Annotated in this window: 88 protein-coding genes and 2 pseudogenes (2 of these 90 running past the window's edge); 53 read left to right on the forward strand and 37 right to left on the reverse strand. The window is 61.7% G+C overall.

The features are described 5' to 3' along the window. The 6 genes from ilvD to EDC35_RS07415 form a co-directional block, all read right to left on the reverse strand. Positions 1 to 1754: the 5' portion of a dihydroxy-acid dehydratase gene (gene ilvD, locus EDC35_RS07390; RefSeq protein ID WP_132976599.1), read on the reverse strand. It extends 94 nt beyond the left edge of the window; 1754 of the gene's 1848 nt are visible here — the first part of the coding sequence; it begins with the start codon at positions 1752 to 1754; the stop codon falls past the left edge of the window. A gap of 361 nt (positions 1755 to 2115) precedes the next feature. Continuing rightward, complete coding sequence (locus tag EDC35_RS07395; protein ID WP_243651513.1) at positions 2116 to 2793, reverse strand: TIGR04211 family SH3 domain-containing protein; 678 nt, start codon at positions 2791 to 2793, stop codon at positions 2116 to 2118. 176 nt (positions 2794 to 2969) lie between these two features. After that, positions 2970 to 3905 carry an ornithine carbamoyltransferase gene (gene argF / locus EDC35_RS07400; RefSeq protein WP_132976600.1) on the reverse strand — a complete coding sequence of 312 codons (936 nt, stop codon included), beginning with the start codon at positions 3903 to 3905 and terminating at the stop codon, positions 2970 to 2972. A 29-nt stretch (positions 3906 to 3934) separates the two neighbouring features. Further along, the gene (locus EDC35_RS07405) at positions 3935 to 5113 is read right to left on the reverse strand and encodes an aspartate aminotransferase family protein (RefSeq protein WP_132976601.1); all 1179 of its coding nucleotides are present in this window, start codon (positions 5111 to 5113) and stop codon (positions 3935 to 3937) included. A gap of 339 nt (positions 5114 to 5452) precedes the next feature. Then, positions 5453 to 6034: a superoxide dismutase gene (locus EDC35_RS07410; protein WP_132976602.1), complete on the reverse strand. Its 582-nt coding sequence runs from the start codon at positions 6032 to 6034 to the stop codon at positions 5453 to 5455. A gap of 91 nt (positions 6035 to 6125) precedes the next feature. Next, complete coding sequence (locus EDC35_RS07415; protein ID WP_132976603.1) at positions 6126 to 6581, reverse strand: type 2 periplasmic-binding domain-containing protein; 456 nt, start codon at positions 6579 to 6581, stop codon at positions 6126 to 6128. Between the two features lie 68 nt (positions 6582 to 6649). Here EDC35_RS07415 and EDC35_RS07420 point away from each other — a divergent pair, with 68 nt between their 5' ends. From EDC35_RS07420 to EDC35_RS07440, 4 genes are all read left to right on the forward strand, one after another. Beyond that, on the forward strand, positions 6650 to 7600 hold the full coding sequence (locus tag EDC35_RS07420) for a sodium-dependent bicarbonate transport family permease (RefSeq protein WP_132976604.1): 951 nt from the start codon (positions 6650 to 6652) through the stop codon (positions 7598 to 7600). Beyond that, positions 7597 to 7887: a DUF3240 family protein gene (locus EDC35_RS07425; RefSeq protein WP_132976605.1), complete on the forward strand. Its 291-nt coding sequence runs from the start codon at positions 7597 to 7599 to the stop codon at positions 7885 to 7887. Before EDC35_RS07420 ends, EDC35_RS07425 begins: the two co-directional genes overlap by 4 nt. Positions 7888 to 8171: 284 nt before the next feature. Continuing rightward, positions 8172 to 8480, forward strand: a complete 309-nt coding sequence (locus tag EDC35_RS07435; protein ID WP_279387987.1) for a Dabb family protein — start codon at positions 8172 to 8174, stop codon at positions 8478 to 8480. Positions 8481 to 8493: 13 nt separating this feature from the next. Next, a complete protein-coding gene (locus EDC35_RS07440) occupies positions 8494 to 9237 on the forward strand; it encodes an IS110 family RNA-guided transposase (protein ID WP_243651514.1) in 744 nt (247 codons plus the stop codon). Between the two features lie 697 nt (positions 9238 to 9934). Here the strand turns inward: EDC35_RS07440 and EDC35_RS07445 are convergent. The 4 genes from EDC35_RS07445 to EDC35_RS07460 all read right to left on the reverse strand — a co-directional run bounded on the left by EDC35_RS07445 (position 9935) and on the right by EDC35_RS07460 (position 15345). Next, the gene (locus EDC35_RS07445; RefSeq protein WP_132976607.1) at positions 9935 to 10651 is read right to left on the reverse strand and encodes a hypothetical protein; all 717 of its coding nucleotides are present in this window, start codon (positions 10649 to 10651) and stop codon (positions 9935 to 9937) included. Positions 10652 to 10847: 196 nt separating this feature from the next. Then, positions 10848 to 12827, reverse strand: a complete 1980-nt coding sequence (locus EDC35_RS07450) for an NHL repeat-containing protein (protein WP_132976608.1) — start codon at positions 12825 to 12827, stop codon at positions 10848 to 10850. A gap of 537 nt (positions 12828 to 13364) precedes the next feature. Next, complete coding sequence (locus EDC35_RS07455; RefSeq protein WP_132976609.1) at positions 13365 to 14504, reverse strand: IS91 family transposase; 1140 nt, start codon at positions 14502 to 14504, stop codon at positions 13365 to 13367. Then, positions 14497 to 15345, reverse strand: coding sequence for a tyrosine-type recombinase/integrase (locus tag EDC35_RS07460; RefSeq protein ID WP_132976610.1), 849 nt, complete (start codon positions 15343 to 15345; stop codon positions 14497 to 14499). Before EDC35_RS07460 ends, EDC35_RS07455 begins: the two co-directional genes overlap by 8 nt. A gap of 258 nt (positions 15346 to 15603) precedes the next feature. Here EDC35_RS07460 and EDC35_RS07465 point away from each other — a divergent pair, with 258 nt between their 5' ends. The 6 genes from EDC35_RS07465 (at position 15604) to grxD (ending at position 20322) form a co-directional block, all read left to right on the forward strand. Further along, complete coding sequence (locus EDC35_RS07465; protein ID WP_132976611.1) at positions 15604 to 16140, forward strand: hypothetical protein; 537 nt, start codon at positions 15604 to 15606, stop codon at positions 16138 to 16140. A 111-nt stretch (positions 16141 to 16251) separates the two neighbouring features. Continuing rightward, a complete protein-coding gene (locus tag EDC35_RS07470) occupies positions 16252 to 16512 on the forward strand; it encodes a UPF0175 family protein (protein ID WP_132976612.1) in 261 nt (86 codons plus the stop codon). Continuing rightward, the gene (locus tag EDC35_RS07475; RefSeq protein WP_132976613.1) at positions 16509 to 16973 is read left to right on the forward strand and encodes a PIN domain-containing protein; all 465 of its coding nucleotides are present in this window, start codon (positions 16509 to 16511) and stop codon (positions 16971 to 16973) included. Before EDC35_RS07470 ends, EDC35_RS07475 begins: the two co-directional genes overlap by 4 nt. A 342-nt stretch (positions 16974 to 17315) precedes the next feature. Then, positions 17316 to 18083, forward strand: coding sequence for an HAD family hydrolase (locus tag EDC35_RS07480; RefSeq protein WP_132976614.1), 768 nt, complete (start codon positions 17316 to 17318; stop codon positions 18081 to 18083). 77 nt (positions 18084 to 18160) lie between these two features. Beyond that, the gene (locus EDC35_RS07485; RefSeq protein ID WP_132976615.1) at positions 18161 to 19936 is read left to right on the forward strand and encodes an N-acetylglutaminylglutamine amidotransferase; all 1776 of its coding nucleotides are present in this window, start codon (positions 18161 to 18163) and stop codon (positions 19934 to 19936) included. 62 nt (positions 19937 to 19998) lie between these two features. Beyond that, complete coding sequence (grxD, locus tag EDC35_RS07490) at positions 19999 to 20322, forward strand: Grx4 family monothiol glutaredoxin (protein WP_132976616.1); 324 nt, start codon at positions 19999 to 20001, stop codon at positions 20320 to 20322. Positions 20323 to 20445: 123 nt separating this feature from the next. On the opposite strand, the gene rnt is transcribed toward grxD, so the two are convergent. Further along, positions 20446 to 21126, reverse strand: a complete 681-nt coding sequence (rnt, locus tag EDC35_RS07495) for a ribonuclease T (protein WP_132976617.1) — start codon at positions 21124 to 21126, stop codon at positions 20446 to 20448. 91 nt (positions 21127 to 21217) lie between these two features. Here rnt and EDC35_RS07500 point away from each other — a divergent pair, with 91 nt between their 5' ends. Further along, on the forward strand, positions 21218 to 22036 hold the full coding sequence (locus EDC35_RS07500) for an MlaA family lipoprotein (protein WP_243651515.1): 819 nt from the start codon (positions 21218 to 21220) through the stop codon (positions 22034 to 22036). Positions 22037 to 22266: 230 nt separating this feature from the next. Here the strand turns inward: EDC35_RS07500 and pyrC are convergent, their stop codons facing one another. The 9 genes from pyrC to acs all read right to left on the reverse strand — a co-directional run bounded on the left by pyrC (position 22267) and on the right by acs (position 33930). Further along, positions 22267 to 23310 (reverse strand): dihydroorotase, encoded by a 1044-nt coding sequence (gene pyrC / locus EDC35_RS07505; RefSeq protein ID WP_132976618.1) that lies wholly within the window; start codon positions 23308 to 23310, stop codon positions 22267 to 22269. 183 nt (positions 23311 to 23493) lie between these two features. Further along, complete coding sequence (locus EDC35_RS07510) at positions 23494 to 25098, reverse strand: phosphoenolpyruvate carboxykinase (protein WP_132976619.1); 1605 nt, start codon at positions 25096 to 25098, stop codon at positions 23494 to 23496. Positions 25099 to 25377: 279 nt separating this feature from the next. Beyond that, positions 25378 to 25716 carry a hypothetical protein gene (locus EDC35_RS07515; protein ID WP_132976620.1) on the reverse strand — a complete coding sequence of 113 codons (339 nt, stop codon included), beginning with the start codon at positions 25714 to 25716 and terminating at the stop codon, positions 25378 to 25380. Positions 25717 to 25828: 112 nt separating this feature from the next. Beyond that, on the reverse strand, positions 25829 to 26443 hold the full coding sequence (gene coaE / locus EDC35_RS07520; protein WP_132976621.1) for a dephospho-CoA kinase: 615 nt from the start codon (positions 26441 to 26443) through the stop codon (positions 25829 to 25831). A gap of 3 nt (positions 26444 to 26446) precedes the next feature. Further along, positions 26447 to 27334, reverse strand: a complete 888-nt coding sequence (locus tag EDC35_RS07525) for a prepilin peptidase (protein WP_132976622.1) — start codon at positions 27332 to 27334, stop codon at positions 26447 to 26449. Positions 27335 to 27639: 305 nt separating this feature from the next. Continuing rightward, entirely contained in the window at positions 27640 to 28887 is a 1248-nt protein-coding gene (locus tag EDC35_RS07530; protein ID WP_132976623.1) for a type II secretion system F family protein, read from the reverse strand. A gap of 139 nt (positions 28888 to 29026) precedes the next feature. Beyond that, complete coding sequence (pilB, locus tag EDC35_RS07535; RefSeq protein ID WP_132976624.1) at positions 29027 to 30751, reverse strand: type IV-A pilus assembly ATPase PilB; 1725 nt, start codon at positions 30749 to 30751, stop codon at positions 29027 to 29029. 241 nt (positions 30752 to 30992) lie between these two features. Further along, positions 30993 to 31826: a LabA-like NYN domain-containing protein gene (locus tag EDC35_RS07540; protein ID WP_132976625.1), complete on the reverse strand. Its 834-nt coding sequence runs from the start codon at positions 31824 to 31826 to the stop codon at positions 30993 to 30995. Between the two features lie 157 nt (positions 31827 to 31983). After that, on the reverse strand, positions 31984 to 33930 hold the full coding sequence (gene acs, locus EDC35_RS07545) for an acetate--CoA ligase (RefSeq protein WP_132976626.1): 1947 nt from the start codon (positions 33928 to 33930) through the stop codon (positions 31984 to 31986). 325 nt (positions 33931 to 34255) lie between these two features. Here acs and mtaB point away from each other — a divergent pair, with 325 nt between their 5' ends. Further along, positions 34256 to 35566, forward strand: coding sequence for a tRNA (N(6)-L-threonylcarbamoyladenosine(37)-C(2))-methylthiotransferase MtaB (gene mtaB / locus EDC35_RS07550; protein WP_132976627.1), 1311 nt, complete (start codon positions 34256 to 34258; stop codon positions 35564 to 35566). Between the two features lie 102 nt (positions 35567 to 35668). On the opposite strand, the gene EDC35_RS07555 is transcribed toward mtaB, so the two are convergent. The 5 genes from EDC35_RS07555 to EDC35_RS07575 all read right to left on the reverse strand — a co-directional run bounded on the left by EDC35_RS07555 (position 35669) and on the right by EDC35_RS07575 (position 47552). Then, the gene (locus tag EDC35_RS07555; protein ID WP_132976628.1) at positions 35669 to 37090 is read right to left on the reverse strand and encodes a GGDEF domain-containing protein; all 1422 of its coding nucleotides are present in this window, start codon (positions 37088 to 37090) and stop codon (positions 35669 to 35671) included. Beyond that, positions 37083 to 37691: a YfiR family protein gene (locus tag EDC35_RS07560; RefSeq protein WP_243651516.1), complete on the reverse strand. Its 609-nt coding sequence runs from the start codon at positions 37689 to 37691 to the stop codon at positions 37083 to 37085. Before EDC35_RS07560 ends, EDC35_RS07555 begins: the two co-directional genes overlap by 8 nt. After that, a complete protein-coding gene (locus EDC35_RS07565) occupies positions 37688 to 39742 on the reverse strand; it encodes a TonB-dependent receptor plug domain-containing protein (protein ID WP_132976630.1) in 2055 nt (684 codons plus the stop codon). The genes EDC35_RS07560 and EDC35_RS07565 overlap by 4 nt, the downstream gene beginning before the upstream one ends. 106 nt (positions 39743 to 39848) lie before the next feature. Then, positions 39849 to 42005 carry a penicillin-binding protein 1C gene (pbpC, locus tag EDC35_RS07570; protein ID WP_132976631.1) on the reverse strand — a complete coding sequence of 719 codons (2157 nt, stop codon included), beginning with the start codon at positions 42003 to 42005 and terminating at the stop codon, positions 39849 to 39851. 60 nt (positions 42006 to 42065) lie between these two features. Further along, positions 42066 to 47552 (reverse strand): alpha-2-macroglobulin family protein, encoded by a 5487-nt coding sequence (locus tag EDC35_RS07575; RefSeq protein WP_132976632.1) that lies wholly within the window; start codon positions 47550 to 47552, stop codon positions 42066 to 42068. 300 nt (positions 47553 to 47852) lie between these two features. Here EDC35_RS07575 and EDC35_RS07580 point away from each other — a divergent pair, with 300 nt between their 5' ends. Beyond that, a complete protein-coding gene (locus tag EDC35_RS07580) occupies positions 47853 to 48452 on the forward strand; it encodes a hypothetical protein (protein WP_132976633.1) in 600 nt (199 codons plus the stop codon). Between the two features lie 157 nt (positions 48453 to 48609). Further along, positions 48610 to 49092: an acyl-CoA thioesterase gene (locus EDC35_RS07585; RefSeq protein WP_132976634.1), complete on the forward strand. Its 483-nt coding sequence runs from the start codon at positions 48610 to 48612 to the stop codon at positions 49090 to 49092. An 88-nt stretch (positions 49093 to 49180) separates the two neighbouring features. On the opposite strand, the gene EDC35_RS07590 is transcribed toward EDC35_RS07585, so the two are convergent. Both EDC35_RS07590 and thrC read right to left on the reverse strand, forming a co-directional pair. After that, a complete protein-coding gene (locus tag EDC35_RS07590; protein ID WP_132976635.1) occupies positions 49181 to 50740 on the reverse strand; it encodes an alpha-isopropylmalate synthase regulatory domain-containing protein in 1560 nt (519 codons plus the stop codon). Next, entirely contained in the window at positions 50737 to 52128 is a 1392-nt protein-coding gene (gene thrC / locus EDC35_RS07595; RefSeq protein ID WP_132976636.1) for a threonine synthase, read from the reverse strand. Before thrC ends, EDC35_RS07590 begins: the two co-directional genes overlap by 4 nt. 397 nt (positions 52129 to 52525) lie before the next feature. On the opposite strand from thrC, the pseudogene EDC35_RS07600 reads away from it, so the two are divergent. The 12 genes and pseudogenes from EDC35_RS07600 to EDC35_RS07655 form a co-directional block, all read left to right on the forward strand. Beyond that, positions 52526 to 52780, forward strand: a pseudogene (locus tag EDC35_RS07600) (DUF4212 domain-containing protein); the annotation flags it as partial. A gap of 33 nt (positions 52781 to 52813) precedes the next feature. Beyond that, positions 52814 to 53110, forward strand: coding sequence for a DUF4212 domain-containing protein (locus EDC35_RS07605; protein ID WP_132976759.1), 297 nt, complete (start codon positions 52814 to 52816; stop codon positions 53108 to 53110). A gap of 14 nt (positions 53111 to 53124) precedes the next feature. Beyond that, a complete protein-coding gene (locus tag EDC35_RS07610) occupies positions 53125 to 54924 on the forward strand; it encodes a sodium:solute symporter family protein (protein ID WP_132976637.1) in 1800 nt (599 codons plus the stop codon). Positions 54925 to 55100: 176 nt separating this feature from the next. Beyond that, on the forward strand, positions 55101 to 57806 hold the full coding sequence (locus tag EDC35_RS07615; RefSeq protein WP_132976638.1) for an ATP-binding protein: 2706 nt from the start codon (positions 55101 to 55103) through the stop codon (positions 57804 to 57806). Continuing rightward, positions 57803 to 59476 carry a response regulator gene (locus EDC35_RS07620; RefSeq protein ID WP_132976639.1) on the forward strand — a complete coding sequence of 558 codons (1674 nt, stop codon included), beginning with the start codon at positions 57803 to 57805 and terminating at the stop codon, positions 59474 to 59476. The genes EDC35_RS07615 and EDC35_RS07620 overlap by 4 nt, the downstream gene beginning before the upstream one ends. A gap of 153 nt (positions 59477 to 59629) precedes the next feature. After that, positions 59630 to 61495 carry a DUF294 nucleotidyltransferase-like domain-containing protein gene (locus EDC35_RS07625; RefSeq protein WP_132976640.1) on the forward strand — a complete coding sequence of 622 codons (1866 nt, stop codon included), beginning with the start codon at positions 59630 to 59632 and terminating at the stop codon, positions 61493 to 61495. Between the two features lie 30 nt (positions 61496 to 61525). Further along, on the forward strand, positions 61526 to 62206 hold the full coding sequence (locus EDC35_RS07630; protein ID WP_132976641.1) for a 3'-5' exonuclease: 681 nt from the start codon (positions 61526 to 61528) through the stop codon (positions 62204 to 62206). Positions 62207 to 62347: 141 nt separating this feature from the next. Further along, positions 62348 to 62809, forward strand: coding sequence for a type II 3-dehydroquinate dehydratase (gene aroQ / locus EDC35_RS07635; RefSeq protein ID WP_132976642.1), 462 nt, complete (start codon positions 62348 to 62350; stop codon positions 62807 to 62809). Between the two features lie 2 nt (positions 62810 to 62811). After that, a complete protein-coding gene (gene accB, locus EDC35_RS07640; protein WP_132976643.1) occupies positions 62812 to 63264 on the forward strand; it encodes an acetyl-CoA carboxylase biotin carboxyl carrier protein in 453 nt (150 codons plus the stop codon). Between the two features lie 118 nt (positions 63265 to 63382). Further along, positions 63383 to 64723: an acetyl-CoA carboxylase biotin carboxylase subunit gene (accC, locus tag EDC35_RS07645; protein WP_132976760.1), complete on the forward strand. Its 1341-nt coding sequence runs from the start codon at positions 63383 to 63385 to the stop codon at positions 64721 to 64723. Between the two features lie 364 nt (positions 64724 to 65087). Continuing rightward, complete coding sequence (prmA, locus tag EDC35_RS07650) at positions 65088 to 65975, forward strand: 50S ribosomal protein L11 methyltransferase (RefSeq protein WP_132976644.1); 888 nt, start codon at positions 65088 to 65090, stop codon at positions 65973 to 65975. A 98-nt stretch (positions 65976 to 66073) separates the two neighbouring features. Then, positions 66074 to 66508, forward strand: a complete 435-nt coding sequence (locus EDC35_RS07655) for a DUF1877 family protein (protein ID WP_243651538.1) — start codon at positions 66074 to 66076, stop codon at positions 66506 to 66508. A 56-nt stretch (positions 66509 to 66564) separates the two neighbouring features. On the opposite strand, the gene ntrC is transcribed toward EDC35_RS07655, so the two are convergent. The 4 genes from ntrC to glnA all read right to left on the reverse strand — a co-directional run bounded on the left by ntrC (position 66565) and on the right by glnA (position 71432). After that, positions 66565 to 67998 carry a nitrogen regulation protein NR(I) gene (gene ntrC / locus EDC35_RS07660; protein WP_132976646.1) on the reverse strand — a complete coding sequence of 478 codons (1434 nt, stop codon included), beginning with the start codon at positions 67996 to 67998 and terminating at the stop codon, positions 66565 to 66567. Continuing rightward, the gene (glnL, locus tag EDC35_RS07665; protein ID WP_132976647.1) at positions 67982 to 69073 is read right to left on the reverse strand and encodes a nitrogen regulation protein NR(II); all 1092 of its coding nucleotides are present in this window, start codon (positions 69071 to 69073) and stop codon (positions 67982 to 67984) included. The genes ntrC and glnL overlap by 17 nt, the downstream gene beginning before the upstream one ends. Before the next feature lie 266 nt (positions 69074 to 69339). After that, a complete protein-coding gene (locus EDC35_RS07670) occupies positions 69340 to 69876 on the reverse strand; it encodes a DUF4124 domain-containing protein (protein WP_132976648.1) in 537 nt (178 codons plus the stop codon). A 152-nt stretch (positions 69877 to 70028) separates the two neighbouring features. Further along, entirely contained in the window at positions 70029 to 71432 is a 1404-nt protein-coding gene (glnA, locus tag EDC35_RS07675; RefSeq protein ID WP_132976649.1) for a glutamate--ammonia ligase, read from the reverse strand. A gap of 731 nt (positions 71433 to 72163) precedes the next feature. On the opposite strand from glnA, the gene glyQ reads away from it, so the two are divergent. The 4 genes from glyQ (at position 72164) to EDC35_RS07695 (ending at position 76662) form a co-directional block, all read left to right on the forward strand. Then, positions 72164 to 73069 (forward strand): glycine--tRNA ligase subunit alpha, encoded by a 906-nt coding sequence (gene glyQ / locus EDC35_RS07680; RefSeq protein ID WP_207896143.1) that lies wholly within the window; start codon positions 72164 to 72166, stop codon positions 73067 to 73069. Between the two features lie 12 nt (positions 73070 to 73081). Continuing rightward, positions 73082 to 75166: a glycine--tRNA ligase subunit beta gene (gene glyS, locus EDC35_RS07685; protein WP_132976650.1), complete on the forward strand. Its 2085-nt coding sequence runs from the start codon at positions 73082 to 73084 to the stop codon at positions 75164 to 75166. Then, positions 75163 to 75726: a D-glycero-beta-D-manno-heptose 1,7-bisphosphate 7-phosphatase gene (gene gmhB, locus EDC35_RS07690; RefSeq protein ID WP_132976651.1), complete on the forward strand. Its 564-nt coding sequence runs from the start codon at positions 75163 to 75165 to the stop codon at positions 75724 to 75726. The genes glyS and gmhB overlap by 4 nt, the downstream gene beginning before the upstream one ends. 213 nt (positions 75727 to 75939) lie before the next feature. Beyond that, positions 75940 to 76662 (forward strand): lysophospholipid acyltransferase family protein, encoded by a 723-nt coding sequence (locus tag EDC35_RS07695; protein ID WP_132976762.1) that lies wholly within the window; start codon positions 75940 to 75942, stop codon positions 76660 to 76662. Positions 76663 to 76720: 58 nt separating this feature from the next. On the opposite strand, the gene EDC35_RS07700 is transcribed toward EDC35_RS07695, so the two are convergent. Beyond that, positions 76721 to 77422 (reverse strand): Crp/Fnr family transcriptional regulator, encoded by a 702-nt coding sequence (locus EDC35_RS07700; RefSeq protein WP_243651517.1) that lies wholly within the window; start codon positions 77420 to 77422, stop codon positions 76721 to 76723. 475 nt (positions 77423 to 77897) lie between these two features. Between EDC35_RS07700 and EDC35_RS07705 the strand changes: the two genes are divergently transcribed. The 9 genes from EDC35_RS07705 to EDC35_RS07740 all read left to right on the forward strand — a co-directional run bounded on the left by EDC35_RS07705 (position 77898) and on the right by EDC35_RS07740 (position 82343). Beyond that, positions 77898 to 78116, forward strand: coding sequence for a hypothetical protein (locus EDC35_RS07705; protein WP_132976653.1), 219 nt, complete (start codon positions 77898 to 77900; stop codon positions 78114 to 78116). A 68-nt stretch (positions 78117 to 78184) separates the two neighbouring features. Next, positions 78185 to 79258, forward strand: a complete 1074-nt coding sequence (locus tag EDC35_RS07710) for a DUF2333 family protein (protein ID WP_132976654.1) — start codon at positions 78185 to 78187, stop codon at positions 79256 to 79258. A gap of 152 nt (positions 79259 to 79410) precedes the next feature. Continuing rightward, complete coding sequence (locus EDC35_RS18505; RefSeq protein ID WP_165903373.1) at positions 79411 to 79587, forward strand: Thivi_2564 family membrane protein; 177 nt, start codon at positions 79411 to 79413, stop codon at positions 79585 to 79587. Positions 79588 to 79833: 246 nt separating this feature from the next. After that, the gene (locus EDC35_RS07715; RefSeq protein WP_243651519.1) at positions 79834 to 80307 is read left to right on the forward strand and encodes a Crp/Fnr family transcriptional regulator; all 474 of its coding nucleotides are present in this window, start codon (positions 79834 to 79836) and stop codon (positions 80305 to 80307) included. A 276-nt stretch (positions 80308 to 80583) separates the two neighbouring features. Next, entirely contained in the window at positions 80584 to 80760 is a 177-nt protein-coding gene (locus tag EDC35_RS07720; RefSeq protein WP_132976656.1) for a CsbD family protein, read from the forward strand. Positions 80761 to 80869: 109 nt separating this feature from the next. Then, positions 80870 to 81034 (forward strand): DUF3309 family protein, encoded by a 165-nt coding sequence (locus EDC35_RS07725; RefSeq protein ID WP_132976657.1) that lies wholly within the window; start codon positions 80870 to 80872, stop codon positions 81032 to 81034. Positions 81035 to 81103: 69 nt separating this feature from the next. Further along, complete coding sequence (locus tag EDC35_RS07730) at positions 81104 to 81349, forward strand: hypothetical protein (RefSeq protein ID WP_132976658.1); 246 nt, start codon at positions 81104 to 81106, stop codon at positions 81347 to 81349. 53 nt (positions 81350 to 81402) lie between these two features. Continuing rightward, positions 81403 to 81888 (forward strand): pilus assembly protein, encoded by a 486-nt coding sequence (locus tag EDC35_RS07735; RefSeq protein ID WP_243651520.1) that lies wholly within the window; start codon positions 81403 to 81405, stop codon positions 81886 to 81888. A 236-nt stretch (positions 81889 to 82124) separates the two neighbouring features. Then, positions 82125 to 82343 carry a hypothetical protein gene (locus EDC35_RS07740; protein ID WP_132976660.1) on the forward strand — a complete coding sequence of 73 codons (219 nt, stop codon included), beginning with the start codon at positions 82125 to 82127 and terminating at the stop codon, positions 82341 to 82343. Between the two features lie 316 nt (positions 82344 to 82659). Here EDC35_RS07740 and EDC35_RS07745 read toward each other — a convergent pair whose 3' ends face one another. Together EDC35_RS07745 and EDC35_RS07750 are read right to left on the reverse strand one after the other, a co-directional pair. Beyond that, positions 82660 to 83412 carry a Crp/Fnr family transcriptional regulator gene (locus EDC35_RS07745; RefSeq protein ID WP_132976661.1) on the reverse strand — a complete coding sequence of 251 codons (753 nt, stop codon included), beginning with the start codon at positions 83410 to 83412 and terminating at the stop codon, positions 82660 to 82662. Positions 83413 to 83543: 131 nt separating this feature from the next. Then, positions 83544 to 83762, reverse strand: coding sequence for a glycine zipper 2TM domain-containing protein (locus EDC35_RS07750; protein ID WP_132976662.1), 219 nt, complete (start codon positions 83760 to 83762; stop codon positions 83544 to 83546). Positions 83763 to 83920: 158 nt separating this feature from the next. On the opposite strand from EDC35_RS07750, the gene EDC35_RS07755 reads away from it, so the two are divergent. The 12 genes and pseudogenes from EDC35_RS07755 to EDC35_RS07805 all read left to right on the forward strand — a co-directional run bounded on the left by EDC35_RS07755 (position 83921) and on the right by EDC35_RS07805 (position 109049). Then, a complete protein-coding gene (locus tag EDC35_RS07755; protein ID WP_132976663.1) occupies positions 83921 to 84133 on the forward strand; it encodes a hypothetical protein in 213 nt (70 codons plus the stop codon). Between the two features lie 18 nt (positions 84134 to 84151). Beyond that, positions 84152 to 84715 (forward strand): lipid-binding SYLF domain-containing protein, encoded by a 564-nt coding sequence (locus EDC35_RS07760; protein ID WP_132976664.1) that lies wholly within the window; start codon positions 84152 to 84154, stop codon positions 84713 to 84715. Positions 84716 to 85001: 286 nt separating this feature from the next. Next, a complete protein-coding gene (locus EDC35_RS07765; RefSeq protein WP_132976665.1) occupies positions 85002 to 93908 on the forward strand; it encodes a glycoside hydrolase family 94 protein in 8907 nt (2968 codons plus the stop codon). 387 nt (positions 93909 to 94295) lie between these two features. Further along, a complete protein-coding gene (locus EDC35_RS07770; RefSeq protein ID WP_132976666.1) occupies positions 94296 to 98741 on the forward strand; it encodes an NACHT domain-containing protein in 4446 nt (1481 codons plus the stop codon). Positions 98742 to 99252: 511 nt separating this feature from the next. Continuing rightward, the gene (locus EDC35_RS07775; RefSeq protein ID WP_132976667.1) at positions 99253 to 100578 is read left to right on the forward strand and encodes an ABC1 kinase family protein; all 1326 of its coding nucleotides are present in this window, start codon (positions 99253 to 99255) and stop codon (positions 100576 to 100578) included. Between the two features lie 314 nt (positions 100579 to 100892). Continuing rightward, on the forward strand, positions 100893 to 101966 hold the full coding sequence (locus EDC35_RS07780; RefSeq protein ID WP_132976668.1) for an HlyD family secretion protein: 1074 nt from the start codon (positions 100893 to 100895) through the stop codon (positions 101964 to 101966). Next, positions 101963 to 104725, forward strand: a complete 2763-nt coding sequence (gene rbbA, locus EDC35_RS07785; RefSeq protein ID WP_132976669.1) for a ribosome-associated ATPase/putative transporter RbbA — start codon at positions 101963 to 101965, stop codon at positions 104723 to 104725. The genes EDC35_RS07780 and rbbA overlap by 4 nt, the downstream gene beginning before the upstream one ends. A 2-nt stretch (positions 104726 to 104727) precedes the next feature. Continuing rightward, positions 104728 to 105852, forward strand: coding sequence for an ABC transporter permease (locus EDC35_RS07790; RefSeq protein WP_132976670.1), 1125 nt, complete (start codon positions 104728 to 104730; stop codon positions 105850 to 105852). Positions 105853 to 105912: 60 nt separating this feature from the next. Beyond that, the gene (locus tag EDC35_RS07795) at positions 105913 to 107673 is read left to right on the forward strand and encodes an EAL domain-containing protein (protein WP_243651523.1); all 1761 of its coding nucleotides are present in this window, start codon (positions 105913 to 105915) and stop codon (positions 107671 to 107673) included. A gap of 204 nt (positions 107674 to 107877) precedes the next feature. Then, a pseudogene (locus EDC35_RS19095) lies at positions 107878 to 108102 on the forward strand (phosphoketolase family protein); the annotation flags it as partial. A gap of 18 nt (positions 108103 to 108120) precedes the next feature. Then, on the forward strand, positions 108121 to 108261 hold the full coding sequence (locus tag EDC35_RS19100; protein WP_243651543.1) for a phosphoketolase family protein: 141 nt from the start codon (positions 108121 to 108123) through the stop codon (positions 108259 to 108261). A gap of 62 nt (positions 108262 to 108323) precedes the next feature. Then, the gene (locus EDC35_RS07805) at positions 108324 to 109049 is read left to right on the forward strand and encodes a L,D-transpeptidase (RefSeq protein ID WP_132976673.1); all 726 of its coding nucleotides are present in this window, start codon (positions 108324 to 108326) and stop codon (positions 109047 to 109049) included. 91 nt (positions 109050 to 109140) lie between these two features. Here the strand turns inward: EDC35_RS07805 and EDC35_RS07810 are convergent, their stop codons facing one another. The 3 genes from EDC35_RS07810 to EDC35_RS07820 all read right to left on the reverse strand — a co-directional run bounded on the left by EDC35_RS07810 (position 109141) and on the right by EDC35_RS07820 (position 110862). Beyond that, on the reverse strand, positions 109141 to 109824 hold the full coding sequence (locus tag EDC35_RS07810) for a hypothetical protein (RefSeq protein WP_243651525.1): 684 nt from the start codon (positions 109822 to 109824) through the stop codon (positions 109141 to 109143). 467 nt (positions 109825 to 110291) lie between these two features. Then, entirely contained in the window at positions 110292 to 110519 is a 228-nt protein-coding gene (locus EDC35_RS07815; protein ID WP_132976674.1) for a YgaP family membrane protein, read from the reverse strand. 196 nt (positions 110520 to 110715) lie between these two features. After that, complete coding sequence (locus EDC35_RS07820) at positions 110716 to 110862, reverse strand: entericidin A/B family lipoprotein (RefSeq protein WP_132976675.1); 147 nt, start codon at positions 110860 to 110862, stop codon at positions 110716 to 110718. Positions 110863 to 111141: 279 nt separating this feature from the next. On the opposite strand from EDC35_RS07820, the gene EDC35_RS07825 reads away from it, so the two are divergent. Continuing rightward, the gene (locus EDC35_RS07825; RefSeq protein ID WP_132976676.1) at positions 111142 to 114189 is read left to right on the forward strand and encodes a chemotaxis protein CheB; all 3048 of its coding nucleotides are present in this window, start codon (positions 111142 to 111144) and stop codon (positions 114187 to 114189) included. Continuing rightward, positions 114186 to 115343, forward strand: partial view of a hybrid sensor histidine kinase/response regulator gene (locus EDC35_RS07830; RefSeq protein ID WP_132976677.1) — the 5' portion only. 570 nt of this gene lie beyond the right edge of the window; the window shows 1158 of its 1728 coding nt (coding positions 1–1158); the start codon lies at positions 114186 to 114188; its stop codon lies beyond the right edge, outside the window. The genes EDC35_RS07825 and EDC35_RS07830 overlap by 4 nt, the downstream gene beginning before the upstream one ends.

Below are 115343 nucleotides of genomic sequence, written 5' to 3' on the forward strand. Positions count from 1 at the left end.
CGCGCGCGCGGTTTCCAGGCGCTCGCGCCCCTGGCACTCATCCCGGCGCGGCGTGCGGTCAGGACATCGTCGGCGACCGCCAGATGAATGCGTCGCTGCGGGATGTCGATCTCGATGATGTCACCCTCTTCGACCAGCCCGATCAGCCCGCCATCGGCGGCCTCCGGCGAGACATGTCCGATTGAAAGCCCCGAGGTGCCGCCCGAGAAACGTCCGTCGGTGATGAGCGCGCATGCCTTGCCCAGCCCCTTGGATTTGAGATAGCTGGTGGGATAGAGCATTTCCTGCATGCCGGGACCGCCCTTCGGGCCTTCATAGCGGATCAGGACGACATCGCCGGACTGGACGCGGTCAGTCAGGATGCCGTTGACGGCCTCTTCCTGGCTCTCGAAGATCCGCGCCGGGCCGCTGAAGACCAGGTTGGCGGCGTCCACCCCCGCCGTTTTGACGATGCAGCCATCTTCGGCGAGGTTGCCGAAAAGCACCGCCAGTCCGCCATCGCGACTGTAGGCATGCGCCAGATCGCGGATGCAGCCGGCGGTGCGGTCCAGGTCCAGACTCGGCCACTGGGCATCCTGACTGAAGGCGATCTGGGTCGGGATACCGCCCGGCGCGGCGAGATAACGCGCGTGGGCCTGCGTATTCCCCGCGTGCATCACGTCCCAGCGATCCAGCGCGTCACCCAGGGTCGGGCTGTGGACGGTGTGCGCATCCCGATGGATGAGTCCGGCGCGGTCGAGTTCGGCCAAAATGCCGATCACGCCGCCGGCGCGGTGCACGTCTTCCATGTGATAGGTCTGGGTGGCGGGCGCGACCTTGCAGAGATTCGGCACCTGACGGCTCAGACGGTCGATGTCCGCCATGGTGAAATTCACCTCACCCTCATGGGCGGTCGCGAGCAGATGCAGCACGGTGTTGGTCGATCCGCCCATGGCGATGTCCAGGCTCATGGCGTTCTCGAATGCCTGGAAGGTCGCAATCGAACGCGGGAGCGCGCTGGCGTCGTCCTGCTCGTAGTAACGCCGCGCCAGATCCACGATCAGCCGGCCGGCCTCCAGGAACAGATCCCGGCGTGCGGCATGAGTGGCCAGCAGCGAGCCGTTGCCCGGCAGGCTGAGCCCCAGCGCCTCGGTCAGACAGTTCATTGAATTGGCGGTGAACATGCCGGAGCAGGAGCCGCAGGTGGGACAGGCCGAGCGTTCGATCTGAGCCACATCCGCATCGCTCTCGTTGGGATTGGCGGCGGCGATCATGGCATCCACCAGATCCAGATGCCGTTCGCCATCGGCCAGCCTGACCTTGCCCGCTTCCATCGGCCCGCCCGAGACGAAGACGACCGGGATGTTGAGGCGCATCGCGGCCATCAGCATGCCGGGGGTGATCTTGTCGCAGTTGGAGATGCAGACCATGGCGTCCGCGCAGTGGGCATTGACCATGTATTCGACCGAATCGGCGATGATCTCGCGCGAAGGCAGCGAATACAGCATGCCGTTGTGACCCATGGCGATGCCGTCGTCGATGGCGATGGTGTTGAATTCCTTCGCCACCCCGCCAGCGGCTTCGATCTCGCGCGCGACCAGTTGCCCCAGATCCTTCAGATGCACATGGCCGGGGACGAACTGCGTGAAGGAATTGACGACCGCAATGATGGGTTTGTCGAAATCGGCGTCGGTCATGCCGGTCGCGCGCCACAGGGCGCGGGCGCCAGCCATGTTGCGGCCATGAGTGGTGGTGCGTGAGCGGTATTGAGGCATGGCAAAAGACCCGAATGTTCTGATGGACAGGATTGACAGGATTTTGGACAGGATTAAACCGCGCCCAGAGCGGTATGCGATGTTTTTGGATTGGATCGACCTTGGCAGCATCGACGATGCGTCGGAGCATGCGCGGTTTAAGTTATTAAAAAATATAAAATTTTAAACCGCGTCCCGGCTAAGGGTCGTGGATGTGCCAAACGTCGAACTCACTCTAAACGCAGCATCTCGCTCTGGACGCGGTTTAACAGGATTAACAGGATTCAAAACAATGGTTTGAAAAATCCTGTCCATCCTGGAAAATCCTGTTAATCCTGTCTATATCGATGCCTTTAAAGGTCTGTGCGTTGCAGGAGATCCCCTACAGCGACCCCCAGGAGCTCCGGCGGCGGCGGAAGCGCAGATGGGGCAGGATCAGTCCGATGATGACGCCACCGCCGAGCACTCCGGCACCGATCATGAACCACTGCTGATTGGTCTGATTACCCAGATCACGGTTTTCCTGGATGAGATTGGCGCGCTCGCGGGTCAGTTCGCTGACCTGGATGCGCAGCCGGTCGCGATCATTGGTGATTTCCAGGACGTTGGTCGAGGCGTGACGGATGGTGGCCAGCTCCTGTTCCAACTGCTGTTTGTCATGTTGCAGTTTCTGTGCTGTCTCGGTCAGGGTGGCGTGCTCGGACTGGATCGCGGCGAGCTGTGCGGCCAGCGCCTCGGGTTTCTGCTGCAATTCGGCCAGTCGGGCTTCCATCTCGGTGATACGGTTGCGGGCGCTCGGTTCGGTCTGGATCTGGCTGACGAGGACGTAGCCCAGGGTGCCGTCCGGGGTGCGAACGCGGGCGTAATCGGTTTTCTGATTGACACCGAGCACCTCCAGCGGCGTTCCGCTCGGCAGCATCCGCAGGATTTTGTAGCGTGTGCTTTCGCCTGCGCGCAGCGTGATCTCAAGCTGGTCCGTCACATAGCGGGTTTCCGCCGTGACAGCCGCAGCGAACAGCGTGGCGGAGAGGATGAACAAAAGCGGCGTGAAGCGTCCCACAAAGATCCTCCGGGCGGCTGGTTTTGAGCGGTGGGGTGAGTGCAGCAATGCAGATGTTCCGGGACCGTCTCTGATCGTTGTCGTTGTCGTCTTCGGCTTGCGAATCTTCGATTACGACAACGAAAATGACAACGAATGGACTCGGGATTTATAGGCTATTGGACCAGACGATTCTATCACCCGCGCCCGGCGCTTGAGGTCAGCAGAAATTCCAGCAGTGCCTTCTGGGCATGCAGACGGTTTTCCGCTTCGTCCCAGACGACCGATTGCGGGCCGTCGATGACGGAGGCGGCGACCTCCTCGCCCCGATGCGCAGGCAGACAGTGCATGAAGAGGGCGTCCGTCGTCGCCCGCGCCATGATGGCGTCCGTGACCTGAAAGGGCGCAAAGCAGGTCTGTCGGCGCGCCTGTTCGTCTTCCTGGCCCATGCTGGCCCAGACATCGGTCGCGACCAGATGGGCGCCTTCCGCCGCCGCTTCCGGATCGCGGAGGAGGGTGCAGCGATCACCCGCCGCCGTCAGCAGGTCGGCATCCGGCTCGAAGCCTTCGGGACAGGCGATCCGCAGCTCGAAATCGAAGAGTTGCGCGGCTTCGATGAAGGAGTTGCACATATTGTTTCCGTCGCCGATCCAGGCCACGCGCCGCCCGCGAATGTCGCCGCGATGCTCCTGATAGGTCTGGATGTCGGCCAGCAACTGGCAGGGATGAAGCCGGTCGGTCAGGCCGTTGATGACGGGCACCTGTGAATAGGCTGCAAAAAGCTCGACCGTCTCCTGGCTGAAGGTGCGGATCATCACCGCATCGACCATGCGCGACAGCACGCGGGCGCTGTCCTCAATGGGCTCGCCGCGACCGAGCTGGGTGTCGCGCGGTGACAGAAAGAGCGCATGACCGCCGAGCTGCACCATCCCGGTCTCGAACGAAACGCGGGTGCGGGTGGACGATTTCTCGAAGATCATCGCCAGGGTGCGGTGCGCCAGCGGGCGATGATCCTCGCCGGCCCTGAGCATCCGCTTGAGTTCGATGCCGCGCGCGAGCAGCGCCCGCGCTTCATCGGCGCTGAGATCGAACAGTGAAAGAAAATGCCGGCACTGGATTGGATGAGCATCCATGGGATAGCGTATCTCCGACAGGGGCGTCCTCAGACGTTGCCCGGAAAGCCTTGGATCAGTTCGCCGAGCACCTGCACGATCCGCTCGGCCTCGGGCGCGCTCAGGATCAGCGGCGGCAGGAGACGGATCACGCGCTCGGCGGTGACATTGATGAGCAGACCGGCGTCGAGCGCCTGACCGACCAGCTCGGCGCAGGGGCGATCCAGTTCGATGCCGATCATGAGTCCGCGACCGCGAATCCCGACCACGCCTTTGGTGTCCGCCAGGCGCTCGCGCAGGGCACTGAGCAGGGCGTCGCCCTGGCGGGCGGCGTTCTCAATGAGATGATCCGTGTCCAGCGTCTCCAGCACGGCACGTCCCACCCGGCAGGCGAGCGGATTGCCGCCGAAGGTCGAGCCATGAGCGCCGGGCGTCAGCACCTCAGCCGCCGCGCCACGGGCGAGACAGGCGCCGATCGGCACGCCATTGCCGAGCCCCTTGGCGAGCGTCACGACATCCGGGCGCGCAGCGACATGCTCATGGGCGAGGAAACGTCCGGTGCGGCCCATGCCGGTCTGGATCTCGTCATAGATCAGCAGCCAGCCCTCGCGGTCACAGATGGCGCGCAGACGTGGCAGATAGTCGTCAGTGGGGACACGGATGCCGCCTTCGCCCTGGATCGGCTCGATGAGGATGGCGACGATATTCTGACGATGGCTGGCGGCGATCTCGATCGCCTCGACATCGTTATAGGGGACGCGCAGGAAGCCCTGCACCAGCGGCTCGAAGCCGGCCTGCACCTTGCGGTTGCCGGTTGCTGACAGGGTTGCCAGGGTGCGTCCGTGAAAGCTGTTTTCCGCCACCAGGATCGCCGGGTTCTCGATCCCGCGCCGGTGTGCATGGAGCCGCGCCAGTTTGATCGCGGCCTCGTTGGCCTCCGCGCCGGAATTGGCGAAGAAGACTCGGTCCATGCCTGTCCGTTCGGTCAGCATGGCGCCGAGGCGTTCCTGCTCGGCGATGCCGTAGAGATTGGAGGTATGGATCAGTTGTCCGGCCTGCTCGCAGATCGCCTCGCGCACGGCGGGATGGGCGTGCCCCAGCCCGCACACGGCGATGCCTGACAAGGCATCCAGATAACGCGTGCCGTTCGTATCCCACAGCCAAACGCCTTCGCCCCGCGCAAAGGTCACGGGCAGACGTTTGTAGGTAGCCATCAAGGGTTCGCTCATACCGGCAAGGCCCCGATCACGCTAAACCGCGTCCAGAGCGATATGCGTGATGTTCAGTTTGTGTTTGGCTTTGGAGAGGTCATCAACTTCAGTGGAGACGCGGTTTAAAATTTCATATTGTTTAATATCTTAAACCGCGCCAGCGCCAATGTTCATCGATTCTGCCAAGGCCGACCCAATCCCCGGACATCGCCTACCGCACCGGGCGCGGTTTAACAGGGAAAGAAATAAAAAAGGCGGTTCCACCGTTGGGGAAACCGCCTCTGCATCAAGGCGAAGTGTGCGAATATAACGCGAATATCGCGTCTGGCACAAGAATTCAGTGGATATTCCGCATCCTCAACCGGCGTAATTCGCCGCCACGAAGGTCCAGTCGATCTTCTCCCAGATGCTTTCGAGATATTTGGGGCGTGCGTTGCGGTAATCGATGTAATAGGCGTGCTCCCAGACATCGATGGTGAGCAGCGCGGTCTGGCCGGCGGTCATGGGCGTGCCGGCATTGGAGGTATTGACGATGTCGAGCGAGCCGTCGGCGTTTTTCACCAGCCAGGTCCAGCCGGAACCGAAATTGGTCGCGGCGGACTGGGCGAATGCCTTTTTGAATTCGTCGAACGAGCCGAATCTGGCCTGGATCGCCTCGCCGAGCGCGCCGTCGGGCTCGCCGCCGCCGCTGGGGCTGAGACAGTTCCAATAAAAGGTGTGGTTCCAGACCTGGGCGGCGTTGTTGAAGAGCCCGCCCGAGGATTTCAGAATGATCTCTTCCAGGCTCAGGTGCTCGAACTCGGTCCCGGCGATCAGGTTGTTCAGATTGGTGACATAGGTCTGATGATGCTTGCCATAGTGATAATCGATGGTCTCGGCTGAGATGACGGGTTCGAGCGCGTTCTTCGCATAAGGCAGCGCGGGCAATTCATGTGTCATGTCGATCTTCTCCAGTCAGGTTGTTGCGATTGGGCCGTGTGGACGGGCTTCAAATTGGGCCAGTGGCGGGTATCTCAATCCGCAGCCGGGATCAGGCGGGCGCTGATCCTGGTTTTCCCGCACAGGTGGTCGCACCGTCACGCGCCTGCGCGGCTTTTTCCGCGTGCATACGCTCCAGAAAGGCGCGTGTGGCGGAAGTCAGGTGTCTGCCCTGAGGATAGATGGCATGCCATTGGCGCACGAGCGGGAAACCACGCACGTCGAGTACCGCAAAGGCGCCCGATGACTCGTCCAGGGCGAGCGTGTGGCGCGACCAGATCCAGATTTCCCGGCTGATGTAGAGATCGTCGAGGCGCCAGCCGGCGAGTCGCCCACGCCTGCCGCCCCGACAGCAACCAGGGCCTAAAGTACGCCGTGCCGCGCCATAAGTCGTGCGCCAGCGGGTGCCGGATCTCAACGATCCCCGTCGTCCGCTGCATCCGCCGCGTATCTGGCCCGACTGACCGCCAGGAGCCAGGAGCAGGGCGTGACCTGATCCCCGCGTCATGGCGCTCAATCAGGTTGAACGGCTGCCTGCCCCGTACCTCATTCTGACTCGCCAACCTGGAGCCTGCCATGCCATTCGAACCGGTCGTGTTCTTCTTCGTCCTCGGCGCGGCGGCTGGCCTGCTGCGTTCGGACCTCAAGATCCCGAGTGCCATTTACGAGTTTCTGTCCATCTATCTGCTGCTGGCCATCGGGCTCAAGGGTGGCGTGGAGCTGGCCGGGCATCCACTGGGCGAGATCGCCCTGGTCAGTCTGGCGGTGGTGGCCGTGGCCGCCGCCATCCCGCTGATCGCCTTTCCCGCGCTGCGCTTGCTGGGCGGTCTGTCGCGGGCCGACGCCGGTTCCATCGCCGGCCATTATGGCTCGGTCAGCGTCGTGACCTTCTCGGTGGCGGTGGCCTTTCTCAATCAGCACGCCATCCCCTACGAGGGCTATCTGATCGTCTTCCTGGTACTGCTGGAGATGCCGGCCCTGATCATCGGCGTGATTCTGGCGAAGAGCGGCGACGCGGTACGCTGGGGCAGGATGCTGCGCGAGGTGCTGTTCGGCAAGAGCATCCTGCTCCTGACCGGTGGTCTGATCATCGGCCTGCTCGCGGGGCCGGAAGGCATCAAGCCGCTGGATGCCCTGTTCTTCGATCTGTTCAAGGGCATGCTGGCCCTGTTTCTGCTGGAAATGGGTCTGGTCGCCTCCACCCGCATCGCCGAGTTCAGAACCTATGGCACCTTCCTGCTGGGCTTTGCCGTGGTCATGCCCATGATCGCGGCCCTCATCGGCAGTCTGACCGGGGCGCTGCTCGGTCTGTCCGTGGGGGGCGTCATGCTGCTGGCGACGCTCTATGCGAGCGCCTCTTACATCGCCGCGCCCGCCGCCATGCGTATCGCCGTGCCGGAGGCGAATCCGGCCCTGTCCATCGGCGCGGCCCTGGGCGTGACCTTTCCGTTCAATCTCTTCTTCGGCCTGCCACTCTATTACTGGCTGGCCGAGTTCTTCGTCCATCGCCTGGGAGCAACCACATGACGGCGCAATCGAAGACGCTGCTGACCATCATCACCGAGGTGGCGCTGGAGAACAGTCTGATCGATGACTTCAAACGTCTCGGCGTGACCGGCTACACCATCGTCGAGGCCCGGGGGCTTGGCACCCACGGACTGCGCACCGGCAACTGGCGCAAGGAGGGCAACATCCGCATCGATATCGTCGCCGACAGCGACCAGTGCGCGCGGATCGTCGAACATCTCCGGAGCGCCTATGACCGGGATTACGGTCTGCTGATGTACAGCTGTCCGATCGATCTGCATGTTTGAACCCCGATACAAATTCTCAACGTGATCCTCTTCGGTTCAGTCTTTTTCCCATGAACCGAGTGACAGGAGCAATGCCATGAACGAATCCGCCATGCCGTACCGCATCAGGTCCGAACCCTATTACCGGGCCACAGGCAATGAGATCCGCCAGTACGAGGCCGCCTATGCCGCGCGTCTGCCCATGATGCTCAAGGAGCCGATCGGTTGCGGCAACCGGCTCGGCAAGCCGCTTGTGACCGTGGCATGTCGAGGTCTACAACGCGCCGCACAGCGAACCCGCCCGGCTGCGCGCCATGATGGCGGAAGGGCAGCGGGTGCTGGCGGGCATCCCCGGCGTGCGCGAGGTTCAGGCGGGGAGCGTCATCGACCAGAGCGCGCATTATCGATACTGCTGGCTCATCCGTTTCAGCGCACCGGAGGCGCTCGACAGCTACCGGCATCACCCCGCACATCTGGCCTTTGTCGAACGCCCGTTTCGACCCATGGCCACGGATCGGATGAGCGCCGATTATCAGGTGGCCGATGCCCGCACCGGGGTTGCCGCGCTGCCGGACGCTGCGAGCCTTGCGCAAACCGACGGACTGGCCGCCTGAGGAATCCAACCGATTGGCCGAGTGTAAAGGTACGCGATGCGTACCCTACCCGGCTGTCGAGCAGCAGGACATCCAGGCGCTCCATCGGATGCGCAGCCTCACGGTCGAGCGGCGCACGGTCCAGGTCAATCAGGTGCGCGGTCTGCTGCTGGAGTACGGGATCGAGATCCCACAGGGGCGTGCGACGCTGATGCGGTGCCTGCCCGAGATCCTCGAAGACGCCGAGAATGGCTTGAGCGAGCGCTTTCGCGCGGAGTTGAATCGCCTGCTCGAGGAACTGCGCCACCTTGATGCGCAGGTCGCGCATTTCGACACCCAAATTCAGGTCATCGCCCAAAGCGACGAGACCGCCCAACGGCTGATGACGATTCCTGGCATCGGCGCCCTGATCGCCACCGCCCTGATGGCAGCCGTCGGCGAGGACGTCGGCCTGTTTCGCAACGGGCGCGCCCTGGCGGCCTGGCTTGGGCTGGTCCCGCGACAGCATTCCACTGGCGGGCGCGAGCGCCTGCTCGGGATCAGCAAGCGCGGTGACGTCTATCTGCGCCAACTGATCATCCATGGGGCACGCGCCGTCATGCGCTGGGTCAAGCGCAAGGAGGACGCCACCAGCCGCTGGGCCCGCGCGCTCAAAAGCCGCCGTCCGACCAACGTCGCCGCCGTGGCGATGGCCAACAAGATCGCGCGCATGGCCTATGCCGTGATGCGCACCGGCAAGCCCTACGATGCGACGCTCGGGGCGCTCGCCAAGGGCTAATCGCCAGGTCGACGCCGAGCGCGCGGCCATGATCGCGTCAACCGCCCAGAGGGCACCAAGACCACCGAGTATCACCACCACGAGTTGCGAAGAGTGAACCTCACTGTGATGGCTAAAAAGACCAGTCCTACCTCCCTGAAAACCTGTGGCTCCCACCAGCCAGCCGATGCTGAGACTGCGAGCGTGATGAGGACGGGAAGGTACGCGCATTCCATCAGGGCACGCGGATCAGCAACGATCCATCAAGACGATGTCGGATAGATGGCTGCAACGGATCTTTCTGTCCAACAGCGATTTTCCTCTTGCATCGCGGGGCGGACCATATATGGGAGCCAGAGGATATCCAAGTCCTGGTTGACGGGGATGTAATAAACAAAATAATAGCAGCCAGTATTGTTGCAATAAGCGAACTTGCTCTGAATTCATCCCAGCCCAATCTGTTAATAATGAAAACACCGGCATAAATAAAAATCACCAATAACAACCTAATAAGTAGCCCTTGAGATAAATCATGTATGACAAGAGAAAGCAATTTGTCATAGAGAGTGCTTTTATATTGTGTATCAGTCATTCTTTCTCCAACGCCTAACGTGGAGCCCAAGGCGGCGCGCGCTCGCTCTTTGGGCGTTCGTTAGGCATAGTCTGCGGCTCTTAGGTTTAGGAATTAATTAAACTGTTCCCGGCACTGCGTTAGGTCTCACTGCTCACCCGGGCGAGAGTATGAAATTACCAGGGCGCTATGTGGAGGAGCCACGTCGCCGAATGCGGCGCGATAGTTGTCGTTCGGCAGAGGACTTCCTTGACTGCAGTTGCATATGGATTCGATGACGTCCGCAATTGTGAGCGTGCGACCTTCGAGAAGGAACTTAAGCTCTTGGTCGGTCCACGGTGCCTTGGGATCAGGACGAGCCAGGGTTGCGGAGTAGGCATCCGAGTGCCAGACGCAAGCCGAACCCTCAGGTGGAAAATCCTTCGGCTGTTTGCCAAACGGAAACTCACAATAGAACATCTCCCAGATCGCAGCGTAGTGGCTCTGCGCGCACTGGCGTAGTAATTGTGAGTGAAAGTGCGATTCACCAGAGGACTTCTGCCTGGAATCCCAGGTGTCCTCGTGCGTGCTTAGCCGAGGCCACTTCGCTTCGAACACCGACGCCTTGAACTCGGTCTTGTTCTGCAGAATGATGCAGGCGTCTGCTCCGATCTCGCGTTCAGCGCTTGGGTTCAGAACTTGCACCTTGGCGCTGAGGCCAGGGAAGTGCCTTGCGTTGATTTCTCTCCGCAGTGAGCCAGTGAAGTTCGATGTGTAGTCGTTCTCGCTCACAACGAAGCCATCGATCAAGTCTGCACGGACCAGCCTGTCTGCCCAATGTGCGCAGTCCATGATTGCGTGGATGATTTCTTGGGGGAAGAGCATCGGAGAGGTGTCCTGTGAGGCCTAACGCATAGGTTAAGCGGCCCCGCTGGCACAGCATTTCAGAATACGTGCCGCGCCGTCTGCGGGGTCCGCGCTTGAACCGATTGTTAGGCGATTCTTTCATTCAGTCTGAAGCTGTTCGAGAATAACGTGGTCTGTCCCGGTTTTCTCCTCGACTTGCTAGATTCCATCATGGTCAATTGTGCCTGTATATCGTATTAACAATATCTTTTTGTTCAATATGCGCCCCATTTTGTACTTTACTGGCACTACTGCCACCAGTTTCATCTATAGCCATTTGTACCCAAAGTGTTGGACAGCCTGCACTAGTGTCTCGTATTAATGTGCATGTGGCATCAAATAAGTTTGTACTTTTACTATCATCCCAAGTACCTATGCAACGATCCGTTCGGACATGTTGAGTATGCCCGGAATCTTTATAGATAGCCAAATCAATACTTAGTGATTTTGAAGTTCTATCATAGTTACTTTTGGCATTAAAATATAATGGTATCCCATTATAGTCATTACCATCAGCATCTTTAGAAAACTTTCCTCCACCAAAATTAAACTCCATATTGTTATAAAACAACGCAGCACTAAGTCCAGAACACCCAACTTGTCCGTCAACATAATCGCACATGGCGTTATAACGGAGAGGGGTATAATTTTTTTTCTTAATATAAGATAGAGTTCTATTATGATGGACAACTCTGTCTACGTTCGCATCAGTAGTTGCTTCATACACAGTTGCAGTGTTGCCGGAGACGCTTTCAAAAAGCATCACATGGTGGTTGGATAAATTTAAAATATCCCCACGCCTTAAGCTGTCCACTGACCCTATATTTCCCACGTTATAAGAAATAGCAGATAGTTGACCTGTTCCACGTTTAGTTGGCAGATTCCACGCACGCGATACGAAACCAGAGCAGTCAACCCCCTTTGAGCAGATTTCCACCCCCTTTGTATCGATGTCACCTGCTTGAAGGCCGGATGCCATATCATCGTTAAAGGACTTGATTGAAGAAAACCCGCCCCAATCGTATGGCACGGAAGAGTAAAAGTCTGCTGTAGTTAAGTATCTTGGTTTGCCACGCCCAGGACATTCACCACTAATATTCACATCGTCAAGAGGAGACGAATTGTTAATAAATGCCTGGGCATTTGATATGACATCAGGTCTAAATATCTTGCAACTTACAGCCTTAGAAGATGGGCTAATGTTTTTTTCTAAAACTATGTTTTCTATAGTATTATTTTTTAGTGAATTTAAGTGATCTACAAAAATTAGCTTTCTGATTTCAAATCGCTTGGGGTATGCGACTATTGTGTAAATTTCGCCATTTTCATTGTTGACACTAAGATTGTGGTCTATGTCGATAAATCCATCTGTAGGGATTCTGGATATTTTCTCTACGCTTCCATCGGAAGTATATTGGCGGATAGTCTGATACAATTCTTGATTGCTCTCGTCAACGACAACAAAAATTCTGTTATCGTTAGTCACATGTAAAATATGCAAACCTATTAACTTGCCATCTACGGTCACAGGAAAGCGCTTATTTCCTATGGCAACTTCCCCCAACCCATTAGAAATGTTAGCGATATAACTTATACCTTGCCGTGAAACACCCTCTATTTGAGAAATATTAACAGTGGATTCCCCAAAGCTCATTTCACCAAGGACATCGCCATTGTCACCAATAGAGAGGCCGGTCAAGTCATCACTTAAATTTTTTGGTATCTGAAAAGTATCTAAGACATCACCTGAAAACATGAGTTGATAAACGCTAGGGGTAGGAGAAGCTGAGTCGAGAACCCAAATACTACCTTGAGAAATTTTTATATCAGTTGCACCAACTAGCGTTTCCGGTAACGGTATAGATCGAAGATATTTACAGGAAGAGCTGTATTGCAGCAATCTATTAGCTGCCGTGTCAGCGATAATGAAATTACCATCCTGATCTATAGTAAAGGATTTTGGTCCCCAAGGAAGAGCATCTTTAACTCCGACACCTTCATAGTGGACACCTCGTTTTCCTCCTACGGGAATAGAGCAAACTAACTCTGTTGTATCAGAACCATAAGCAAATGTGGAATATTGAAAACTTGTTAAAAAACAAGCCGATGCTAATGCCAAAAATAAGCGGTTTTTTGGTAAAAAATTGGTAGCCATAAATCACCTCTCTAAAATATCGTGGACTCAATCATGGTATTTCATAATTCCCGAACGCCAGATTGGGGATCGCTCTTGACGAAAACTTAATAGAATCATTAAGTTTTCAGTTTAAATTAGTGGCAGAATCTTGAAATGAGACCCACCTGCCTAACTATTAAGCATTTATCCATCGGGCGCACAGCAGTGAGCACTGATCTCGCGCCGACGCTTAAGCGCCCGATGGATAAATGTCTGTTGGACTAATCCGATCCTGGCACGCCCGGGCCGGCGGCGCAACGGGCATGCCTTATAGAGAGGGAATTGTATTGGTCGGCCCTGGACGGCGCGGGAGCGCCGGTGCCGACAGGTCGATCATGAGGGACGTCGCGAAAGCAGAAAGCGGGCATCGGGAGGGCTCCCAAGGTGCTGCGAGGACGTGTATTGGGGAGGATTTTAGTCCAATTCCCGTGCGCGAGGCGAGCGCCATCGCAGACCCACTTGGGGACTGAGATAAAGACCGGATGCGGAAGTGGAATCGGCGCTGAAGGGCGAGCGTTATCCTCCGTCGCGGCGTTTCGGTGCGAGCGCGGCGCGCACACGCAACCGTCCGGTGTGGCAGCTCGGACAGGGATAGCCGTCAAACGTCGGCGTTGGCGCCTCGTGCCCCGCCGTCACTGGACAGGTCGTCGCCGCCAGCGCCGCAATGGCGGCGCGGATCTCGGGCAAGCGCCGGGTGCGGCAGCGATTGGCGAGGAAGCCGAAGTGACGCACCCGCATGAAGCCTTTAGGCAAGACATGCAGCAAAAAGCGCCGCAGCAGTTCCGCGCCTGAGAGGGTCATGACCTTGCGACGATCGCCGTCGCGGTAGTCCTTGTAGCTCAGTTCCACGAACTCCCCGTCGAAGCTGAGCAAGCGGCGGTCGCTGAGGGCGGTACGGTGGCTGTAGCGCCCCAGATAATCGACGACCGTCTCGGTGTGCACCAGGCAGGGCTTGGAATAGACCACCCACTCGGTGCGCATCAAGGTGTCGAGCACCCGGTCGATCTCTTTGGGGTCGGTCAGCCGCGGCAGACCTCCGGCCTGCGCGGCCTGGCGCAGGCGGCTGACGAAGCCGCCGCGCACATGCCGGGACAGCGCCCGGACCGGAAACAGATAGGTGCTTTTAGCGGGGTGCCACTCACCGGAGGCAGAGAACGCTCCGCCGGGAACCAAGCCGTGCAGATGCACATGCCGGGTGAGCGTCTGTCCCCAGGTGTGCAGCACGGCGGTCATACCGAGTTGCCCATCCAGGCGCTTGGGATCGGCCGCGAAGGCCGAGAGCGTCGCCCACACCGTCTCGAACAGCCGGTCGTAGATCTCTGTGGGATGGACCTCGATCCAGCCATTGAGCGTGGCGGGCAAGGTGAACACCACATGGTGATAGGTCACCGGCAGCAGCGCCGCGCGCTGGCGCTCACACCAATCCAGGGACGTCCGGCGCTGACAGCGCGGACAGTGGCGGTCCCGGCAGGCGTGGTAGCAGACCGCCTCGGCTTCACACTGATCGCAGCGCAAGGCGAAGCCGCCAAGGGCGGCGGTGCGACAGGCGAGGACATGATGACAGACCTGCCACTGGCGCGGGCTCAAGGTTTGGGTGGCCGCCAGGTCGTCCAGACAGGTCCGGATGACCGCTTGCAGTGAGGCCGGCTCAGCCATGGGCCACCTCCAACTGGGCGATGACATCCAGCGCGCCTTCGCCCTCGCCGGCACTCGGGAGCCAATGCACATAGCGCAGGGTCGTCTGGATACTCTGGTGTCCGAGCAGGCGTTGCAGACGCTGCACCGGCAGTCCGGCCGCGAGCTGATGGGTCGCAAAGGCATGGCGCAGCCCATGAAGGCCGCCGACCTTGTGCACACCGGCGCGTTGCTTGGCCTGCGTGAACGCCTTCTGGAGCGTGGTCGGGGTAAGCCTCGCGCCGTCACGACCAGCAAACAGCCAGTCATGGGGACGATAGGCACGCCAATAGGTTCGCAGTTGCTCCAGCAGGGTGGGGGAGATGGGGACCAGGCGATCCTTGGCGCCCTTGCCCTGCTCAATGCGCAAGAGTCGACGCTCGCCGTCGATGTCGCCGACGCGCACCGCCAGCACCTCACTCAGGCGCAGCCCGCCGCCGTAGCAGAGCGTGAGCATGGTGCGATGGCGCGCATCGGGACAGGCCCGCAGGATGGCTGCGACCTCTTCGCGTGTGAGCAACTCGGGGATCCGCTGCGGCCGCTTGGGCAGCGTCACCTCCAGGTCGACGGCCGGCCAGTCCAGAACCTCCAGGTAGAAGAAACGGATGCCGTTGTAGAACAGCCGCACGCTGGCCGGCGCCAGCTCACGCTCGCGCACCAAGTGCTCGAAGTAGCGCTTCAGATCCGCCGAGGTGAGCGTATCGGGCGCGCGGTGGGTGAACTTCGCGAGATCCCGCACCGACGCGAGATAGCTCTCATGGGTGCGCGGGGAAAAACCATGCATCTGCATGGCCGCGATCATGCGCTGACGCAAGGGTGTCATCGTCCGGTCCTCACTCAACGACCCGGATTGGGTCACGGCGAGTGTGGACGACGCTGAGAAGATCGACAGTCAGCGCTGACGGGGAGGAGAGCCTCGACCAAGGCCCGCGGAGCGGATTAGTTCAATATGGCGCTAGACAGATTCCAGATTCGCCGTAGTAGACAGAATCGGCCTAATCTCCAAAACCACCCTGGTCGGCACGAGTGACTTTGTGGCCCCTGGTTCCGCGTTCCGTGTCGTTTTGCCGGAGAGTAAGCCATGACGCAAAACCCGTCAACTCATGAGGAAAAAGTCCGCTCCTTCTGGGATCGCTACGTGCAAAGCCTCCATGAATCAGGCATTCAGCCGCCTTTTGACCGCTGGATGGTGATTCGCGCGGAGCACGACATCGCGGCCTATCCCGACCGCAAACTGGCGGAGCAGTCGCCCGAGGATGTGGACGCTTACCTCGCCGTGCTGGGGCGGAAACCCGGACTGAAGGACTGGCAATTCCGACAGGCGGTCGATGCTATACAGAATTTGCTCCGTCTGGCGAGCGTGAACTGGTTGGATCGGGTGGACTGGGACCATTGGCGGGCGTCGGCGCGCGGATTGGCGTCGATTCGCCAGGCTCATGAAAGAAAAAGGGGACGGATTTATTTGTTGCTCTCACCCCGAGAAAATAAATCCGTCCTCTTTTTCTTTGCGTCCCCTTTTTCTTTCAACGCCGACATACGCACGGGACGCGCACGCGCCTGCCGCACGTCAAGCGTGCCCAATCGGGACTGCCTGCTGGCATCGAATACCATGAGCTGATGCAGACCGCAGACAGCGCGCCCGCGCGGGTCTGCTGTATCGAATGGCATGTTCCATACTCAAGGAGCTGTCACAACCCATCACAGGTCATCCAACTGGAATCAGAAACCCATGTCCACACCTCAGGTCAACCCCGAATTCGCTCAAATCCTGCAACCCTTGGGGACCGGTGCCATCGACTTCTTCCTCGCCGCCAGCCTCTACCAAGCCAGAAAAATCAGTTTCAGTGCCGCCGCTGCCCTCGCGGGATTGGGTTTCGACGAATTCCACTATCGTCTGAAAGAGCATTTCGGGGCCGGTTTCGCCATCAATGACACGGTCGTCCTGGAGGACATGGCACTGGTGCGCTGCCATTTCGGATCCGGCGCATGAAACTGGTCATCAACGCCAGCCCCTTGATCTTTCTGGCCAAGGTGGATGCCCTCAACCTCCTGTCGGATTGCTTCGACGCCATCCTGACACCTCCAGCGGTGGTCGCGGAGATTGGGGCGTTGCGCCTTCCGTCGTTTATCAACGTGACAGCCTTATCAGAAATCGGTAGCGCCTTTGTCCGTGGAGCCATTGGCAGCCTCCATGCCGGCGAACTGGAAGTCATGATTCTGGCGCGAGACTCCGGTATCGGCCTGGTTGGACTCGACGATCTACTTGCCCGACGCAAGGCCCAACAAATGGGGCTGCAACCCATCGGTACGATCGGTATTCTGCTGCTTGCCCGTGAGCGCGGAATCCTGACCAATGCGGAGGCATGGTCCAGGGTTGAAGCACTGGTCAAGACGCATGGCCTTTATCTTTCGCCTCGGATACTCGAAAGTGTTCGCACTGCGCTGCAATAACGGCTCTCCCAACGGTACTGGCAAATCGGCACGAACCAAGCAGGACGGGGTATTCACCCCGTCCTGTACGTTTTTAGCGTCCGCGTCCAACCGACGATGTTCAAATCGTTCCAAACGGGGCGAATGCCCGTCCGGCTGGGGGTATGTCGAGTTTCGAGTGAGTTTGACGTTTGGCGCATGCCGGGTCTTTTGCGGGGAAGCGGCTTAAATTTTATACTTTTTAATATCTTGAACCGCGCCAGTCCCGATGGTTGTTGATGCACCCAAGACCGATCCAAACCAAAACATCACATACCGCACGGGGCGCGGTTTAATCCTGTCTATTTGAAGCGAGTGTCGGGTATGAACTTTTCAGGGAATCACCTAAAGGCCCTGCTGTTCGATGTCGATGGCACCCTGGCCGAGACCGAGGAACTGCACCGCCTGGCCTTCAACGCCGCCTTTGCCGGGCAGGGATTGAACTGGCACTGGAGTCAGGATCTCTACCGCGAACTGCTCCAGGTCGCGGGTGGGCGGGAGCGCATCCGTGCCTGGCTGGCCCAGGCGCATGCTCATCTGCTCGAACAGCCCGACATTGATGACCGTATCGCCGTGCTGCATCGCCTCAAAACCGACCATTACACCGCCGGGGTGGCCGCCGGGCGCATGGCCCTGCGTCCGGGCGTCGCCCGTCTGATCGGCGAGGCCCGGTCGGCGGGGCTGCGGCTGGCTATCGTCACGACCACCAGCCGCGCCAATGTGGATGCCCTGCTGGCGGCGACCCTCGGCACAGACTGGGAAGAACTCTTTGACGCGATCTGCTCCGGTGATGAGGGGCTGCCGAAGAAGCCCGCACCCGATGCCTACCGCTGGACGCTGGACCGGCTGGGACTCGACGGGGGCGATTGCGTCGCCATTGAGGACACCGCCAACGGCGTCCAGGCCGCGCGCGCCGCTGGCGTGCCGGTACTGGTGACCGAAAGCCTCTACAGCCGGGGCGAGGATTTTGACGGTGCCCTGGCGGTGCTCTCCGATCTCGGCGAGCCCGGACAACCCTTCCATGTCGTGGCAGGAAAGGATCCCGGCGCAGGCTGGGCCGATCTGGCACTGCTGCGGCGGCTGCTTTGCTGAGTATTCCGCTGCATCCAGGGCGCACTCTTCGGCTATCCTTGCGCCCTTGATGCGAGAGTGAGAGTGGGAGCGTTCCGATGTGCGGTATCTGCGGAGAGTTACGATTCGACAGTCGGCCAGCCGATCTGGATGCGATTCAGCGCATGATGGCCGAGCTGACCCGGCGCGGCCCCGATCACGGCGGCAGTTACAGCGATGGCGCTCTGGCCTTCGGTCATCGGCGGCTGGCGATCATCGATCTCTCGGTGCGCTCCAATCAGCCGATGGTGGATGCCGAACTGGGTCTGGCGCTGGTCTTTAACGGGACGATCTACAACTACCGCGCACTGCGGGCCGAACTCCAGGCGCGCGGCTATCGCTTTTTCTCCGAGGGCGACAGCGAGGTCATCCTCAAGGCGTGGCATGCCTGGGGCACGGATTGCGTCGAGCGACTGCACGGCATGTTCGCCTTTGCCATCTGGGACGCCAATCAGCGGAGGCTCTTTCTGGCGCGTGACCGTTTCGGCATCAAGCCGCTCTACTGGTCCGGGTCGGGCGCCGTTTTTCGCTTTGCCTCCAGCCTTCAGGCGCTGCTGGCAGCGGGCGGGGTGGAGACGGCCATCGATCCGGTGGCGCTGCATCATCTCTTTACCTTGCATGCCGTGGTGCCTGCGCCGCGCACCATCCTCCAGGGTGTGCGCAAGCTCGCGCCCGCTCACTGGCTGTTGATCGATGCCGATGGTCGCCAGACCGAACGGGCCTATTGGCGGCTCAGTGCGACCCGTCCCGAACCGGCTCTGAGCGAACCTGAATGGCTGGAGGCGATTCATGCCGCGCTGCGTCAGGCGGTCAGGATCCGCAGCGAAGTGGCCGACGTGCCGGTCGGCGTGCTGCTGTCCGGCGGGCTGGATTCCAGTCTGCTGGTGGCCCTGCTGGCTGAGGCTGGGGTCTCCGATCTGCGTACCTTCTCGGTCGGTTTCGAGGACACCCCGGAAGAGGCCGGCAGCGAGTTCGTCTACTCGGATCTGGTGGTCGAGCGTTATGGCACTCGCCACTGCAAATTCCTGGTGCCCAATGATCAGGTGCTCAAGCGTCTGCCGGAGGCCATCGACGCCATGGCCGAGCCCATGTTCGGTCAGGATGCCGTGGCCTTTTATCTGCTCGCCGAACAGGTCTCGCGCGAGATCAAAGTGGTGCAGTCGGGGCAGGGGGCCGATGAGGTCTTCGGCGGCTATTTCTGGTATCCGCGCATGCAGGCGGAGTCTGATGGCAGTCCGCTCGAACGCTTCCGCAGGCACTACTTCGACCGTGATCACGATGAGTATCGGCGTCTGGTCACGGACGCTTACGCCGGCGAGGACCACACCTCGGCCCTGATCGCCGAACGGCTCGACGAACCGGATGCGGATACCTTCATGGACGCCGTGCTGCGGCTCGATGTGACCACGCTCATCGTCGATGATCCGGTCAAACGGGTCGATAACATGACCATGGCCTGGGGTCTGGAGGCGCGGGTGCCTTTTCTGGATCAGCATCTGGTCGAACTGGCCGCACGCTGTCCGCCCGAACTCAAGCTGCGCGAGGGCGGCAAATACCCGCTCAAGGCGCTGGCGCGAGGTCTGCTGCCGGATGCCGTGATCGACCGGCCCAAGGGCTATTTCCCCATGCCGGCGCTCAAATATGTGCGCGGACCCTTTCTGGAGATGATGCGCGACACCCTGAACTCGCGTGCCTGCCGTGAGCGCGGGCTCTATCGACAGTCCTATCTCGATCAACTGCTCGCCGCCCCGGACCTGCATCACACCCGCATTCAGGGCAACAAGCTCTGGCATCTGGCGCTGCTCGAATGCTGGTTACAGCGTCATGTGGATTGAAATCCCGGCGATCACCTCAATTTTTATCCGCCAATTCAATCAGCCACCCCAAGAGGTCAGCCATGGACGTGTTGGAACGTATCGACGAACAGGTAAAGGGCAACCCGGTCGTCATCTATATGAAGGGCACACCGCAGTTTCCGCAGTGCGGATTTTCCATGCGCGCCGCGAAGGCGCTTCAGGAGTGCGAGGTTCCTTTTGCCTATGTCAATGTTCTCCAGGATCCCGAGATCTTCGAGAACCTGCCGCGTTACGCCGACTGGCCGACCTTTCCGCAGATCTATGTCGCTGGCGAGCTGATCGGCGGCTGCGACATCACCCTGGAACTCCATGCCAACGGGGAGCTTCGGGGCATGATGGAGCGGGCGGCGAGGGCAGCACCTTAGAAATCCCGAGGCCGTTCGTTGTCGAGGCCGTTCGTTGTCGTTGTCGTAATCGAATATTCGCAAGCCGACAACGACAACGATCAGAATCTGAAAAGAGTCGTCAGTGACCAGCCGCCTGAACCATCACCCCTGATGGTTTGACCGACAGGTCAAACCATGCGGATCGCCCTCCCAGAAATGGACCGGATCCAGTTCGCGCCAGCGATTGACCACGGCGCAGAAGAGCCGTGCGGTCTGTTCGGCGTCATAGACCGCTGAATGTGCCTCGCTGTTCTGCCAGGTCAGCCCCGCCGCTTTCGCTGTCTTCGCCAGTACGGTCTGGCCGAACATCAGGCCGCCCAGGGTTACGGTGTCAAAGACGCTGAATGAATGGAAGGGATTGCGCTTGTAGCCGGTGCGCTCCACCGCCGCTTTCACGAAACCCAGATCGAAATGGGCATTGTGTCCGACCAGGATGGCGCGGTTGCAGCCGGTGGACTGCACCGCCTTGCGGATCGGGGTGAGGATGCGGTTCAGCGCATCCTGCTCTGAGATGGCGTCGCGGAAGGGATGGTCCGGGTCGATGCGGTTGAAGGCCAGGGCGCGCGGATCGATCTCCGAGCCCACGAATGGCAGCACATGACAGGCCAGCGGAGCGGCGGGCTCCAGCCGTCCATCGGGCGTCATGCGGATGATGACCGCCGCGATTTCAAGCAGGGCATGACGCTGGGCATCGAAGCCCGCCGTCTCCACATCGACGACCACCGGCAGAAAACCGCGAAAGCGCTGCGCGATACCATCTGGAATCTGTTCTTCTTGGTTCATCGCGACAGCATAAGTGGCGCGGCGGCGAATGCCAAATTTTGACTGCGCCGTGGTAGGATTTCGCGCATCGCTGGCTGGAGATTCTCTACAGATGAAGGGTGTCGAAATGAGTGCGTTCAGGGGAATGGGTGCGTTCCGGCTGGGCTGGCTGGTTGTGGGCGCGGCGCTCCTGGTCGGCGGCTGCTCCTCGAACCCGGATCGGGTGAGAGATCCGCGCGATCCGCTGGAGCCTTATAACCGTGCTGTCCACCGTTTCAATTCGGACTTCGACAAGGCCTTTCTGCAGCCGATCGCGAAGGGTTATCGGGTCATCACGCCGGAGCCTGTCGATCGCGGGATCACCAATTTTTTCAATAACCTCGCCGATCTCACCTCGGCGGCAAACAATGCACTGCAATTCAAGATGTCGCGTGCGGGCAGCGACGTGGGACGGATCTTCATCAATTCCACGGTGGGCGTTCTGGGCTTTGTCGATGTGGCAACCAATGTCGGGCTGCCGAGCTACAAGGAAGACTTCGGCCAGACGCTCGGCTACTGGGGGCTTGAGTCGGGCGCCTATTTCGTCCTGCCGCTGCTCGGCCCGAGCAGCATCCGCGACACCATCGGTCTGGCGGGCGATATCTTCACCGACCCCCTGTTCAATATCGAGGAAGACAAGGTGTACTGGGGGCTGGTCGGTCTGAGGGTGGTGGATCGTCGTGCCGACCTGCTGGCCGCCTCGCAGATCCTCGACGATGCCGCCATCGATCCCTATGTCTTTCTGCGCGATGCCTATCTCCAGCGCCGGCTCAGTCTCGTCCACGACGGCAATCCCCCGCCGGTCGAAGGTCAGGAGGACTTCTGGGACGCAGTGGATTTCAGCGCCGAGGGTAAACCGGGAAAGCCGGCGTCTCGATCAGGACGTCTTTAAGGCGCTTTCCAGGAAAGTTTTTACCCGCCCGAAAGATCGTTAAACCGCGTCCAGCGCGATATGCGTAATTTTCAGTTTGTGTTTAGCTTTGGAGATGTCATCAACATCAGTGGAGACGCGGTTTGAAATTCTATATTTTTTAATATCTTAAACCGCGCCCGCTCGAACGGTCGTCGATTCTGCCAAGACTGACTCAATCCCCAAACATCACATACCGCACCGGGCGCGGTTTAATCGATCAACCGCCAGGACAGCGTCTCCCCGGCCCTGAGCGGCACGACCTCACTGCCGCCAAAGGGATAGCGTTGCGGCACCTGCCAGGTCTCGCGGCGCAGCCGAAGCGTCCCGCTGTTGCGGGGCAGGCCATAGAAATCCGCGCCGTAATGACTGGCGAAGCCTTCCAGTCGATCCAGTGCGCCAGCCTGCTCGAATGCCTCGGCATAGAGTTCGAGCGCGGCATGGGCGCTATAGGCACCGGCGCAGCCGCAGGCGCTTTCTTTGTCGCCGACGGCATGGGGGGCGCTGTCGGTCCCCAGAAAGAAGCGCGGATGACCGCTGGTGGCGGCCTCCAGCAGCGCAAGGCGATGGCGTTCGCGTTTGAGCACCGGCAGGCAATAGAAATGGGGCCGGATCCCGCCCGCGAGGATGGCGTTGCGGTTATAGAGCAGATGATGCGGGGTGATGGTGGCTGCCAGTGTATCCGGCCCCTCGCGCACGAAGGCGACGGCGTCTGCCGTGGTCACATGCTCGAAGACGACCTTGAGCGCCGGAAAGTCCGTGACGATGTGCCGGAGCCGTTCCTCGATGAAACGCTGTTCGCGGTCGAAGATGTCCACCTCGGGTGCCGTGACCTCGCCGTGCACCAGCAGCGGCAGACCTTCGCGCTGCATGGTCTCCAGCACCGGAGAGAGGGCGTTCAGGTCGGTCACACCGCTGTCTGAGTTGGTCGTGGCGCCAGCGGGATAGAGCTTGCAGGCGACCACCGCGCCACTGGCGCGGGCGGTGACGATCTCAGCCGGTTCGGTGCGGTCGGTGAGATAGAGCGTCATCAACGGCTGGAAATCGCTTCCAGTCGGCAGCGCGCCCAGGATCCGCTTACGGTAGGCGATGGCCTGTGCCGTCGTGACGACCGGCGGTCTGAGGTTGGGCATGATGACCGCCCGCGCGAACTGGCGGGCGGTGTGTCCGATGACATCCGCCATCGCCGCGCCATCGCGGACATGCAGATGCCAGTCGTCGGGACGGGTGATGGTGATTTCGTCGGAATGCTGCATTTTAATTGTTCCATAAACCGCAAAGACGCAAAGGACACAAAGAAAAAACCTTTGCGTTCTTTGCGCCTTTACGGTTCAAAAATAAATTTTAAACCGCGTCCCCACCAAGGTCCGTGAATGCGCCAAAGGTCGAACTCACCCGGAACCTGGCCTCTCACTCTGGACGCGGTTTAAATGCTGGAATCAATCCGCCCGTGGCCCAACCGCCTTGATGCGCTCATCGACTTCATCGGCGAACTTGGTGAAGTTCTTCTGGAACATCCCGGCGAGCTTGCGGGCTTGGGTGTCGTAGGCGGCGCCGTCCTTCCAGGTGTTGCGTGGATTGAGGATCTCGCTCGGTACGTCCGGGCAGGACTCGGGGATCTCCAGACCGAAGAAGGGATCGGTGCGGGTCGGCACGTTGTCCAGCTTGCCGTCGAGGATGGCATTCACCATGGCGCGGGTGTGCGGGATCTTGATCCGGTCGCCGACGCCATAGGGGCCGCCGCTCCAGCCGGTGTTGACCAGCCACACACTGGTGCCGTGCTCGGCGAGTCGCTGACCCAGCAGGGCGGCGTATTTCTGCGGATGCAGCGGCATGAAGGGCGCGCCGTAACAGGCGCTGAAGACCGGCGAGGGCTCGGTGACGCCCTTCTCGGTGCCGGCGACGCGCGCCGTATAGCCCGAGATGAAGTGATACATGGCCTGCTCGGGCGTGAGACGCGCGACCGGGGGCAGCACGCCGAAGGCATCGCAGGTGAGGAAGAGGATGGCGGTGGGATGACCGCCCATGCCGGTCTCGCTGGCGTTGGGGATGGCGCTGATGTGATAGGCGCCACGGGTGTTCTCGGTCAGCGAGTCGTCGTCCAGGTTCAGCCGGCGATCTTCCGACTCGACCGTCACATTCTCCAGCACGGTGCCGAAACGCTGCGTCGTGGCGTAGATCTCAGGCTCCGCCGAGGGCGAGAGACGGATCATTTTGGCATAGCAGCCGCCCTCGAAATTGAAGACGCCGTCGTTGCTCCAGCCGTGTTCATCGTCGCCGATCAGGGTGCGCGAGGCATCCGCCGAGAGCGTGGTCTTGCCCGTGCCGCTGAGACCGAAGAAGAGCGCGGTCTTGCCATCGTGGCCGATGTTGGCCGAGCAGTGCATCGGCAGCACGCCCCGGAAGGGCATCATGTAGTTCATCACGGTGAAGAGCGACTTCTTGATCTCGCCCGCGTAGCTGGTGCCGCCGATCAGCACCAGACGCTTGGCGAAATTCACGAGGATGAAGGTCTCGCTGCGGGTCTTGTCGAGCGCCGGCATGGCGTGGAAACGCGGGGCGTCGATGACGGTGAATTCGGGAACCAGGTTTTCGAGCTCTTCGGGCCTGGGCTGGATGAAGAGATTGCGCGCGAAGAGATTGTGCCAGGCGTATTCGGTGATGACGCGCACCGGCATGCGATACGCCGGATCGGCGCCGACGAAGCAGTCACGCACATAGACATCCTTCATTTGCAGATAGGACGCCAGACGGTGATGGACCTGATCGAAATGGGCCTCGTCGATGGGCCGGTTCACCTCGCCCCACCAGATGTGCTCCCGGCTCTGCTCCTCCTCAACCACGAACTTGTCATTGGCCGAACGCCCGGTGTGATGGCCGGTACGCACGACCAGCGGCCCCATGTGCGCGAGCATGCCTTCACGCGCGCGCAACGCCTGTTCGTACAGGGCGGGCGTGTGCAGGTTCCAGTAGACGTTGTTGAGGTTGTAGAGACCGTGATGATCGAGCGTGTGGTGGGTGTTCGGTTGTCCGGAAACAAGCATGGCGGTGACTCCGTCGAGGGTTCAGGCTATCGGGTCGGTCGGTCGGTCAGTCGATGGTTAGCGAGACTACACCATAACGCGATCCGGCTAAACCATGCGCGAAGTCGAGGGTTCAGGGCTTTCCCGTCCGGATGCCGGTCGATGTTGGCGTAACGTGTTTGAGCGGCGATGGCGTCGCCGGGCGGGATGATGGCGACGGCGATGCGGGGAGTTCCCGCGTTCGGGACGCAGGTTGCAGCAGAGTGCGGTCGATCCCGACGGATCGACCGCAAAAGGTGTTCAGGGCGTTGTTTTGGTCGCTGGTGCGGGTGCGGTCATCGCGGCTGGTGCGGGGCTTGCTTCTTTGGTTGCTTCGGCAGCCACCGGCGCCGGGTCCGTCTTGGGCATGGCCTGGGGGGCGGCATCTTTTTTCGCGCCCTTGCGGCAGTGGCTGGACACCTGCACACCGTCTTTACGGGTGTACCCGTCCATCCAGCGGCATTCGGCCTGTGCGGCACAGGCCGCTTCATCCAGTCCTTTGCAGACGGATGGCGCCGAGATGGCCGGGGTGGCGAAGAGTGTGACGAGTGCGGTCGAGAGCAGTGTGATCCCTGAGGGGCGGAACAATGCGTGTTTCATCGTCTGTTTCCTCTCTGTAAATGCTCAAAGCCCACGAAATAATCAACCTCTATTCCGTGCATGATGACCATAAGAAAGACGGTGAATCAATTCAAGTAAAATTTGACCTGGTTCACACTTTTTGAGTGTGGCGCATGTCAGCGAGGAGTAGATAACGGGCATGCAGCGGCTGGATCAGCGCGTCCAGCGCGGCGGGATCGCCACTGTTGTCGAGGCGGTCATCGGCGCGGGCGAGCCGCTCGTGGCGCGGGGTCTGGCTGGCGATGATGCGCCTGATCTCGTCTTCCGGGAGTCCGCTGCGACGTCTGACCCGCTCGATCTGAATCGACTCGGGGACATCGACCACCAGGACACGATCAGCAAGCGTCTGTTGACCGGTCTCGAACAGGAGCGGAATCACGAGGACGGCGTAAGGGGTCGTGAGTCGGGCCAGACGCTCCAGCATCAGCGTCTTGATCGCGGGGTGCAGGATGGATTCCAGTTGTGTGCGTGCGTCAGGATTCTTGAAGACGCATTGGCGCAGTGCGGCACGGTCAAGCGCACCATCCGCGTGCAGCATCCCGTCGCCGAAGGTCGCGGCGATCCGCGCCAGGACCGGGCTGCCGGCGACCGTCAGTTCGCGCGACAGGAGATCGGTATCCACGATCCCCGCACCGAGCGCGCCGAGCCGGTCGGAGACGCTGGATTTGCCGCAGCCGATGCCGCCGGTCAGCGCGACGACGAACATGAGTCAGCCAAGACCGCTCAAACGCAGATAGGCGTCATTGATGGCCTGACCCCAGACCAGACTGATCCAGCCGGCGGCGGCGAGAAAAGGACCGAAGGGCATGGGCGTGCCGCGCTGATGGCGCCCGGTGACCATCAGGAGCACGCCGAGCACGGCCCCTGTGAGTGCGGACAGCAGGATGATCTGGGGCAGAAACGACCAGCCAAGCCAGGCGCCGAAGACCGCCAGCAACTTGAAATCGCCATAGCCCATGCCTTCCTTGCCAGTGGCGAGCCGGAAGAGCTGGAAAACCGTCCAGAGACTCAGATAACCCGCCACGGCGCCGATGATGGCCGATTCCGCGTCGGTGAAAAGCCCGAACAGGCTCAGGATCAGACCGAGCCACACCAGCGGCAGGGTCAGACTGTCGGGCAGAAGCTGGGTGTCGAAGTCGATCAGCGCCAATGCGATCAGCGTCCAGGTCAGCAGCAGGGCGGCGGGCGTCTGCCAGGTCAGGCCGAACTGCATCACGACCAGCAGGGTCAGGAGCGCGGTGAAGCCTTCAATGATCGGATAGCGCACGCTGATGGCCACACCACAGGCCGAGCAACGTCCGCGCAGCAGGAGATAACTCAGTATGGGGATGTTTTCATGGGCGCGGATGCGATGACCGCAGGCCGGACAGGTGGAGGGCGGCGAGGATAATGTGAGACGCGGCGCGGATTCAGCGGGCATCGCCTCATCGTCAGACAGCTCGGCGCAGTCACGCTTCCAGCCCTCTTCCAGCATGTGCGGCAGGCGCAGGATGACGACATTGAGAAAGCTGCCGAGGATGAGTCCGAGCAGGACGGCACTCGTATACAGCAGCCAGGGGTTCGTCTGGAGTAGCTCCAGCCAGATGGGCGTGGACATGGTCGTGTTCCTTGAAACCTGATCGCCGGGATCGGAAATTGAATCATTCAGACAGGATTAACAGGATGAACAGGATTTAAAAGAATGCGTTAAACCGCGTCCAGCGCGATATGCGTAATTTTCAGTTTGTGTTTGGCTTTGGAGATGTCATCGACATCAGTGGAGGCGCGGTTTAAAATTCTATATTTTTTAATATCTTAAACCGCGCCAGCTCTAACGGTCGTCAATGCTGCCAAGGCCGCCCCAATCCCCAAACATCACATACCGCACCGGGCGCGGTTTAATCCTGTCAAAATCTCTCGGGTCTAGACAACGGCGGCGAGCTTGAAGATCGGCAGATACATGGCGACCACCAGACTGCCGACCAGGCCGCCGATGACGACCATGATCATGGGTTCGAGCAGACTGCTGAGACTGTCCACCGCGTTGTCCACCTGTTCCTCGTAGAAATCGGCAACCTTGGCCAGCATGTCGTCGAGCGCGCCGGACTCCTCGCCGATGGCGGTCATTTGGATCACCATGTGGGGAAAGAGATCGCGCTGACGCATCGCGAGCTGGAGCGACTGGCCGGTGGCGACCTCCTCGCGCATCTTCAGGATGGCGTCCTGATAGACGATGTTGCCGGTCGCGCCGGACACCGATTGCAGTGCATCGACCAAAGGCACGCCCGCCGCGAACATGGTCGAAAGCGTGCGCGCGAAGCGGGCCAGTGCGGCCTTGTTGAGAATAACGCCGATGATCGGGATCTTCAGCGACATCCGGTCAACGCCCTCGCGGAGTTTGCGCGAGCGTTTGTAGGTATACCCGGTGCTGTAGACGACGGCGCCCACGCCGAGGAAAAAGGCCCACCACCAGTCGCGCAGGATGTCGGACAGACCGATGACCATGAGTGTGAAGGCCGGCAGATCGGCGCCGAAGCTCGAAAAGAGTTCCTTGAACTGCGGAATGACGAACAGCAGGATGACCACGGTCACGATCACCGCCACGACAATGACCGCCGCCGGGTAGAAGAGCGCCTTCTTGATCTTGCCCTTGATCGATTCGGTCTTTTCCTTGTAGGTCGCGATCTTGTCAAGCAGCACGTCGAGCACACCCGCCTGCTCGCCAGCGGCGACCAGATTGCAGACCAGATCGTCGAAATGCAGCGGATACTTGCCGAGCGCCAGCGCCATCGCCGTGCCGCCTTCGATATCCTGTTTGATAGCCAGGATCATGTCCTGCATCGCCGGATTGTCGTGACCGCGGCCCACGATGTCGAACGCCTGCACCAGCGGCACACCGGCTGCCATCATGGTGGCGAGCTGGCGGGTGAAGATCGAGAGATCGGCGCTGGTGATCTTCTTCTTCGCACTGAAGAGCGGCTTGGGCTTCATCTTGACCCGGGTTGGATTCACCCCCTGGCGACGCAGATCAGCCCGCACTGTATTGATGTTGGCCGCCCGCATCTCGCCCTTGACGCGCGCGCCGCGCTTGTCCATGCCCTCCCAGGTGAAGACACGGGCCTGCTCGGCCTCGACCTTGGGCTTGACCTTGCTTGCTGTTGCCAGTGCCATCGTCATGACTCCTTGATAATTTCAATGGACAGGATTAAAAGGATTGCTCAAGATTGACAAGATTAAAAACAATGACTTGAAAATCCTGTTAATCCTGTCTATTTGATGCGCTCACAGGTATAAATTTTTCAGGGACTGGCTATTCCTTGGTCACCCGGTTGAGTTCTTCCAGGCTGATGAGCCCGGCCTTGACCTTGCGCAGACCGGACTGCCGCAGATCCGAAACGCCTTCGCGTCTGGCCTGATCCGCCAGTTGCATGGCGTTGCCGCCTTCGAGGATCAGACGCGAGATTTCATCCGAGACCTTCATGACCTGAAAGATGCCGATGCGACCCCGGTAGCCCTTGGTGCACTGATCACAGCCAACCGGCCCGTAAATGGTCAGACCTGCATCGATCTCGGCATCGGTGAAGCCTTCTTCGCGCATCGCCTCGCGCGGCAGATCCAGCAGTTTCTTGCAATGCACGCAGAGTTTCCGCGCCAGTCGCTGGGCCATGATCAGCAGGACCGAGGAGGCGATGTTGAAGGGCGCGACGCCCATGTTGGCAAGACGGGTCAGGGTCTGCGGTGCATCGTTGGTATGCAGCGTGGAGAGCACCAGATGGCCTGTCTGCGCCGCCTTGACCGCGATCTCGGCGGTTTCCAGGTCGCGGATCTCGCCGACCATGATGATGTCGGGATCCTGGCGCAGAAAGGCGCGCAGAGAGGCGGCGAAGGTGAGTCCGGTCTTGGGGTTGAGATTGACCTGATTGATGCCGGGCACCTGGATCTCGACCGGATCCTCGACGGTGGAGATATTGATGTCCGGCTGATTCAGAATATTGAGCGCGGTGTAGAGCGAGACCGTCTTGCCCGAGCCGGTAGGACCGGTGACCAGGATCATGCCATAGGGCTTCTTGATCGCGCCAAGAAAGGCCTCGCGCTGTTCGACCTCGAACCCCAGCGCCTCGATGCCGACCTGCGCCGAGGATGAATCGAGGATTCGCAGGACGATCTTTTCGCCATAGACGGTCGGCAGGGTGTTGACGCGGAAATCGATATCGCGGTTACGGCTCAGTTTGAGCTTGATGCGTCCGTCCTGAGGCACGCGGCGCTCGGCGATGTTCATGCGCGACATGACCTTGAGACGCGAGGTCAGACGGTTGGCGAGATTGAGTGGCGGACTGGCGACCTCGCGCAGCATGCCGTCCTGACGGAAGCGGATCCGATAGGATTTCTCGTAGGGCTCGAAATGGATGTCCGAGGCGCCGGCGCTGATGGCATCGACAAGGATCTTGTTGATGTAGCGCACGATGGGCGCCTCATCGATATTGGCGTCCGACTCGGCGCGCTGTCCGTCGTCATCGTCATCACCGGCCGCAATGTCGAGCTTTTCCAGATCCGCATCGGCGAATTCGCTGATGGTCGTGGTGTCCTGCGCATTGATCGCCGTTTCAATGGTGGCGTTGAGCTTGTCCTCCTCCACCAGAATGGCGTCGGTGGCAAGCCCGGTATTGAAGCGGATTTCTTCGAGCGCCTGATCGTTGGTGGGATCGGAGACGGCGAGGAAGAGCCGGTTGCCCCGGCGCAGCAGCGGCAGGGCGTGGTGCTTGCGGATCAGGCGCTCATCGACCAGATTGAGCGGCAGGGTGCTGAGATCGAGGGCGGCGAGATCGAGCAGCGGGACACCGAATTCATGCGAGGCGGCAATGGCGATATGCCGGCTGTCGAGCAGCTTCTGCTCGACCAGATGCCGCACGAAGGGTTTGCCCTGACGGGCGGCCTCCGCGTAGGCGGTCAGCATCTGAGGCTCCGAGATCAAATGATCCCGCACCAGACCCAGAGCCAGTCCTGAGGGTTTGATTTTGGCTTGATCCGTTGACATTAGGCTGCCTGTCCTGTCATGCCGTTGCGAATGATGGGCCGAGACCGCGTCCGGTCAAGGCCGTGCGGACCCATTGCCGGCCCCATGCGGTTGAGCCAGATATAAAGCGCAGCTGAACCGCAAAGAACGCAAAGGATGTCAGAATCCGGTTCGGTTGCCAGCGTCACCCGATGGGTCAGTCAAAGCCGCATCCTGCCGTTCTTCGTATCCTTTGCATCTTTGCGGTTCAAACCACATGGGATTATCGGTTTACCGAAAAGGCCAGCCTGACATTCTTCGCCACTAAGCCGTTGTCTTTCTGCTCGCTCTCGTTGACATAGAATTCCAGCACCGTTTCGCGGTTCATCAGCAGATCCTCGCTCACGTCTTCAGCCAGTTCGTTGGCATGACAGAAGATGCTGGTGTAGGGCGATTCCGCTTCACGCGGATCCGTGACCCAGAGATGCGGCGAAATGCGATCCATGATACGCAGAAAGCCGTAACCCTTGTCGGTGAACCATTTGGTGCAGACCCCACGCACGCAGGAACCGGGCTTGCCCCATTCGTTGCGGGGCTCGTAGGAAATCGGCAGCAGATCAGGGATGAGAAACCCGGAATAGAAGGCATCGACTTCCTGCTGGAGCTGGCGTGAGACATTCTTGAAGCCGATCAGCTCGACCCGGCAGCCGGTATTCTGGAGGGCTTCAACCACTTGCAGGAAATCGCCGTCACCGGTGACCAGCACCACCTGTTCCAGTTTATTGGCCTGCAACATGGCGTCCACCGCCATGTCCAGATCCGCATTCGCCTTGGTGGTCACGTTGCCGGCTTCGTCGGTGTAGCGGCGTACCAGTTTGACACTGATCTTCCAGCCGAAATCGCGGACCATCTGCTGGTAGGTCTGCGCCTTTTTCCTGTAATCCAGATCCTCGCGCGCCCGTTCGGCGTCGAAGGCCATGTATGTATTGAGTCGTTGCAGCACTCCGCCTTCACGGGCGGCGAAACGGCGCAGCACGTCATAACGCATCTGATAGCCGCCGTTGTAACGCACGTTTTCAGCATCGACAAAGACGCCCACTCGAAAATTTGAACCCAAGGTCAAGCCTCATTGATTTGAGATAATGATTAAATCCGTCCATTCCGCGCATCGGGGCACTTCCCTGCCGACAACATGGAGTCAGATAAACATCTGATTTCAGGCCAGGAATGCCCGCCGTCGTCAAATGTGGCGGGCATCCCGGAGCTGGCGCCGATTACTGGTTGGCGCGATTGTCGATCAGGTCGTTCACCACGGTCGGATCTGCGAGCGTCGAGGTGTCGCCCAATGAGTCGATTTCATTGGCGGCGATCTTGCGCAGGATGCGGCGCATGATCTTGCCCGAACGGGTCTTGGGCAGACTGGGTGCCCACTGGATGATATCGACGATGGCGATCGGGCCGATCTCGTTGCGCACCATCGCCACCAGTTCCTTCTTCAGCGCATCGGTCGGTTCGATGCCGGCCATCGGGGTGACATAGGCATAGATGCCCTGACCCTTGAGGTCGTGCGGGTAGCCGACCACGGCGGCCTCGGCGACATCCTTGTGCAGCACCAGCGCGGATTCGATCTCAGCGGTGCCCAGACGATGGCCCGACACGTTCAGCACGTCGTCAATGCGTCCGGTGATCCAGTAATAACCGTCAGCATCGCGGCGCGCGCCGTCACCCGTGAAGTAATACCCCGGATACTGCTTGAAGTAAGTATCGACATAACGCTGATGATCGCCGTAGACCGTGCGCATCTGGCCCGGCCAGGGCTGGGCGATGACCAGCGCACCTTCGCCAGCTCCCTCGATCAGGGTGCCCTCAGCCGGATCGACCAGTGCCGGCACGACGCCGAAGAAGGGAAGGGTGGCCGAGCCGGGCTTGAGTGCCGTGGCGCCCGGCAGCGGGGTGATGAGGTGTCCGCCGGTCTCGGTCTGCCACCAGGTATCGACGATGGGGCAGCGCTCGTCGCCGACCACACGGTGATACCACTCCCAGGCTTCGGGGTTGATCGGCTCACCGACCGAGCCCAGGATGCGCAGCGATTGACGCGAGGTCTTCTTGACCGGCTCCTCGCCAGCGCGCATCAGCGAGCGGATGGCGGTGGGCGCGGTGTAGAAGATATTGACCTGATGCTTATCGACCACATCCCAGAAGCGCGACATGTCGGGATAGTTCGGGATCCCCTCGAACATGATCGAGGTCGCGCCATTGGCCAGCGGGCCATAGACGATATAGGTGTGACCCGTGACCCAGCCCACGTCGGCGGTGCACCAGTAGATCTCGCCTTCCTGATAATCGAAGGTGTACTTGTGGGTCATGGCGGCATAGACCAGATAGCCGCCGGTGCTGTGCAGCGCACCCTTGGGCTTGCCGGTGGAGCCGGAGGTGTAGAGGATGAAGAGCGGATCTTCCGCGTCCATCTCTTCGGGTGCACACTCGGTCGCGGCGGCGGCGATGGACTCGTCGTACCAGATGTCGCGGCCATCGATCCATTCGACCGGGCCGCCGGTGCGCCGCACCACGATCACGGTTTCGACGTTCGGGCACTCCAGCATCGCCGTGTCGGCGTTCTTCTTCAGCGGAATGTGACGTCCGCCGCGCACGCTCTCGTCGGAGGTGATGACCAGCTTGCACTCGGAGTCGAGCACGCGGTCGCGCAGCGAATCGGGCGAGAAGCCGCCGAAGACGATGGAATGCACGGCGCCGATCCGGGTGCAGGCCAGCATGGCGACGGCGGCCTCGGGGATCATCGGCAGATAGATGCAGACGCGGTCGCCCTTCTTGACGCCGCGCGACTTGAAGACGTTGGCCAGACGGCAGACCTCTTCATGCAGTTCGCGGTAGGTGATCTTGCGATCCACCTCGGGATTGTCGCCTTCCCAGATGATGGCGACCTGATCGCCACGGGTCGCCAGATGACGGTCCAGACAGTTGTAGGAGACGTTGAGCTTGCCGCCATCGAACCATTTGATGTGCAGGTCGTCAGCCTTGAAGCTGTAATCCATGACCGAATCCCACTTTTTGGACCAGGTCACGAACTGCTCCGCCTGATCTCCCCAGAACCCTGCCGGATCATCAATCGAGCGTTGATACATGGCGGCGTACTGCTCGGCGTTGATATGGGCCTTGGCGGCAATCGCCGCTGGCACGGCATAGATCTTTTCTTCCGACATACTGGTCATCTCCTCAGCTCTGGGTGGTGTTGTGTTGGGCGCCGACGGACAGCGGGATCTCGATTTCCGCGATCCATAGCCCGGTTGGTCAGAACGTCAATAGTAAACCTTCGCTCTATCCGCATCTAGCTGGAACATTTGGGGGCAACGGGATCCGGCATCGTTGGCGCATTGCTGGCGACAGAGATCGCGGGCAACAGCGGCGCAGTGTAGTCTTCAACCGATCGTCGGGGCGCCATCCACCGCACATCACGCATATTGAGCCGTTTTTCAATCAATCGCCATGCAACCGAATGACACTATCGCATCGACCAGCACCAACGTGATGTCTCGCCGACGAGTCAGGCTTCACACCCTGGGTTGTCGTCTCAACGAAGCGGAACTGGAGGACTGGGCGCAGCGTTTCCAGGCGCAGGGCTTTCTGATCGTCGATGACGACGAGCCGGCTGACCTGATCGTTGTCAACACCTGCGCCGTGACCCAGGAGGCGGCGCGCAAATCGCGGCAGATCCTGCGGCGCGCCCATCGCACCAATCCGGGCGCGCGACTCATCGTCAGCGGTTGTCTGGCGACCCTGGAGGCCGAGGCGCTGGCCCGCGAGGCCGGGATCGATCTGGTGGTCGGCAATACCAACAAGGAGCGGCTGGTGGAAATCGCGCTCACGACCCTCGCCATTCCGGCGATGCCGGAACTGGCGATCACGGACATCGCCAGTTCGCTCTTCATGCGCGGTCGCCAGCGCGCCTTCGTCAAGGTCCAGGACGGCTGTCGCTATCAGTGCACCTTCTGCATCACCACTCAGGCGCGCGGCGCGGAGCGCAGTCGTCCGCCAGACGAAACGATCACAGCGATCAGGCGTCTGCATCAGAGCGGCATCCAGGAGGTCGTGCTGACCGGCGTCCATCTCGGGGGCTACGGCAGCGATACCGGCAGCGATCTGGTCAGACTGGTGGTGCGGATTCTCGCCGAAACCGACATCCCGCGTCTGCGTCTGGGCTCGCTGGAGCCCTGGGATCTGCCGGATGTCTTCTGGACGCTCTTCGCGGATCCGCGTCTCATGCCCCATCTGCATCTGCCGCTCCAGAGCGGGTCGGATGCCGTGCTGCGGCGCATGGCCCGACGCTGCAAGACCGGTGAATTTGCCCGGCTGGTTGACGGCGGGCGCGCGGTGGTGCCGGATCTGAACGTCACCACTGACATCATCGTGGGATTTCCGGGCGAAACGGCGGACGACTGGCGCCAGACCCTTGAATTTGCCGAGCGCATGCGCTTTGGACAGATCCATGTCTTCGCCTATTCGCCACGCGCCGGAACATTGGCGGCCAGACTTCCGGGGCGGGTGGACGCCGCCGTCAAGCGGCAGCGCTGTCAGGAGCTTCAGACCCTCGCCGGGCGGATGAAAGAGGAGGTCATGCGCGAACAGATCGGCAGGCGGATGCGCGTGCTCTGTGAAGGCGCGTCCGACATGGAGCAGTCCGGCGTGCGCTTCGGTTATACGCCCAACTATCTGCCGGTTCAGGTCATGACGGACAGCTTCCCGCCCACCGGCAACCGCCTGCTGGATGTCGTGCTCACCGGTCTGGACGCCAGCGGCGGGAGACTGCTGGGACAGGCGCTCGGCCAGATTGATTTTTAAGGCTATTGATTGGAATCAGTTAAACCGCGCAGCTACTGAGGCCGGTGAGATCCCCAGGGCTAAACACAGTCTGAAAATGACGTTTGTCGCACTGTGCGCGGTTTAACCGACCACCCGATCCCGTCCGTCCGTTTTCGCCTGATAGAGCTTGCGATCCGCCAGCTCAACGAATTCGTCGAGTTCTTCCCCCTTGTATTGCTGGACACCGCCGCTGATGGTCACCCGCAGCGCCGGCTGGGACCATTGCAGAGACTTGATGACGGCGCCGATGCGTTCCGCGACCTCCAGAGCTTCCGGTGCGCTGGCATGGGGCAGGATGACGAGGAATTCCTCGCCGCCATAGCGACCGGCCACATCGACCTCGCGCAGACAGCCCTTGAGCGCGCTGGCGACCTGGATCAGCACCTCGTCGCCGACCCCGTGCCCGAAGGTGTCGTTGACCTGTTTGAAGTGGTCCAGATCGAACAGAAAGATCGAGAGCGGATGGTGATAGCGTTTGACGAGGTCGACTTCCTTGGTCAGCCGCAGATAGAGATAGCGCCGGTTATAAATGTTGGTCAGCCCGTCGGTGAGCGAGGCCGAACGCAGCTCGTCCTGGATCGTCTTCAGCTCGGTGACATCCGCCAGCGAGATAAGCTGACTGGGCACGCCTGAAAATTGCAGTGGAATCGCTGACACCAGCGCCCAGCGCGGTGTGCCGTCGGCGGCGGGGATGGGCGTTTCGCGCGGTTCGCTGACATCCGTTGGCAGGCCGGCGGCATAGAGCGTCAGCCAGAGCTCGCTGGAAAAATGTTCGCTGCCGTCTTCGCGCAGATCAAGATACGCCTTGGCCGCGCGATTGGCCTGACGCAACCCGAGCTGACCGTCCTCATTGAGAACCATGGGGAAGGGCGCGGCCTCGAAGACGCTGCGCAGATTGGATTCGCTTTCGCGCAGACGGCGCAGGAGTCGGTCGGTTTCCCACCAGGCGAAGCTGATCAGACATAGAAAAACGACGCCGACCCAGAGCAGGTTGACCCGGACATCGTTCAGCAACTGCTCCAGAAACGCCGGATTGGAATAACAGGTGGCGATGCCGATCAGCAGACGATCCTGCGGATGATAAAGCGGGATGTGGGCGACGAAACACTCTGCGCAGTCATCCCGTCCCTGGACCAGATCGAGATTCCCGCCGGGGGCGTCGAACAGGTCGTAATCGATGGTCAGGGCGATGCCCTCGATGAATGGCTCGCGCGTGGACTGATCCTTGATGAGCAGCATGCCATCCAGGGTGGTCTGTAACTCGTTGCGCAGACGCTCCGCCGGGAGACCGCTGCCCAGCAGCCGTTCGATGCTCTGCGCCTGCGCCTGCGCCAGTGCGCTCGCGCGGCTTTCGGCCTCGGCGCGCAGGGTCGGCTTGAGCACCAGGAACCAGTGCAGGGCGATCACGATGGCAAGCGTCAGACCGAGCAAACCAAAAATGAGTGCCAGATTGCGCTCGAATTTGAGCGAGCGACGATGGCGGGCAAACGCGGTTTTAGTCATGTTGCCGCGCCACCTGCAAAAAAAAGGGTTTGAAACGAATCCGGGCGCGTTGCGCCTGAGTCAGGTTGATGTAAGGCAGAATCCGGTCAGCGACATAGAGGCCGGCGACGGCGCCCGCCTCCACTTCGCCATCGAAGGGTGAAAACACCAGTACCTGATAGCGTTCGGACCAGGCCCGCAAATGCCTGGAACCCAACCCCACGCTGGCGACAAAAATGGCGCTCACTTCAGCCTCCCTGTCTTCATCAAGCGCCGTCACGGACAGCGCCTTCGCGTTCAGTGTCAGACCACGAACCCTGCCGATTCCGTTGAGACTGGTCACGGCCTGTCTGGCGGCCGCATCAGATCCTTCGTAGACCACCAGCACCTGCAGCGAGCCATCTGACGTGAGCCGGTCTTCAAGTGATTCCACGGCGCCGAGACAGGCGGGAAAGATCTTGAGTCCGACGCGAAAGCGTTGCTGCTCCTCCTCCCAGAGTGTTGGCGTCTGCGCGAGCGCAGCTGGCGGCAGGCTCACCAGACCGCCGGTCAAAGAGAGTAAACAGCACAGCAGACGGGCGAGTTGCTTCGTACCCGCCAGCAGGCGTGGATCAGCGATCAAAAGGCGTAAGCGACCGACAGCCATGCCTGACGACCGGGACGCGGATAGTCGTCCGGCATGAAGCGCCGGGGGCCGACGAAGGATTGATCCGGATAGGCGAACTCGGTGTCAGCCAGATTTTTGAATCCGAGGGTGGCATAGGGGCCGGTCGGCGAAGGGCGGTATTGGAACGTCAGATCCAGCAGGACGTAATCCGGGAGCGGATCGCGCGGATCATAGTCGGCGCGGGCGCGTTCGCCGACATAACGGGTCTGCAGGGCGGTGGTCCAGCCCGCGACCGGACGCCACAGCAGGGCCAGATTGGCGAGCAGATCGGTGCCGCCCTCCAGTACCTCGTCCGTATCCAGACGCCGCGCGTCCACATAAGAGGCATTGGCGTCCAGTTTGAGATCGCGCGTGATGTTCCACTGCAATTCCAGCTCGACCCCGCGCAGTTCGGCATCGGCGCTGTTGATGAAACCGACTCCGCCATAGGCGACCGTGACCGGGCGTTCCAGCTCCGTGTTGAAGGCGGTGAGACGCGCCTCCCAGCGTGGCTGCTTCAGGATATAGCCCATTTCATAGGTGGTGACGATGCTGGTCTTGACCGGATCGCCGGCGGGATATTCCAGATCATGGAAGGACGGCGGACGGAAGGCGCGGGCATATTGCAGCTTGAGGATATTGTGATCGTTGAGCCGCCAGACGCCGGCCAGACGCGGACTGGCGAAGGCGCCCACGTCGCTGTAATCGTCGAGTCGCAGGGTCGCGGTCAGATCGATGTGATCGGTTACGCAGAACTGATCCTGCATCAGTGCGCTGAGCATCCGTCGGTTACGATTGGTGTCCCAGCGTTCCGTGGGCGGTTCGAGCATCTCCGCACGAGCGGCCTCCAGGCCGAGCAGCAGTTGATGACGGGTGTGCGGCTGCCAGTAGAGATCCGCTGCAACCTTGTAACGGGCCTCGTCCATACTCTGCTCAAGATAGTAGGGCTCCTTGAGCCCCATGATGCCGGCGGGAAACAGAAAAAGATCGCTGGTGTGCTCGTGTCGCCAGGCCTCGACGCGCAGATTGGCGCGCAGGGTGTCGGAGAACGTCAGGTCATGGGCGATGCGCCCGGTGACGAAACGCTGCTCGTTGGCCAGGCGGTCATCGTTCGGCGGCAGATAATGATGAGCGCCGTAATAATCGCCGTATTCGTCGTTCAGGATCTGGAGCGAGGCGACCGTCGCGCCCCAGTTCAGATTGACCAGGAGACTGCCGTAGCGGGACGTTTCGTTCGATGGGCCGGGGGCATTGGAGAGCGTCGTGCGACCGATATTAGAGAGCGCGTCCCGCTCGACCCAGGCGCCGTTCTCGCTCCGCACGCCAGCCAGATTGATCGAGAGCGCGAGATCGCGCGCCTGATCCTCCCAGAACCAGACGCCGCCGCCGCCCGCGCCCCCGACCTCCCCGATCTGCGCATGCACCCGTCGTTCGCGCTGGCGGCTGATGACATTGACCACACCGGCATAGGCGAACTCGCCATAGATGGAGGCGCCCGGTCCACGGATGACCTCGATGCGCTCGACCTGCTCAATGGGCAGATTGAGCAGCGCATTGGCCGTTCCCATCGACGACGAATTGAGCGAGACCCCGTCGAGCATGAGCTTGATATTGCCCGAGGTATAACCGGAATAGCCGACGCCCCGGCTCAACACCTGACGTTCACCGGTCATTTCCAGTCCCTGCGCCATCCCCGGCACCAGCGACAGCGCCTCCCAGACGGTGCGTGCGCCGCGCAGCAGCAAGTCGTCGCCGGCCAGGATGGTAGCCATGCCGGGAATGAAGTCCGCATTCATGCCGCTGCGGGTCGCCAGCTCGGTCTCGTTGTTCAGCAGCGACAGCAGGTCGTGAAGCTGTTCATCCTCTGCCGCTGTCTCGGCGGCGAATCCGGCGTCGGACAGACACAGCAGCGTCGCCCCTAAAAAAAGGGAGTGGAAGGGCAGCCATCGCGACGGACCAATCCGAGCCGGCAAGGCATCGGGGAGCAACTGAAGACGAGTGCGGGCAACCGGGATGGAAGGAGCCATATCTCAGGTGTTTCGGCTGGTTGATGCGGAGCGCGAACACTACATGATGAGCGTCCGGTGAGCCAGCATCAAAAAGACTGATTCCGCTCGGCCCGGCAGCGCATGTTCACTCCAGAAAGGCCATGACGCGCGCAGCCAGACCACGTCCATCGACCACCGAGAGCGTGACATAGCCGGGGCCGTCCGGTATCCAGCGGGCAGAGCGGGCGAAAGGCTCGCGGGCAATTGGCAGCCCATTGGCAAACCAGGTGAAAGGTGGAGTGCCGCCGCGCACCTTGAGCACCAGATTGACCGCCCGGCTGTCGGTCTGTGGTGCGTTCGATTGAGCGGACAGGCCCAGGTCGATACGGGAACCAGCGGGAGGGTAAGCGATTTCCGGAGGATTTTCGGTAATGCCGGCCACATTTTTTTGGCGCGCATCCAGTACACGCCGCAATGGTGGCGGCAGATCGGCTGAGGTGGCGGTCAGGATCCCAGGCGGCGCAGGGCGCAGCGGGACACGCGGCCCCAGACGGGCGAAGGCATCGAACAGGATTGGCGCGGCGGCATCAATGCCGACCAGTCCCGGCACCGGCGCGCCGTCCGCCCGCCCCGTCCAGACGCCGATCACGTGGCGACCGTCGAAACCGATGGCCCAGGCATCGCGATAGCCGTAAGACGTCCCGGTCTTGAAGGCGAGATGGCCGGACAGTGCGTGGACTGGCGCGGGTGCCCCGGCGAGAATGGACGCCACCGACCAGGCCGCCCGCTCATCAAGCACCGTCGCGGTCAAGGCCCCTCTCCCTTCGCGGGAGAGGGGTTGGGGAGAGGGAGAGAAGGGGCCGGAATGGCTAAGTGGTTTTTGAACCGTGACCAGCGTTTCACGCAACTCGACCGCTGCCCCGCCACGCGCGATGGCGGCATAGAGCCGCACCAGATCGGTCAGGGTCACGCCGACTCCGCCGAGCCCGATGGCGAGTCCCGGCGGCGAGAGATCCGGAAGCTGGGGCCGGACCCCGGCGCGACGCATCCGCGCCACCAGACGGGCCGGGCCAACGGCATCCAGCAGCCTGATCGCCGGGATGTTGAGTGAGAGTTGCAGCGCCCGGCGCACCGTCACCGTGCCCTGAAAATCGCGATCAAAATTGGTCGGGACATAGCCGGCAAAACCGCTCGGTCGATCCTCGATCAGACTCTCGGGATGGGCGACGCCATCCTCGAAGGCCAATCCATAGATCAAGGGTTTGAGGGTCGATCCGGGCGAACGGACGGCGCGGGTCATGTCGATGTAACCGCGTCGGCCATCGTCGAACAGATTCGCCGAACCGACCGAGGCCAGGATTTCACCGCTGCTGTGATCGACGGCGAGGATGGCGACCGAGACTTTGTCGCCCAACACGGGTGCGCGTTCGGCAGCCAGCGTTTCCAGACGGCGTTGCAGCCCGGCGTCGAGGGTCAGATGCCGGGTCGCCAGTGTCGGGTGGGCGCGATGCTGACGCCAGGTGAGATGCGCGGCGAGCATCGGAAAAGGCCGGCGCTGGCCTGGCACCGGCTCGCGCAGTGCAGCGGCCAGCTCAATGTCGTCGATCACCCCGGACGTCTTTGCGCGCACCAGAATCCGGTCGCGCGCCCGGCGGATTGCCGCCGGATCGCGATCCGGGCGGCGCGTCTCCGGCGCCTGCGGCAGGGCGACCAGCAGCGCGGACTCGGCGGCGGTCAGGCGTCGCGGTTCTTTGCCGAGCCAGGCCAGCGAGGCCGCGCGCACCCCTTCGAGATTGCCGCCGAATGGGGCGAGGGTCAGATAGGCGCTCAGAATGGCGTCCTTGTCCAGCCGACGTTCCAGCGCCAGCGCGGCGCGGATCTGATGCAGCTTGCCGGACACCTGCCGGGTCGAGCCGCCATCCAGCAGTCGCGCCAGTTGCATGGTCAGGGTCGAGCCGCCGGAAACGATGCGCCCGTTGCGCAGATACTGCCAGGCGGCACGGACGAACGCGCGCGGATCGACGCCGGCATGGTCACGGAAGCGGCGATCCTCAATGGCGATCAGCATGTCCAGATAGGCGGGATCGATCTCGTCCAGGCTCACCGGCAGGCGCCAGCGCCCATTCGCGACCGTGAAGGGACGCAGCAGATGCCCGTTGCGGTCGAGAATCTGGGGGGAGGTGACGGGGCGGGTGTCGGGGAGTGCGGTCGCGGCGATCAGCGAGTCGAAGCCGATGCGCACGGACAGCATACAGACGGCCAGCAGGCCAACCACAATCAGAAAATGCCGGATCTTAGGCATGTGACACCAAGGGTGCGGGACGGGGTACATACCTCGTCCCGCTTGGGATGGCTTCCATCCTCAGCGTCCCGGCTCGCGCACCTCCACCGTCGTCGTCCCGGTCCAGGCCCGCTGCTGGGGTCGATACATATCCTCCACCGTCGCCGCCGGGTGGGCGAAGACGCCCGGCGAGACGGCGCGCAGCCGGTAGGCGAGCTGGAATTGCTGGCGCGATCCCGACTCGCGGTCGATGGCGGCGACGAAGCGGTCGGCGCGGAACTCGGTGTGCGCCGCCTGCTCTTCCAGACCCAGCCACTGGATACCGGCGATGTCGCCGGCCTTGATCAGGTTCGGGTTGTCGATCTCGAAGCCGGCCGGGAGCGGGTCATTGACGATCAGCCGCGCCTGTCGCGATGCATCTGCCGTGACCGTGATGATGGCCACCAGACGTTCGCCCTGCGCCACGCCGGAGGGCTGGACGCGCCGCCCGTCGAGATCGTAATAGGCGCGTTCGATGCGATAGCCATTGCCGCCCGCCGGCTCCGGTGTCAGCGGCACACCCGTCACCGTCACCAGCGCATCCAGGGTCTGCGGGCCGCGATTCTGGACGGCCAGCGGTTGCGCGGCGAGCGTCTCTGCCGCCAGCCGGCGATAGAGCGCGCCCTGCATGGGCTGACCGTCGATGGCCAGCTCGGGCTGATCCGCGCCCTTGGTCAGCGCCTGAGCGGCGAGCAGGAGCCAGGCGTTGTCCTGGGTGCTGGTATAGCCGGCGGCCGACCATTGCTCGCCGAGACGCGCGACCAGCGCACGGCGATCCACCGCCTCGCTCCCGGTCTCGGCAGCCAGGGTCAGCAGCGCCGCGCCATCGCGCAGACTGGAGCCGAAATCGGCGCGCCAGGTGCCATCATCGGTTGCGCCAAAATTCCTCTGCGCCTCAGCAAAGACCCGGTCGGCGCGCGGGCGGTCGCCATAGAGCGCCAGCCCGGCGCCAAGCTGGGCCTTGGCCAGCGGTGTGGCGAAGGCGTCGAGCCTGGTGTCGGCGTAATAACGCAGATCGCCGATGGCGGCGCGTCCATTGCGGGCCAGCACATAGAGCGCGTAGGCGATGTCCTCGCCGCCCGAGCTGAAGTCGGCGGCATAGCTCAGACGGTTGCGCAGGTTGTCGAGCGCCAGATTGAAGGCGACATCCGGCACCGCATAGCCCTGCTCGCGGGCGCGGGTCAGGAAATCGGTGACATAGGCGTCCAGCCAGCCGTCGTTGCCGCCGCCGCCCCAGAGTCCGAAACTGCCGTCGCTGCCCTGATTGGTCAGGATCTCGCCGATGGCGGTCTGCACCCGCTCCTTCACCTTTTCGTCGCCGTCGAGGCCGACCGCACGGGCGACCTCGTCCAGATAGAGCAGCGGCAGGGCGCGGCTGGTCAGTTGCTCGGTGCAGCCAAAAGGATAGCGGTCCAGCGCCATGAGCAGACCCGCGACATCCAGCCGACTGGCACCGCCGATTGACACCAGCAGCGAGCCGGTGCCCGGCACCCGGTCAGACAGCAGGCTCGCGTCCAGATGCAGTTCGACGCCGGGCGTCAGCTCCGACAACCGGGTGCGCGAGGTCGGCGGGGCATTGGAGCGCACCGGAATGGTCAGGGTCTTGAGCAGATCGCGTCCATCCGGGGCGCGCAGATTGATGGTCAGACGATCGTCGCCGACGCCAAGCGCCTCGATGGGCACCGTCACCTGGGCGCGTCCGCCTTCGGCCAGGGTCAGCGACTGCGTGGCGCGCTCGTCCGGGATACGGGTGTGACCGCCGTCCGTCGCGACGCTGAGATCGACCGCGCCCGCCGGTCCCTCGACATGCGTCAGATTGACCAGCAGTCGCGAGCGGTCGCCGGGTGCGAGGAAACGCGGCAGCGCGGCGGAGACCACGACCGGGTCACGCACCAGCAGATCGCTGACCGCGTGCCCGACGCCGGTGGCGGTCCAGGCCATCGCCATGACGCGCACCGTGCCGTTGAAATCCGGGATGTCGAAGGAGACGACCGCCCGCCCCTGAGCATCCAGCCTGACGATGCCCGAATGGAAGGCGACCAGTTCCTCGGTCGGCGGCGGTCCCTCCAGCTTGAGCAGCGAGCCGTCGCCGCCCGAGCGCACCACGCCTGGCACGCCCTGCATGCGGTCGATGAGCTGGCCGTAGAGGTCGCGGATCTCCATGCCGAGCTGGCGCTGGGCGAAATACCAGTCATCCGGTGCGGGCGGCTGATAACGGGTGAGATTGAGGATTCCGACATCGACCGCCGCGACCGTGACATAGGCGGTCTGGCCGGCAGCGAGATTGCCGACCGCGACCGGGATCTCGATGGTCTGACGCGGGCTCACGGTGCCTTGCAACGCGGGCGGCAGATCGAGCCTGAGATCGAGCCGACGCTGTGCCGGATCGACTCCGGCCCAGGTCAGACCGATGGCGCGTGCCGGCATGCGTTTGGCGGCGAGATCCATTGGACGGTAGAGCGTGGCCGTGACATAGGCGCCCGGACCCCAGTTCGCCGTCACCGGCAGCTCGACGGTCGCCCCGGACTCGGGCACCTCGACAGCGCGCATCTCGATCAGCCGGTCGTCGATCACCATGACCAGCGCCAGACCGGGGAAACGCGGTTCGATGCGCACCTTGGCCTTCTCGCCGATCCGGTACTTCTCTTTATCCAGCGAGACCTTGAGCAGGTCCGGGGTATCCTGCGCCTGCGGGGCGACATACCAGCCGGCCTCGAAGTCCAGATCGGCCGGCAACACCCTGCCATCCGGACCTTCCAGCACCAGACGATAGGCGCCCCAGCCCACCCTGGACTCGATCCGGCCTGCATCTGCCACACCGGTCGCCAGGGTGCCGTCGGCGACCCGCTGACTGGAGACGATGGGTTCATAGTCCCAACTGCCGTCCGATTCGTACCACTGGAAACTGGTGGTCAGACGCGAGAGTGTCCAGCGCACGCCATCGAGCACGATGCGCTGCCCATCCGGGCCGATGGCGATGACCTCGAAGCGGGCATTGCCACCGTCCTCCACCGAGCCGTCGAACAGCGGTTTGACGCCGATGCGCGCCAGCTTCGAGGCCACCGGCAGCGTCAGCGAACGCTCGACCGGACGCCCGTTGTCGTCCACCACCTGCACCTGAAGACTGGCCTCCAGCAGCTTGCTGGTGGGCGCCAGCTCCGGGAGCGTCAGGGCTACCTTCGCCTTGCCGGCGTCATCGGTCGTGGTTGCCGCGAGCGGGCCGCCGACCGGCTCGAACGACTCGCTCTCTAAGCCGAAGCGATAACCGGGGAAGGCGGACAGGCCCGTCGCTGGCTTCAACTGGATCTCACCCTCGACCGCCAGCCCGGCGGCGGGCGCGCCATAGAGAAAGCGGGCGTCCAGATCGATATCCGGCGGGTCGTCCGGATCGATGCTTGGGAGACGGCTGGCGAGATCGAAGGTCAGTCGCTCCGGTTCGAAGTCTTCCACCAGAAAGGACAGATCGGCGAGCGACGGTCCTTTGGGATCGCTGTAGATCGATGCCTGCCAGGTGCCGCGCATGGCAGTGCGGCTGAGTGTGACATCGGCCTGATGTCCGCCCGCTCCCTGATCCTGAGTCAGTTGACGCAGATGTTCCACACCATCGGGGCGTTTGACGACCAGCGTGATGGGCAGATTCGGCACAGCGACAGCCCTGGCGTCGCGGATCAGCGCCGTCAGATGCACGGTCTCGCCGGGTCGGTAGGCACCGCGCTCGCTGACCAGATAGACATCGAGCGGCTTGGGCGAGGGACGGCCATCGACGCCCCGGTCGCTGAGATCGAAGGGCGTCTGGGTGAGATCGAGAAAGGCATAGTCGCCATCCGGTCCTTCGGCCACCAGCAGGGCCGGCGCATTGCCGCCGGTCCCGCGCAGCAGACCCGGATCGAAACGGGCATAGCCTTTGGCGTCGGTGGTCGCGCGTCCGAGGATCTCGTTATTGGTCGCCATCAGCCGCACTGCGACCCTGCCGACCGGCCCGGCGCTCGACAGCGAGCGTACCAGCGCATGCAGACCGTCGTTGCCGGCGAAGGTCGTCAGACCCAGGTCCGAGACCACGAACCACTGAGTCGCCTGGGTGTCCTCATCGCTCTTGGCATTGCGTGCCCTGGCGGTCATGGCATAGGCGCCCGGCTTGAGATCCGCGATCACCGCGCCGACCGGAATCGCGGTGGTCACGTCGCGATTGAGCTCGGGTTTGATCTCGACCGAGCCCTTCCAGATCGATTCGCCGAGCCGGTCGGTGATCTGTTCGGCATCCCACTGACCGAGCTGTTTGCGGAAGGTGCCGTCCGCAATCGCCTGGATCAGCGCGCGGTCCCCGATGCGGTAGACCGTCGCGTCGATCAGATCGGTATTGACCGAGACCACTGGAATCGCCGCCTCGCCGCCCTTGGGCAGCACATAGGCGCGACCCAGGAAACGCACCGCAGGCGAGCGGTCGCGCACATAGATGTCCAGATCCGAGCCCTTGATCAGGGTCTCGCCGTCCGCCGAGGGCAAGCCGGCGCGCACCAGCACCCGATAACGCTCGCCATGTGTGACGCCATCGATACAGATCTGCCGGGCTTCGGCTTCAATCGGCAGATCGGTGCGGTCGGCGACCCGCACGAAGTCGGTCAGATTGGCGCGATTGCGGGGCAGGGGATCGCTGAACTGGAGACAGATGCGCGGACTGGCGGCGTCCGAATCGACCTCATGCCCGGTGACGCGAAAGCCATGCTCGGCGACCAGTTGCTCATAGGTGGCGCGCACCTCGCTGGACTCGACCAGCGCCAGCGCGGCGCGCAGGGTGCGGATCGCCGGTCGCCATACTTCGCGGCGGCTGAAGGTGCGTCCCAGCAATTCAAGCGCGGCGGCGCGCTCGTCGGCGTTGTTCGAACGCAGATAGGCATTGATGGCGGCTGAACTGGCGTCCTGCTTGAACCGCTGCTGGGTCTGCCAGTCGTCCGGGCGTGCCGCGAGCGCGGATCCGGCCAGATTCAGCCAGAGTGAACGGTCTTCAGGATCCAGGCGCAGCGCACTGGCATAGAGATCGGCGGCGCGCTGCGGGTTGCTGGCGCCTGTTGCGGCGCGCGCCTCGGCGATCAGCGCCGCGCGGCGTGCGGTCGGCGGCGGTACCCGAGCGATGCGCTCGGTCAGCAGACGCGCCTCGGTCAGTTCGCGCGGGGGCAGAAAGCTCAGATCGGCCTGCCGGGTTGGCGCCAGCTCCGGGGGCGTCATCGATCCAGCGACGATGTGTCCCGAAATGGCGCCATCGAAGGGGCGCTGCTCGCTGAAACTCTCTTTTAGAAAGCACCAGCCGGCCTTGACGTTGAAGGTGAATGCCTGACAGCGGCGGTCGTCGCGACAGGCCGCTTTGCAGTCGTCCAGGCCGATGTCCTTGATGGTCTGATAATCGCTGCCGAAATAATCCATGCCGGGGTTGACCGCGAGGGTGCGGTCAGCGGCGGGTGCCGCACCTGTGAGTCCGGGGATGAGCAGGATTGGCAGAAGAACGAGCAGCGGGACGGGCCTGAAACCGGACATGGCGATAACCCTGTGGTCAGTGATCCTGATGCGGCAACTCTAGTGCCTCGTTCGTCACAGGTAAAGTCACCGCGATGACGCCCGGATCAAAATTGGATGGATGGCGCCAGCGTCGGAACGGGCGGCCGGTTTGGTCCTGGAAAATCGAACACCATTTGATCAGTTCGATGCATTTCCCTTAACACGCAGTTTAGGTAAGGGTTAAGATCGCAGGGCTTGAAAAAAATCGATGGTCTGTCGCGTGGAGCGGTTCGGCCATCGGCCATTCACCACAACACACCCTTAACAGGAGGGTTCGTCGTGTCCAACTCTGCGAAACAAAGTTCATTTCTGCTTGCGTTGTTGCCGCTCGTGATTCTCTATGCCGGTGCTGCGGTCCTCGTGGTGCTGTCCCGCGATGGCTTGGGCGGCATGGTCCAGTATTGGGAATTCTTCGTCCCGGTTGTTGCCGTCATCTCGCTGATGTCCGGCTGGGGACAGGCCTATGTGAATGGTAATTCGCGTCTCATGTATCTGATCAAACAGGTCATCATCTGGGGTCTGCTGATCGCGATCCTCTGGATGTTCCAGACGCTGGGCATCACCTCCGCCCTGGGCGATCAGAAATATGCGCTGGTGCTGCTCGCGCTGCTGGTTCTGACCGCGATTGCCGTCGGGCTCTCGCTCGATTTCAAACTCTTCTTCTTCGGTCTCTTCCTGGCCGCTGGCGCCTATCTGCTGGCCGTGCCGGCTGACACCACCATTTTGACCAAGGTTGGCGAGATCTTCCGGATCGCCGATCCGCAGAACAAGCCGCAGACCATCGTGGTCACGATGGCCCTTGTGGGTTTCGTGCTCAGCGCCTTCTTCCTCATCAGCGTCCGTGGCGCCATCATGGCCAAGCGGATCCGCGCGAAGTAAGACTGCGCCCGAGGTCACCTGCACCCTCGCCTTCGGGCGGCGGTGCGGGCTGCTGCACCGTCCATTGCTTCAGAGGATGGGCGAATTTGCATTCAGACAGGATCAACGACCTGTTTTTACCCTGACAGTCCTGTCAAAAACATGCTCATCACTCAGCATGCCTGCTCAGATCAAACCCTTTGAATACCGCTTCATCATCCGTCTTCACGATACGGATGCCGCCGGGCTGCTCTTTTTCGGCCATCTGTTCCGCCACGCCCACGATGCCTGCGAGTCATTCATGGCCGGGATCGGCTTCCCGCTGGACCGGCTGATTCAGGACGGACAGATCCTCCTGCCGCTGGCCCACGCCGAGGCCGATTACCGTCTGCCCCTGCGGCACGGCGACACGGTGCGCGTGCTGGTCGGGATTGCGGAGATCCGACGGCGATCCTTCGCCATCGACTACCGTTTCATCAACGACGGGGATCAGGTGGCGGCGACGGCGCGCACCGTGCATGTGCTCGTCAGTCCTGACCAGCTTGCAGGCGCTGTCAGCGGCGACCGACGCCCCGACAGAGAGACGACAGACACCGATGCCCTGCCAGCACCACTGCGCACGGCGTTGTCAGCCTATCTTGGAAAATTTCAGGCAGGATGAACAGGATTGAAAACAATGGCTTGAAGAATCCTGTCCATCATGAAAAATCCTGTTAATCCTGTCCCTTAAAATTTGGCATCCAGCCAACTCACGCCCCGGCAGCGGCCTTCTGCTCCGCACGCGCCCGGTGCATCAGGATATTGAGCATCCGCATCGTGGCGCCAACTGCCGCGAAGACCTGGTTGGCGTGGACGCCACGGGTGCGCAGTTCGCCCGCTTCGGTCTCCCAGGCAATGCTGCACTCGGTCAGTGCGTCGGTTCGTCCACCTTTGGGGATGCGCACCTCGTAATCGATCAGGGTCGGCAGGGCGAGTCCGCGCTTTTTCGCGAGCTTGGCGAGTGCGCTGACAAAGGCGTCGAAACCGCCGTTGCCGCTGCCGACGGCGGTATAGATCTCATCGTCCAGGCGCACCCGGATGCTGGCGGTCGATTCCAGATCGAGCGTCGAGGCGATGGAGCAGGCCAGCAGCTCGGCATGGTTGTAATCCTTGCTCTCCAGCACCTCGGCGATGATGAAGGGTAGGTCCTCGGTGGTGATGGTCTTTTTGGAGTCGCCCAGTTCGACGATACGCTTCAGCACCTTGCGCTGATTCTCTTCCGAGAGATCGATATCGAGCCGTTCCAGGTTCTTCGCCAGCGACGCCTTGCCGGCCAGCTTGCCGAGCGCGTATTTGCGCCGTCGGGCGAAGCGTTCGGGCGAGAGCCGGCTGTGATAGAGACTGCCCTTTTTGTCGCCATCGGCGTGGATGCCGGCGGTCTGGGTGAAGACATCCGCGCCGACGATGGGCGCGTTGTCGGCGATGCGCTTGCCGGAGAAATATTCGACCAGCTCGCTGATCCGCGCCAGATGGGTCTCGTCGATGCCGACCTCGAACCCGAGCTGATCGCGCAGATTGACCGCAACCTCGGCCAGCGAGGCATTGCCGGCGCGCTCGCCGAGACAGTTGACCGTGCAATGCACCGCCGCCGCGCCAGCCTGCGCAGCGGCGAGCACGTTGGCGGTCGCCAGTCCGTAATCATTGTGCGGATGAAAGTCGAATTTCAGTTCAGGGAAACGCCCGACCATGTCTGAGACGGCGGCAAAGACCCGCTCCGGGGTCATGACGCCGAGCGTGTCGGGCAGCATGAAATGACCGATCCCCACATCGGCCAGACGCTCGACCAGTCCGAAGACATAATCCGGGTTGTCGCGATAGCCGTTCGACCAGTCCTCCAGATAGAGATTGACCGCCAGCCCGCGTGTCCGGGCGTGGGCGATGGTGGTGCGGACATCGGCGACATGCTCATCGAGCGTCTTGCCGAGCTGGCCGCGACAGTGCTTTTCACTGCCCTTGGCGAGCAGATTGATGACCCGCCCGCCGGCATCGGCGATCCAGTCCACGCTCTGCCCGCCATCGACAAAACCCAGCACCTCCACCCGTTCAGCCAATCCCCTGGCGCGCGCCCAGTCGATGATCTGCGCCAGCGCCTCGGCCTCGCCGCTGGAGACCCGCGCCGAGGCGACTTCGATGCGGTCAACCCGCACCAGTTCCAGCAGCGCCTTGGCGAGATTGACCTTTTCATCGGGCGAAAACGACACGCCCTGAGTCTGCTCGCCGTCGCGCAGGGTGGTGTCCATGATCGGAAGATAGCGAGTGGATTCGCTCATGTCGGCACCTCCAGGACGGATTGCAGATGGCCTTTGATGGCCTCGGGCGTGGCATCGAGTTCGACGCAGCGCGATTCCTTCTCCAGCAGCCCCAGGAGCGACGGGGGCGGCGGTGCCTCCTGTCCGATGGCCTCGCGCACCGCCTCGCCGAACTTGGCCGGATGGGCGGTCGCCAGACAGACACAGCCCGGCAGATCCTGCGCGGCCCGCACCCCGACCGCCGTGTGCGGACAGAGAATGTAGCCGCTGGACGCGAAGGTCGCGCGGATCTGGTCCAGGGTCTCGGGATCGCTCACGGCGGCTGCGCTGAAATCGGCCTGAACCTGCGCATGACGGGCGGGATCGACCGACAGCCGTCCGGTATCCTGCAGATCGCCGAGCAGGGCGCGCACCTGAGCCGTGTCGCCGTCGTGGAGATGATAGAGATAACGCTCGAAATTGGAGGCAAGCTGGATGTCCATCGCCGGACTCAGGGTCTGATGGACCCTGTCTTCGATGGCATAGACGCCGGTTTTCACGAAGCGGGTCAGGATGTCGTTGCGGTTGGTGGCGATCACCAGCCGCTCGATCGGCAGACCCATGCGCCGCGCGAGATAACCGGCGAAGACATCGCCGAAGTTGCCGGTCGGTACCGAGAAACTGACCGGCTGCGCGGGATCGCCGCCGCTGACCCGACCCCAGGCATAAAAGTAATAGACCGTCTGTGCCAGGATCCGCGCCCAGTTGATCGAATTGACCGCGCCGAGCCGGTAGGCCGACTTGAAGGGCAGGTCATTGAACAGCGATTTGACCACGCGCTGGGCGTCGTCGAAGGTGCCCTGTACCGCGATGTTGTGGACATTGGCGTCCAGCACCGTGGTCATCTGGCGTTCCTGGATCGGTGAGACCCGGCCCTTGGGATGCAGGATGAAGATCTGGATCCGCTCCTTGCCGCGCACGCCATAGATGGCCGCCGAGCCGGTATCGCCCGAGGTGGCGCCGACAATGTTGAGTTGGCTGCCGTCGCGCGCCAGGAGATACGCGAAGAGATTCCCGAGCAACTGGAGCGCCACGTCCTTGAAAGCGGCGGTCGGGCCGTGAAAGAGTTCGAGGATCCGCTGGCCGCCGGTCTTGATCACCGGCGTCACCTCGGGATGGGTGAAGGTCGCATAGGAGCGGTCAATCAGGGCGCGCAGATCGGCGCGCGGGATCTCGTCGCCGACGAAGGGCGTCAGGACTTCGAGCGCCAGATCCTGAAACGACAGACCGGACCAGGCGCGCAGGGTCGCGGCGTCGAGTTGGGGAATCTCGGCCGGCACCAGGAGACCGCCATCGGTGGCGAGCCCCATCATGACCGCATCCGCAAAGCCGATGGGGGCGATGCCGCCCCGGGTGCTCAGATAATGCATGCTGTTCTCTGTACGAAGTCATCAAAGTCGGAGGGTGACGGTTGTTGCCGTCCGGACGTGCTGCAAGTGGTCCAGAGTAAGAAACCCGGCGGGGAATGGCAACCAGGCTTACCTGAGCCTGACTCACGCATGACGTCACAGGTCGGCATTGTGACGGTTTTTCAATTCTGTTGATTGATGAATGCGTTTTTCAGTCGTTGACAGGATGGTGATCCGCCGAGAGAATGTCCTCAGTCCGCCCACATCACAACAAAGAAGGCGGACGCACCAGAAGAAATAAAATGCTGGAGGACACCGTGGCAATTTCACTTCCCGCTCAAAGTAGCGGCGGGGAGTGTCGTCTCTGCGTCATCCAGATTCATTCCCGATCATGCAAATCTGTATGGAGTGACATGGCATGACTCCCGATAAACGCGCGGATTACTGGAGGGCGAACCTACGCCTGCTGGCAATACTCCTGACTGTCTGGTTCATCGTTTCCTATGGCTTCGGCATCCTCCTGGTGGAGCCGCTGAATGCCGTCTCGCTCGGCGGTTATCCGCTGGGATTCTGGTTTGCCCAACAGGGTTCGCTCTATATCTTCGTGGCGCTGATTTTCATCTATGCCGCGATGATGAACCGGCTCGACGAGGAATTTGATGTCGGCGAGGACGGTGGCTCGGGGCTTGCCTCGTCATCCCACCCCATGACTGCCGGGACGCCGCCAGCGCATGACGCAAGCGATCACCCGACAGACCCGCGTGCGGAATACTGGAAGGCCAATCTGCGTCTGCTGGCCATCCTTCTGACCATCTGGTTCATCGTCTCCTATGGCTTCGGGATCATCCTGGTGGAACCGCTGAACGCCATCTCGCTCGGCGGTTATCCGCTCGGCTTCTGGTTTGCCCAGCAAGGCTCGCTCTATCTCTTCGTGGCGCTGATTTTCATCTATGCCGCGATGATGAACCGTCTCGACCAAAAATTTGACGTTAGCGAAGACTGAGGAGACATCCAGCCATGACAGCACTCGAACTCTGGACTTACAGCATCGTCGGCACGACCTTCGCGATGTATATCGGCATCGCCATCTGGTCGCGTGCCAAATCGACCAGTGAATTCTATGTCGCTGGCGGCGGCGTTCACCCGGTTGCCAACGGCATGGCGACGGCGGCTGACTGGATGTCAGCGGCATCCTTCATCTCCATGGCTGGCATGATTGCCTTTGGCGGTTATGGCGCATCCGTCTTTCTGATGGGCTGGACCGGCGGCTATGTGCTGCTCGCGCTGCTGCTCGCGCCTTATCTGCGCAAATTCGGCAAGTTCACGGTGCCGGAATTCATCGGCGACCGCTATTACTCCAACTCGGCGCGCGTGGTCGCCGTGGTCTGTCTGATCCTCGCCTCGGTCACTTACGTCATCGGTCAGATGACGGGTATCGGCGTGGCCTTCTCGCGGTTTCTGGGTGTCAGCTACGAGATGGGCATCCTGATCGGCATGGGCATCGTCGCCGTCTACGCCATCATGGGCGGCATGAAGGGCATCACCTATACCCAGATCGTGCAGTATGTGGTGCTGATCCTGGCCTACACCATCCCGGCGATCTTCATTTCCCTGAACCTCACCGGTAATCCGATCCCGCAGCTCGGTCTCGGCAGTACCTATATCGGCGATGACGCCGGTCTCTCCCTGCTCGGCAAGCTCGACCAGGTCGTGACTGACCTCGGCTTCAAGGAATACACCACCCAGGTGCTGGGCAGCTCGCTCAACATGTTCGTCTATACCCTGTCGCTGATGATCGGCACCGCCGGTCTGCCGCATGTCATCATCCGTTTCTTCACCGTGCCCAAGGTCCGGGATGCGCGTTATTCCGCCGGCTGGGCGCTGGTCTTCATCGCCATCCTTTACACCACGGCACCGGCGGTCGGCGCCATGGCCCGTCTCAACCTGATGAACACCATCCAGGTCGGCCCGGTCGGCGAGGAAGCCAGCAATCTGGTCTATGACGAACGCCCGGAATGGTTCAAGCGCTGGGAGACCACGGGTCTGCTCAAGTTCGAGGACAAGAACGGCGACGGACGCATTCAGTACTACAACGACGCCAATCCGGAATTTGCCGCCAAGGCGGAGGATCTGGGCTGGAAAGGCAATGAAATGGTGACGGTCAACAACGACATCATGGTGCTGGCCAACCCGGAAATCGCCGCCCTGCCGAACTGGGTCATCGCGCTGGTGGTCGCCGGCGGTCTCGCCGCCGCGCTCTCCACCGCAGCCGGTCTGCTGCTCGCCATCTCGTCATCGATCTCGCATGACCTGCTCAAAGGCGTGATGATGCCGACCATTTCGGAGAAGAACGAGCTCATGGCCGGACGACTCGCCATGATCGCAGCCATCGTGCTGGCCGGTTATCTGGGTCTGAATCCACCGGGCTTCGCGGCGGGAACGGTCGCCATCGCCTTCGGTCTGGCGGCCTCGTCGATCTTCCCGGCGATCATGCTCGGCATCTTCTCGAAGCGCACCGGCAACATCGGGGCCATTGCCGGCATGATCACCGGCGTGACCTTGACCCTGCTGTATGTGTTCCAGCACAAGGGCATCTTCTTCATCAAGGGTACCGAGTTCCTGATGCCCGAACTGGGCATGGGCGCCAACTGGTTCTTCGGCATCACGCCCGAAGCCTTCGGTGCAGTGGGCGCGCTGGGTAACTTCATCGTCGCCATCGTCCTGTCCAAACTCACGGCACCGCCTCCGGAGCACATTCAGCATCTGGTCGAGGATGTGCGCATCCCGCGTGGTGCGGGGGTTGCGACCGGGCATTGATCCGGCTGCTGTAAGCCCTGATCGTTCGCTGGCCCCGCTTATGCGGGGCTTTTTCATTTTCCCCTCTGCCTGACGCGGACATCCCCTTTTACCCAGACTGGAGCAATAGGCAGAATCGGCCGGACATGTCAGCATAGGCAAACGCCTGAAAGGCGGAAGATGCAGGGTCACTCAAGATGAAAATCCGGATCACCAGCAAACTCCTCATCGTCTTGATCGTCACCGCCTTCGCCCCCCTCCTGATTCTGGGATGGGTCGGTTATCAGAGCACGACCGGCATACGCCAGATCGCCTCCCAGGCCAATCGCGATGTCGCCGATCTCGCCATGTCGGACAGCAGCGCCGCCCTCTCGGCGGAACTCAAAACGCGCCTGACCAACATGACCGAGCGCTATGCTGGAGACATCGACGACATCCTGCAGAAGGTTCAGGGTGATACCCTCAAGCTCGCCGATTTTGCCAGCTATCTCTTCAATCACGGGGAGACGCTCAAGCGTTACGCCTCGCCGAGTCTCTATGAACCCGCACCGCAACATCGCATGTTCGGCAGCCGTCAGCCGAACGGGAATTCCTGGCTCGGTGTCTTCGGCAAAGGGGTGGATGCCAGCGGTCAGGTCAGTCCCGGCATCCTGAAGGAAATCCATCTCACCGAGTACATGGATATCCTGTTCCGCAGCATCGCGGCAACCAATCCCTATGCCGTGCAGACCTATATCAATACGGCGAATCAGCTCTCGCGCGGGATGCCGTTCGTCAACGGCGAATTCAAATGGACCGATGCGACCGAGCAGTTTGCCAATCTGCCCGACGTCACGGCCTTCGATTTCTATTATCTGGCCGATGCGGCGCACAATCCGGAACGCAAGCCCAAATGGACCGAACTCTACTGGGATCCGGCAGGGCTGGGCTGGATGGTGTCGAGTATCGCCCCGGTCTATCGGGGAGATGATCTGGTTGCCGTGACCGGAATCGACATCACGCTCGACCGTATCGTCAAGGGCATCCTCAATCTGAAACTGGAACAGACCGGATTCGCCTTCCTGATGTCCGAGCGCGGTCAGGCCATCGCCTTTCCCGAACGGGCGGCGGATTTTCTCGCGTTCCAGGGCAGCTTCGAGGGCCAGTTCAAAGAGAACGAGGCATTCAAACACTCGCTCACGGCAATTCGCGATCCGGCCTTTCAAACGATCATCGCGGCGATGCGGCAGGGCGAGAGCGGGCTGAACACCTACACCGACCCCAAAGATGGAAAGGAATATTTCTTTGCCTATCACCCGATTCCGGTCACTGGCTGGAGCGTCGGTCTCGTCGTCCCCGTGCAGGAGATCATCGCCCCGGCGCTGCTGACCAATCAGAAGATCGAACAGAGCCGCGCACTCACCGACGCCACCCTCAACGAACGTGCGGACTCGCTGGTACAAACCTTTCTCTGGCTGCTGCTGGCCATCATGCTGACCCTGGCGCCCGTCGCCCTGGTCTTCGCGCGCAGCATCTCAAAACCCATCCAGGCCCTCGCCGAAGGCTCGCGTCGCGTCGGCGCCGGCGAACTGAAACACCGCATCCTGGTCACCTCCGGCGACGAAATCGAAGACCTCGCACTGACCTTCAATCAGATGGCGGAGGATCTACAAACCAAGATCGACGAGATCGAAAGCGCCAATCGGGAGCTGCTACAGCTCGACCAGCTCAAATCCAAGTTCATCTCAATGGCGTCGCATGAATTGCGCACGCCATTGATCGCGATCCAGGGCTACGTCGATCTGATCCGCGAAGGCCGGGGCGGCGACATCTCGGAGGCGCAGCGGACGATGCTCGACACCGTGTCGCGCAACGCGACACGCCTCGCCCGCATCGTCACTGAATTGCTGGACATCTCGCGGATCGAAGAGAACAGGCTGGTGTTGGAGCGGGTGCCGGTTTCGCTGGCGACCATCATTACCCAGATCGCCGAAGAACAGGTGCCCTATCTGGAGAGTCGCGGACACCATCTCGCCCTGGAGATCGCAGAGGATCTGCCCCCCGTCAGCGGCGATCCCGACCGACTCTCGCAGGTCATCATCAACCTGCTGGGAAATGCCATCAAATACACCCCCGATCAGGGGCACATCCGTATTCGGGCCTATGCCGAATCCGACCGGGTTCACATCGAGGTCAGCGATACCGGCATCGGGATCAAGCCGGAGGATCTCGGCAAGCTGTTCAAACGCTTTTCGACCCTGGGTGATATCACCAAACATCGCACCGGCAAGAATGAATTCCTCGCTGGCGGCACCGGGCTCGGGCTTTCCATCGTCCAGGGCATCGTCCAGGCGCACGATGGCAGGATCTGGGTCGAGAGCGAATACGGCAAAGGCAGCACCTTCCATCTCCAACTGCCCATTGCGCATGACCATGACGGCAGTGCGGCGCCAGTGGCAGAACGAAGCGACGACGCACCGCCGGCCATCCAGACCTTCAAGGTCATCCATTTCGAACGGCCTGATGCCACCCCGATCGACATCGCCCCTGATGAGCGTCTGTCCATCCTGGTGGTGGACGACGAGGCGGATGTCATCACCTTCACGCGCGCACTGCTCGAAGACGATTACACGGTGTTCAGCGCCCAGACCAGCGCCCTGGCGATCAGGGAGGCGATCAACCGCAAACCGCACCTGGTGCTGCTGGATGCCTGGATACCCGGCATTTCCGGCTACGATATCTGTCGCACGCTCAAGCGCAACAGCCACACCAGAGAGATGCCGATCATCATCTTCACCGCCGCGACCCAGAAGATCGACGAAGAGCGGGCGCGGGAGTCGGGAGCCGACGGTTTCGTCACCAAGCCTTTCCGTCGCGAACAGATGGTTGAACTGATCGAAAGTTTTCGCGGGCATCGGGTATGAGCAAGCGTCCGAAACTGCTGGTCGTCGATGACGAAAACAGCGTCCGCCAATTCATTTGCACCCGCTTCAGGGAGCAATACGACATCCTCGAAGCCTCGGACGGAACCGATGCCCTCGTCATCCTGGAGTCCGATCACGACATCGATGTCGTGCTCCTGGACATCATGATGCCCGGACTCGACGGATTCGAGGTGCTGGACATCCTCCAGTCGAATCCGCAGATGGCGAAATCCCGCGTCATCATGCTGAGCGCCAGAACAGACGTTGACAGCAAGGTTCGCGCCCTGGCGGCTGGCGCCGTGGATTTCATCAACAAACCCTTCGATCCGTTCGAGCTGTCCGCGCGTGTCGATACCCAGTTGCGCCTGTTAAGGATCGAATCGGAACTGGCACGGGCCAAGCTCGAAGCGGAGGTGGCCAACTGCGCCAAAAGCGAGTTCCTGGCCAATATGAGCCACGAAATCCGCACCCCGCTCAATTCGATCATCGGCATCAGCGAGCTGCTGGCAAAGACGCCGCTCGATGCGACTCAGCGCGAGTATGTGCAGATCATCGAGACGAGCGGCAGCGTCATGCTCGACCTCATCGATGACATTCTCGATTACTCCAAGATCGAAGCGGGCATGCTCGAGCTGGATTGCGCGCGTTTCGCCCCTGCTGAATGCATCAGGGATGCCATTGGTCTGTTCAAGCTGAAGCTGGAGGAGAAAGGACTCAGGCTGGAGGTGACGGTGGATTCGACGCTGCCCCGCTATTTTCTCGGCGACAGCCATCGTTTTCGGCAGATCGTCATCAACCTGCTCGGCAATGCCGTCAAGTTCACCGACCAGGGCCGGATCGGCCTGTCGTTCACCGGTGCTGCCGTCATCCCCGATCCGGCGACGATCCCGGTCGATGCAGGGCGGTACCGTCTGACCCTGACCGTCGAGGATACCGGGATCGGCATACCGTCTGATCGTCAGTCGCATATTTTCTCGAAATTCAGTCAGGTCGATGCCTCGACCACGCGGCGTTTCGGCGGAACCGGCCTGGGATTGGCGATCTGTAAACAGCTTGCCGGTCTGCTGGACGGTGACATCGAGGTCGAAAGTCCGGGCATTCCCGGTCTCGGCAGCCGCTTTCGCTGCACCCTCATCATGCGCGTCTGTTTCATCCAGGACGAGCAGGCGCCGACCGGGACGGCAAATGAATCGGCATCGGAGGGGGGCACAGGAGAGGCCGTCCGGGGTGAGAGACGTCTGCCGGAAATCGAACCGCAGGGCGTCGCGGCATCCGGTGCGCAACCGCTGCCTGCGCTCCGTATCCTGCTCGCGGAGGATAACCCCTCCAACCAGCTGCTGATGCTCAAGATGCTCAAAGCAATCGGTCTGCACGCCGATCTTGCCGGCAACGGCCAGGAAGCCGTCGATGCCGTGCGCAGACAGACCTATGATGTCATCCTGATGGACGTGCAGATGCCGGGGCTGGACGGTATCGGCGCGACCCGTCAGATTCGCCAGATCCAGCCGGACCCCTGTCAGCCTCGGATCATCGCGCTGACAGCCAATGCCACCGAAGAGGACCGGCGGGCCTGTCTTGATGCGGGAATGAACGACTTCGCGACCAAGCCCATCCGGCTGCAAAGGCTGGCCGAGGTTCTAAACCATGTCCAGCCTGATGTTCGCTCCTGATGACGCAGTCCCGGTATCGCCTCAACTCGTGCTGTGTTTCCGCTCGGTTTTGACGTGCTTTCAGATTAAGATCTCCACCATGACCGCCTGTGAGCCTGCTCGCTGCATCGAACTGCCGCCGCCATCCAAAATGAACCAACAGGGTATTACGCGATGGACATCGAACTGATCGAAATCCAGGAATTCCTGGCCAGCCGCCCGCCCTTCGATCAGCTCCCGGAGGAGACGCTGGCGCGTCTGCCGAAGCATCTGTCGGTACGTTATTTCCGTCGCGGAACCGTCTTTCCGCCGGAGGACGCCGATCAGTCCTATCTCTATATCCTGCGTCGGGGTGCGGTCGAATTGCGTGATCCGCAGGGCGAGCTGGTCAGCAAACTGGCTGAAGGCGATCTCTACGACATGCAGTGCGGCGATGCGCCACAGGATGCCAGCTACCGGGGCATGACCGCCGAGGACACCCTCGTCTACATTCTGCCCTGTGCGGATCTGTCGATCCTGCGGGCAGAGCACGCGGCCTTCGCCGAGCACTTCGAGCAGTCGGTCTCGAACCGGCTGCGCAAGGCGCTGGATGTCATGGTCGATACGCCGAACGCCGGGACTGGCCTGATGACGGTGCGGGTGCGGGACATGGTCAATCGTGCGCCCATTACGGCCACGCCCGAGACCAGCATCCGCGAGGCGGCCAAAATCATGTCCGCGCATCACGTCTCCTCACTCATGCTGATGGAAGGCGAGCATCTGGCCGGCATGATCACCGACCGCGATCTGCGCAACCGCTGCGTCGCCGTCGGGCTGTCGATCGAGCGTCCGGTGCGCGAGATCATGACCGAAAAACTGGTCACGGTGGACCTGGAGACCCTGGGCTTCCAGGCGCTCATCGCCATGACCCGGCTGAACGTCCACCATCTGCCCGTGCTCGACGGCAAACGGGTGGCCGGGCTCATTTCGTCCACTGATCTGACACGCTACCAGAGCGCCAATGCGATCTATCTGGTCGGCGATATCCATCGTACCAACTCCATCGAGACGCTGATCCAGATCAGCGCCAAGATCACCGAATTGCAGGTGCATCTGATCGCCAGCGGCGCGACCGCCAACTCGGTCGGACAGGCGATCAGCGCCATCACCGACGCCATCACCCTGCGTCTGATCGAAATGGCGGAGGCCGATCTCGGCTCTCCGCCCGTGCCCTATGCCTGGATGGCGGGCGGCTCGCAGGCGCGGCGCGAGCAGTCGTCACACTCGGATCAGGACAATGCGCTGCTGATCGCTGACCATGCCCAGCCCGAAGATGACGCCTATTTCGCCGCGCTCGCCAAATTCGTCAACGACGGTCTTGCCGCCTGCGGTTTCATCTACTGCCCCGGCGAGGTCATGGCGTCCAATCCCAAATGGCGTCAGCCGCTGCGCATCTGGCACAAATACTTCGCCAACTGGATCGTCAAGCCGGAACCGATGGCGCTGATGCTCTCCAGCGTCTTTTTCGACCTGCGTGCGGTCCACGACCCCGAAAACCTGTTCGAGGAATTGCAGGAGCGCATCCTCGAACGCTCCCGCACCAATCGCATCTTCATCGCCTACATGACCGCGAACGCGCTCAAGACGCGCCCGCCATTGGGCTTTTTCCGCAATATCGTGCTGATCCATGGCGGCGACCACGACCAGACTTTCGACATCAAACACCGGGGTCTGGTCCCCATCATTGATCTGGCACGGATCTACGCGCTGTCCGCCGGTATCCCCGAGACCAATACCATCGAGCGTTTGCAGGTCGCCGCCGAGCGCGGGGTGCTGAGCCGGGAGGGCTCGGCCAACCTGATCGATGCCATCGAATTCATCGGCACCCTGCGCATGCGCCATCAGGCGCGCCAGTTGCGCAACGGGCGCGGGGCGGACAATTTTCTCTCGCCGGAAGATCTGTCGCCGCTTGAGCGCGGTCATCTCAAGGAGGCCTTTCTGCTGATCAACACCATGCAGGAATCCCTGGGACAGCGCCATCAGGCGGGTCGCTTCGCCTAATATCCGTTCATCAAGGCCAGGGAGCCGCTCATGCCATCCTTGCTCGACTGGCGGCGTCGCTGGCACCTGCGCCACGCACCGCCGGGCCCATTGCGCGACTATCTGGAGCAGCCGTTTGCGCACCCGCGCACGGACTATCGTCACCAGGAGTATCTCGCCATCGACCTGGAGACGACCGGGCTCGACAGCCGTCGGGATCTGATCCTGAGCGTCGGTTATGTGATCGTGCGCGGGATTTCAATCGATCTTTCGACGGCATGCCATCGCGTGGTGCGCATCGATCGCTCGATTCCGGAGGCCAGCGCCGTGATTCATCAGATCACCGACGATCAGTCGGCGCAGGGCGGCGAACTCATTGATGTGCTGACCGAACTGCTGCCGGTGCTCGCCGGCAGGGTCATGATCGCTCATCATGCGAGCATCGAGCAGGGGTTCCTGTCGCATGCCTGCAAACGGCTCTGGGGGCGTGAACTCTTCACGCCGCGAGTCATCGACACCCAGGTGCTGGCACACCGCACCTTCGAGCGGCGACAGATTCCCTTCAAGGCATCGGATCTGCGTCTGCACTCGCTTGGCAGCCGTTACAACCTTCCCCGCTATGGCGCCCACAATGCACTGAGTGACGCGCTCGCCGCTGCCGAGCTGTTTCTGGCTCAGGCCGCTTATCGGGATAATGGCAAGGGGTTGCGGCTGGGCGATTTCCTCTGTTGAAAATCCACCCAGGGGACGGTTCCGCCTGAGCGGGCAAGTGCTGGACAAGATTGCGCAAACTCCGCACAATTCGCCGCGATTCGTCGCCTATCCTGACCGGATGTGCGGCACTCCCCAACCGACTCACAGGCACCTGGCGCGATGGCCGCAATCCTGGTCCTCAATGGACCCAATCTCAATCTGCTCGGCTCGCGCGAGCCCGGACATTACGGTCGCACGACCCTGGCCGACATCCGACTCGGACTGGAGCTGACCGCGCAGACGGCGGGTCATCGCATTGAATTCATCCAGAGCAACGCTGAACACGTCCTGATCGATGCCATCCATCGCGCGCCACAGGACGATGTGCGTTTCATCCTCTTCAACCCGGCCGCTTTCACCCATACCAGCGTCGCCCTGCGCGATGCTTTGCTTGCCGTTGCGATCCCCTTTATCGAAGTGCACCTGTCGAATGTGCATGCCCGCGAGCCGTTCCGCGCCCACTCCTATTTTTCTGACATCGCGGTGGGCGTGATCAGCGGACTCGGGGCCGAGGGATACGCCTTGGCGTTGCGCGCCGCGCTCAGTCGCCTGGCGCCAGACCACACGAACGAGACCCACTGACCATGGATATCCGCAAGGTAAAGAAGCTGATCGAGCTGCTGGAGCAATCCGATGTGGCAGAGATCGAGATCCACGAAGGCGAGGAGTCGGTGCGCATCAGCCGGCATGGCAGCGGCGCGATGCCGCTTTATATGCCGCAACCGATGCAGGCGGCGAACGCACCGGTTGCAGCAGCGCCTGCGGCGGCGCCCGTCGTCAGCAGTCCGCTGGACGAGATCGAAGGCGAGATCGTGCGTTCGCCGATGGTTGGCACCTTCTACCGTTCGCCCTCACCCGGCGCCAAATCCTTCGTCGAGGAAGGACAGACCGTCAAGGCCGGCGAAACCCTGTGCATCATCGAGGCGATGAAGATCCTCAACCAGATCGAGTGCGAGCAGGCCGGAACGGTCAAGCGCATCCTGGTCGAGAACGGCCAGCCGGTCGAATACAACCAGCCGCTGTTCGTGATCGAATAATGGCTCAGGTCTGTCCGGCGCGTGATCGCCGGGCGCTCGTCCACGCACGGCGGCACGGGTTGATGACCGAGTGTTCAGCCCGCCGCCCTTTACTGAAGACACCCCCATCATGTCTGCAATGATCGAGAAGGTTCTGATCGCCAACCGGGGCGAGATCGCGCTGCGTATCCTGCGTGCCTGCCGCGAACTCGGCATCAAGACCGTCGCCGTGCATTCCGAGGCCGACCGCGACCTGAAGCATGTGCTGCTGGCGGACGAATCCGTCTGCATCGGGCCGGCGTCCTCGCTCCAGAGTTATCTCAACGTGCCGGCCATCATCAGCGCGGCCGAGGTCACGGACACGGTCGCCATCCATCCCGGCTATGGCTTCCTGTCGGAGAACGCCGACTTCGCCGAGCGTGTCGAGCGCTCGGGCTTCATCTTCATCGGTCCCCGACCCGAGACCATCCGTCTGATGGGCGACAAGGTCTCGGCCATCGCCGCCATGAAGGCCGCTGGCGTGCCCTGCGTGCCCGGCTCGGACGGCCCGATCGACGACAATAAGAAGCGCACCCTGGAACTGGCGCGCGAGATCGGCTATCCGATCATGATCAAGTCGTCCGGCGGCGGCGGCGGACGCGGGATGCGCGTGGTGCACTCCGAGGCCACCCTGCTCAACGCCATCGCGCTGACCAAGGCAGAGGCCGCGGCGGCCTTCAACAACGACATGGTCTACATGGAAAAGTACCTGGAGAACCCGCGCCACATCGAGTTCCAGCTCCTGGCCGATCAGATGGGCAACGCCATCCATCTCGGTGAGCGCGACTGCTCGATGCAGCGGCGTCATCAGAAGGTGGTTGAGGAAGCGCCCGCGCCTGGCATCACCGAGGCCCAGCGGCGCGAGATCGGCGAACGCTGTGCGGCGGCCTGCCGCAGTATCGGCTATCGCGGCGCCGGCACCTTCGAGTTTCTGTACGAAAATGGGCATTTCTATTTCATCGAGATGAACACCCGCGTCCAGGTCGAGCATCCGGTCACCGAGATGGTCACCGGGGTGGACATCGTCAAGGAACAGATCCTCGTCGCCGCTGGCGAGCCGCTGCGCTACCGGCAGCAGGATATCGTGCTGCGCGGGCACGCCATTGAGTGCCGGATCAACGCCGAGGATTCCGAAACCTTCCTGCCCTGTCCCGGCAAGATCACCGAATTCCACGCGCCTGGTGGGCCGGGGGTGCGGATGGAGACCCATATCTACAGCGGTTATACGGTGCCGCGTTATTACGACTCGATGATCGGCAAGCTCATCACCCATGGCGAGGATCGCGAGTCGGCCATCGCCCGCATGTCCAACGCCCTGCGCGAGACCGTCATCGACGGCATCAACACCAATATCAAGCTCCAGCGTTCGATCATGAAGGATGGTGCCTTCCTCGCAGGCGGGGCGAATATCCATTACCTTGAGAAGAAACTCGGGCTTTAAGGCCATTTCCCGAGAAATGCCTGCCTTGACGCACCTGAAATAGACAGGATTAACAGGATGAACGGGATTTGTAACAAATTGTTTTTGATCCTGTTAAACCGCGCCCAGCACGGTATGCGATCTTTGTGGATCGAATCGGCCCTGGCAGACTCAAGGATTATCGGAGCTGGCGCGGTTTAAGATATTAAAAAATATAAAATTTTAAACCGCGTCTCCACTGATGTCGTTGACTTTCCCAGAGCCAAACACAAATTGAAAATTACGCATATCGCACTGGACGCGGTTTAATCTTGAAAAATCCTGTTAATCCTGTCCATTGACGGCGTTTCGGACGGGTACGAACCTTCCTGGAAATCTCCTGAAAATGCCCTGGCTGCAACTCTCATTCGATGTCCCGCGCGAGCGGTCGGAACACTTCTCGCTGAATCTGGAGATCGCGGGCGCGCTGTCGGTCACGCTCGGCGATGCCGGCGATGAACCCCAGCTCGAACCCGGTCCCGGCGAGACCCCGCTGTGGTCGGAGGTGACGCTCTCGGCCCTGTTCGAGTGCGACCCGGAAACCGAGGCGCTGGTCGGGCGGCTCGCGCAGCACCTGACCGCGCAGTTGGGCAAAGCGCCGCGTGTCGAACGGATCGAAGATCAGGTCTGGGAACGGGTCTGGCTCGACACCTTCAGGCCCACCCGTTTCGGCCAGCGCCTGTGGGTCTGCCCGCATGGCCAGGATCCCGACGATCCGCACGCCATCGTGGTCGCGCTTGATCCGGGGCTGGCCTTCGGCACCGGACACCACGCCACCACCGCGCTCTGTCTGGAATGGCTCGACGGTGCGACGCTTGTCGGCAAAACCGTCCTCGATTTCGGCTGCGGCTCGGGAATTCTTGCCATCGCCGCACTCAAGCTCGGCGCGGCCCGCGCCATTGCGGTCGATCATGACCCGCAGGCGCTCGACGCCACGCGCGAGAATGCCGCCGCCAACGGCGTCGCCGACCGGCTCGACATCCATCTGCCGCAGGACATGCCGGATCTCGCCGTCGATTGCGTGCTGGCGAACATCCTCGCCGGCCCGCTGATCGAACTCGCACCCCGGCTGGTCGGGCTACTGAAGCCAGCGGGCGATCTGGTGCTCTCCGGCGTCCTCGCCGAGCAGGTTGAGAACGTCCGCGCCGCTTATGCGGGTCGGATCGAACTCGATCCAACCCGCATTCGCGAGGATTGGGCGTTGATCTGTGGGCGACGGTTGCGGGATGCTTGAGCGCGCGGGATTTGCTTTTGCTTCCACAAGGGATAGCGCGAGACATCACGCCAGATAAAACCCTCACAACCTGCACCACAGGAAACAATCGCGTGAGCATGAATCTGTTTTTTCAGGCATTCGCCGCAGAAGACGTCGCGGCAATGGAGCGTGATCAGTCCCTGGTCAATGAATGGATCGAGGGCGAAGCCAGATGTCTGCTCTCGACTGACATCGGAACCGCCTGGGACATTTTGAACAGGCTGCTGGCGGGCGCGGGGATTCGCAGCAATCGATTCTTCGATGATGTGCTGTCAAACGGCTGCGAGGTGGTTGATCCGGCGCTCGTGCAGGGTCATGCGGAGCGTCTGTCCAACTGGACGCACGCGCAACTGCTGGACGGTTTGCACAATCTTTCCGGTGCAGATGAGCTGTACCACCTCGAATATTTCCAGGACGAAGAGCAGGATCTACTGGACGAATTCGACAAGCTGGTCGCTTTCTATCGGGAAGCGGCTGCGCAAGGGCTGGCCGTGCTTCACTATGCGGCATAGTCCGCGCGGCACCGCGCGGTGTCATCTCAACTTGCCGGCCTTGGTGCAGACGCGGTTTAACGGGATCCTGGCGGCGGATCCTCCGTGTCTGCATCGGTCTCCAGGCCCAGCTCCTTGATCTTGCGGGTCAGGGTATTGCGCCCCCAGCCGAGGCGTCTGGCGGCTTCCTGGCGCCGCCCGCCGGTGTGCTCCAGCGTGACCTGAATCAGAATCTGCTCAAAGGCCGGCAAGGCCGTGCCAAGAATGGCTTCCTGTCCCTGTTGCAGACGCTGACGCGCCCAGCGACGTAGCGCGTTCTCCCAGGATTCGTCCCGCGCGGTGTCATTGAAGGCGGCGCTCAACTCCGGCGGCAGGTCTTCGGCATGGATCTGCTTGCCCGACGCCATGACCGTCAGCCAGCGCGCCGTGTTTTCGAGTTGGCGGACGTTGCCCGGCCAGTCGAGGCGCTGCAACTGGTCGATGGCGCTCGGTAACAGCGTTTTGGGTTCGCAGCTCAGTTCCAATGCGGCCTGGGCAAGAAAGTGACGCATCAGCAGCGGAACGTCTTCACGTCGATCACGCAGAGCCGGCAGATGGATACGGATGACATTGAGCCGATGGAACAGATCCTCACGGAAACGGCCCTGGCGTACCAGTTCCTCCAGATTCTGATGGGTGGCGGCGATGATGCGGACATCCACTTTGGTCGGCGCGGTGCCGCCGATGCGATAGAACTCGCCGTCGGCCAGCACGCGCAGCAGACGGGTCTGCAATTCGGCGGGCATATCGCCGATCTCGTCGAGAAAGAGGGTGCCGCCATCGGCCTGCTCGAAGCGTCCCTCACGGCGTGACTGCGCGCCGGTAAAGGCGCCGCGCTCGTGGCCGAAGAGTTCGGATTCCAGCAGGTCGTGCGGGATGGCCGCCATGTTGAGCGCGATGAATGGCCGGTCGCTGCGCGGGCTGTGCCGGTGCAGGGCATGCGCGACCAGCTCCTTGCCGGTGCCGGATTCGCCATTGATGAGGACGGTGATATGCGAACGAGCGAGCCGCCCGATGGCGCGAAACACATCCTGCATCGCTGGTGCTTCGCCAATGATGTCCGGCCCCTTGGCGGTGATCGCCTCTTCGGTGCGCTCATCACGTCCACGCCGGCAGGCGCGATTGACCTGCGAGACGGCTTCGTCCAGATCGAATGGCTTGGGAAGATACTCGAATGCGCCGCTGTGGAAGGCGGACACCGCGCTGTCCAGATCGGAATGTGCGGTCATGATGATGACCGGCAGCCCCGGATAGCGCGCCGCGACCTGGCGCAGCAGATCCAGCCCATCGATTCCCGGCATGCGGACATCGGTGAGGATGACATCGGGCTGTTCGCGTTGCAGCGCCTCCATCACCCCGACCCCGTTGGAAAAACAGGTGACGTGCAGCGCGGCCTTGCGCAACGCCCGTTCCAGCACCCAGCGAATCGAACGGTCGTCATCGATCACCCAGACCTCAGGCTCTCTCGTCATGGGCAGTCTCCAGCGGCAGATAGACAAAAAAGGCGGTGTCCCCCGGACGGCTGTCGCATTCGATCAGTCCACCGTGCTGACTGATGAGCTCCTGGGCGATCGGCAACCCCAGACCCGTGCCGCTCGGATGGCCGGAGACCATCGGGAAAAAGATCTGATTGCGGATCTCCTCGGGGATGCCGGGGCCGTTGTCGCGAACCTGAGCCTGGAGCACCAGTCGATGACGCCGATGGCCGATGGTGAACTGGCGCAGGACGCGGGTCCGTAATTCCAGATGACCGTAGACGCCTGCGGCGGCGGCGGCATTGCGGGCCAGATTGAGAAAGGCTTGAATCAGCCGGTCTGCATCGGCCATGACATCCGGGATGCTGGGGTCATAGTCGCGCAGCACCTCGGGGCCGCGCGGGAATTCGGCCAGAATGAGCCCCCGGACATGCTCCAGGATGTCGTGAATATTGACGGGTTCGCGTCGCGGCAGGCGATTGGATCCGATCATGCGATTCACAAGCGCCTGCAAGCGGTCAGCCTCGTCGATGATGATCCGCGTGTATTCGCGCAGGCCGGGATCGGGGAGTTCCTGCTCCAGCAGTTGCGCCGCACCGCGCAGACCGCCGAGCGGATTCTTGATTTCATGCGCCAGTCCCCGGATCAGCGCCTGGGTCGCCTGATGCTGCGACAGCAGATGCTCCTCGCGCGTGATGCGTAACTGGCGATCCACCTGATAAAGCTCAACCAGCACTTCCTGGTCTGAGTCAAAATGGTTCAGGGGGAGCACGGTGCAGTTCACCGTTTTGGTGCGACCGTCGCCGACACTGACATTGATCTCGCGTTCGGTAAAGGGATGGCGTGAGGACAGCGCCTCAGCCAGACGCTGCTCGACCTGGGTATCCGGGCAGGGCAGCAGATGGGCCGCATGCAGGCCGACCAGATGTCTGGAACTGACCTCAAACAGCACCTCGGCGGCGGGATTGATGTACCGCAGATAAAGATCCTTGTCGAAGAGCATCACGGCGGTATTGAGATGGTCGAGAATCGTCCGCTCAATCGCCGGTTTGCCTGCTGGCTGATTCGTCATGTGGCGTCATCCAAATGGCTGTCTGCTGTGATTCCGACCCTGGTTAAACCGCGTCCAGTGCAGTCTGCAATGTTTTTGGTTTGGATCGACCTTGGCAGCATCGACGATCATGGGAGCGGGCACGGTTTAAGATATGAAAAGTCACATTACATGCGAGATTTAAGCATAAATCATTCCATATTTTAAAATGCGCCAGCGAAAGCGTTTGTGAATTGAGCGAGGTTGAATCAATACACGAACACAGCCGATTGTCCGTCAGGCGCGTTTTAACGCAGGAGGCCGGGTTCCTGGGGTTCCTGAGGGGCTTGGGTTTGGCGGAGATGAACGCTTTGGAGGGCGGTGCGGGCGATGAGATCTCCATCGGCATCGCGGATCTGCACCTGTAGACGATGACTGCCGAAACTGGCGCCGCTCAGTCTGAACTGTGTCGCGGCGTTTGCGAGCGGAACCGCGACGCCATTGAGCACGGCTTCGACGCGATGTCCCTCCAGCAGCGGCGGATCGAGGATGAGACTGACGGCCAGATCGCTCTTGTCCTGGGTCAGGGTTTCGTTGGCGCCGGGCGCGACGATTTCAAATGCGGTATAGGGGCCGAGGAACGCCGCCTCGTCCGCTTCCGGTGGCGTCGCGGCTGGAGGGTTGGGCGCGCGGGTCGCGGCGGTTGGGATCCCCGTGCGTTCCGCGCCCTGCATCCGACGGTCGGAGAAATGCACCTGACCATCGGCGTCCACCCAGCGGTAAATCTCCGCATGGAGTGCGGTGCCAGGCACGAGGGCAAGAAACAGGAGGGCTCTGATCGTCATGCCGAGAGGATAGCCGAGCGCCTTCGCGCACACAATGACCAATCATCGTCATTGGCGGCCTGTGAATCGGGGTGGAGTCAGGAGCGGGAAGATCTGATGAGAAGCGGTGCGTCCCTGCACCGTGCAAGCGTTGAGCGGAGCGACGGATTGCTTTAGAGGCTGTAATACATGTCGAATTCGACCGGGTGGGTCGTCATGCGAATGCGGGTGACCTCGGTCATCTTGAGCGCGATATAGCTGTCGATCAGATCGTCGGTGAAGACGCCGCCAGCGGTCAGGAAGTCACGGTCCTTGTCGAGGCATTCCAGGGCCATGTCGAGCGAATGGCAGACGGTCGGGATGGCCTTTGCCTCTTCGCGCGGCAGGTCATAGAGATCCTTGTCCATGGCATCGCCGGGGTGGATCTTGTTCTGGATGCCGTCGAGACCCGCCAGCATCATCGCCGCAAACGACAGGTAGGGATTGCCGGTGGAGTCCGGGAAGCGGACTTCGATGCGGCGACCCTTGGGGCTGGCGCAGTGCGGGATGCGGATGGAGGCGGAGCGGTTGCGGGCCGAATAGGCCAGCATGACCGGGGCCTCGAAACCGGGCACCAGACGCTTGTAGGAGTTGGTCGAGGCGTTGGTGATGGCGTTGAGCGCGCGGGCGTGCTTGATGATGCCGCCGATGTAATAGAGCGCGGTGTCGGACAGACCGCCGTATTTGTCGCCGGCAAAGAGGTTCTGACCATCCTTGCTCAGCGACTGGTGGACGTGCATGCCGCTGCCGTTGTCGCCGACCAGCGGCTTGGGCATGAAGGTCGCCGTCTTGCCATAGGCGTGGGCGACATTCTGCACCACATACTTGGTGATCTGGTTCTTGTCGGCGCGACGCACCAGGGTGTCGAAGCGGGTGCCGATCTCGCACTGGCCGGCGGTGGCGACCTCGTGGTGATGGACCTCGACCGCCACGCCCATTTCTTCGAGCGTCAGACACATGGCCGCGCGCAGATCGTTCAGCGAATCGACCGGCGGGACCGGGAAGTAACCGCCTTTGATGCCGGGACGATGCCCCATGTTGCCATCGGGGAAGACGCGCTCGGAGTTCCAGCCGGCCTCTTCGGAATCGACCTTGTAGAAGCAGCCGCTCATGTCGGCGCCCCAGCGGACATCGTCGAGGATGAAGAATTCAGGCTCGGGACCGAAGAAAGCGGTATCGGCGATGCCGGTCGATTTGAGATAGGCCTCGGCGCGCTTGGCGACGGAACGCGGATCGCGCTCATAGCCGGTCATGGTGTCGGGTTCGAGGATGTCGCAGCGAACGATCAGGGTATTCTCGTCGGAGAAGGGATCCAGCACCGCCGTCTCGGGATCCGGCATCAGGACCATGTCAGACGCCTCGATTCCCTTCCAGCCGGCGATCGACGAGCCGTCGAACATCTTGCCGTCCTTGAACATTTCATCATCGACCACGCTCGCTGGCATGGAGACATGCTGCTCCTTGCCACGGGTGTCCGTGAAGCGGAAATCGACGAACTTCACTTCGTTGTCTTGAATCATCTTAATGACATCTGTCATTGGATCGTCTCCGATACTTGAGTTCTGAAAAAGCGTGACCGGCTGAATTTAAAGCGATGCAACGCCGGGCAACGTGTCGATCCAGTCGGCATCACATCCGGCGCCGAAGCCTAACAGGTCATGGATCGCGCTGCACGACTCGCTGCGCGACGTGACGAATCCCGCTCAAAACAGAGGATGCCGGCACCGCTTTCGCGACAGGACATCAGGGATCGGATCGCGCACTCCATCGCCTCGTAGCGCGTAAGCAAAGAACACGCCAATCAGGCGGTTTCCTGGATGCCTCATGCCCGAAGCAAGGTGTTGATTTGGACAGGATTAACGGGATTAACAGGATTGAAAACAGCGGTTTAAAAATCCTGTTCATCCTGTCGAAAAAATTTGATTGCAGGTACGAACTTTCCCGGAAATCGCCTTGAATCGCGTCCGGCCCGTCGGTCGGGTCAGGCGCGCGTCGCTACAGGTTTTCATTGTTTGCTCAAAGGCTTAACGCGCACCGTGACCTGACTTCGTCTCACGGAATGTCGGGTTAGGCTACGCTGACGCGAGCGACGGGGCTGAATGTCGGTCGTCCAGCGATCCAGACAGACTGTTGAGCCTGTCATCTCTCTCCGTGCACCGAAATAGCCGGATCGACGCCCGCAGTGCACCAAAACAGCGCATCCACTTCTGCCAGGAAGATTCTTATATACTGCGTCGTTTTCTTCACCGCCTCGCCGAAGGAGCCTGTTTTGAGTCTCGAATCCGAGGATCTCTCGACCTTTCAAGGTCTCATCTTTGCACTGGAACGCTATTGGGCCGATCTGGGCTGTGTCGTGGTGCAGCCCTACGACATGGAAGTCGGCGCCGGCACCTTCCATCCCTCGACCTTTCTGCGTTCCATCGGTCCTGAGCCCTGGCGCAGCGCCTATGTCCAGCCCTCGCGCCGCCCGACCGACGGGCGTTACGGCGAAAATCCGAATCGGCTCCAGCATTACTACCAGTATCAGGTCGTGCTCAAGCCGTCGCCGATCGACATCCAGGAACTCTATCTGAATTCGCTGCGCCGGCTCGGCATCGATCCGCTGGTGCATGACATCCGCTTCGTCGAGGACAACTGGGAGTCGCCGACGCTCGGCGCCTGGGGCCTGGGCTGGGAGGTCTGGCTCAACGGCATGGAAGTGACCCAGTTCACCTATTTCCAGCAGGTCGGCGGTCTCGACTGCCGTCCCGTGACCGGCGAGATCACCTATGGCCTGGAGCGCATCGCCATGTATCTCCAGGAGGTCGAGAGCGTCTACGATCTGGTGTGGAGCCGTTCGCCTGCCGGGGTCGTCACCTATGGCGATGTCTATCATCAGAACGAGGTCGAGCAGTCCACCTATAACTTCGAGCTGGCCGACACCGCCGCGCTCTTCGCGCAATTCGACACCTGCGAGCGGATCAGCGCGCAACTGATCGAAAAGGGTCTGCCGCTGCCGGCCTATGAGCAGGTCCTGAAGGCATCCCACACCTTCAATCTGCTGGATGCACGGGGCGCGATCTCAGTCACCGAACGGCAGCGCTTCATCCTGCGGGTGCGCACCCTGTCGCGCGCCGTGGCGCAGGCGTATTACGAGAAACGGGAGTCGCTCGGCTTCCCGATGTTGACAGCGTAGCGGGAGAGGACATTGGATACATTCACTGATCTGCTGATCGAGATCGGCACCGAGGAACTCCCGCCCAAGGCATTGCCCACACTCTCGCAGGCGTTCGCCGAGGGTCTGCGGTCGCAGCTTGTCGCCCAGGGAATCGCCTTCGACGAGATCGAACGCTTCGCCGCGCCCCGGCGACTCGCGCTGCTGGTGCGCGGCATTCTCACCCGCCAGCCCGATCAGGAGACCGTCCGGCGCGGGCCGGCGGTGCAGGCGGCCTTCACCGCCGAGGGTCAGCCCACGCCCGCCGCGCTCGGCTTTGCCCGCTCATGCGGCGTCGAGATGGACGCACTCGGACGTGAAGAGACCGACAAAGGCGCCTGGTTGAGCTTCCGCAGTCTGAAACCGGGCCAGGACACCGCCAGCCTGTTGCCCGCGATGACCGAGGCCGCGCTGGCCGGACTGCCCATCCCCAAACGCATGCGCTGGGGGAGTCGCGACGAAGAATTCGTCCGGCCCGTGCAATGGGTCTGTCTCATGATGGGCTCGACACCCGTCAGCGGCACCGTGCTTGGTGTGGAGGCGGGCGCCGCCACGCGCGGCCATCGCTTCCATCATCCCGATCCCATCACGCTCGATTCAGCCAGCGACTACGCCGAGACACTGCGTACCACCGGCTCGGTCGAGGCGTCGTTCGAGCGTCGGCGCGACCTGATCCGCGCCCAGGTCAGGGCACTGGCGGATGAACAGGGTCTGACCCCACGGATCGATCCCGATCTGCTGGATGAAGTGACCGCCCTGGTTGAATGGCCGCAGGCGCTGCTCTGTCATTTCGATGACCGCTTCCTGGAGATCCCGCCGGAGGTGCTGATCGAGACCATGCAGAGCAATCAGAAATATTTTCCGCTCGAAGACCGTCAGGGCAGATTGCAGGCGGCCTTCATCGCCATCGCCAATCTGGTCAGTCGTGAGCCGGAGCGGGTGCGTGCCGGCAATGAACGGGTGATCCGGCCCCGTTTCGCCGATGCCGCCTTTTTCTGGTCGCAGGATCTCAAACAGCCGCTCGACGCCTTCGCCGCGCGTCTGGAGACGGTCGTTTTTCAGGACAAACTCGGCACCCTGGCCGACAAGAGCCGGCGCGTCGCGCGGCTGGGCCGTCAGTTGGCGCCCGCGCTTGGGGCCGATCCACAGCAGATCGAACGCGCCGCGCGGCTTGCCAAATGCGACCTCGTCACCGCGATGGTCTATGAATTCCCCGGTCTCCAGGGAATCATGGGGCGCTACTACGCTGCGCGCGCCAATGAGGCCCCGGATGTCAGCGCCGCCATGGACGAACAGTATCTGCCGCGTTTTGCCGGCGACGCCCTGCCCGCCGGTGCCTGCGGCAAGGCGCTCGCCATTGCTGACCGTCTCGATACCCTGGTCGGCATCTTCGGTATCGGTCTGCGTCCGACCGGCACCCGTGATCCCTACGCACTCCGGCGCGCGTCCATTGCCGTGCTGCGGATCCTGATCGAGACCCCGCTCGATCTCGATCTGCGTGAACTGCTGGAGACCGCCGCCGCCGGCCATGCGACCGGTGTCCTGAGCGACGACACGGTGGACGCGGTACTGGCCTATATGCTCGAACGGCTGCGCGGCTATTATGGCGAGCGGGGGATTGCGGGCGATACCGTGGAGGCCGTCCTGCACAGTGGTGTCACCAATCCCTGGGATCTGGACCGGCGGATCGCGGCGGTGGTCGCCTTCCGGGCGCTGCCCGCCGCCGAGTCGCTGGCCGCCGCCAACAAGCGGATCCGCAATATCCTGAGCAAGAACGACATGGACGGCGCGGCGACCGGTCAGATCAATCCTGATCTGCTGACTGATCCAGCCGAGATCCGGCTCGCGGCCCGAATCGATGAACTGGGCGGACAGATTGCGCCGCTCGTCGCGCAACGCGACTACATCGGCATCCTGGAAACCCTGGCCGGGCTGCGTGAAGCGGTCGATGCCTTCTTCACCGAGGTCATGGTCATGGCGGATGACCCGGCGGTGCGCGAGAATCGCATCCGGCTGCTCCAGTCGCTGGCGGCGCTCTTTCTGCTGGTGGCGGATCTCTCGCGTCTCCAGGCGTCGTGACCGCCGGGCGCCTGCTGATTCTGGATCGGGACGGAGTCATCAATGAAGACTCGGACGACTATGTCAAATCGGTCCAGGAATGGAAGCCGCTGCCCGGCAGCATCGAGGCCATCGCCCGTCTCGCTCAGGCCGGCTATCGGATCGCCGTCGCGACCAACCAGTCCGGACTGGCGCGCGGGTTGTTTTCGTGCGTCGAGCTGAACGCCATGCACCAGCGGCTGCACGATCTGGTCGCGGCGCAGGGCGGGCGGATCGAGCTGATCGCCTTCTGTCCGCATGCGCCAGCCGACCACTGCGACTGCCGCAAGCCGCGCACCGGACTGCTCGACGAGATTGCCAGCCGGCTGCATGTCGATCTGCGGGGTGTGCCGGTCGTGGGCGACTCCAGGCGCGACCTGGAGTCGGCCCTTGCCGTGGGGGCGGCTCCCTGGCTGGTGCTGACCGGCAAGGGACAGCAGACGCTGACCAGCATCCAGGCGCAACCGCATGATTCTTTACTGGCGGTGGTTCCGGTCCGTGCGGATCTCCGCGCCGTGGCCAATGCACTGCTTCAGATTTAAACCGCGTCCAGAGCGAGATGCTCAGTTTCGAGTGAGATTCGGTGTTTGGCGCATCGACGGCCCTTGGCTGGGACGCGGTTTAAATTTTATATTTTTTAATACCTTAAACCGCGCCAGCACACACGGTCGTCGATGTCGCCAAGATCGATCCAAACCAAAGACGTGGCATATCGCACATGGCGCGGTTTAATTGGACAGGATTTAAAACAGATGATGCTGCTCCTGCTTCGTTCGCTGATTTATCAAGTCTTCTTCATCGGCTCGACGCTGGTCTTTTCGCTGGCCATCCTGCTGATTGGATGGATGGTGTCGGATACCCTGATTGCACGACTCGCCCGTTCCTGGGCGCGTGTCAATCTGGCGGCTCTGCGGCTGATCTGCCGTCTCGACTATCGCGTGCAGGGTCTTGAACATCTGCCCCGTGACACCGCCATCGTGCTCTGCAAGCATCAATCCGCCTGGGAGATCATCGCTCTGCGGGCGATGCTGCCGTTCGAGCAATCCTGGGTCTTGAAGCAGGAACTGATGCGGATCCCGGTCTTCGGCTGGGCGCTGAAACGACTGCACCCCATCGCCATCGACCGCGCCGCAGGACGCCGCGCCGCCGCGCAACTCATCCGCGAGGGCGAACGGCTTCTGAATGCGGGACGCTGGATCGTGATCTTTCCGGAAGGCACCCGGGTCGCGCCCGGCGTCCGTCAGCCTTATGCGATTGGCGGCGCCATGCTCGCCGAGCGCAGCGGTCGTCCGGTCGTCCCCATTGCACATAACGCCGGTTATTTCTGGGGACGCCGGCGTTTTGTCAAATCTCCGGGCACCATTGATGTCGTGATCGGCCCCCTGCTGGAGACCCAGGGACGCAAGGCGGCTGAGATCAATACAGCCGTGGAGGAGTGGATCGAAAGCACTCTGGACGCGCTGCCAAAGCCAGACTGAGGCCTCGGATCCAGACTGCTCATCGTCTGAGATGATCGCCATCCGGCGCCCGCACGCATCACCCCATGATCCGGTCGTACATGGCTTCTGAGGTTCCATAACAGCCGCAGGCGGCATCGATCAATCCGGCGCGGTCGAGAATCGCGATATTCCCCCGCTGATACTGAATCAGCCTGCGCTGTTGCAGTGCGCTGGCTGCCTTGGTCACGCCGACGCGGCGCACACCGAGGATCGAGGCCAGAAATTCATGGGTAATGTGCAAATGGTCGGAATGCGCCCGGTCCTGGGTCATCAATAGCCAGCGGGCGAGACGCGCCTCCAGGACATGGAAGCGGGTGCAGGCGACCATCCGTTCAACCTCGCTCGTCAGCACGAACAGATAGCGATTCAGCGTCGTGCGCAAGGCGCTGCTCTCGCGGAGCGCATCGCCGAACCGTTCCGGGGTCATGCGCCAGGCCGGACCCGCACCCTGGACAAAGGTGCGCAGCAACGTCACCTCGACCCCCAGAATAAGGGGCGTTCCGATCATCCCTTCATTACCGACCAGCCTCACCTCCAGACCGGCGTGATCGTCCGGCGAGGTCAGCATGGAAACAAAGCTGTCAGTCGGAAAATAAACGTAGCGAATGCGCTCGCCCGGTTCGCTGATCACCTCGGCCAGATGCAGTTCGACCGGCTCGCAGTGACCCAGAATCCATCGACGGTCGTCGCTGGGCAGGATGGCCAGCAGGCGATTGACAAAGAGGACGGGATTTTTCACGGATAGCACGCGCGCTCTTTTTGTTGATCGGGTCGGACCTGAGCGAAAGCGCGGGTCATTGAGTCAGGATGCCCCGCCCCTGCTTCTCATTCGGTGCGTTGACAAACATAGCGCATAAAAAATACGTCTCCTGTGTGCGCTGGCGTACCGAACGTCTGTGACTTGATCTTTATGCTCCGAAGTCAGTACCGGGCGCGGCGCGCACTGCGCAGAGGCATCGTTATCAATCTCGACAATGACCAATGATCGGTGCGCCAACGAACAGACTCACGATGAGGTCGGGGTTATCGTCGAATCTACATTCAATCAAACTGGAATGCAGAAGATAGGTCATGACGCTGATCTCATTGGTCGTCACTCTGTGTTTACTGACCGCCTTCGGTCTGCTTGCCCCATTTCGGGGATACGCATGCGCTAATTGCTTGCTCAATGGCGATCCATGAGTCCCACCGGACATCGAACGGAGAGCGGGAAAATGAAAACACTGAACATCGTTGCGGTCGCACTGATTGTCGCTGGCGGATTGGGTTTGGCCTATGGACAGTTCGGTTTCACCAAAGAGACGCAGGAAGCCAGGATCGGCCCGCTTGAATTGACCGTCCAGGATCGGGAAACCGTCAACATTCCACAATGGGCGAGCATTGCGGCAATCGTTGCTGGCGCACTTTTACTCGTTGTACCCAGGTCCAGCTAGCGTTCACGCCACTGGGTTCGTCCGGTTTACCTTATCGGTCTCTCTTTACGGAGAGGCGGGAGCATGAAATGAATGATCGTTCATCGTCAGTCAGGGCCGGTCTGACCCATAGAGCCAGCCAGGTCGTCAGCTATTACCATCCGAACACCTGGAAAGAGAAAGGTCTGTGGTGGACCGGCGGACTCTTCCTGATCACCTATCTGGTGATCGTCATCATTCTGGGATTAATCTGGTCGCGTTCGCCAGCCACGTTCGACGTGCACGTGAACGCCCTGTCGCTGGTCAACCATGACGACAGCAAGCTGGTTCCAGGCGTCGCCACCACAGCGACCGCTATCCGTATCGCCGAAACCCTGCTGGATAAGCCCGGCGGGTATCTGGCCAACGACATCAGTCTTCCAGGCATCTATCTGGACAACATCCCGAACTGGGAATTCGGCGCACTCACCGGGTTGCGCGATCTCATGCTCGCCATGCGCAATGACTTCAGCCGCGCCCAATCGCAATCGGTCGAGGACGCTGACCTGGAAATCGCGCAGCCCCATTTCAATTACCAATCGGATTCCTGGATCCTGCCGTCCACCGAGTCGGAATATCGCCACGGCACGGAAGCACTCTATCGTTATTTGAACCGGCTCTCCGATGATCAGGCCCTGGATGGACAGTTCTTCGCGCGCGCCGACAATCTGACCCTGTACCTGGAGGCGGTCGAAAAACGGCTGGGAAGCCTCGCGCAACGGCTGTCCTACGCGGTCGGTCAGGCGCACCTGAATACGGCCCTGGCGGGCGATCCCCAAGCCCGTCAATCGACGCCGGTCCCCATGAAAATACAGACCAAGACGCCCTGGCTCAAGATCGACGACATCTTCTTCGAGGCGCGCGGCTACATCTGGGCGCTACTCCATGTCCTGCAGGCAATGGAGATCGATTTCGCGCCCGTGCTCAATGACAAAAACGCTCTGGTTTCACTGCAACAGATCAATCGCGAGTTGCTGAATACCCAGAACAGGATCTGGAGTCCAATGATTCTCAATGGCACCGGATTCGGACCGATGGCGAATCACTCGTTGGTCATGGCCTCCTATATCTCCCGGGCGAATGCCGCGATTACCGATCTGAGCAGGCTGTTGCAGCAGGGCTGAATGCTGTTGTGATTGACGTTCCAGTCCATCGATTGCCGGAGTCTGAGGTTCCGGCCTCTTTCAATGAAAACACGCAGTTCATGAAGCGAACGAAAAGAGATGCTTTCTGGAACCTCCTGGACTGCTACTGATTCCATAAACGAGGACATACCATGGCCTACATTCAACTTCTGATCAATCTGGTCGCTTTTGCTGCCATACTCTGGGCGGTGAACCGTTTCATTCCGATGAACGCGACGGTCAAGAAGGTTGTCAACGCGATTGTGATCGTGATTGCGATACTTTTCTTACTCAGCGCGTTCGGATTTTTCGGTCCAATCGTGTGGTGATTTCACGGAACAAGGCGAGTGATTTTAAAAACCTTGCCATCGCGGCAGGTCGGTATTGACTCGACGAGTTGAATCTGGCGGCCTGCCGCGCTAACCCATAAAAACAGGAGCACGTCATCATGTCGCACGGAGATGAATGCATCGCGCAATTCATTTCGTTGCCACTAAATCACGTTCAGTATGGCATTCTCTCGACTCATTGATCCCGAGCGAACGCAGTTTAGAGGTGAATGATCGATGCATGATATGAATAAGCTGGAAGCGCTTCGCCGCTCCATTCTGGCGACCGACCTCGATGAGGCCGAAATCCAGGCGCTCGCGGATCGAATGGGGATGACCACGCTGCGCGACGGTGAGGTGCTGGTCGCTGAAGGGGGATTGTGCCAGAAACTGTTCCTGCAGGCGGCGGGGGCAATTCAATTCTATCGGGACTGTGCCGGGAACGAGGAAATCCTGTACCAGATGCACATGGGAGAATGCGTTGGAACTCGCAGCTTCATCGACGATTCGGCTTACGTGTTCGGGCTGCGTTCGGTCGGTGACAGCATGGTCCTGACCCTGGAGCCCGCCGCTCTGGAGTCCCTGGAGGAAGACCACCCCCGGTTGCCATATAAGGTAATGCGGTCCTTCGTTCTCATCACCCACGGAACGCTGGCGCGTATGCGCCTTGAAGATACTGAGCTGCGCAATTACCTGCTGAAGTCCGGTGGGCGTTATTGAGTGTCCGGTTATGTCTTTGATTTTCAGTTCGTATCGGTATAAATCTCCGCTTTTAGGCTGAATAAAATTCAGTCTTTTTTTGCTGTCCAGTACTGAAAATTGGTTCGACACATCGACCGATCCGCGATTAAAAATTCAGCCTATGTTGGCTTCCGCACTGATTGGATGCGATCACGAGTGTAATCTATGTCTTGAGTGATCGGGATTTTCATTCCGAACTCGGGGCGTGCATTAATTGGCGCTGCCATGCTGACTCATTCATCTCGGGAAATCACCATGAACAAAGAACAGGTTAAAGGCCGTTACGAAGAAGCGAAAGGTTCCGTTAAAGAGGCAACTGGCAAGGTTGTCGGAAATGAGCGCCTTGAACAAAAAGGCAAATTCCAGAAAAATGCCGGCAAGGTACAGGCTGGAGTTGGCGATCTCAAGGAGGAAGTCAAGAAAGAAAGCTGATCAGGATTGATCAGGCGGTGCAGATAAGTCCTGGCAAAATGACTTTCTGCACCGCTGCTGATTTAGGCGGACTTTTATTTGGCAAACCTGACGCGAAAGGAGAGCGAGTATGTCATTTTCACTTGGCACGGTTTTACTGATTGTTCTGATTCTGCTGCTTGTCGGCGTTATTCCCACCTGGCAGCATAGCCGGGGCTGGGGTTACGCACCGAGCGGGGTGATCGGGACGATTTTAATCATTGTTCTGGTTCTGTTTTTACTTGGCAGGCTTTGACTGAGGTTGACGCCTTACTGAGCAGGGCGCTGTATTTTAACGAATCAAGAAAACGCAAAATGGCTGATCATGAATGCAAATAACGATTCCATGCAGAGCGATGTTTTGATGCATCTCTTGTTAATCGCTTTTTTATTTTCCGCTTTTGGCTTTTTCAGCTATCAAATCGGCTTTAACTCTGCTGAAAAGGCAAATTTCATCGCTGAGAGAGTCGTGGAAGAAAAGGCGTTTGGTTCGCAACCCGCTTTGTTCGGCCAAGATATGAACGAAAAGGCGATAACCGCCAACATCAATTATTCTGACAGAGGTGAATGAAAAACATCATGAAAAATCGAAATCAACCACAGCATCGCGTTGCAGTCACAGGCATGGCCGCTGTGATCAGCCTGTTTCTTGGCGCCTCGCTTGCCGGGGTGAGTGCGTCTTATGCCGGATCCGGCCTGGATCAGCGTGATGCGGGCTGGGGTATCGAGGCCCACATCGAACGTCTGACCAAGGATCTCGACCTCGACATGGCGCAGCAGACGAAGATTCGCCAGATCATGGAAACCGAGCAAGCCCAGCGCGAGGCGCAACGCCTGGAAACGCGCAAGCAGATCAATGCGCTGCTGACCGACGCGCAGAAGGCCAAGCGTGAAGACATGATGCAGTCGCGCATGGAACGTGATCTGGAGCGCATGACCGACCGACTCGATCTCACCGACGATCAGGTCAATCGGATCAAGGCGCTGTTCGATGAGCAGGCGGCAAATCCGGCACAGCCGCGAGCCGAACTGCGCCAGCGCATTGCATCCATCCTGACCGATGAGCAGCGCGCGAGCCTTCAGAATCGGAGACGTCCCGACTGCGACTAATAAAGACCGTTGCCGGCGCGGCACCCCCATTTCCGGGTGTTCCGCGCTGGCTTTGCCGTCGGTGTCAGGTGGCGCCAGATCAGGTTTGATCTGGCACTTCGATGTCCAATGCGAATTCACTAATGAGGTGTGCGATGAATCAGGTGTACGCCATCCATGGTCCGCGACTCGTCAGCCCAGGGACCAGCTTGCGGTTGGACGTTGATTGGGCGGAGCAATGCTCGAAACTCCTGGGTGTGAGTGAGGAATATCAGAGCAGTGCGGCCAGCGTGGCTCATCTCCAGGCGGCGATCCGCCGTGAACCGCGCCTGAATACTGTCTTGCAGTCGTCGTTGAGCGAGATGCGGGAGGCTAATCAGTCACTCCGGCAGGAGCTGATGGGCCTGCTGAATGGCCTCATCGGGCGTATTGAGGGCGGTATGCTGAACGTCGATGGCGGCAGATCGGGCGATTGACGATCCAGCCCGGCCCATTTTCTGTGTTCTCGTGATTCAAGCGAGGGATTGATGTCGATATCTGATCTTGCGCACCCAACCCTTCTTGGCCCGGATCATCGGGACGATCTCAAGCTGGCTGCCTCACAAATGTCGGGAGCCAAGCAACGAGCGTTCCAGGCAGCCATAACCTTGAAGTACTGTGCCGGAAACTCCCGGCAGGCCGAATCGGTGTTTGGATGGAGCCGCCGGGCGGTGGAGTTGGGATTGGCCGGACGGTGGAACGGCGGATGAATCAACCGCAGAGGCGCTGCGGTGAGTTCATCAGTGGTGACGCCTATTTCACCAATACATCGGGAAGCAGTCGGAGATATTCTTGCCGGACGACCTCGTAGCATTCGCAAACCCGTTCTTCCAGTCCCGCGCGATCAATCACGGTGATCCGGCCCCGGCTGTAACGAATGAGCCCGGCGCGCTGCAATTTGCCAGCGGCCTCCGTGACGCCCTCGCGCCGCACACCCAGCATGTTGGCGATGAGTTCCTGGGTCATGTTGAGTTCGTTCGACGGCAGCCGGTCCAGACTGAGCAGCAGCCAGCGACAGAGTTGCTGATCGACCGAATGGTGACGATTGCAGACCGCTGTCTGTGCCATCTGGGTCAGCAGGGCGAGCGTGTAGCGCAGCAGCAGCGGCTGCAATGTCCCCCGGCGTCGCCCGCCGGAGCGCGTGAGTTCCTGCTTGAGTCGCGCCCCTTTCAGTCGATAGGCGTGGCCGGCGCTCTGGACAACGGCCCGATTCGGCATGGTCTTGCCGCCCATGACGAGTGCGACACCCACGATTCCATCATTGCCGGTCACGGCGATTTCGGCGGACGCACCATTCTCCATGACATAAAGCAGCGACACGATGGCGGTGGTCGGGAAATAGACATGCGCCAACTGTCCCCCGGACTCATAGAGAACCTCCCCGAGCGGCAGGGTCACCTGCTCCAGATAAGGGAGCAGGTGTGCGTATTCGGCGCCAGGGAGAGCGGCGAGCAGGTGATTTTGCTTGGGATGAATCGCCGGGTGCGGTGCGTGTATGATTGGCATGGAAACCGCGCCGGGCATCTGTCGGGCTTGCATCTGTTGAGTGTTTTGCATGCCAGACAGCGTAACGAAATGTTGAAAGACACGGTATCCGTGTGATTACCCTGAGTATGATACCGGACACACGAATTGTTTCACTTCTTGCCCGTCTCATGACCAATGACGCCGCCGACGGCGGCCCCGCCAACTGTCCCTAATGTGCTGCCACCGGTCAAAACCGAGCCGGCAACGCCACCGATGCCGGCCCCGACCACCGTGTGTTTGGTCTGTTTTGACATTCCGCTACAGCCAGTCAGGCCGGGCAGAACGGCTAACATGATTGAATAAGCTATCGATTTTTGCATTGTGTTCATTGCAGTCAGTCTCCATCCAATCCCGATCGGGCAGGCGCTGCCCATACGTTCAAAGGCGGTTTCCGAGAGTCACCGCCATGACCGCCTTGAGAATAATCAACATCATGCCTCCACTCAGTGCGCTGCCAAACAGAGCGCGTCTTTTTTCCTGAAAAGGCGTGAAGATCTTTGATTTCAATATCAGCATTCGCTTTTCGGGTGACGCGGCACAGGATAAAGGCGCGCTATGTGCGCTATCGAACGGAGATTTCATCAATATCTGTTTAGTCTCCCGGCTGTCATTGGAACAATCCGATCTTTCGGATGAGACGGAGCGGCGCGACAGCCTCGGATGTCAGGCAGTCTTTTTCCCAGCAACGCATGTCAGATGACTGAACGGAGATGAACAGATGATGAATCTACGACACACACTGAAAAACGCCCTGCTTGTGACGGTCGCTGCATTTTCACTGGTGGCGGTCAGCGGTCAGGTGTTCGCCGCCACAGCGGAAGATCTGCATCAGGATGCGGATAAAGCCCTGGAACTGCTGTATAAAACCAATCCCTCTGCCGCAGCCATTGGCAAAAATGCCAGAGCGATTCTGATCTTTCCAAGCGTTATCAAAGCCGGACTGATCTTTGGCGGAAGCTATGGTGAAGGCGTGCTGAACAAGGGCGGCAAGGTTGCCGGCTATTATAATTCGGTGTCCGCATCATGGGGCTGGCAGGCAGGCGCGCAGTCATACAGCTATGTTGTTTTTCTCATGAACGACAAGGCGGTGAAGTATCTTGACGAATCGAATGGGTGGGAAATCGGAACCGGGCCAACCGTCGTGGTCATGAATGAAGGTGCGGCAAAGAATTTCTCATCATCGACATTAAAAGATGATGCCTATGCCTTTATCTTCGATCAGCAGGGTCTGATGGCCAGTCTCAGTATCGAAGGGACAAAAATCAGCCCCATCAAGCGTTAAACCGCGCCCCGTGCGATAGGCGATGTTTTTGGTTTGGATCAATCCTGGCGGAATCCATGACTGTTGGCGCTGGCGCGGTTTAAGATATTTAAAGAATATAAAATTTTAAACCGCGTTTGCGTCAAGGGTCATGAGTGCGCTAAACGTCGAACTCATTCGAAACTCAGTATCTCGTTCCGGAAGCGGTTTAACAGGATTGCAAACAATGATTTGAAAGTCCTGTTCATCCTGCAAAATCCTGTTAATCCTGTCTATTCCAAAGATCATTTAGGCCACGGAGAGTCTCTTGACCATTCATGACGGTTTGCTCCGGTGGCGACAGCGGCTCACAGGCCACGACCTGACCGCTCCGGTGATCGGCGACGAACCGCCGCTGCGCTCGGAGCTGTTCAGTGCGGTGCAGATGGAAGAGCATGGCCGCCGGCTCGCCGAATCGCATGGACTGATGCCCGGACATCCGCCGGATCGCCTGCTGGCGCGTCTCACCGAGAATGAAACCCTGCTGGTGAGCGTCTGCCGACGGTTGATGGTCGCGGTCACTGCACATCGCCGGATCGCACCGGCGGGTGAATGGCTGCTCGACAACTTCTATCTGATCGAGGAACAGGTTCGCACCGCCAAACGGCACCTGCCCCGAGGCTACAGCCGGGAGCTGCCGCGTCTGCGCCAGGGTCCGTCGGCTGGACGGCCACGGGTCTATGACCTGGCGCTGGAAATCATCGCGCATGGTGATGGCCGGGTGGATCCAGAGAATCTCAACCGTTTCGTCGCCGCTTACCAGCAGGTCATGTCTCTCAAGCTGGGCGAGTTATGGGCCATCCCCATCATGCTGCGGCTGGCCCTGATCGAGAATCTGCGCCGGGTCGCGGCCCGGATCGCCAGCAGCCGCACGGACCAGGATCTGGCCAATGGCTGGGCCGACCAGATGACGGCGATGGCCGAGAGCGATCCCAAGAATCTCATTCTGGTGATCGCGGACATGGCGCGCTCGAACCCGCCCATGTCGGGCGCCTTCGTGGCCGAGCTGGCGCGCCGGTTGCGGGGCCAGAGTTCCGCACTGGCCCTGCCCCTGACCTGGATCGAGCAGCAGCTCGCCGAGTCGGGTCTGACGATCGAGCAACTGGTGCAGGTCGAGAACCAGCAACAGGCCGCCGATCAGGTTTCAATCGGCAACAGCATCGGCAGTCTCCGCTTTCTGGGGGCAACCGACTGGCGCGCCTTTGTCGAGTCCATGAGCCAGGTCGAACAGACGCTGCGCGAGGATCCGTCCGGGATTCATGCGCGGATGGCGTTCGCTACCCGCGACCGTTACCGCCATGTCGTGGAGAAGATCGCCCGCCACAGCCCGCTGTCCGAGAGCGATCTGGCGCGGCGGGCGGTCGAGCTGGCGCGTGAGGCGGCGCTTGCGAATGGTACCGATGCGCGTACCGCGCATGTGGGTTTCTATCTGATCGGTCGCGGCCTGGGGCGTCTGGAGCGCGAGGCGCGGATCCATGTTCGCCCGCTGGAAGCGGTGTGGCGATGGGGCCGTCAATTCCCTCTGTTTCTCTATCTGGGCGGGATCCTGCTCCTGACGGCGCTGCTCGCCGGTGGGCTGCTGACGCAGGCGCGTTCCGATGGCATCACGGACGCCTGGCTCGCGCTGCTGGCCGTGCCCGTCCTGCTTGGCGCCAGTCAACTCGCGGTGGCGCTGGTCAACTGGCTGGCAACGCTGCTGGCGACGCCCCAGCCGCTGCCGCGTCTGGATTTCTCTGCCGGCATCCCGTCGGCATGGCGCACCCTGGTGGTGACTCCGACCATGCTCACCAGCGCCACAGGCATCGCCGCCCTGATCGAGGCGCTGGAGGTGCGGTTCCTGGCCAATCGGGACGACAGTCTGCATTTTGCGCTGCTGACCGATCTGCGCGACGCCGCAGCAGAGACGGAGCCTGAGGACGCGGCGCTGTTGGAACTGGCCGCGCGCGGGATCGCGGTCCTGAATGAGAAATACCCGCGCACCGCTGGCGACACCTTTTTTCTCTTCCATCGCGCTCGCCGCTGGAACGCGACCGAGCGAATCTGGATGGGTTACGAGCGCAAACGCGGCAAGCTGGCGGATCTGAACGCCCTGCTGCGTGATCCTCTCCCCAACTCCGCTGGGGGAGAGGATCGGCGCACCCGTGATCGCTTCGCGCTGATTGTCGGCGAGACGGCGATCCTCGTCGGGGTGCGCTTCGTCATCACCCTGGACACGGACACCCAGCTCCCGCGCGACGCGGCGCGTGAGATGATCGGCACCCTTGCGCACCCGCTCAATCGGGCGGTCTACGATGCGTCCAGCGAGTCGGTGCGTGAGGGCTATGGCATCCTGCAACCGCGTGTCGCCGTGAGTCTGACCGGCGCCAACCGCTCGCGGTATGCGCGTCTGCACGGCAGCGATGCCGGCATCGATCCCTATACCCATGCCGTCTCCGATGTCTACCAGGACGGGTTCCAGGAAGGCTCATTCATCGGCAAGGGCATCTACGATGTCGATGTCTTCGAGCAGGCTCTGGAGGGACGGTTTCCCGAAAACCGGATCCTCAGCCACGACCTGCTGGAAGGCTGTTACGCGCGCTCCGGACTGCTCTCGGATGTGCAGTTGTACGAGGACTATCCGGCCTGTTACAGCGCGGACGTGAGCCGGCGCTACCGCTGGATTCGCGGTGACTGGCAGATCGCGCACTGGCTGCTGCCGCGCGTCCCCGGTCACGACGGGCGCGCACGCTGCAATCCGCTCTCGGTGCTGTCGCGCTGGAAGCTGGCGGATAACCTGCGGCGCAGTCTGGTGCCGGTGGCGCTGACGCTTCTGTTCGTGCTGGGCTGGACGGTCACGGACGCGCCCGGACTCTGGACCCTGTCGGTGCTGGGTCTGTCGCTGATTCCCTCGCTGCTGACTGCGTTCCTCAACCTGCTGCAAAAACCGGGCGACGTGCGCTGGCGTCATCATCTCGCGGCGGCGATCCGCGCGGCGGGCCGACAGTTGGCCCAGGCGCTCTTTACGGTCATCTGTCTCCCCTTCGAGGCGCTCTACAGCCTGGATGCCCTGGTCCGCACGCTCTGGCGCACAACGATCAGCCACCGCCGGATGCTCGAATGGATCTCCTCCAGCGATCTGGATCGCGGCGATCAGGGATGGCGCGCCTTCCAGCGGACGATGTGGATCGCCCCCGCGCTTGCCATCTTCACTGCGCTCGATCTGGCCCTGTCCGATCCGTCCGTGCTGCTGGTGGCCGCTCCCATCCTCTTGTCCTGGCTGGCAGCACCAAGCATCGCCTGGTGGATGAGCCGCCCGCAGACGCGCCGCGAGCCGCGCCTGACCGCCGACCAGTTCCGCTTTCTGCGCATCCTGTCGCGCAGAACCTGGTCCTTTTTCGAGACCTTCGTCGGCCCGAACGACCACTGGCTGCCACCGGACAACTATCAGGAGCATCCGGTGGCCGTGGTTGCGCATCGCACCTCCCCGACCAACATGGGGCTGTCGCTGCTCGCCAATCTGGCCGCTCATGACTTCGGCTATCTGACGACCGGCAGTCTGATTGCACGCACGACCGCCGCGCTGGACACCATGGCCGGCCTGGAGCGGTATCGCGGTCACTTCTTCAACTGGTACGACACCCAGACGCTCAGGCCGCTGCCGCCGCTCTATGTCTCCTCGGTCGACAGCGGCAACCTCGCGGGTCATCTGCTGACCCTGCAACCGGGTCTGCTGGCGCTGATCGACGCCCCCGTACTCAATCCGCGCTGGCTGGACGGGATCGACGACACCTTCAATCTCCTGGCGGACGCGATCAAGCCTCCCGAGCCGGGGATCGCGAGCGGACTCCTGCGGAAGATCGCGCTGGTGCACGACAGCCGGATCGCGGCTCAACAGGCGTCGCTCGCGCCATTCCAGCGCGCACTGGAGTCGGTCTCCCAGGCACCGCCCAGGACGCTGACGGCGGCGCGGCAGGGTCTGGAGAGGCTGATCACGGCGGCGGAGTCCCTGGCGCAGGGACTGGAAGGGCACGCCGAAGCAGACGCGCAGGAGTGGGCGCAGGCATTGGTCAGGCAATGCCGCGACATGCTCGACGATCTGCTGGTCCTCGCGCCCTGGCTCAAGCAGGGCGAGTTCCCCGGCAACGCTTCGCGTGGGAATGCCGTCCTGGCCGCTCCAGCGGCCCCGGACTCACTCGACGCTGGAGCGTCGCAACCAGCTCCCACGCTGGAGCCTGGGAGCGAGCTGGCGGGCATCCCCACACTGCGCGAGCTGGCGAGACTGGAGACGGCTCCATCTCCAGCCCACGCGCGCATCGTCGGGCTGGAGCGTCTGGCCATGCAGGTCGGGGAACTGGCGCGGATGGACTATGACTTCCTCTATGACGAGGCCCGTCATCTGCTGGCGATCGGCTACAACGTCGCCGAGCGGCGGCGCGATGTGAGCTATTACGACCTGCTGGCCTCGGAGGCGCGTCTGGCCACCTTTGTGGCGATCGCACAGGGCCAACTGCCGCAGGAGAGCTGGTTTGCCCTGGGGCGTCTGCTGATCCTCGCTGGCGGCGAGCCGACCCTGCTGTCCTGGAGCGGCTCCATGTTCGAATATCTGATGCCGCTGCTGGTGATGCCGACCTATGACCACACCCTGCTCGATCAGACCTATCGGACAGCGGTGGCGCGCCAGATCGCCTATGGACGCCAGCGCCACATCCCCTGGGGCGTGTCCGAGTCCGGCTATTACACCTTCGATCTTCAGCTCAACTACCAGTACCGCGCCTTCGGCGTGCCGGGTCTGGGGCTCAAGCGCTGGCTGGCCGAGGATCTGGTCATCGCGCCCTATGCCTCCGCGCTCGCGCTCATGGTCGCGCCCGAGGCCGCCTGTCAGAATCTCCAGCGGCTCGCCGCGAGCGGGTTCGAGGGGCGTTACGGCCTCTACGAGGCCATCGACTACACACCCTCGCGCCTGCCGCGCGGGCAGACGCACGCCGTGGTGCGCTCCTTCATGGCCCATCATCAGGGCATGAGTTTCCTCGCGCTGGCAGCGCAACTGCTCGATCAGCCGATGCAGAAGCGGTTCGCTCAGGCGCCGCTGTTCCAGGCCACCGCCCTGCTGCTCCAGGAGCGTCTCCCCACGACCCCCGCCTACTACGCGCACACGGGTGAGATCGGCGACATGCACACCGCCGGGGGCAGCGAGGAGGCGCCGATGCGTCTGTTTGACAGCCCGCACACGCCCATTCCAGAGGTACAGTTGCTGTCCAACGGACGCTATCACGTCATGGTCACCAACGCAGGTGGCGGCTACAGCCGCTGGAAGGATCTCGCCGTCACCCGCTGGCGCGAGGACAGCACCCGCGATGGCTGGGGCAGTTTCTGCTATCTGCGCGATCTGGCGAGCGGCGATGTCTGGTCGACCGCCTATCAGCCGACGCTCAAGACCCCGGACAGCTATGAGGCGATCTTCTCGGAGGGACGCGCGGAATTCCGCCGCCGCGACCAGGGAATCGAATCCTATACCGAGATCGCCGTCTCGCCGGAGGACGACATCGAGTTGCGCCGGCTGCGTCTGACCAATCGCGGACGCACCCGCCGGGTCATCGAAGTCACCAGTTACGCCGAGGTCGTGATCGCGCCGGCGGCGGCGGATGCGATGCATCCGGCCTTCAGCAATCTCTTCGTGCAGACCGAGATCCTGCATCCGCAGCCGGCGATCCTCTGCACCCGCCGGCCACGCTCGCAGGAGGAGTCATCGCCCTGGATGCTGCATCTGGTGGTGGTGCGCGGGGCGGCGGTTGATGGAGATTCGGCGCGGGATGCGACGGGTTTCGCTGCGCCCGGCCCATCCTGCGAGACGGATCGGATGCGCTTCATCGGTCGGGATCGCGGTCTGGATGCGCCGCAGGCGCTGGACGCGGGCGGGGCGCTCTCGGGGAGCGCGGGTTCGGTGCTGGATCCGATCGTCGCCATCCGTCACCGCATCACGCTCGATCCCGATCAGTCCGTCACCATCGATCAGGTGACAGGGATCGGCGAGCGCCGCGAGGTCGCCGTGGGACTGGTCGAGAAATATCAGGATCAGCGTCTGGCGGATCGTGTCTTCGATCTGGCCTGGACCCACAGTCAGGTGGTACTGCGCCAGATCAACGCCAGTCAGTCCGACGCACAGCTCTACGGTCGTCTCGCCAGTTCGATCCTCTACGCCAACGCCTCGCTGCGCGCCGACCCGGGCGTGCTCGGTCAGAACCGGCGCGGACAGTCCGGACTCTGGAGCCATGCGGTCTCGGGGGACGTGCCGCTGGTGCTGCTGCTGATCGCCGACCAGGCCAACATCGAGCTGGTCCATCAGCTCGTTCAGGCCCATGCTTACTGGCGGTTGAAGGGACTGACCGTGGACCTGGTGATCTGGAACGAGGATCGCGCCGGCTACCGCCAGCAGCTCCATGACCAGATCCTCGGGCTGATCGCCGCAGGGGCCGACGCCCATGTGATCGATCGACCCGGCGGCATCTTCATCCGTCCGGCGGACCAGATCAGTCACGAAGACCGCATTCTGTTCCAGACGGTGGCGCGGGCCATCCTCAGCGACACGCGCGGCACCCTGGCCGAGCAGCTCAAGCGGCGCACGCTGCCGCCACGGCGTCTGCCCCGGCTGCGTCCGACCAGCAGTCGCTTTGCCGAATGGAGCCGGGGCGTGGCAACGGCTGACGGCGGACAAAAAGCCGTGGGCCGTGATGCGCTGCCCCGTCTGTTGTTCGATAACGGCCTGGGCGGCTTCAGCCCGGATGGCCGCGAATACGTCATCACCACTGCGCCCGGCCAGACGACACCCGCACCCTGGGTGAACGTACTGGCCAATCCGCACTTCGGGACGGTGATCTCGGCGAGCGGCATGGCCTACACCTGGAGTGACAACGCCCACGCCTTCCGGCTCACGCCCTGGCACAACGATCCGGTGAGCGATACCAGCGGCGAGGCACTCTATCTTCGCGACGAGGACAGCGGCCATGTCTGGTCGCCGACACCGCTGCCCGCCGCTGGCGCGAGCGCTTACGTCAGCCGTCATGGGTTCGGCTACAGCGTCTTCGAGCATGCCGAGGATGGCATCGCCTCCGAACTCTGGGTCTACGTCGCCATCGACGCCCCGATCAAGTTCTGGGTGCTCAGGGTGCGCAATGACTCGAATCAGGCGCGCCGGCTCTCCGCGACCGGCTATGTGGAATGGGTGCTCGGCGATCTGCGCCCGAAGACCGCCCTGCATGTCATCACCGAGATCGATCCGACCAGCGGCGCGCTCTTCGCCCGTAACCCTTACAACACCGAGTTCGCCAATCGTCTTGCCATCTTCGATCTGGACGATCCGGCGCGGACCTTCAGCGGCGACCGAACCGAATTCATCGGTCGCAACGGGACGCTCAGCCATCCGGCCGCGCTGACGCGCACACGTCTCTCCAACCGGGTCGGCGCCGCGCTGGATGCCTGCGGGGCGATGCAGACCCACTTCGACCTGGCAGCCGGTGAGACTCACGAGGTCGTCTTCCGCCTGGGCGTGGCGGGACGGCGCGGCGCAGACGACGCCAGTACCCTGGTGCATCGCTATCGCGGGACCGCCGCCGCGCGGGCCGTGCTGGAGGATGTCCGCCGCTACTGGACGCATACCCTGGGCGCCGTGCAGGTGGAGACGCCCGATCCGGCATTCGATGTCCTGGCCAATGGCTGGTTGGTCTATCAGACCCTGGCCTGCCGGCTGTGGGCGCGCAGCGGCTATTACCAGTCGGGCGGCGCCTTCGGCTTCCGCGATCAGTTGCAGGACGCCATGGCCCTCATCCATACCGAGCCCCAGCGTCTGCGCAAGCAGTTGCTGCTGTGCGCGGGGCGTCAGTTCCCGGAGGGCGATGTCCAGCACTGGTGGCATCCGCCATCCGGTCGCGGGGTGCGGACCCGTTGCTCGGACGACTATCTCTGGCTGCCGCTCGCGACCTGCCGCTATGTCCAGGCCACCGGGGACACCGGCATCCTTGATGAAACGGCGTCTTTCCTGGAAGGGCGTCTGGTGGGCGGTGAGGACGACGCCTATTACGATCTGCCCGGTCAGTCCGACGCAACGGCCACGCTCTATGAGCATGCCGTCCGTGCCATCAATCATGGTCTGCGCTTCGGCGAGCATGGCCTGCCGCTGATGGGTTCGGGCGACTGGAACGACGGCATGAATCTGGTCGGCATCCATGGCCGGGGCGAAAGTCTCTGGCTGGGTTTTTTTCTCTACGAGGTGCTGACCCGCTTCGGCGATCTGGCACGCGGTCGCGATGACCCCGCCTTTGCCGGGCGGTGCGCGCGTGAGGCGATGCAGCTTCGCCAGAACCTCGATGCGCATGGCTGGGATGGCGGCTGGTATCGTCGCGCCTATTTCGATGACGGCACCCCGCTGGGCTCGGCGAGTCAGGATGACTGTCAGATCGACTCCATCGCGCAAAGCTGGTCGGTGCTCTCCGGGGCCGGCGATCCCGACCGCGCGCGTCAGGGCATGGCGGCGCTTGACGCGCGCCTCGTCCGTCGCGATGCCGGTCTGATCCAACTGCTCGATCCGCCCTTCGACCGGTCGGCCCTGAACCCCGGCTACATCAAGGGATATGTCCCCGGCGTGCGGGAAAATGGCGGGCAATACACCCACGCCGCCATCTGGGCGGCGATGGCCTTCGCGCGTCTGGGCGATGCGGCGCGTGCCTGGGAACTCTTTGCCATGATCAACCCGATCAACCACGGAGATTCGCCCGAGGCCATCGCGACCTACAGGGTCGAGCCCTATGTGATCGCCGCCGATGTCTACGCCGTCCCGCCCCATGTCGGACGCGGCGGCTGGAGCTGGTACAGCGGCTCGGCGGGCTGGATGTACCGGCTGATGCTGGAATCGCTGCTCGGGGTGAGGCTGGAGGTCGATACACTGCACCTCGCGCCCTGTCTGCCTGCCGATTGGGAGGGTTTCAGGCTGCGTTATCGCTATCGGGAAACGCTCTACCACATCGCCGTGACCCGGATCGTCGGCGGGGAAGGGGAGACACGAATCACGCTGGATGGTGTCGAGCAGGACGCGCCGGGGATTCCGCTGGTGGATGACCATCTGGAACACCGCGTCGAGGTCTGTCTGTCCGGACGGCTGATTGGTCTGCCTGAACCGCCCTGGGAATCCTGTCGAGCGCCTTAAGCCAGAGGAAGAAGCGGACAGTCGAATTTGGAAACATATCGCATGCGGCTGAGCTTTGTGGATACCAAAATCCAGACTGTTCGCTTCGCAGTGTGCTCAAAGGCGCGGAAGGCCGCAGCGACTTTGCCGTTCACCGCGTGAGGCGAGAGCCAGAGGGTCTTGTGCTGGGGGGAGTACGGAGCAAACCGGTCACAGAGGCTCCAGAGTGGAATGACTTAGATGTCCCAGGTGCGGTCCCTCGACGTAGTGGGTCCGAACGCCCAGTCTATGCCATATTGCCGCCATATAAGCCAAAGGCAGTTCTGCGGAAAACCACTTCCAAAGCAGACACTCGGAGTTGAGTAAACTGTCCCCCGGAACTGACTTGAGCAGGAACCCAGAGTAAGCATGGCCCTTCTTAGAACTGACATTGAACGAGCACTTGATGAACTCGCTTCTCAGGAGGAAGGGATGCGCTTCCAGGGGCTGGCGGTGGTGCTTGCCAAGAAGCGCTGGCCCGAACTCATCGCTCGACAGCGCAAGAAGGATCTTGGGCTCGACGCATATGCGCCCGCGAGTCTAGCGCCCGACGGAATCGGCAAAGGACTCGCCGTCTCGATAACGCCAACACTGAATAAGATCTCTACCGATGCTGAAACCGCCACAGAGAATTTTGCTGACCTGAAAATGCTCCTTTTCGCGACGTCCGCCAAAGTCGGCAACGCTGATCGCAAGCGGTGGGAAGCGGCAATCAAAAACAAGTACGGCGTCGAGCTATTTATCCTCGAGCGTGAAGAAATCATCACGCTAATGATGATGCCCGAGAACGCCTTGCTGTGTGTGAGTTTCCTCCATCTTGAACTCCATATAGAACCGCAAATTGCGGACCTCATTGAGCGGACAAGACGTGCTGCCAGGGTAGTCACGAGAACCTGGGCTAGCAAGACTAAAGGTCATCCTCTGGTCGAACTCACGGCGGTACGGATTGAATCGAATGGGGAGGAGTCCGCTGAGCTGCAATCGCTCGAGCAGATCGATGGTGTGCTGTCGGAGAGCGGACGCATCGTCCTTGAAGGGCCGGCGGGTCGCGGAAAAACCACGACGCTGATACAGCTCGCACAACGCTCGCATACTATAGGCACAGCGTTCATCGTTGAGCTTCCAATGTGGACGGCGTCCGGACGGGGTATTCTGGAATTCATTGCTGGTATGCCAGCGTTTCAAGCCGAGAATCTAACGGCAGCCGATCTCGCGCGTGTGCAACAGGAGGAGCCATTCCACTTTTTGCTGAACGGCTGGAACGAGATTGCTGATTCAAACTCCGCCCAAGCGGGTCAAGCACTTCGCGAACTTGAGCGGGCGTTTCCGAGCGCCGGCATCATCGTTGCAACCCGTGCTTACCATTTGATGCCGCCGTTGCCTGGTGCCCAGCGGTTGCAGTTGCGGCGTTTGCTCCGCGAGCAGAGAACAGCTTATCTGAACGCTCGCCTTGGCACGGCAGCCGCAGCGCTTCTTGCCCGCATCGATGCCGACAGGTCGCTCGACGAATTGACCTGCACGCCGTTCATTTTGTCCGAAGTCACTTCGTTGTTTGAAGCTGGCGCCGAAATACCTTCGACGAAGTTCGGGATCCTCACCAAAGTTCTGAATTTGCAGGAAGAACGGGGCGAACACCGAAACGCACTGCAAGCGGCTCCGATCTTCGGTCTTCAAACATACTACTTGAAGGCCATGGCAGCAGAGATGACCCGGTCGGGTGGTGTGTCACTCTATGAGCCGAATGCGCGAGCTATCTGTGCGGCCGTTACACGAGATCTTGTGGATCTTGGCCAAATCGAGTCGGTCGGTGCTCCGACACTCCTCGCTACGCTCACAGCGCATCACGTGCTCGAACGAGTGGACTACCCCCGAGCGGCATTCCAGTTCGAGCATCAGCAATTGCAAGAATTCTACGCAGCGCTCCATGTTCTCCCGCAGCTCCTCGATCTCTGCGAGGATGACCGCGAAGGGATGGACCGCTTCACCGCCGACTATGTGAACGCGCCGGTTTGGGAGGAACCGCTGCGCATGATTGCTGAGGCGCTTGCCGATCAGACTGGCGACGGTGACACCAAGAAGCATCACATCCGTGCAGGGAAAAGCCTTGTCGAAATGGCGCTCGCCGTAGACCTGGTATTTGCGGGTGAGCTTGCCCACCTTTGCGGCCCTGACATTTGGAACGAAGTGCGTACAGGGGGCGGCGAGCGCTTTCGTGCGGCCTACGAATTTCGCGATGAGCACTTTCGTGAGTACGCACTAGCCGCCATGCTCGCCACCGGATCGGACGACTTCAGCGACATCATCGTGCCGTTAGTGTCCGGCCCAAACCAGCAAGTGCGGCTAACGACATATCGGCTCTGGTCGCAGTTTCACGTATCTTCACTAGGACCGAACTGGCGTGATCTAGCGCGGAATTGGGATGATGATGCGCGAGTGGATTTTGTGTCCGAAGTACTGCATGAGAGGGTTGATGAGGAGGTAGCAGCGTTTGCGGCAGAGGACAGCAATCCTGCTGTGAAGGAAGCAGCGGCCTCCGGCCTCCTCTGGATGGGGTCCCACGATGCGCTGATCGACGTTCTCAGCTCGATGGATGCCGAAATGGCCGAAGATGTGCTGCGCAGAAACGTAGATCTGCTGCCAGCGGCGCTGCGACCGCAGTCCATTGCCGCGATGCGTAGGTTCATCGATGACAGCACAGATCTTCGCGCGCGCTTGGCGACCACGCTCGCTTTGATCGAAATCGGTGAGGAGGGCCTTGACGAGGCCGTGAAGGATTCTTTGGCTGCGTTGACAAGCTGCGAGTTTCGCGACCTAGGCTCGCACTACACTGAACCGGCGTTAGCCTATCTGCGTGATAGAGATCCGGCCTGGTTGAGACAGTGGGTGGCTAGCAGGGTCGAAACCTACCTGGAGAAAATCGACACTACCGATCCCGATAGTGCATGCGCGGAGCGCATGCTGAAGGAGATGCCCGACCTCGATGCTGACTCCGCGGCCCACGTGTTCGTCAAGCTGCGTGAGATGTGTCGCAGGGTAGACGGCGAGTCTGGTCGGCCACGACTGTTGGGCAATGAAACGACGAGAAAGCTGGAGAGCTTATATCGGGGTCTTCCCGGCGACGTCGCCGCAACCGGCATCCTCCGCTCCGTCAAGGGCCGTGATTCACTCGACCTTCAAATTGCGACGGAACTTATCAGCAGGGTCGCGAGGGCGAACGATGAAGCGTTTCGCATCGTCGACGATGACCTGAGAGCTAGCCTTCGTGCGTACCTGAAGAGCAGTGTCGAAGTCGTGCTCGGCCAGGACGACTTTGACGGTAATGAGAAGGCGAACATGGCCTCGTCGCTTGCACAGGTTGGGTATCCCGATGACATGGCGGATCTTGTGAAGCTTATCCGCGCCGATATCGAGAGGATGCGCCGAGGTCGGTCCGCGCGCGCGGCGGGAGACCCGGGGCCTGTCGGCAACGGAGGCTGTATGAGCTACGCCGGCTGGCATGTGGGCTCCCTCATGCAGCTCGATCCAGAAGGCGCCGTGGATGTGCTCGTTGATTTTCTATCCGAGCCCGAGTACGTCAGGGACATTGCGGCCGCTATGGCAATCGATTTCCTGCCGAAACCAGAGGGCGCCTTCAGCCAGACAGGTTTCTACGACTTGATCTGGGCGGCACGCGACGGCCACAGGAAGCCTCCTTGTTCCGATTCGCGGCGCACCCGTTTCGCAGAAGCTCTAAATGCCGAGATAGCTCGTCTAAAAGAGCAGGATCAGGACGGAAAACCCGCTTCAGGGCTCAGAGAATTTGCAAAAGCGCTTGCTGCAATTGACGGCCACGGTTCCGCACAAGTTGTCCTTGAACTTATCGAGATACCTGGCGAAGGGGACGAATACGTCCGCTTTGAAACCGCGAAGCTTCTGCTGATGGCGGGCGTCGTGTTGCCCGCAACGACAGCCTTCGCTCTGGTCGATTCCATCTTGGAGCGATCGAAACAGTGGTTGGACGATTCGGATAAGTCCCTGGCGCTCCGCATTCTGGCGCTCTTTCCGTTCTTCGACGAACCTGAGGTCGGTATCGCAAGGCTGCGAGATATGCTTGGTGAATGGCAGCTAGATGTCGCAGCACTGCGAACGGTTGTTCCCGCTCTATCCAAGAGTCACTCAGAGGCCGCCTTCCAACTTCTTCTTGAACTCGCATCTGATCCTGAGAGTTTTGAGAAATGTCCGGATGAGTTTCTCAATTCCCTTGCTGTCATTGATACGCCCCGTGCGCGTGAACTGCTCGTAGGCTTTGTCGACCCGGATATCTCTGGACTTGCATTGTCTGAGGAGTCTCATGTCCGAGGCCATCTCGCGCTGGCCCCACGGCTCGTGGAACTCTCGAGGCGCTGTCCAGAGGTCGCCGCGCGGCTACGCCAACTCTGCGAAGTGGACTTGCCGGATTCCAATCGACTCGTCCTCGCCGAAGTCATGAAGTTACTCGGAACGCCCGAATCCATCGCTGCGAGCATAAGTCTGGCCGACGACGCCAAACGCCCACCAGTTCCGCGAGCTCTCTGGGAGCAACTCGAGAACACATTCGTCGAGCGAAGGCCTGACGGCAAATTCACCAGCGCGTTCACGCAACACGCACGCGCGGCGAACGAACTGCGTGGCAGACTGTTTGTAATGACGGCCAAGGACGAGAAGCGGCGTAAGTCAGCCACGATGATGCTTGGCCAAATCGAGCGATGGCGCCTCGAATACGGGAGGCCTGCGGACGAACCGCGGCATCCAGACTTCGCTTCTCGGCACGATTGGCCACCGAGGCCGCTTTGCTAACTAACGGGGGAAACGGGCTAGGCTCGGATACACTGGATCTTCGGGGCAAGGCTTGAAAGCGGGTCACCTTTTTCGGTGAGTCGCGTTCGTGCGTCTCTGACGGAAGCCGGCACCTTCGGGCGATCTTGTCTCCCCAGTCCGCTCCTCGTGTTTGCCACTTGTCCGGTTAAGTGTCCGTTCCGCGACAAGTTCCGGCCAGTCCATTCGGGACCCTTGGGTGACCGGAATCCGCGTTCAAGCGACGCCGAAGCGGTGTAGCTAACCGACAGATCTTGGCCAATTGGGGGTTGTAGGGAAACTCAAGCGAATGAGCATCGCGGGACCGCTCCGTGGACCAGAGACGGTGGAACCCTCCGGCAAGATCGGTGCGGATGATTCCGAGAAATTCCTCTGAAATACAGTGCGCGACAACACTCGGCGCTCAATCAAGCCCGAGCCTTTGCCGCTGGGTTCTGGCCAGGCGACAAGGGCGACACCAGCCGGCATTTTCAACCTCCGCGCAGGATGCCTCATGACACAAGCTTCTCTCACCGGCGGTCGCGCCGTCCCCAGCTCGCGCCTCAACCGTCTCTGGCATCTCGGGCGGGCGACAACCGACCTCGCGGCTGGCATCGGCGTGCGGGGTTTGATCGATCTCGCGCGGGGGAGCGATGGCGCATCGAACCCTACCCAACTGAGTCCGGCGGCCCTTCAGCGTTTCACGAGTCGCCTTGCACACATGCGCGGCGCGGTGATGAAGATGGGGCAGCTCATGTCCATGGACGGGTCGGACGTCCTGACGCCCGAAGCCGCCGCCATTCTGGGCACGCTGTGCAATCGCGCCGAGCCCATGCCGCTGAGCCAGCTCGCGCCACTGCTTGAGGCCGAGTACGGCAAAGACTGGAATCGACGCTTCCGGCGCTTCGGCTTCACACCGGTCGCGGCCGCCTCCATTGGCCAGGTGCATCGCGCGCAAACCACGGATGGCCGCGATCTGGCCCTGAAGATTCAGTTCCCCGGCGTGCGCGAGAGCATCGATAGCGACATGGACAATCTCGCCTTCATCAGCCGCGCCATCGGCATGATGCCGAAGGGGATGGACCTTCAGCCGATGCTCGCGGAGGCCCGCCGCCAGTTGCACCAGGAAGCCGACTACGGGGCCGAGGCCAACGCGCTGGAAACCTATCGCGGGCTGGTCGGCGACGGCACCGATTTCTTCGTCCCCGCTATGCATCGCGACTTCAGTACCGGGCGTATTCTGGCGATGGATTTCGTCGAGGGCATCGCCATCGATCGACTGGCCGCGCCCGAATTCACCCGGCACGACCGCGATCGCGCCGCCAACCTCGTCATGGAGATCGTCCTGCTTGAGCTGTTCAAGTTCAGCCTCGTGCAGACCGATCCGAACTTCGGCAATTTCCTCTATCAAGTCGACAGCGGCCGCGTCGTGCTGCTGGATTTCGGCTCCACCCACCCGGTTCCGCCCGCCATCGTCTCCGGCTATCGCGATCTGATCCGGGCCGCGATGGTGGAAGATCGCGCGGCCATGTACCGCAGTGCCATCGCGCTTGGCTTCGCCCGCGAGGACACGCCGCCCGAGCAGACCGAGGCCATGCTGGATCTCATGCGCCTGTCGAGCGAGATGATGCGACACCAGGGGCCCTATGATTTCGGTGCATCCGATCTCTTCAAGCGCATCTACGAGCGCGGTCGGCAACTGCACGAGGAAGGCGCCTTCAGCCAGTTGCCCGATCCGTCCAGCATGTTTCTGTACCGCAAGTTCCTGGGCGCCTTCATGCTCTGCCGCCGACTGCGCGCGCGCGTGGATCTGCCGCGTCTGCTCGAACCCTATCTGTAGGCCGATCGACGGGGCCGCTGTTCGGCTGGCCAGACGTCCGCCAAATGGTGGATGTCTGCTCATCGTCGGGACTCCGGGGAAATCGTGCGATCAGTGTTGGACCGTACCGCGAACGGCAGGATCCGCTCTGTGTGGCAGCGTACAGACCCATTCCTCTCGGCAAGCGTAGCTTGACTCGAACTGCTTCAAACCGCTTCGGAGCGAAAAGCCGCGCTTCAGTGGGAGTCATCCCTAGGCCCAACTAACTGACACTGGCGAGATTCGAGTTAGATGCTCCATCACGACAATCAGGTTTCAGTGACGGAGTATCCATCATGACTCCACCAAGCAAGAAAAGAATCGCGTTCGTCGCTATCGCCATCGCCGTCTCAGTGATCGGCTGGCTGGCCTGGACCGCCATGAAACCTTCGGGGCCAGGTGCCGGCTTCGTCAGCGGCAACGGACGCATCGAGGCCACCGAGATCGATGTCGCCACCAAGCTCGCTGGCAGGGTGCAGGATATTCTGGTCAGCGAAGGCGATTTCGTGCAGGCCGGACAGCCGCTGGCGCGGATGCAGGTCGATGTCCTGGACGCGCAGCGCGACGAGGCGCTGGCCAAATCCCGTCAGGCCGTTACCGCCGTCGCCAGCGCCAAGGCCCAGGTCGCCGTGCGCCAGAGCGACACCGCCGCCGCGCAGGCCCTGGTGGGCCAGCGCGAAAGCGAGCTGGATGCCGCGCAGCGGCGCTACGCACGCTCCGAGACCCTGTCCGAAAAGGGCATGACGACCCGCCAGATCCTCGACGATGACCGCGCCCGCGTGCATGGCGCGGAGGCGACGCTGGCCGGTGCCGAGGCCCAGGTGATCGCGAGTCAGGCGGCGATCACGGCGGCGCGCGCCGCGGTCGTTGGTGCCAACTCGGGGGTCGAGGCGAGCGAGGCGACGGTCGCCCGCGTCGAGGCCGACATCCAGGACAGCCTGCTCAAATCCCCGCGCGCCGGGCGCGTGCAATATCGCATCGCCCAGCCCGGCGAGGTGCTGGGCGCCGGTGGCAAGGTGCTCAACCTGGTCGATCTGAGTGATGTCTACATGACCTTCTTCCTGCCTGAGACGGTGGCCGGTCGGGTGGCGTTGGGCAGCGAGGTGCATCTTGTGCTCGATGCAGCGCCGCAGTATGTGATTCCGGCGCGGGTGTCCTATGTCGCCAGTACCGCGCAGTTCACCCCCAAGACGGTCGAGACCGCCAGCGAGCGCCAGAAGCTGATGTTCCGCGTCAAGGCGCGGATCGATCCGGAACTGCTGCAACAGCACCGCAAGCTGGTCAAGACCGGTCTGCCCGGAATGGCCTGGCTCAAGCTCGATGCGGGCGCCGCCTGGCCGGCCAACCTGGTCATCAAGGTGCCGGATTGAGCGCCGTCGATCCATCGGCGCACGACACCACGGATCCAGTCGCCAGCCTGGCCGACGTCAGTCTGCACTACGGCAAGGTGGTGGCGCTGGACGGCATCACACTCGACATCCCGGCCGGGCGCATGGTCGGTCTGCTCGGCCCGGACGGTGTCGGCAAATCCAGCCTACTGGCGCTGCTGTCCGGTGCCCGCGCCATTCAAAAGGGTAGGGTACAGGCATTGGGCGGGGATATGGCGAGTGCGCGCCATCGCGGGCGCGTCTGCCCCCGAATCTCCTACATGCCCCAGGGTCTGGGCAAGAATCTCTATCCAACCCTGTCGATCGAGGAGAACCTCCAGTTCTTTGGCCGGCTGTTCGGCCATCCCGCTGCCGAGCGCCGCCGTCGCATCGACGCCCTGACTGCGAGTACCGGCCTGACGCCTTTCCTGTCGCGCCCGGCCGGCAAGCTCTCGGGCGGCATGAAACAGAAGCTCGGACTCTGCTGCGCCCTGATCCATGATCCGGACCTTTTGATCCTGGATGAGCCGACCACGGGCGTCGATCCGCTCGCCCGCTCGCAGTTCTGGGATCTGATCAAAGGGATAAGAATCGAGCAAACCGGCATGAGCGTGATCGTCGCCACCGCCTACATGGACGAGGCGCAGGGATTCGACTGGCTGGTGGCGATGGACGCCGGCCGTGTCCTGGCGACCGGCACGCCGGCCGAGCTGCTGGAGCGCACCGACAGCGAGTCGCTGGACGCGGCCTTCATCGCACTCTTGCCGGAGGACCGTCGGCGCGGCCATCGGGCCGTGACGATTCCCCCGCTCGCCGCCGGAGGCGACGCGGACATCGCCATCGAGGCGAAAGACCTCACCATGCGCTTCGGTGACTTCGTCGCCGTCGATCAGGTGAATCTCTCCATCCGTCGCGGCGAGATCTTTGGTTTCATCGGCTCCAACGGCTGCGGTAAGTCCACCACCATGAAGATGCTGACCGGACTGCTGCCGGCCAGCGCGGGCAGTGCGGCGCTGTTCGGGCAGGCGGTCGATCCCAGGGACATTGCGACGCGCCGCCGCGTGGGCTACATGTCGCAGGCGTTCTCGCTCTATGCGGAGCTGTCGGTACGTCAGAACCTGGTGCTGCACGCGCGTCTCTTCCAGGTACCGGAGGCCGGGATTCCGGCGCGGGTGGAGGAGATGGTCCAGCGTTTCGGTCTGGTCGAGTCGATCGACGCGCTGCCCGACACGCTGCCGCTGGGCATCCGCCAGCGTCTCTCGCTGGCCGTGGCCATGGTGCATCGACCGGAGCTGCTGATCCTGGATGAGCCCACCTCGGGCGTGGATCCCATCGCGCGCGACAGCCTCTGGCAACTGATGATCGACCTGGCGCGCAACGACCGGGTCACCATCTTCATCTCCACCCATTTCATGAACGAGGCCGGGCGCTGCGACCGCATCTCGCTGATGCATGCCGGGCGCGTGCTCGTCACCGATGCCCCGGACGAGCTGGTTCGCCAGCGCGGTACTGACACGCTGGAAGCGGCCTTCATCGGCTATCTGGAAGACGCCGGTGCGCGGGGCGAGACGTCCGTCGCGCCGGTGACAGCGGCCCCATCGGTTTCAGCCACCGCACCGCGCGCCCGTCGCCTTCCCTTCAGTCTGGGCCGCGCCTGGAGCTACGCACTGCGCGAGACGCTGGAGCTGCGACGCGACCCGATGCGCGCCACCATGGCTTTGGTGGGAACGGCGATGCTGATGTTCGTCTTCGGCTATGGCATCAGCCTGGACGTGGAGGATCTGAGCTACGCCGTGCTCGACCGCGACCAGACCGGCTCGAGCCAGAATTACGCCCTGAACCTGTCCGGCTCGCGCTACTTCGTCGAACGCCCGCCGATCCAGGACGACCGCGATCTCGACCGGCGGATGCGCGCCGGCCAGCTCGCGCTGGCCATCGAGATCCCGCACGGCTTCGCGCGTGACATCGCGCGCGGTCACAGCGTGCAGATCGGCGCCTGGGTGGACGGCGCCATGCCGGTGCGCGCCGAGACGGTGCGCGGCTATGTGCAGGGGATGCACCAGGGCTGGCTGCTGGAGCAGGCGAAACAGCAGCTCGGCCAGGACGCCGCGACCGGCCCGGCCACCATCGAGACCCGCTTTCGCTACAACCCCGACGTGCGCAGCCTGCCGGCGATGGTGCCGGCGGTCATCCCCATGCTCCTGCTGATGATCCCGGCGATGCTGACCGCGCTCTCGGTGGTGCGTGAAAAGGAGCTGGGCTCCATCATCAATCTCTACGTCACCCCGGTCACCCGCAGCGAATTCCTGCTCGGCAAGCAGATGCCGTACATCCTGCTGGCGACGCTCAACTTCACCCTGCTGACGCTGCTGGCCGTGATCGTCTTCGGGGTGCCGTTGAAAGGCAGCTTCCCGGCGTTGACGGCGGCGGCGCTGCTCTTCGTCACCTTCTCGACCGGCTTCGGTCTCTTCGCCTCCACCTTCACCCGCAGCCAGATCGCGGCTCTGTTCGTGACCATGATCGGCACCATCATCCCGGCCGTCCAGTTCTCCGGCATGCTCAACCCGGTGTCCTCGCTCGAAGGCGTGGGACATCTCATCGGTCAGGTCTATCCGGCCGCGTACTTCCTCACCATCACGCGTGGCGTCTTCAACAAGGCGCTGGGCTTCACCAGCCTCGAAGCCTCCTTCTGGCCGCTCGCGCTGGCGGTGCCGGTGATCCTGACCCTGTCGGTCCTGCTGTTGAAGAAGCAGGAGCGCTGAGGATGGCGCATCTCGCCAACATCTACCGCCTTGGCATCAAGGAACTCTGGAGCCTGGCGCGCGACCCGACGATGCTCGTCCTGATCGCCTACACCTTCACGCTGTCCATCTATGTCGCGGCCACGGCGATGCCGGAGACCCTGCACAAGGCGCCGATCGCCATCGTCGACGAGGACGGCTCGCCGCTGTCGGCGCGCATCGCCACCGCCTTCTATCCGCCGCGTTTCGATCCGCCGGCGATGATCCGCCTCTCGGAGATCGATGCCGGCATGGATGCCGGGACCTATACCTTCGTCCTGGACATCCCGCCGGACTTCCAGAGTGACGTGCTGGCCGGGCGCTCGCCCGCAATCCAGCTCGATGTCGACGCCACGCGCATGAGCCAGGCATTCACCGGCAGCAGTTTCGTCCAGCAGATGGTGCTGGGCGAGGTCGGCGAGTTCGTCCAGCGTTACCGGGGCACGGCCGCCTTGCCGGTGGAACTGGCTCTGCGCACCCGTTTCAATCCCAACCTGGAGCAGTCCTGGTTCGGCGCCCTGATGGAGATCATCAACAACGTCACCCTGCTGTCGATCATCCTGACCGGTGCGGCCCTGATCCGCGAGCGCGAGCACGGCACCATCGAGCACCTGCTGGCGATGCCGGTCACGCCCGCCGAGATCATGCTGGCCAAGGTCTGGTCGATGGGTCTGGTGGTATTGCTGGCCGCTGGCGTGGCGCTGGTGTTCGTCGTGCAAGGCGTGCTGCGCATCCCGATCGAGGGCTCGCTCGCGCTGTTCCTGGTCGCCGCCGCGCTGCATCTCTTCGCCACCACCTCGCTCGGCATCTTCATGGCCACCCTGGCGCGCTCCATGCCGCAGTTCGGCATGCTCGCGGTGCTCGTCCTGCTGCCGCTGCAACTGCTCTCGGGCAACTCCACCCCGCGCGAGAGCATGCCGGCGCTGGTGCAGGACGTGATGCTGGCCGCGCCGACCACGCACTTCGTCACCGCCGCCCAGGCCATCCTCTATCGCGGCGCCGGCCTCGACGTGGTCTGGCCGCCGTTCCTTGCGCTGGCAGCCATCGGCGCGGTGTTCTTCGGCATCGCGCTCAATCGCTTTCGCCGGACCATCAGCGCGATGGCTTGAATTCAGATCCTAAACGTCACCATGACTGGCATGATCGTCATGAACATGGAAGAAACACTGATGCGACATACCAGCCACGATCCAGTCACCGGGCTGCCCGGCCTGCCGCTGATCCGCGATCGGCTCGCCAACGCCCTGCAGCGTTCGCGGCGCAATGGGTTCAGCCTGGTGGTGCTGTTCGTCGATCTCGACGGCTTCCATCTGGTCAAGGACAGGGATGGCCATGACATCGGCGACCGGTTGCTCAAGAAGGTGGCCGAGCGGCTCGCCGAGCAGATCCGTCCGGGGGATACCCTGGCGCGTTTTGCCAATGAGGAATTTGTCATCCTCTGCGAGCAGATCGAACAGCCGGCCACGCTGTCCGTTCTGGCCGACCGCATCAACGAGGCTTTGCGTCAGCCATTGGAGTGCGGTGAGCGGCAATTGGTCGTGACGGCGAGCGTCGGGCTCGCCATCGGCAACGGCAATACCCACTGCGTCGATGATCTGTTGAGCCATGCCGAGACGGCGATGTCGGCGGTGAAGGAAGATGGCGGCGACGGCTGGCGGTTCTTCAGTCCGGGTCAGCACGATCAGGACCAGCAGCGGCTCGCCATCGTCAATGGACTGCGCACGGCGATCGAGCGCAACGAGCTGTCGATCCGTTTTCAGCCGATCGTCGTCGCCGAGAGCGGTCGCATCGTCGGCGCCGAACTGCTGCTGCGCTGGAACTCGTCCGAGGGCGAGATCCCGCCTGCAGTCTTCATCCCGATCGCCGAGATGACCGGCGTCATCGTGCCCATCGGCGCCTGGGTCTTCCGTCAGGCGTGTCTAGCCGAGGCGGACTGGCGTCGGCGCTGGGGCGCCGAGGCGCCCTATGTGTCGGTGAATGTCTCCCCGCGACAGTTGATCAAGGAATCGCTGGTCGAGGAGTTTGCCGCCATCCTGCGTGAGACGGGCGCGGACCCGGCGCGCCTGCTGCTGGAAATCACCGAGACCGCGCTGATGGCGGATGTCGAACTCAATCTGCGCATCCTGCGCCGCTTGACCGATCTGGGTCTGCGGGTGGCCGTGGACGATTTCGGTACCGGCTATTCCTCGCTGGCGCAATTGACCCGCCTGCCGGTCGCGGTGCTGAAGATCGACCGGGCCTTCGTCGATGGCCTCGACAAGCGCCCGGAGCACCGCGCGGTCATCCGCGCCGTGATCGGGCTGGGTCGCGCGCTGGGACTGAAACTGGTGGCGGAAGGCGTCGAGACCGACGCCCAGTGTCTCGAACTCCGCGCCCATGGCTGCGAGTTCGCCCAAGGCTATTATTTTCACCGCCCGCTCGAAGAGCCGGCGTTCGTCGCAACCCTGGAGTCCGGGCTTCGGGGCGGCGGCCTGCCTGACCCGGCGCTGTCGCTCTACTTCCTGATCTATGTCAGCCAGGCGACGCCGCCGATGTCCGGGGCGACGCTCGACGCCCTGCGGGAACAATCCAGAACCCTCAATCGTTCGACCGGCCTGACCGGCTGTCTGCTCTACCAGGACGGACTCTTCATGCAGATGCTCGAAGGCCAGCGGGAGGTCTTGTCCGCGCTGATGGACAGGATCAAGACCGACCCGCGTCACCGTGATGTGCGCATCGTCATCGAGGGCTTGGCGCGCCATCGCATTTTTCTGGACTGGGGCATGGTCGTGCGCGATCTGACGCCCGGCCCGAACGAGCCGGATTTCACGCCCTGGCAGCACCGCCGCTTGAGTTTCCGCGATCTGGCCGAGGATGCGCGGACCTGCTACGTCTATCTCACCGCCTACGCGGGCTGCGGCATGTCGGAGGGAATCTCAGTGCTGTCGTGACGCCAGCGTGCGTCCCTGTCTCTTGCTTGCGCCTCAATGCTTTCGCAACCCTATGTTCTGCAACGCACAGACCGACGGGGGGGCAAGGGTGTCTGCTGGCGATTCCCGGACGCGCGATGTCCGGTATCCGCTCGCCACCGCCTCGATGGGCCGCTTCACGGCCAGGCGGCATCACTCATGCTTGACCCATTGCGGAATCGGCCCATGACCACGACGACCCAAACCCTTGACCCGGAGCGCCTGCGCAAGCTCGACGCCTGTTGGCGTGCGGCAAACTATCTCTCGGTCGGTCAGATCTATCTCTACGACAATCCGCTGCTGAAAGAGCCACTCGCACTGTCGCACATCAAACCGCGCCTGCTCGGCCACTGGGATACGACGCCGGGCTTAAGCTTCATCTACGCGCATCTCAACCGCGTCATCAGAGACAACCTGGTCGCCGATGTCATTGACCGGGTGCCGCGACTCGGCCCCAGGGCCGCCTACGCCAGGCAGGCCATTCGCGACAGGCGCATTGAGCACCAGCAATACATCGCCGAGCATGGCGAGGATCTGCCGGAAGTGAGGGATTGGAAATGGGCGCCATAGAACAATCGGCAACGGGCGGCCAGCGCCCGGCGCGCGGTCGTCACAGGGGGGGCGATCAGCCGATGATCGGCACGGCACTCAGCCTGTGTTGTGTGCTGTTGATTGCCGGGTGCGGCCCGCATCTGGCAACGAAGGAGGACCATACCGCTCATCGGTCCAACCCGATGCTCAATACAAACCATGCGGAAGAGGCAGAGGTTCCGTTCGTGACGGAACCCAAAACGGCCATGCCAGAGGGTTCCAGACAGGCCAACTTTGCGTCGGAGAGCGCATCGCGCAGGACACGGGAGACGGCGGATTGGGTGGTCGGTTCAAGAGACAATCTCAACCTGCCGTTCGCGATTGTCGATAAGGTCAACGCCAGGGTCTATGTCTTTGGCGCGGACGGACAGCTACAGGGCGCGGCCCCCGTGCTGCTGGGTCTGGGGCAGGGCGATGAGGTCGCCCCCGGCATCAGTGACATGCCGATGTCACGTATTCCCCCCGTGCAGCGCACGACGCCCGCAGGTCGTTTCGTGACGGCCATGGGTCGCAATTCTCATGGCAAGGAAATCCTCTGGCTGGACTACAAAAATGCCATTTCCATGCATCCGGTCGTGACGGGCAGACCCCAAGAGCGCCGGGCGCAACGCCTGGACTCGCCATCGCCGCTCGATAACCGTATTTCCTATGGCTGCATCAATGTACCGGTGAAATTCTTCAAGGACGAGATACATCGCCTGTTTGCCGGGACGGCCGGCGTTGTTTATGTCATGCCGGAAACCGGGCGGGTCAGACCCTCATCCTGAATACGCAACCAAACCGCGCCAGCTCATGCGGTCGTCAATGCTGTCAGGGTCGATCCAAACCAAAAACATCAGATACCGCACGGGGCGAGGTTTAAAAGGAAAACGCCGCTGGTTCCAGGAGGCCCGGCGGCGGGGCATGACATAGCTCATCGATTGCGTGCGGGGTAGCATTCAGACGTGCGAAAGGCGGTTCCCAGGCCCTCTTCCTGTCGCTCCAGCTCGGCAGAGGCATGACCAGTGGCAGATGGCCGTTCGGGCGAAACCAGGAGTCAACGCTCCAGGGAAGTCCGGTTTCCGTATCGAGGATAACGGCTGTCCAGTGAACCGCCGTGAGATCGAAAAGACTGCGCACTTTCGGCGATGCGACCGTCCAGCCGGCCAATTCCCGGAGATCCCGGAGAATATGCAGATAGGTCGTGGTGTTGCTGGCATTGTCGATACAATCCATTCGCCCCGCGACATCCGCCTCGGCATCGTTAATGGCCAGGTCGTTGGCCAGCAGCGGCTGATACATTTGTGCCAGTAATTCCATTTGCCAGATGCCGATACGCACATGCTGCAAGCGATCATGAAGACTGGTGCCCGGACAAAGCGCCAGATGCCTTTTCAGGAGGGCCATATCCTTGGGAGTAAAGGTCATGGTCTGTCTGCGCGCACAGGACCAGTTAAAGCAGATCCGCAGCGTGACGGACCCCTGCGGGCCGATCACATCGTTATGGCTGACGAGTATGGCGAAGAAACCGATCACAGCGGGCCGCAAAGGCATGAAGGTCATGACAATGGTGTCAACGATTTGCGCCAAATATGAAGCTGAAAGACTTTAAATCGCGTCTTCTACCAGCTTTGTTAATGTGCCAGCACTCTGGACGCAGTTTAATGGTCTTGCGCCGCCCCTTCGACCTTCGCCGTCAACTGTGAATTGTTCAATTTCAAAGTTGAGGGCGCATAGCATTGAAACCGGGAAGTGATTAATTGCGATCTGGTTTTGGCTCATACATCGGGGCCACCGGGGCGGCGGTGTATGGCGCCGGCTCATGCTTCGAGGCGGTACTGCAAGCCGAGAGCAGCAGTACCAGCGTCATGGTGCTGAGAAGCGGTTGTAGAGATGTTGCTCATTTGTCGTGACCTAATGAGTTGGAATTGGAAATTCACGCGACTGAAAGTACGACGGCGATGTCGATGCCTGACTGCCAGCGCCCACCGCCGGGTCCGATGACCCGTCAGGCGGGCGCCCGCACGGGCCTATTTGCCCAGGGGGGCTACGTCCTTGCTGGCGCTGTCGGTGCTGAAATCGAAGAGGGTATAGCTCGGGCAGAAACGGAAGTAAGCGGTGGCGAGCAGCACCGCGCCGAGGACTCCGCCGACCCAGCTACTGCCGCGAAAGACGGCGACGATCAGGAGGACGCCGACAATCGCGCGGATCAGACGATCGATGTTGCCGACATTGGTTTTGCTGATATCGAAATGCATAACATGTGCTCCAGTGGTTGAGGATAGACCTTGGCCTCCGTGCCGGATCGGCCCGTAGCGGGATCGGTTGAGATCGGGTCGCGGTTCCGGTCCTTCCGTCCGCCGCATGGCGGGCGGGAAGTCCTGAGAAATCATGCGAAACCAGGAGCGTGCGCCACGGCAGGTTGCGGCGCTCCTCCAGCGGTGCGCGGGCGCCTCACATATCCGCCTTGACGTCTCTTGCCGTCTCGCTCACGGCATCGCCGCCGCGCTGGATGTCCTTGCCGGCGCCCTCCATGGTATTGCAGCCGAATAATCCACTGATCGTGATCAGCAGCATCAGTGCCAGGAGCCTGTTCATCATCGTCACCTGTTGTCGTTGCCATCGGTTGGCGTTGCACCACGGTCGGTCCTGCGTGCATCTGCACCGGATTTGACTGAATCTATGCCATGCAGGCCATGCATTTCAGTGCGCTAGCGAACTTAGGATGATGTGCTGTCCTGCGATGTTTGCTGGAGCAGCATCTGAAGGGGGTTGAACCGTCGCCATTTCGATGATGCCTGTTGGGTATCTGTACCCATTATCATTTGGTGTCAGGATCTGCGACGATAGCCCCTGGTTCTGCGGAAATGGATGGTAGGCATGAAGCACAGAACGCTGGAGCAGTCAGATGCGCCAGAGGCCACGTCGGAATCGATACCCGCATCCTTGGATGTCGAGCCGGAGCCATTGCCTGATCGGTCTTTCCCGATTGTTGGTATCGGTGCTTCGGCGGGCGGACTGGCGGCCTTCGAGGCGTTTTTCTCGGCCATTCCGGCTGACATCGAAACCGGCATGGCCTTCGTGCTGGTGCAGCATCTCGCGCCCGATCACAAGAGCATCCTCACCGAACTGGTCAGACGCTATACCCGCATGCAGGTGCATGAGGTCGAGGATGGCATGGTGGTGCAGCCCGATTGCGCCTACATCATTCCGCCCAAGCTCGACATGGCCCTCTACAACGGCGCCCTGCGTCTGCTGGAACCCTCGGCACCGCGCGGTCTGCGGCTGCCGATCGATTTCTTTTTCCGCTCGCTGGCGCAGGATCAGCACGAACGGGCGATCTGTGTCGTGCTCTCCGGCACCGGCAGCGACGGCACCCTGGGCGCAAGGGCGATCAAGGGAGAAGGCGGACTGGTCATGGCGCAGGCACCCAAGACCGCCGCCTATGACGGCATGCCGAACAGCGTCATCGCCACCGGGCTGACCGATTTCGTGCTGCCGCCGGCGGAGATGCCGGAGCAGCTCATGAACTATGTCACGCATGCCTTTGGCATGGGTCGGCATGCGGCCATGCCCTCAGCCCCCAAGGTCGAGAATGCGCTGACCAGGATCTGTATCCTGCTGCGCGACCAGACCACGCACGACTTTTCACAATATAAACAGAGCACCCTGATCCGGCGGATCGAGCGGCGCATGGCGCTGCATCAGATCGAGCGGCAGGGGGACTATGTCCACTATCTGCAACAGACTCCGGAAGAGATCGAGGCGCTGTTTCGCGACCTGCTGATCGGCGTCACCAGTTTTTTCCGCGATCCCGACGCCTTCGCGGTGCTGGAGCAGGACGTCATCCCGCGTCTTTTCATCGCCAGGCCAAGAGAGGCGACGGTGCGGATCTGGGTCTGCGGCTGTTCCACCGGCGAGGAGTCCTATTCCATCGCCATCCTCGTCAAGGAACATCTGGACACCCTGAAACATCCGTTCAAGGTGCAGATCTTTGCCAGCGATGTCGATGCGCGGGCGATCGGACAGGCACGGGCAGGCGTCTATCCGGCCAATATCGCCGCCGATGTCTCGCCCGCACGTCTGGCCCGTTTTTTCGTTCAGGATACGGCGGACGGGAGCTACCGCATTCATAAAAGCATCCGCGATCTGCTGGTGTTCTCCGAGCATGACCTGATCCAGGCGCCGCCATTCTCACGCATCGACCTCATCAGTTGCCGCAATCTGCTTATCTATCTCAATGGCGACTTGCAGAAACGGCTGATCCCGCTGTTCCACTATGCACTGAATCCGAGCGGCATCCTCTTTCTGGGCAACTCGGAGACAGTGGGCGAATTGATCAATCTGTTCACGCCCTTGAATCGAAAATGGAAGATCTATGTCCGTCAGGATCAGTTGACCAGCGCCCCCTTGCAGGCACTCGGCGGCGCGCTGCGCTCAACACGGACGAGCATCGCCAATCTGCCGATGCCAGCGACCACCGAGCGGTACGCGAGCCGGATCGATCTGCGTGCGCTGACCGAGCAGGCGCTGCTGCATCATTTCAATCCGGTCGGCATCCTCGCCAACAGTCGCGGCGAGATTCTTCATATCTACGGGCGCACCGGACTTTACCTGGAGCCAGCGCCGGGAGATGCGGCGCTCAATCTCTTTTCGATGGCGCGCGAGGGTCTGCGCCGGGCGGTCACCGCCGCGCTGCATCGGGTGGTGACGAGCAAGGGCGTGGTGCGGCTGCCGGGGCTGCGGGTCAAGACCAACGGCGATTTCACCAGCGTCAACCTGACCGTGCATACCGTGCAGGGCGCTGGCGACGCCGCAGCGGATCTCTATGTCGTGGTGCTGGAAGCGGTGCAGCCATTGGTGCCGGAGGCTCTGAGTCCGGCCCGGCCTGCCGACGGCGAGGCCCCCCCGCCAACCGAGTTCGAGGTGCGGATCACCGAGCTTGAACAGGAGTTGCGCGCCAAGGAGGAATATCTCCAGACCACCCTGGAAGAGATGGAAACCGCCAACGAAGAGCTGAAATCGACCAACGAGGAGATGCAGTCGGTCAACGAGGAACTGCAATCCACCAACGAGGAACTGGAGACCTCCAAGGAAGAACTGCAATCGGTCAACGAGGAACTGGCCACGGTCAACGTCGAACTCCAGACCAAGGTCGCCGACCTCTACCGCGCCAACAACGACATGAACAATCTGCTGGCCGGAACCGGTGTCGCCACCCTGTTCGTCGATCACCAGTTGCGGATCACCCGCTTCACCCCTGCCGCGACCCAGTTGATCAAACTCATCCAGACCGACATCGGGCGCTCGGTGGGCGACATCGTCTCCAATCTGGTGGATCAGGATTTGCTGGCGAGCGTACAGCGGGTGCTGGAGAGCCTGATTCCCGTGGAGCAGGAGGTTCAGACCCGTGAGGGTCAGTGGTTCCTGATGCGCATCGGGCCTTACCGCACCCTGGACAATGTCATTGAAGGCGCAGTGATTTCATTCATCGACATCTCTGCACGCAAGCAGATGGAAGACGATCTGCGCGCGGCGCAGGTGCTCGCCGAAGGCATCGTGGATGCCGTGCGCGAACCGCTGGTGGTGCTGGATCAGGCGCTGTGCGTGGTTTCGGCCAACCGCGCCTTTCAGCATCACTTCTGCCTGTCCGGGCAGATGATCGAGGGTCGTCCGCTGCTCGAACTCAACGGGGGGCGGTGGGACATCCCGGCCCTGCGCGAATTACTTGCGTCCATCCAGGCCAGCGGTGACAACTTCGATGATTTCGAGATCGCCCACGTTTTTCCGCAGCTCGGGCCGCGCACCATGCTGCTGAATGCCCGCCGTCTCGATCCGGGAGCCGGCAAACCCGGCGTCATTCTACTCGTGATCGACGACATCACCGCCCGGCCCCGCCGGTCGGCGCCTGCGGGGGATGAGGCATGAGCAGCGAGCGGAGAACTCAGCCTGATGCCGTTGCGCCGCTGGCGCATGCCGAAACCGAGTCCAGTCAGTCGCTGCGCCGACTGGCGGAAGACCGTCTGTCGCATCCGGATCGCCGCGAGCGGCTGGACTTGACCCCCGATGAGGCGGCTCAACTGCTGCAAGAGCTGCGTGTCCATCAGGTCGAACTGGAGATGCAGAACGAGTCGCTGCGCGACACCCAGGAGGCACTGGAACGTTCGCGGGCGCGTTATTTCGATCTCTATGAACTCGCCCCGGTGGGCTATGTCACCCTCGCCGAAGCGGGACTGATCGAAGAGGCGAATCTCGCCGCCGCGCTGCTCCTGGAGACGCCGCGCGGACTGCTGATCGGTCAGACCCTGACCCGCTTCATCCTTCCCGAGGATCAGGACGTTTTTTACCGCAGCCGCCTGTGTCTCTTCACCACCGGGGAGCAGCAGGCGTGCGAGCTGCGTCTGCGGCGGACGGGCGGCGCCTCGCTCTGGGTACAACTGCAACTGACCCAGGGCATGGATTCGATGGCCGAAGCCCGTCAGGCGCGCATCACCCTGAGCGACATCGACGCGCGCAAACAGGCCGAGTCGGTGCTGCACGAGGAGGAGCAGCGCAAGGACCAGTTTCTCGCCATGCTCGGACATGAGCTGCGCAATCCGCTCGCGCCGATTTTGCATGTCGCCGAGAGTCTGCGGCTCGCGCCGTCGCGCGACCCGCAACACATCCGCCAGGCATCGGAGATCCTCACGCGCCAGGTCGGTCATCTCACCCGACTGGTGGACGATCTGCTCGATGTCGCCCGCATCGGTCGCGGTGTCATGCACCTCGCCAAAGCCGCGTGCGACCTGCGCGAGGCGGCGGAAAGCGCCGCCGAGCAGGTGCGCCCGCTTCTGGCGCAACACGGGCAACGCCTGGAGATGGCGCTCCCCGATACGCCCGTGATGCTGGAAGGCGATCCCGTGCGTCTTGCTCAGGTCATCGCCAATCTGCTGCGCAATGCCAGCCAGTTCAGCGAAGCCGAGACGCCGGTCTCCCTCACGCTGGAGGTGCAGGACGGCGTCGCGGTGCTGCGGGTGCGCGACCGGGGGATCGGTCTGCCTCAGCCACTGTTGCCGCACCTCTTCGGTCCCTTCGCGCGCGGG

This window comes from Thiobaca trueperi, from assembly GCF_004342175.1.
In the GTDB taxonomy this organism is placed as follows: Bacteria; Pseudomonadota; Gammaproteobacteria; order Chromatiales; family Chromatiaceae; genus Thiobaca; species Thiobaca trueperi.

What these genes read in the sequence shown, in the direction of transcription:
- argF (WP_132976600.1), bottom strand. Translation starts at nt 3,905, where the DNA reads ATGGATGCTCATCCAATCCAGTGCCGGCATTTTCTTTCACTGTTCGAT.
- EDC35_RS07405 (WP_132976601.1), bottom strand. Translation starts at nt 5,113, where the DNA reads ATGAGCGAACCCTTGATGGCTACCTACAAACGTCTGCCCGTGACCTTT.
- EDC35_RS07410 (WP_132976602.1), bottom strand. Translation starts at nt 6,034, where the DNA reads ATGACACATGAATTGCCCGCGCTGCCTTATGCGAAGAACGCGCTCGAA.
- EDC35_RS07415 (WP_132976603.1), bottom strand. Translation starts at nt 6,581, where the DNA reads ATGACGCGGGGATCAGGTCACGCCCTGCTCCTGGCTCCTGGCGGTCAG.
- EDC35_RS07420 (WP_132976604.1), top strand. Translation starts at nt 6,650, where the DNA reads ATGCCATTCGAACCGGTCGTGTTCTTCTTCGTCCTCGGCGCGGCGGCT.
- EDC35_RS07425 (WP_132976605.1), top strand. Translation starts at nt 7,597, where the DNA reads ATGACGGCGCAATCGAAGACGCTGCTGACCATCATCACCGAGGTGGCG.
- EDC35_RS07445 (WP_132976607.1), bottom strand. Translation starts at nt 10,651, where the DNA reads ATGCTCTTCCCCCAAGAAATCATCCACGCAATCATGGACTGCGCACAT.
- EDC35_RS07450 (WP_132976608.1), bottom strand. Translation starts at nt 12,827, where the DNA reads ATGGCTACCAATTTTTTACCAAAAAACCGCTTATTTTTGGCATTAGCA.
- EDC35_RS07455 (WP_132976609.1), bottom strand. Translation starts at nt 14,504, where the DNA reads ATGGCTGAGCCGGCCTCACTGCAAGCGGTCATCCGGACCTGTCTGGAC.
- EDC35_RS07460 (WP_132976610.1), bottom strand. Translation starts at nt 15,345, where the DNA reads ATGACACCCTTGCGTCAGCGCATGATCGCGGCCATGCAGATGCATGGT.
- EDC35_RS07465 (WP_132976611.1), top strand. Translation starts at nt 15,604, where the DNA reads ATGACGCAAAACCCGTCAACTCATGAGGAAAAAGTCCGCTCCTTCTGG.
- EDC35_RS07470 (WP_132976612.1), top strand. Translation starts at nt 16,252, where the DNA reads ATGTCCACACCTCAGGTCAACCCCGAATTCGCTCAAATCCTGCAACCC.
- EDC35_RS07475 (WP_132976613.1), top strand. Translation starts at nt 16,509, where the DNA reads ATGAAACTGGTCATCAACGCCAGCCCCTTGATCTTTCTGGCCAAGGTG.
- EDC35_RS07480 (WP_132976614.1), top strand. Translation starts at nt 17,316, where the DNA reads ATGAACTTTTCAGGGAATCACCTAAAGGCCCTGCTGTTCGATGTCGAT.
- EDC35_RS07485 (WP_132976615.1), top strand. Translation starts at nt 18,161, where the DNA reads ATGTGCGGTATCTGCGGAGAGTTACGATTCGACAGTCGGCCAGCCGAT.
- grxD (WP_132976616.1), top strand. Translation starts at nt 19,999, where the DNA reads ATGGACGTGTTGGAACGTATCGACGAACAGGTAAAGGGCAACCCGGTC.
- rnt (WP_132976617.1), bottom strand. Translation starts at nt 21,126, where the DNA reads ATGAACCAAGAAGAACAGATTCCAGATGGTATCGCGCAGCGCTTTCGC.
- EDC35_RS07500 (WP_243651515.1), top strand. Translation starts at nt 21,218, where the DNA reads ATGAAGGGTGTCGAAATGAGTGCGTTCAGGGGAATGGGTGCGTTCCGG.
- pyrC (WP_132976618.1), bottom strand. Translation starts at nt 23,310, where the DNA reads ATGCAGCATTCCGACGAAATCACCATCACCCGTCCCGACGACTGGCAT.
- EDC35_RS07510 (WP_132976619.1), bottom strand. Translation starts at nt 25,098, where the DNA reads ATGCTTGTTTCCGGACAACCGAACACCCACCACACGCTCGATCATCAC.
- EDC35_RS07515 (WP_132976620.1), bottom strand. Translation starts at nt 25,716, where the DNA reads ATGAAACACGCATTGTTCCGCCCCTCAGGGATCACACTGCTCTCGACC.
- coaE (WP_132976621.1), bottom strand. Translation starts at nt 26,443, where the DNA reads ATGTTCGTCGTCGCGCTGACCGGCGGCATCGGCTGCGGCAAATCCAGC.
- EDC35_RS07525 (WP_132976622.1), bottom strand. Translation starts at nt 27,334, where the DNA reads ATGTCCACGCCCATCTGGCTGGAGCTACTCCAGACGAACCCCTGGCTG.
- EDC35_RS07530 (WP_132976623.1), bottom strand. Translation starts at nt 28,887, where the DNA reads ATGGCACTGGCAACAGCAAGCAAGGTCAAGCCCAAGGTCGAGGCCGAG.
- pilB (WP_132976624.1), bottom strand. Translation starts at nt 30,751, where the DNA reads ATGTCAACGGATCAAGCCAAAATCAAACCCTCAGGACTGGCTCTGGGT.
- acs (WP_132976626.1), bottom strand. Translation starts at nt 33,930, where the DNA reads ATGTCGGAAGAAAAGATCTATGCCGTGCCAGCGGCGATTGCCGCCAAG.
- mtaB (WP_132976627.1), top strand. Translation starts at nt 34,256, where the DNA reads ATGTCTCGCCGACGAGTCAGGCTTCACACCCTGGGTTGTCGTCTCAAC.
- EDC35_RS07555 (WP_132976628.1), bottom strand. Translation starts at nt 37,090, where the DNA reads ATGACTAAAACCGCGTTTGCCCGCCATCGTCGCTCGCTCAAATTCGAG.
- EDC35_RS07565 (WP_132976630.1), bottom strand. Translation starts at nt 39,742, where the DNA reads ATGGCTCCTTCCATCCCGGTTGCCCGCACTCGTCTTCAGTTGCTCCCC.
- pbpC (WP_132976631.1), bottom strand. Translation starts at nt 42,005, where the DNA reads ATGCCTAAGATCCGGCATTTTCTGATTGTGGTTGGCCTGCTGGCCGTC.
- EDC35_RS07575 (WP_132976632.1), bottom strand. Translation starts at nt 47,552, where the DNA reads ATGTCCGGTTTCAGGCCCGTCCCGCTGCTCGTTCTTCTGCCAATCCTG.
- EDC35_RS07585 (WP_132976634.1), top strand. Translation starts at nt 48,610, where the DNA reads ATGCCTGCTCAGATCAAACCCTTTGAATACCGCTTCATCATCCGTCTT.
- EDC35_RS07590 (WP_132976635.1), bottom strand. Translation starts at nt 50,740, where the DNA reads ATGAGCGAATCCACTCGCTATCTTCCGATCATGGACACCACCCTGCGC.
- thrC (WP_132976636.1), bottom strand. Translation starts at nt 52,128, where the DNA reads ATGCATTATCTGAGCACCCGGGGCGGCATCGCCCCCATCGGCTTTGCG.
- EDC35_RS07605 (WP_132976759.1), top strand. Translation starts at nt 52,814, where the DNA reads ATGACTGCCGGGACGCCGCCAGCGCATGACGCAAGCGATCACCCGACA.
- EDC35_RS07610 (WP_132976637.1), top strand. Translation starts at nt 53,125, where the DNA reads ATGACAGCACTCGAACTCTGGACTTACAGCATCGTCGGCACGACCTTC.
- EDC35_RS07615 (WP_132976638.1), top strand. Translation starts at nt 55,101, where the DNA reads ATGAAAATCCGGATCACCAGCAAACTCCTCATCGTCTTGATCGTCACC.
- EDC35_RS07620 (WP_132976639.1), top strand. Translation starts at nt 57,803, where the DNA reads ATGAGCAAGCGTCCGAAACTGCTGGTCGTCGATGACGAAAACAGCGTC.
- EDC35_RS07625 (WP_132976640.1), top strand. Translation starts at nt 59,630, where the DNA reads ATGGACATCGAACTGATCGAAATCCAGGAATTCCTGGCCAGCCGCCCG.
- EDC35_RS07630 (WP_132976641.1), top strand. Translation starts at nt 61,526, where the DNA reads ATGCCATCCTTGCTCGACTGGCGGCGTCGCTGGCACCTGCGCCACGCA.
- aroQ (WP_132976642.1), top strand. Translation starts at nt 62,348, where the DNA reads ATGGCCGCAATCCTGGTCCTCAATGGACCCAATCTCAATCTGCTCGGC.
- accB (WP_132976643.1), top strand. Translation starts at nt 62,812, where the DNA reads ATGGATATCCGCAAGGTAAAGAAGCTGATCGAGCTGCTGGAGCAATCC.
- accC (WP_132976760.1), top strand. Translation starts at nt 63,383, where the DNA reads ATGATCGAGAAGGTTCTGATCGCCAACCGGGGCGAGATCGCGCTGCGT.
- prmA (WP_132976644.1), top strand. Translation starts at nt 65,088, where the DNA reads ATGCCCTGGCTGCAACTCTCATTCGATGTCCCGCGCGAGCGGTCGGAA.
- EDC35_RS07655 (WP_243651538.1), top strand. Translation starts at nt 66,074, where the DNA reads ATGAATCTGTTTTTTCAGGCATTCGCCGCAGAAGACGTCGCGGCAATG.
- ntrC (WP_132976646.1), bottom strand. Translation starts at nt 67,998, where the DNA reads ATGACGAGAGAGCCTGAGGTCTGGGTGATCGATGACGACCGTTCGATT.
- glnL (WP_132976647.1), bottom strand. Translation starts at nt 69,073, where the DNA reads ATGACGAATCAGCCAGCAGGCAAACCGGCGATTGAGCGGACGATTCTC.
- EDC35_RS07670 (WP_132976648.1), bottom strand. Translation starts at nt 69,876, where the DNA reads ATGACGATCAGAGCCCTCCTGTTTCTTGCCCTCGTGCCTGGCACCGCA.
- glnA (WP_132976649.1), bottom strand. Translation starts at nt 71,432, where the DNA reads ATGACAGATGTCATTAAGATGATTCAAGACAACGAAGTGAAGTTCGTC.
- EDC35_RS07695 (WP_132976762.1), top strand. Translation starts at nt 75,940, where the DNA reads ATGCTGCTCCTGCTTCGTTCGCTGATTTATCAAGTCTTCTTCATCGGC.
- EDC35_RS07705 (WP_132976653.1), top strand. Translation starts at nt 77,898, where the DNA reads ATGAAAACACTGAACATCGTTGCGGTCGCACTGATTGTCGCTGGCGGA.
- EDC35_RS07710 (WP_132976654.1), top strand. Translation starts at nt 78,185, where the DNA reads ATGAATGATCGTTCATCGTCAGTCAGGGCCGGTCTGACCCATAGAGCC.
- EDC35_RS18505 (WP_165903373.1), top strand. Translation starts at nt 79,411, where the DNA reads ATGGCCTACATTCAACTTCTGATCAATCTGGTCGCTTTTGCTGCCATA.
- EDC35_RS07715 (WP_243651519.1), top strand. Translation starts at nt 79,834, where the DNA reads ATGAATAAGCTGGAAGCGCTTCGCCGCTCCATTCTGGCGACCGACCTC.
- EDC35_RS07720 (WP_132976656.1), top strand. Translation starts at nt 80,584, where the DNA reads ATGAACAAAGAACAGGTTAAAGGCCGTTACGAAGAAGCGAAAGGTTCC.
- EDC35_RS07725 (WP_132976657.1), top strand. Translation starts at nt 80,870, where the DNA reads ATGTCATTTTCACTTGGCACGGTTTTACTGATTGTTCTGATTCTGCTG.
- EDC35_RS07730 (WP_132976658.1), top strand. Translation starts at nt 81,104, where the DNA reads ATGAATGCAAATAACGATTCCATGCAGAGCGATGTTTTGATGCATCTC.
- EDC35_RS07735 (WP_243651520.1), top strand. Translation starts at nt 81,403, where the DNA reads ATGGCCGCTGTGATCAGCCTGTTTCTTGGCGCCTCGCTTGCCGGGGTG.
- EDC35_RS07745 (WP_132976661.1), bottom strand. Translation starts at nt 83,412, where the DNA reads ATGCCAATCATACACGCACCGCACCCGGCGATTCATCCCAAGCAAAAT.
- EDC35_RS07750 (WP_132976662.1), bottom strand. Translation starts at nt 83,762, where the DNA reads ATGAACACAATGCAAAAATCGATAGCTTATTCAATCATGTTAGCCGTT.
- EDC35_RS07760 (WP_132976664.1), top strand. Translation starts at nt 84,152, where the DNA reads ATGATGAATCTACGACACACACTGAAAAACGCCCTGCTTGTGACGGTC.
- EDC35_RS07770 (WP_132976666.1), top strand. Translation starts at nt 94,296, where the DNA reads ATGGCCCTTCTTAGAACTGACATTGAACGAGCACTTGATGAACTCGCT.
- EDC35_RS07775 (WP_132976667.1), top strand. Translation starts at nt 99,253, where the DNA reads ATGACACAAGCTTCTCTCACCGGCGGTCGCGCCGTCCCCAGCTCGCGC.
- EDC35_RS07780 (WP_132976668.1), top strand. Translation starts at nt 100,893, where the DNA reads ATGACTCCACCAAGCAAGAAAAGAATCGCGTTCGTCGCTATCGCCATC.
- EDC35_RS07790 (WP_132976670.1), top strand. Translation starts at nt 104,728, where the DNA reads ATGGCGCATCTCGCCAACATCTACCGCCTTGGCATCAAGGAACTCTGG.
- EDC35_RS07795 (WP_243651523.1), top strand. Translation starts at nt 105,913, where the DNA reads ATGCGACATACCAGCCACGATCCAGTCACCGGGCTGCCCGGCCTGCCG.
- EDC35_RS07805 (WP_132976673.1), top strand. Translation starts at nt 108,324, where the DNA reads ATGATCGGCACGGCACTCAGCCTGTGTTGTGTGCTGTTGATTGCCGGG.
- EDC35_RS07810 (WP_243651525.1), bottom strand. Translation starts at nt 109,824, where the DNA reads ATGACCTTCATGCCTTTGCGGCCCGCTGTGATCGGTTTCTTCGCCATA.
- EDC35_RS07815 (WP_132976674.1), bottom strand. Translation starts at nt 110,519, where the DNA reads ATGCATTTCGATATCAGCAAAACCAATGTCGGCAACATCGATCGTCTG.
- EDC35_RS07820 (WP_132976675.1), bottom strand. Translation starts at nt 110,862, where the DNA reads ATGATGAACAGGCTCCTGGCACTGATGCTGCTGATCACGATCAGTGGA.
- EDC35_RS07825 (WP_132976676.1), top strand. Translation starts at nt 111,142, where the DNA reads ATGAAGCACAGAACGCTGGAGCAGTCAGATGCGCCAGAGGCCACGTCG.